This is a genomic window from Nocardioides sp. NBC_00850, assembly GCF_045207335.1.
Classification (GTDB): Bacteria; Actinomycetota; Actinomycetes; order Propionibacteriales; family Nocardioidaceae; genus Nocardioides.
Map to the genome: position 1 here is coordinate 5876470 of NZ_CP108845.1, position 112602 is coordinate 5989071.

The following is a 112602-nucleotide window of genomic DNA, read 5'->3' on the forward strand; positions in this document are numbered from 1 at the left end:
CGTCGAGGTCGTCGCCGTAGACGTTGACGTGGCCGACCTTGCGACCCGGGCGCATCTCCTTGCCGTAGAGGTGGACGCGGAGGTGGGGGTCGCGGGCCATGGCGTGGGGGTAGCCGTCGTAGAGGCGGCCGACGTTCTCCCGGGTCGAGCCGAGGATGTTGACCATCACCGACCACTTCGCGCGGGGGGCGGGAGAGCCAAGAGGGAGGTCCATGACCGCACGCAGATGGTTCTCGAACTGCGAGGTGACGGCGCCGTCCTGGGTCCAGTGGCCGGTGTTGTGCGGGCGCATGGCGAGCTCGTTGACGAGCAGCCGGCCGTCGACGGTCTCGAACATCTCGACCGCCAGGATGCCGACGACGCCGAGCTCCCCCGCGATGCGCAGCGCGATCTGCTCGCCCTGGACGGCAAGCTCGGGCGAGAGGTCGGGCGCCGGGGCGATGACCTCCTTGCAGACGCCGTTCTCCTGGTAGGTGTGCACGACCGGGTACGCAGCGGCCTGGCCGCTCGGCGAACGGGCGACGATCGCGGAGAGCTCCCGGCGGAAGTCGACGAGCTCCTCAGCCAGGACCTGGACACCTGCCTCCTCGGCGACGCGAAGCGGCTCGGCGACATCGGCGACGTCGCGTACGACCCAGACGCCCTTGCCGTCATACCCGCCGCGAGTGGTCTTGAGGACGCATGGGAAACCGAACGCCTCGACCTCGGCCGTGGACGACACGATGGCGTTGCGCGGGCACGGGATGCCGAGCTCGGTCAGCCGCGCGCGCATGACGCCCTTGTCCTGGGCGTGCACGAGCGCGTCGGGCCCGGGGCGGACCGCTACCCCGGCAGCCGCGAGCGCGTGCAGATGCTCGGTCGGGACGTGCTCGTGGTCGAAGGTGACCACCTCACAGCCCTCGGTGGCCTTCTTCAACGTGTCCAGGTCGCGGTAGTCGCCGACCATCTGGTCGGGGATCACCTGAGCGGCCGACACACCCTCGCCCTCGGCGAGAAGCCGGAGCGGGAGGCCGAGCGCGATTGCGGGCTGAGCCATCATGCGGGCCAGCTGGCCGCCGCCGATGATCGCAAGTGTCGGTGCGAGGGTCACGACCACAGGGTAATGAGGCTGCCCCGCCGGGGCCGATTTCGCGGATCCCCCTCACGCAATCCGCGAAACCCGACCCCCGGCAGGTGGACGAAGGTCAGGCCTTCTCGAAGCGCAGGCCCTTGCCGCGCAAGGTGGTGATCAGATGGGGCTTCCGGGGGTCGTCGCCCAGCTTGCGACGCACCCATCCCAGGTGTACGTCGATGGTCTTCGACGAGGTGTAGAAGGTCGCGTTCCACACGTCCCTCATCAACTCGTCGCGGGAGACGACGTTGCCAGCCCTCTTGATCAGGGCGTGGACCAGGTCGAACTCCTTGCGAGAGAGCGTCAGCTCCTCATCGTTCCGCCATGCTCGCCGGGTCTCCGGGTCGAGCTTGATCTCCTGTACCTCGATCATGAGACCGACATTAGGGAGGTAAAGAGCCCTTGGCAAAGGATTGCACGATATTGCCACTGACATTTTCATGCCAAGGTGCAACGAATTGGGCATGACAAACGTGCGCCCCCGAATGGCGCACTCAACCATGCCCGCGAAGGGCCCGCCGGGTAAAGCAATCAGAGCCCGGCGTTGATCGACTGTTAACTACAACGGAATGTGAACAAACCCACGAAGTCGCAGGTCAGCGACACCCTCGAAGGTCACGATTCAGACACGGCGGACAGCGACGGGCTCCACGATCCCGAAGCCTCGCACCGGTCGAGCGGCCAGTCGCCGGGTCTCGAACTCGTCCTCGGGCATCGTCCCGGCGGTCGCCTCGTCGACGATGATCCGGTTGCGGCGAGCGACGGCGGTCAGCCGCGCGGCCATGTTCACGGGCGGTCCGAAGACATCGCCGAGACGCGAGACGACGTTGCCGGAGGCGAGCCCGACACGTACGTCCGGCATCCGCGGGTCCCGGCCGATCACGTTGATGATGCCCTCGGCGGTGCCGTAGGCCTGGAGCGGGTCGTCGTTGACGAAGAGCACCGAGTCGCCGAGCGACTTGATGATCCGGCCGCCCCAGGTCGCCACCACGTCGGCACACCGCGACTCGAAGAGCTCGACCAGGTCACCGATCTTCTCCTCGGTCAGCGTGTTCGACAGTGCGGTGAACGAGACGATGTCGGCGAATCCGACCGTCTGCCAGACCGTGCCCAATTGCTCCTCGGGGCCGGCGACCGAGGCCTCGGCCCGCGCGAGCGCGGCGCGCGTGTGCCGGCGCCAGGCGAAGATCATCATCTCCTCGAACGCGCTCTCGAACTGCTCGGAGACCGAGACGGTCGCCTTCAGCAGCTCGGCGGGCGTCCGGTCGTCCTCGTTCTGGGTCTCGACGTGGTGCAGCAGGGCGGAGACCTCGTAGTCGGACAGGCGCGCCATCGACTGCCCGATGCCGCGGGTCAGGTTGACGACCAGGTCGAAGCTGACCAGCCCGTTGCCGGCGATCTCGTTGGCCTTGGCCAGGGCTTGCACGTCCGCCTCGTCGAAGAAGGCCTGGTCGTCCCCGATCTCCGGAAATCCGAGCGCACGCCACAGGCGCTTCGCCTGGTCCAGGCTCACGCCGGCCTTCTCGGCGACCTCCGCCGAGGTCAGGTTGACGGGCTGCTTCGATTTCGCCACGAACAGATCATGCCATCCGGCTCGTCACGACCGCCCGTCACAACCGTCCGTCACGACCGCGGACGGAGCCGGGCGTGGATGACGTCGCCCGCGCCGACCACCCGCGACCCCTCGTCGGTCGCGATGACCAGGCGGCCGAAGTCGTCGATCTCGGTGGCCACGCCCTCCCAGACGTCCCCACCCGGCAGCTCGGCGCGCACCTGCTCACCGACGGTCACCGACAGCTCCCGGTAGCGGCGGGCGAGCTCGGCGGGGTCCGACCCCCAGATCTCGTACGCAGCACCCAGCTCCTCCAGCAGCGCGGCAAGCATCTCGGTGCGGTCGACGGGCGCACCGCTCTCCAGCTCCAACGAGGTGGCGGTCTCGATCGGCAGTTCCTCGCGCGTCAGCGAGGTGTTGAGCCCGAACCCGATCACGGCGGCCGCGCCCTCAGGCGCCTCGATCCGCTCGATCAGGATCCCGCAGACCTTGCGACCTTCGATGAGTACGTCGTTGGGCCACTTCAGCCCGGCTGCGTACCCCTTCTTCCGCAGCACCGATGCGACCGCGACACCGGTCATCAGCGGCAGCCACGGCCACCGCTCGACCGGGATCGAGGGCGAGGGACGCAGCAGCGCGGAGACGGTCAGTGCCGAGCGCGCAGGGGTGGTCCAGCCCCGGTCGAGGCGTCCCCGGCCGGCGGTCTGGTGCTCGGTGGTGATCACCAGGCCGGGCGCCTCGCCCGAGCGCGCACGCTCGGCCAGTACGGCATTGGTCGAGGGCGTCTCGTCGAGGACCTCGACGCGCCATCCCCCCGGCAACGCATCGAGCCGGGAGCGGTCAAGTGACGGGCGTCGCATCGCGAAAGGAGGCACGAGGATTAGATTGGCCCTCGCACCGCACGAAGTCCAAAGGAGCACCGTGAGCGCCGAACCCACTCCTCAGCCAGAGATCGATCTGCACACGACTGCCGGGAAGCTGGCCGAGCTGGAGCGTCGTCTTGACGAGGCTGTCCATGCTGGTTCTGCCAAGGCGGTGGAGAAGCAGCATGCGAAGGGTCGTCAGACCGCGCGGGAGCGGATCGAGATGCTGCTCGATGAGGGCTCCTTCCAGGAGGTCGACGAGCTCGCGCGGCACCGGTCGACGGCGTTCGGCCTGGAGAAGAACCGGCCCTTCGGCGATGGTGTGGTCACCGGGTACGGCACCATCGATGGGCGTCAGGTGTGTGTGTTCTCCCAGGACTTCACCGTCTTCGGTGGCTCGCTGGGTGAGGTCTATGGCGAGAAGATCACCAAGATCATGGACCTGGCGATCAAGACCGGGTCCCCGCTGATCGGGATCAACGAGGGCGCCGGCGCCCGGATCCAGGAAGGCGTCGTGTCCCTGGGGCTGTATGGGGAGATCTTCAAACGCAACGTGCACGCCTCCGGGGTGATCCCGCAGATCAGCCTGATCATGGGCAACTGCGCCGGCGGGCATGTCTACTCCCCCGCGGTCACCGACTTCACCATCATGGTCGACAAGACCTCCGGCATGTTCATCACCGGCCCCGACGTGATCAAGACCGTCACCGGTGAGGACATCACCATGGAAGAGCTCGGCGGCGCCCTGGCCCACAACTCCAAGTCCGGGGTGGCCCACTACATGGGCACCGACGAGGCCGACGCCATCGACTACGTCAAAGCCCTGCTGTCTTACCTGCCCTCGAACAACATGGAGGAACCCCCCGCGTTCGAGGAGGTCGCGGATCTGGAGATCTCCGACCTGGATCGGGAGCTGGACACCTTCATCCCCGATGGCGGGAACCAGCCCTACGACATGCACGAGGTCATCTCCCACATTGTTGATACCAATGACGACGGCGAGGGGGAGTTCCTCGAGGTCCAGCCGTTGTGGGCACCCAACATCATCATCGGCTACGCCCGGATCGAGGGCCGCCCGGTCGGGATCGTGGCCAACCAGCCGATGCAGTTCGCCGGCTGTCTCGACATCGACGCCTCCGAGAAGGCCGCCCGCTTCGTGCGCACCTGCGACGCCTTCAACGTCCCGGTGATCACCTTCGTCGACGTCCCCGGGTTCTTGCCCGGCACCGACCAAGAACACAACGGCATCATCCGCCGCGGCGCGAAACTGATCTACGCCTACGCCGAGGCCACCGTCCCCCTGGTCACCATCATCACCCGCAAGGCCTACGGCGGCGCCTACGACGTGATGGGCTCCAAACACCTCGGCGCCGACATCAACCTGGCCTGGCCCACCGCCCAGATCGCGGTCATGGGCGCCCAGGGCGCGGCCAACATCGTCCACCGCCGCACCCTGGCCGAGGTCGAGGCCGCCGGTGGGGACGTCGAGGCCAAACGCGCCCAGCTGATCGATGAGTACGAGACCACCCTGGCCAACCCCTACATCGCCGCCGAGCGTGGCTATGTCGACGCGGTCATCCCCCCGCACGAGACCCGCGCCGAGGTCACCCGCGCCCTGCGGCTGCTCCGCACCAAACGGGAGACCCTGCCCGCCAAGAAGCACGGGAACATCCCGCTGTGACCACACCCGAAAACCCGACCAACGAGCCGACCAGCGAGCCGACAGTCGAGCAGAAGCCCCTGCTCAAGGTCATCGACCAGCACGCCACCCCCGAAGACATCGCCGCGATCGTGGCCGTCTTCGCAGCCCTGGGATCGGCGAGCGAGGCACCCAAGAAGAAGCCGCGCTCCCTGTGGGCCACCCCCCAGCTGCGTACCCCGCTCCACCCCGGCCCCGGCGCCTGGCGCGCCAGCGGCCTGCCTCGCTGACGAGGACCGCAATGTCATGATCGCTCCGTGATCACGTTCTCTCGGCGATATCTCCTGGTCACCCTGGCATGGCTGGTGACCCGGGGGTGGGTGGTGATCCTCTACGGCTTCCCGGCCGCGGCGGAGGGCTCGTTCTCCTGGTGGGGCGCGGAGTGGGGCGTGGTGGGCGACGTGAACTACTACCGCGACAGCCTCGACGCACTGGCTACAGATGGGGTCGCGGGGACGCTGGTCGAGTATCCGGTGCCGGCGCTGCTGCTGCTCTGGATCCCGTACGCCGCGATCGGCCTGCTCCACCTGGGCGGCGAGGCGTACATCGTGGCTGTGCTGGCGATGGCGGCGCTGACCGACCTGCTCTTCATGGTGCTGCTCGTCCGCAACCGCCGCCGGACGCACCCGAGGTTCGGGATCTCCGCCGCGGAGGCGTTGTGGCTGGTCGCCGTCCCGGCGCTGGGGGCGACGGCGTACGCCCGCTTCGACCTCTTCCCCGGGATCATGGTCGGCCTGGCGGTGCTCTACGCGGTCAGGAGACCGAAGGTGGCTGCGGCGTTCGCGGCCTTCGCGACCGGCGCGAAGTACTGGCCGATCCTGGTCATCCCGGCCCTCGCCGCGAACCGCGCCACCCGCCGCGGGGTCATCCTGACCGTCGCCGGCACCGGCATCGCCCTGGCCGGTCTTAGCCTCGTCCTCGGTGGCTGGGACCGGCTCTGGACACCGCTGAACTACCAGAGCGAGCGAGGTCTGCAGATCGAGTCGGTCTTCGCGACCCCGGCGATGTACGAGTGGGGCCACGGCGGTCCGGAGAGCGGCTACGCCATCGACTACACCGAGTGGAAGGCGTACGACATCAGCGGGCCTCTGGTCGAGGCGCTGCTCCTCGCGGCGACGGTCGCCTCCGTGGTCGCCGGGGCGCTCGTCATCGTCTGGTGGATGCTCGCCTGGCGTCGCCTCCCCCGCGGCGAGAGGACCGAGGAGACGATCGTGTGGCTGGTGCTCGCGACGGTGGCCGCGTTCCTGGTGACCAACAAGGTGCTCAGCCCGCAGTACATGCTCTGGCTGCTCCCCGCCGCCTCCGCCGGGCTGGTCCTGCTCCGCGGCCGGGCTCGCCGTCAGCTCGGGATCTGGTCGGTCGTGCTGGTCGTGGTGACGGTGCTGACCCACGAGATCTTTCCGCGGATGTACGGCTACATGCTCACCTTCAACGACATCGGCTCACCGTGGATCACCGAGGTGCTGGCCTGGCGCAACGGCCTGCTGGTGCTTCTCTTCCTCTACGCCGCGTGGCGCACGACCCGGCTGCTGGCCACATCGTCGAGCGACGACGAGCCAGCAGCCGAGGTCACGACAGGCAGACCCGGGCGACGTCGCCCTGAGCCGAGTAGATCGTGACCGGCTCCTCGGCGAACACCGGCCGGCAGGCCGCCGCGGTGAGCTCGTGCACGGTGACGCCATCGTAGAACCCGTGGTCGTCGCAGTTCTCGTAGTTCACGAAGACCTCCCCGGGCTCGCCTCCGTCGCGGATGATCCGCAGGATGACGTACGCCGTGACCGGCTGCCCGGCGGCACAGTTCTGCGGCGTGTTGGGACCGGAGCGGGCCGGCGCGCTGCGGATGGCCTCGAGGAGTCCGGCGGCGTCGGAGCCGGTGATCTCTCGCGACCCGGTCAGCGATGCCGAGGACGGCTCGTACCGGCAGATCGCGATCGACTCCGGGTCATCGCCCTCCAGCGGCGAGGTCGCGGGATCGGTCTTCGGCCGCACCGGGTCGCCCTCAGCCAGCGGCGACGCCGTCTCGCAGCCGTAGGGATCCTTCGCCACGGTCCTCAGGGACCCCTTGATCTCCTGGTTGACCCGCTCGTCGCCCGGCCCGGTGAGGATCGTGGCGTACGCGTCATCCCCGACCTGGACCCGGGTCAGCAACCAGCCCTCGTGCTCCCAGGAACCGGTCTGGAGGCTGGCGCCCTTGCCCGGCCTCTCGATCAGGACGTAGGGCTGCCACAGCGCGAACGGCACCTTGCCGAACTGCGGCGGGAAGTCACGGTCCTCGGTCTCGTTGCAGGCGATACGCGGCACCGGCTGGTTGGTGATGTTCGCGACGTAAGGAGTCCGCGGCACGGTGTCCCACTGGTCGCCGGGCTTCGCGATGCACTCCGGCAGCGCCGGCGCTGTGGCGTCGGCCCACTCCTCGGGCACCTGGAAGGCGATGTCGTAGCGGACCGCCCAGCGGTTGCCGTCCGCGGGCGCGGGCAGATCGGTGCGGCCGCGCTCGATGTAGGTGCCTTCGGGGGCCGCCTCGTCGGCACCGAGCGCCTTGGGTGCGTTGCCGGAACCGTCCTCGGCGCCGTCGGAGGCGTCGCTCGCGGCTGTGCTCTCGCCACCGCTGCCCGTGGGCTGCAGGTTGGCCACCACGCCACCCAGGCCGACGACGGCCAGCACCGCGGCGGCAGCGGCCAGGATCCAGGGCGCCTTCCGGCGTACGGGTGCATTCTCCTCGGCCTTCTCGGTCTGGTCGGACAGGTCAGCCGGTCCAGCCTCATCAGAGGCCCCGGGGATCGCGAGCTCCCGCGGCTCGAAACCGTCGGCCGCACGGGCCAGGGCGGCCCGGAAGGCCCGCTCCTCGCGCTCGAAGTCACTCATTGTCAACCCCCTCGTTCCCTCTCTGATCAACAGAGCCTTGCTCGTTCAACCGCTGCCTCAGTTTGGCCAGCGCCCGGTGCACATGTGAGCGGGCGGTCGCCTCGGCGCAGTCGAGCACCGTCGCTATCTGCGCGAACGACAGGTCCTCGTAGAACCGGAGAACCACCGCCGCTCGCTGGTTGGACGGGAGCGTCTGCACCAGCTCCCACGCCTCGTCCGCGTCCCGCTCCTCGGGGCCGGGCTCATGGCTGGTCGCCATCGGCTCGACGTCCTCGACCAGTACCAGCCGGCGCCGCTTGCGCCAGCCGCTGATCGACCCGTTGACGATGCTCCTCTTCACGTACGCCTCCGCCGTCCCGGACGCCGCCAGCGACTCCCACCGCGGCAGCGCACGGGCGAGGGCGTCCTGCACCAGGTCAGGAGCGTCGGAGTTGTTGCCGGTCACCAGATAGGCGAACCGCTGTAGCGCGGGCCCCCTCGAGGCCACCCAGGCCCCGAAGTCCGGATCCCTCTCCTGCTCTTCGGCATCCACGGACACCTCCTCTGGCACGTTCACACCCCTCCTACGCGAAGTCTGTCGTGTTCGTTGCGTGTAAAGCGGAATTGAGTTGCCCCAAGACGTCCCGGTCCTAAGGTTGGCCGGGTGACCCGTGAAGTAGACGCCCGCACCGACCGCTATGTCGAGGAGCTCTGCGCCCTCGACCCGCTGACAGCGACGTACGTCGGTGTCGCCGGCCACGACGCGGACCTCCCCGACCTCTCCCCCGACGGGATGCAGGCAGTGGAGGAGCTCAACCGTGCGGCCTACGCCGACGTGGCCGCGATCAAGCCGGTCGACGAGCGTGAGCAGGTCGCCAAGGACGCGTTCCTGGAGCGGGTCGGGCTCGACATCGAGTTCGCCGACGCGCAGCTGGACCGGAAGTTCGTCTCCGTCATCACCAGCGGCATCCACAACCTGCGCGAGGTCTTCGACCTGATGCCGACCGGCACCGAGGACGACTGGGCCGCGATCGGCGCCCGGCTGGCCGGGATGCCGGACGCGGTCGCGGGCTACACCGCGACCCTCCGGGAGGAGGCCGCGGCCGGGCGGGTCTCGGCGACGGCTCAGTACGAGAAGGTCGCCGACCAGATCCTGAGCTGGACCGGGCAGAAGGGCGCCGGCGACTTCTTCAACGGTCTGGTCTCACGTGCCCCCGACGCCGTTCCTGCCTCCCTGCGCGCCGAGCTCGAGGCCTCGGCCACGAAGGCCAACGAGGCGTTCGCCGAGTTCGGGCGCTTCATGGCCGCCGACCTGGTGCCCAACGGGCTCCCGAAGGAGGCCGTCGGGCGCGACCACTACCAGCTCTCCTCCCGGCGCTACCTCGGCGCCGAGATCGACCTCGAGGAGACGTACGCCTGGGGTTGGGAGGAGCTCAAACGACTCTCCGACGACATGGAGGCCACCGCCGACCGGATCCTGCCTGGCGCGAGCGTCGTCGAGGCGGCCGCCCATCTCGACAAGGACCCCGCGCGGCAGCTGACCTCGACTGCCGCGCTCAAGGAGTGGATGCAGACCGCCGCCGACCGCGCCATCGCGGAGCTGGCCGACGTGCACTTCGACATCCCCGAGCCGGTCCGGCGGATCGAGTGCATGATCGCGCCGACCACCGACGGCGGGATCTACTACACCGGCCCCTCCGAGGACTTCTCCCGGCCCGGCCGGATGTGGTGGTCGGTGCCCGAGTCGGTCACCTCGTTCGGCACCTGGCGCGAGCTGACCACGGTCTACCACGAGGGTGTGCCGGGCCATCACCTCCAGGTCGCGCAGACCGCCTACCGCGCCGAGCTGCTCAACCGCTGGCAGCGGCTGATGTGCTGGGTCTCGGGCCACGGCGAGGGCTGGGCGCTCTACGCCGAGCGCCTCATGGACGATCTCGGCTACCTGGACGACCCCGGTGATCGTCTCGGCATGCTCGACGGGCAGTCCTTCCGGGCCGCGCGGGTGATCATCGACATCGGCATGCACCTGGAGCTGACGATCCCGGAGGACAACCCGTTCGGCTTCCACCCCGGCGAGGTGTGGACGCCCGAGCTCGGCCGAGAGTTCATCGGGCAGCACTGCCTGATGGAGGACGCCTTCCTCGACTTCGAGGTCGCCCGCTACCTCGGCTGGCCGGGCCAGGCCCCGTCCTACAAGGTCGGTGAGCGGATCTGGCTCCAGGCACGTGAGGATGCGCGTGCACGTGCCGGCGCCGCCTTCGACATGAAGGCCTTCCACCGCGCGGCGCTCGACCTCGGCTCGCTCGGCCTCGATCCTCTTCGGGCGGCGCTCGGGCGGCTGTAGTTCTGCGGGGTCGGTCAGAAGATTTTGGTCGTACGCGGGGGCGACTCTTCGTCTGCGCTGCTGTTTCCACGGGGTTGGTCTGGGCCGCCGACCCGTTCTTCGAGGGTCTTCTCGACCTGCCCCGGAGTCAAGGACGGCCTTCGGCCGCCGGCTTCGCCGGTCGCCTTCGGCGATCCTTGACACCGGACCACGTCGAGAAAAGATTTGGCTGGCTATCGGGGCGGCGGCCCGGGTGTGGCCGTGGAGCACTCACCCACGGCAGGTGACCGCTCCACGCCTGCGCCAGACAAGGGGTCTCCGGGGTGAAAGAAAAATTTCTTCCACCCGCCAACCCCTCCCCAGCCGAGGCAGGATCTGGAGGCGAACGAAAATTCGTTCGCCCAAGATCCCGAACCCCGACCCAACCCAAACCTCCGCGCCAAACCCCTGCCGCCGACCCGATAGCCAGCCAAAATTCTCGGCGACGGCCGGTGTCAAGGATCGCCGCAGGCGACCGGCGTCAGCCGGCGGCCGAAGGCCGTCCTTTACTCCGGACGCCGCCGAGAACACCCTCCAAGACAGGGTCGGCGGCAAACCCCAACCACAAAAACACGGCCCCCAACAGAGGCGGAAACCGACCTACCCCCGCCGAGTCAACACCCTCTGCGCAACGACAAACACGAGCACCAGCACCCCGATCGAGATCCGAGTCCACCAAGAAGACAGCGTGCCGTCGAAGGAGATGAAGGTCTGGATCGTGCCGAGCACGAGCACACCCAGCAGCGACCCGATCACGAACCCACGACCGCCGGTGAGCAGCGTGCCGCCGATGACGACAGCTGCGATCGCGTCGAGCTCCATCCCGACCGCGTGCAGCGAGTAGCCCGAGAGCGTGTAGAGCGCGAACAGCAGCCCGCCCAGCGCAGCACACAGCCCGCTGATCGCGTACACCCCGACCTTGGTCGCCGCGACCGGCAAACCCATCAGCAGCGCCGACGGCTCGCTGCCGCCGAGGGCGTAGACGGTGCGTCCGAAGCGGGTCGAGGCGAGGACGTACGCAGCGACCGCGACGACCACCAGCGCGAAGACCGCCGTCCAGCCGAGGTAGTAGCCACCGGGCAGGGTGATCGTGCCGAACGCGATGGCCGAGAAGGTCTCGTCCTTGATCGGGATCGAGTCGACGCTGATCAGGTAGCAGAGCCCGCGGGCCAGGAACATGCCCGCCAAGGTGGCGATGAAGGGCTGGATGTCGAAGTAGTGGATCAATAGCCCCATCGCGGTGCCGAGCAGGGTGCCGGACAGGAGCACGATCACGATCACCGCGACCACCGGCAGGCCGAGCTCGAGCGTCCGAGCCGCGATCAGTGTCGAGAGGGCCACGTTGGAGCCGACCGAGAGGTCGATCCCGCCGGTGAGGATCACGAAGGTCATTCCGACCGCGAGCACGATCAGGAACGCGTTGTCGAGCAACAGGGTCAGGAAGACCTGCGGGTCGGCGAACCCCTCATAGCGGAGCCCGCCGACCCCGAACATGCCGATGAACAGCGCGAACGTGCCGAGCACGGGGAGGTAGCGCCGCGGCGGGCTGTAGCGCGCGACCCGGGCGATGAGCCCGGTCTCGATCGCGGGCACCTGAACACTCATGCGACAGCCTCCTCGCGGCTGGTCGGCGTACGGTCGCTGCGTCGTTGCAGCACTGCCCGCGCCTTCGGCGACTGCAGCAGGCACACGACCACGACCACCAGCGCCTTGAACAGATAGTTGGCCTCGGCCGGGATGCCGATGTTGGGGATGGTCCGGCTGAGGGTGGCGATCAGCATCGCCCCGACCAGGGTGCCCGTCAGCGAGAAGCGGCCGCCGGCCAGCGACGTACCTCCGATGACGACGGCCAGGATGGCGTCCAGCTCGATCCACAGTCCGAGGCTGTTGGCGTTCACCGAGTGGGTGTTGGCGGCGATGATCAGACCGGCGGTGCCGGCGCACAATGCCGCGAAGACGTAGACGGTCCAGATGATCGTGCGGGAGCGTACGCCGGCCAGCCGGCTCGCCTCCGGGTTGATCCCGACCGACTCGATGAGCAGGCCGAGCGCCGTGCGGCGTACGACGATCTGGGTGGCGGCGAAGACCCCGAGCGCGATCAGAGCGGCGACCGGGAGGGTGAGCAGATGGCCCGAGGCCAGCGCGGCGAAGGCGTCGTTGTTGACCGTGGTGATCTGGCCACCGGTCACCAGCATCGCGATCCCGCGGCCGGCGACCATCAGGACCAGCGTGGCGATGATCGGCTGGATGCCGACCACCGCGACCAGGAAGCCGTTCCACAGCCCCAGCGCGACGCAGACCGCGAGCGCCATCGTGATCGCGATGACGGCCGTGCCCAGGGCTCCGTCGGCGGGGCTCTTGACGATGTAGACGCAGGCGACGGCGCCGGCGATCGCCGCCACCGCCCCCACCGAGAGGTCGATCCCGCGGGTCGCGATGACCAGCGTCATCCCGATCGCGACCAGCAGCACCGGGGCACCGTTGCGGACGATGTCGACCAGGCTGCCGAAGAGGTGACCGTCCTGGATGCGTACGTTGAAGAAGGTCGGCGTTGCGATCAGGTTGACCACCAGCAGCGCGCCGAGCGCGGCCAGCGGCCAGAAGAGACGGTGGGCCATCGCGCGGGCGCCGAGCCCCTGGCCCGGTCTGATGTTCTCAGGCATCTGCTCGCTCCTTCTCGGCGAGGCCGCCGGGTTCGCCGGTGATGATCTCGAGTACGTCGTTGACTTCGATGCCCCGGTTGGGCCGCTCGTCGATCTTGCGGCGGTCCTTGAGGACCACCAGCCGGTGGCTCAGCCGGAGCACCTCCTCGAGCTCGGCGGAGATGAACACCACGCTCATCCCCTTCTCGGCGAGATCGGCGACGAGCTGCTGGATCTGGGTCTTGGCACCGATGTCGATGCCGCGGGTGGGCTCGTCCAGCAGGAGTACGTCGGGCTCCGTGATCAGCCAGCGCGCCAGCAGAACCTTCTGCTGGTTGCCGCCGGACAGACTCCGCATCGGGAGGCTCGGGTCGGCCGGGCGTACGTCGAGAGCGGTCATGAACTCCTTGACCAGCTTGTCCCGGGTAGCCGTCGGGATCGGCCGCAGCCAGCCACGGGTGGCCTGCAGGCCGAGCAGCATGTTGTCGGCCACGGAGAGCTCCTCGAAGACCCCCTCGGCCTTGCGGTCCTCGCTGCAGAAGGCGAGCTTGCGGTCGATCGCGTGTCGGGGACTGCGCAGCCTCCGCCGACTCGAGCCGCGAACCGTGAGGTCGCCGGTGTCCGGGGCGTCGGCGCCGAACAGCAGCCGGGCCAGCTCCGTACGCCCCGAGCCGAGCAGGCCGGCGATGCCGACGACCTCGCCGGGGTACAGGGTGAGATCGGTGGCCTCGAGGCTCCCCTTCCGGCCCAGCCCGACGGCGCTCAGCACCGGGAGGCGCTGATCGGTCGCAGCCTCCTCGGATGCCTCGTGCACGGCATGGTCGAGGCGTTCGAGGACCTGGAGGTCGCGGCCGATCATCAGCTGCACCAGCTCCAGCTGGGTGGTCCCCTCGACCAGCCGCTCACCCACCACGCGGCCGTTGCGCAGGATCGTCATCCGGTCGGAGATCTCGAAGACCTGGTCGAGGAAGTGGGAGACGAAGACGATCGCGGTGCCCTGGTCGCGCAGTCTGCGCATCACCTCGAAGAGCCTGGCCACCTCGTCGGCGTCGAGGCTGGAGGTCGGCTCGTCGAGGATCAGCACCCGAGCATCGGTGTCGACGGCACGCGCGATCGCGACGAGCTGCTGGACGGCGATCGGGTGGCTGCCGAGCTCTGACCCGGGGTCGATGTCGATGCCGAGGCCCTGCAGCGAGGCGGCCGCGCGGCGGTTCATCGCCCGGCGGTCGATCGGGCCGATCCCGTTGAGGCGGCGCGGCTCGCGACCGAGGAGCATGTTCTCGGCCACGGTGAGGTTCGGCACCAGGTTGACCTCCTGGTAGACCGTGCTGATCCCGGCGTGCTGAGCCGCGGCCGGGGTGGCGAACTGGGTTTCGACGCCGGCGATCTCCACCCGTCCCGAGTCGATCGTGTAGACCCCGGTCAGGGCCTTGATCAGCGTCGACTTCCCGGCCCCGTTCTCTCCCATGAGCGCGTGCACCTCCCCCGGCAGGAGTCGCAGCGAGACGCTGTCGAGCGCTCGGACCGCTCCGAACGTGATGGAGACGTCGAGCATCTCCACCACCGGCCGGGGTGGCTTCATTTCTGCCTGGCTCATGTCGTACTGGCTCCTGGCGGGGTCGGAGGGGGCGGCGGCGGAATGCTCACCGAGGTAGCTCGGTGAGCGCGCGCTTCCCTCGTGGAGTTCCACGAGGGAAGCGACGCCTCACCGAGGCACCTCGGTCAACGGGCGTCAGTACTTGCGGTCGGGCAGCGCCTCAGCGGCCTGCTCCGGGGTGAAGGTGGTCTCCTCGGTGACGATGCGGTCGGGGACCTCCTCGCCGGCGACGACCTTCTCGGCGACGTCCATCAGCTGCGGCCCGAGCAACGGGCTGCACTCGACGATGTAGTTGATCTCGCCGGCGGCCAGTGCGGTCATGCCGTCCTTGACCGCGTCTACGGTGATGATCTTGATGTCGGTGCCGGGCTTCTTGCCGGCCGCCTTGATCGCCTCGATCGCACCCAGGCCCATGTCGTCGTTGTGGGCGTAGACGACGTCGATCTTCGGGTTGGACTGCAAGAAGGCCTCCATGACCTGCTTGCCGCCGTCACGGGTGAAGTCACCGGTCTGCGACTCGGTGATCTTGATCTTGGAGTCCGCGGAGATCTTGTCCTCGAACCCCTTCTTGCGGTCGATCGCCGGAGCCGATCCGGTGGTGCCCTGAAGCTCGACGACGTTGACCGCGCCGTCCTTGTCGACGTCGGAGGCGTCGGCGTTGTCGACCAGCCACTGCCCCGCCTTCTCACCCTCCTCGACGAAGTCGGAGCCGATGAAGGTGACGTAGAGCGAGGTGTCCTCGGTGTCCACGGCCCGGTCGGTCAGCACGACGGGGATCTTGGCGCGCTTGGCCTCCTGGAGCACCGCGTCCCAGCCGGTCTCGACGACCGGGCTGAACGCGATGACGTCCACCTTCTGCTGGATGTAGGACCGGATCGACTTGATCTGGTTCTCCTGCTTCTGCTGAGCGTCGGAGAACTTCAGGTCGATGCCGGCCTCCTCGGCCGAGTCCTGGATCGATGTGGTGTTCGCGGTGCGCCAGCCACTCTCGGCGCCGACCTGGGCGAACCCCATGGTGATCGAGCCGTCGTCGGCGGCTTCGCTGCCGCCGCACGCGCTGAGCGACATCCCACCCATGGCGAGCGCACACAGCCCGATGAGGGTCTTCTTCACTGTCGTCCTCCAGTGTTTTTACTGCGGCGGCCAGTGTGACCGTCGTCACGATGCGACCCAGTGTGAGCGTTAACATCGGCGCGGTCAAGCGGAATCGGAAGATCGGTTCGAATCGGCAGCAGGTCGTCCGGAACTCCCCATACTGTGTCGACCATGACGCTCACCCTGACCCCGGAACAGGCGCGACGGATCGCTGTACGCGCCCAGCTCCTCGACGCGCACCGGCCCGTCTCGCTGGTGGAGACGGTCGATCAGCTGACGCTTCTGCAGATCGACCCGACCAAGGCGATCGCGCCGAGCGCGGATCTGGTGGCGTGGTCGCGGTTGGGGGATGCGTACGATCATTCGGATCTGACCTTCGCCCTCGAGCAGGAGCGCTCGCTGGTGGAGTTCTCCAGCTTCATCTTCCCCATGGACGAGATCGAGACGGTTCTCGCTCTGTCTCCGGGCCGGATCCACCCCACGGCCGTCGAGTGGGTGGAGGCCAATAAGAGATTCCGTACGCAGGTCCTGGATCGGCTGCGAGCCGACGGCCCCCTCGTGGCCGGCGAGATCGAGGACACCGCCGAGGTGCCCTGGGCGTCGACCGGCTGGACCAACGACAAGAACGTCCTGCGGATGATCGAGCTGCTCAACCGGATGGGCGAGGTCGCGATCGCCGGCCGCCGCGGCAAGCTGCGCACCTGGGATCTCGCCGAGCGCGTCTACCCCTCCGACCTGAGCCCCACGTCGGTAGAGCCCTCCCCAGAGGAGGCCCTGAGGGTCGAGACCGTGCGCCGCCTGGCCTCGCTCGGGATCGCGCGTCCCGGGCGGAAGGACTCCTCTGGCGGCGAGGTGCTCGGCGCCGGGGACGCGGGCGTCCCGTGCACCGTGGCCGGCATCGACAGCGAGTGGCGGGTCGACCCCGAGGCTCTGGCCGCCCTCGAGGACGGGTTCGCGCCACGGGCTGCCCTGCTCTCCCCCTTCGACCGCCTCGTCTACGACCGCGACCGGGCGCTGGACCTGTTCGGGTTCGAGTACGTCCTGGAGATGTACAAGCCGGCCGCCAAGCGCCGCTGGGGCTACTTCGCCCTCCCGATCCTGTACGGCGAGCGGCTCGTCGGGAAGCTCGACGCGAAGGTGGACCACAAGAAGGCGCTGATGAACGTCTTCGCCGTCCATGAGGACTTCGGGTGGACCGCCGAGATCGGTGACGCGGTCGAGGCCGAGATCGAGGCGCTGGCTGGGTGGCTGGGCGTCGGGATCGTCCATCCGTGACAGCGGCCCCGAAAACAGGGCAAACCGACGCGAATTGCCCTTCTCCACATCCTTCGGCGCGCCTACTGTGAGCGAAACGGGGTCGGAAATCGATCAAAGGAGACGATCCGAATGGCAACGCTCAACCCGTACATCAGCTTCAAGTCCGAGGCCGCTGAGGCGCTCGAGTTCTACCGGTCGGTGCTCGGCGGCACCGTCGAGACGATGACCTTCGACTCCATGGGCGACGCGATGGGTCCGGTGCCGCCGGAGGCGAAGGACCTGGTCATGCACGGCTCGCTCACCCTCGACGACGGCCTCGTCCTGATGGCCGCCGACACGCCTCCCGGGATGGGCATGGACTACGTCGCCCCGACCGCCGGCATCACCGTCGCGATGACCAGCGCCGACGCCGCCGACCACCCGCGCTTCGCCGACTACTACGCCAAGCTCTCCGAGGGCGGCACGCCCGGGATGCCGTTCGCGCAGGCCCCGTGGGGCGACTACTTCGGCCAGTTCGAGGACAAGTTCGGCGTGAGCTGGATGTTCGACGTCGCCGGCCCGGAGTCGGCACAGGCCTAGACGAAGGTCCGAGCAAAGATCCGTCTTTCGTAGGAGGCGCCGGACAGCGAGTCGTTTTACCGTCGATACATGCTGATCGCGGAAGACCTGCTGCTGCTCGTGCTCGATGACGAGAAGGGCACGCTCGCCTCGTCCTGGGTCCAGCAGGCGCTGGGCGGAGCGATCCTGACCGAGCTCGTCATGGCGGGCTCGGTCCAGGTCGTCCCCAAGTCCGGGCTCACCCCGGCCAAGGCCGTGGCGGTGCCGGGCGGGCGGCCGGACGAGCCTGTCCTGGCCGCTGCGTACGACGTGCTGGCGGCCAAGCCACTGGCGGCCAAGAACGCCGTCACCAACCTCGGCAAGGGCCTGCACGAGGCCCTCGCCGCGCGGCTGAGCGATCGCAACATCCTCAGGCGCCGCGACGAGAAGATCCTCGGCCTCTTCCCGCGCACCACCTGGCCGGCCGCGGACTCGACCCACGAGAACGCCGTACGCGGCCACCTGGTCGCCGTCCTCATCCAGGGCGCCGCGCCCGACGAACGGACCGGCCCGCTCATCGCCCTCCTCTCCTCGATCGACCTCGCCCACAAGGTGGTCGACACGAGCGCCGTCGGCGCTGGAGCGGTGAAGAAGCGGGCCAAGGAGATCGCCCGCGGCGACTGGGCCGCCAAGGGCGTCAAGGACGCGATGGACGAGGTCACCGCGGTCATGACCGCGGTGATGGTCGCCACCACCGTCACCACGACGGCCACCTGACAAAACCCGAGGATCGCAGCCGCGGAGGGGCTGCGATCCTCGGGTTCATGCGGGCCGTCAGGCGAAGAACGCCCGCAGGTCGGCGGCGACGTCCTCGGGACGCTCCATGGCCGCGTAGTGGCCGCCCTCGGGGAACTCCGACCAGTGCTGGATGTTGGCGTTGTCCCGCTCGGCCAGCGACCGGATGGTCTGGAAGTCGTCCTTGAAGATGGCGACCCCGATCCGGCCCTGGGAGACCTCCGGCTCGCGCTCGGCGTGCCCCTCCTCGTAGTGGTAGCGCGCAACCGAGGCGTAGGAGTTGGTGAGCCAGTAATAGGTCACCTGCTCGATGACCTGCTCGGGGGTGACCAGCGAGGTGCCGTTGCCGAAGGACTCGAAGAGCTCGCTGTAGGCCAGCGTCCCGACCGGCGAGTCGGCCAGCGCCGCACCGATCGTCTGCGGACGGGAGCCGTTCATGGCGTTGTAGCCGCCGACCGACTGGAACCACTGCATGTGCTCGAGCGCGGCGTACTCCTTCGGCCCGAAGCCCTCGAACTCGCTCGGGTCGCCCGACGGGAACGAGAAGAGCTGCAGCACGTGGGCGCCGAGGAAGCCCTCGGGGTTCAGCAGGGCCAGCTCGCGACCGATCATCGCGCCGCCGTCGCTGCCGTGCACCCCGTAGGAGTCGTAGCCCAGCCGGCGCATGAGAACGTCGTACGCCTCGGCCGCCCGCTTCATCGTCCAGCCGGTCTCGACCACCGGCGTCGAGAGCCCGAAGCCCGGCAACTCCGGGATCACCAGGTGGAACTCGTCCGTCAGCGACTCGATCATCGGCAGGAACTCCAGGAACGAGCCGGGGTAGGTGTGGGCGAGGAGGAGAGCCTTGGCGTCCGGGTTCGAGGACGGTACGTGGACGAAGTGGATGACCTGTCCGTCGATCTCGGTCAGGTGGTTGGGCACGGCGTTGATGCGCGCCTCGACCGCGCGCCAGTCGAAGCTCTTCCAGCGCTCGACCATGTCGGCGAGGTAGGCCGTCGGGGTGCCGTAGTCCCAGGAGTCACCGGGCACGCTGGGCGCGAACCGGGTGCGCTCCAGGCGGGTGCGGAGGTCGTCGAGATCCGCCTGCGGGAACTCGACGGTGACGGTGCTGATCTCGGTGTTGACCTGCGTGTTCATGACTTCTCCTTGGTTGTTTCCGACCTTGTGAGACCTACGTTATGAAGGGTTCCGGCAAGCCTGATTCCGGAATTCCGCTGGCCCGTGAATCTTTTTTCCCGCACGCTGAGCCCGTGCTGGAAACCTCTGCGCGACTGCTCGCGCTCCTCGGTCTGCTGCAGTCGTCTGCCGGCTGGACCGGCGCCGACCTGGCCGCCCGGCTCGACGTCTCCGAGCGCACCGTGCGCAACGACATGACCAAGCTGCGCGAGCTCGGCTATCCGGTGGAATCGGTGCGCGGCCCGGGTGGGCGCTACCGGCTCGGTGACGGCGGGAAGCTTCCGCCGCTGCTGCTGGACGACGAGGAAGCGCTCGCGGTCGCCGTCGGGCTGCGTGCCGCGACGGGCATCACCGGTGTCGCGGAGACCAGCGCCAGGGCGCTGGGAAAGCTCGAGCAGGTTCTGCCCGACCACCTGCGTCGCAAGCTGGCCGCGGTGGTCGATGCGATGGAGGCTGGCCCCGTCAACACCGACAGCAACGTGCCCGACCCGGACGTCGACGCCGGCACCCTGCAGGCGCTGGCCACCGCGATCCGGGACCACGCCGGCGTACGCGCCGACTACCGCGACGAACCCATCGAGGTCGAGCCCTACCGACTGATCGCCTGGCAGCGCCGCTGGTACCTCGTCGCCCGCGACCCCCGCGCCGACGCCTGGCTGCCGCTGCGCGTCGACTGGCTCCGTCTGAAGGTGCCCGGCGGACGCCCGTTCCGCCCGGCTGATCCCACGCCGTTCGATGAGCAGAGCGACCTCACCGAGTTCGTCGTACGCGAGGTCGCCCGCACCGGCTGGGCCGTCCACGCCCGCCTGATCATCGCCGCCTCCGCCGACGAGGTCATCTCCCGCATCAACCCCGCCGTCGGCACCGTCGAGCCGATCTCCCCCGACCGCAGCGTCCTGGTCACCGGCGGAGACAGCCTCGAGGTCGTGGCCGTCTGGATCGGCATGCTCGGCCTCGACTTCACCGTCGAGTCACCCCCAGAGCTCCGCGACCACCTCGAGATCCTGGCGAACCGCTACGCCGCTGCCATCACCCAACCGGAATGACGACCTCGTGCTGATCGCGGAAGACCTCGCGCTGCTCTTGCTCGAGGACTTCAGTGGGCGTCCCGTCGGCGGGTTCGACATGGGGACGCTCGACCTCCTCGCCGGCGGTGCGCTGGTGTCCGAGCTCGCGCTCTCCGGAGCGGTCCACCTGCACCTCGATCCGGTCAGACGCACCCCGGAAGTGCACCCGACCGGAGTCCGGATCCCCACGGATCCCTGCCTCCAGCGCACCCTGACGCTCGCCGGCGGGAGACCTCGCCCGATGGCCCTGGTCAGGAGCAGCGGCAGCCAGATGTTCGGACATCTCGCCGACCGCCTCGTCCACCGTGGCCTGCTTCGCCGGGAGGAACAGAAGCGCTTCCTCGGCACCCGGACCGTCTGGCCGGCCACCGAGATCAGCTACAAACAGGACGTACGCCACCACCTCGCCGCCGCTCTGTTCGAGGGCGCCCACCCGAGTCGGCGCACGGCTACCTTGATCGGTCTCCTCGCCGCCGTCGACCAGATCCATCTACTCTTCTTGTCCCCCGACGTATCGCCGGCCTTCGTCAAGCTCCGCGCGGATCACATCGCTCAGGGCGATTGGGCCGTTACCGCCCTACGCAGCATCCTCCGAGCCATTCACCGCGGAGGTGACTGGTTCGGTGGCGGCGACGGCGGAGGTGTCTTCGGCGGAGACGGCGGGGGCGGAGATGGTGGTGGAGGAGGGGGCGGCGATGGCGGAGGCGGTGGCTGACCGAACTCAGTCGTTCCGTCGACCAGCGACCTCGACGAACGCCCGTACGAGGGGGTGGACCGGGGCTCCGGCGAGGGCACCGATGTGGGGCTGGAACATGCTGGTGACGTAGAACGGGTGGTCCGGGAACTCCAGAACCTCCGCTCCGGCGTCGTCCGCGGTGGCGCCGACGACGACACCGATCTTCTCCAGCGTCGCCACGGCCTCGGCTGTGGGCGCGTAGTTGCAGAAGTGCATGCCGACGAACGGCTCCGGCTGCCAGCCCGCGAAGCGGGTGCCGGGGACCGGGGTCACCAGCCGCTCCTCGCCGTAGAGCGAACAGGCCAGCGCGGCGACCGCGTTGTCCTCGCCCGCGCCGTCGGACTCGGCATGGGTCGCCGCAGAACCGAGCACGTTGCGGGTCCACTCCAGCACCGCGTACTGCATCCCACCGCACACCCCGAGGAACGGGATGCCCCGCTCCCGCACGACCGTGAGCGCAGCGAGAACCGCGGCGTCATCGGCGTAGGGCGAGCCGGGCACGAGCCAGACCCCGTCAAAGGCCGCGATGCGATGTCCTGAGCTTGTCAAAGGGTCGAACCCGGAGTCGGTCGGCACCCACTCCGTCTCGACCCCGAGCTCGGCCAGCTGCGGCCGGAGGGCGTTGAGCTCCTGATGGCTACGGTGTCCCCGGTCGTCGCCGAGCAGTGCGATCATGCGCCGATCCTCGCAGCCACGCACCGGCTTGATCCAACGATTTCCACCCTGGTGGACTAAGTCGGACTAACCTAGACTGGTCTCATGACGACGCAGGTCAACATTCACGAGGCGAAGACGCATCTGTCTCGCCTGGTCGATCAGGCCGAGCACGGCGAGACGGTGATCATCGCGCGTGCAGGAAAGCCCGTTGTCCAGATCACGGCCCTTCCGCAGTCCAACGTCCGGCTCGGTGGCCTCCGCGGCATGTTCTCGCTGCCGAGCGACGACGAGTGGGAAGCGATGGATGAGGAGATCAGGGGCATGTTCGACCCGGAGCTCGAGATCCAGGCGAACCGCGACTGATGCTGCTCGACACCAACGTCTTGATTCGGATGACGGCGTTCCCGGACACATTGGGGCCCGTGGCGTGGGACCTCATCGAAGGCGGTCCGGTCTACGCGTCATCGATCTCCCATTTCGAGATCACGATGAAGAGGATGCTCGGCAAGCTGGATGCACCGGACGATCTCGTCCGGCTCTTCGGCGATCAGGGCATCACCCCGCTTCCGTTCACGGAACGGCACGCGGCACGCGTGGCCAAGTTCGAGGCGTTGAGCAAGCACGACCCATTCGACCGCATCCTGGTTGCTCAGGCCGCGGCGGAGGGCCTTGAGTTCATGACGTCCGATCGGATCTTGCTCGGGCTCGGCTACGACTGGATCGTGGACGCACGTAAATAGGTAGAAGTCCGCAGCCATTGGGTGGCTGCGGACTTCTACCCAGTTCACTCCTGCGGCTTGATGCCCAGGCGGTCGAGCTCCTCGTCGATGATCGCGGTGTCCAGCTTCTGGAAGACCGGGGTGGGCTTGGCGACCGGGGTGCCGACGACGATCTCGTGGCGCTCCCAGGTCGGGGCGCCGGAGTAGTCGCCGGTGATGATCGGGTAGGCCTTGCCGTCGTCGAGGTCCTCGACCTCCTCGATGCGGGGCATCGGGGCGACCTCACCCTTGCCACCCAGCGCCTTGTCGATCTCGTTGGCGGAGAACGGCAGGAACGGGGACAGGATCAGGTTGAGGTCGGCGACGCACTGGGCCATCACGTGCAGCACGGTGCCCAGACGCTCGCGGTCCTCGGGAGCCTTGGCCAACTTCCAGGGCTCGAGGTCGGTGACGTACTTGTTGACCTCGCCGACCGCACGCATCGCCTCGCCGATCGCCTGCTTCTGCCGGTGACGGCCGATCAGGTCGCCCACCGTGCCGAACGCGGCGCCGACGGTGTCGAGGATCGCCTGGTCCGCCTCGGTCAGCGTCCCGGCTGCGGGCAGCTCGCCGAAGTTCTTCGCGATCAGGGTGGCGGTGCGGTTGACCAGGTTGCCCCAGCCGGCGACGAGCTCGTCGTTCGTACGCCGCACGAACTCCGCCCAGGTGAAGTCGGAGTCGTTCGACTCGGGGCCGGCGGCCGCCACGAAGTAGCGGAACGCGTCGGGCTGGTAGCGCGAGAGGAGGTCGCGCACGTAGATCACGATCTTCTTCGAGGAGGAGAACTTCTTGCCCTCCATCGTCAGGTATTCGCTGGAGACCACCTCAGTCGGCAGGTTCAGCACATCGTAGGAACCGGGCTGACCACCCTTCGACCCCTGACCGTTGTATGCGATCAGCTCGGCCGGCCAGATCTGGGAGTGGAAGACGATGTTGTCCTTGCCCATGAAGTAGTACGACAGCGCCCCCGGGTCGTTCCACCAGTCGCGCCACGCCTCGGGCGAGCCGGAGCGTCGGGCCCACTCGATCGAGGCGGACAGGTAGCCGATGACCGCGTCGAACCAGACGTACATCCGCTTGGTCGGGTTCTCGCGCCAGCCGTCGAGCGGCACCTTGATGCCCCAGTCGATGTCGCGTGTCATCGCGCGCGGGCGGATCTCCTTGAGGATGTTCTGGCTGAACCGGATGACGTTGGGACGCCACAGGCCGGTCTGCTCGCGATCGTCGAGGAACGCGTGCAGCGCATCGGCCAGCGCGGGCAGGTCGAGGAAGAAGTGCTGCGTCTCGACGAACTCCGGCGTCTCGCCGTTGATCTTGGAGACCGGGTTGATCAGCTGGTCCGGGTCGAGCTGGTTGCCACAGTTGTCGCACTGGTCACCGCGGGCCCCGTCGGCCCCACAGATCGGGCAGGTGCCTTCGATGTAGCGGTCCGGCAGCGTCCGGCCGGTCGAGGGCGAGATCGCACCCTTGGAGGTCTGCTCGACGAAGTAGCCGTTGTTCCACACGCCGAGGAACAGCTCCTGCACCACCGAGTGGTGGTTGGCCGAGGTGGTGCGGGTGTAGAGGTCGTACGTCAGACCGAGCGAGACCAGATCCTCGACGATGATCCGGTGGTTCTTGTCGACGAGCTCCTGGGGCGTCACGCCGGCCTCGTCGGCGGCGATCAGGATCGGGGTGCCGTGCTCATCGGAGCCGGAGACCATGAGCACGTCGTGGCCCGCCATCCGCATGTACCGACTGAAGACGTCGGAGGGCACGCCGAAACCGGCCACGTGGCCGATGTGGCGCGGGCCGTTTGCGTACGGCCAGGCGACTGCGGACAGAACGTTGCTCATGGCCCCATCCTAGGGAGAGGCAGCCACTCGTTTTATATCGACACCGGCAACCCGGATCACGGGTTGAACATCTGGTCCCGCTGGTAGGCGTACTTCCGGATCCACGGCAGCCACTTGGCGAGCTGGGCGCCCGGGCAGGAGGTCTCGTTGGTGTGGAAGTGGCCGTCGATGACCCAGACCCGGACGCGCCGGCCGGCCGGGAACCGGTCGCTGCCCTTCGAGATCGTCTCGAGCGTGCCGCGCTCGTCGCGACCGGCCATGTCGAGCTTCCAGGCCGCCATCCGCTCGGTCTTGATGAGGGCGTCGTCGGAGGGACGTACGTTCTCGAAGTTGCCGATCAGGGCGATGCCCATCGACTGGTGGTTGAAGCCACGCGTGTGCGCGCCCTTGACGAGCCGGTCGATGCCGCCGGAGCGGCCCTCCCAGGCGCGGCCGTACTTGTCGATGAGGAAGTTGTAGGCGATGTCGAACCACCCCAGTGACCTGGTGTGATAGCTGTAGATGCCACGGATGATCCCCGGCACGTCGCCCTTGGAGTAGTTGTTGCTCGTGGCGGTGTGGTGGATGTGGACCTGCTTCAGCGAGCTGTTGTACTCCGGGCGGCCGTTGCGCCAGGAGTTGTTGGCACCCCACTGCGACCGGGTGAAGATCGTCGGCTTCGGCGCCCACTTCGGTCGCGACCGCGCGACCCGGCCGTTGGCGCTGTCGTTCGAAGCGCTGCCGTAGCCCAGGTCGTCGGCCTCCCGCTTCGGAGCCTTGACGTCCTCCTGCGGCCCGGTGTTGATCAGGGTCAGCTTCAGGTCCTTGGGCTGCGCACCCTCGACCCGCACCTGTACGCCGCTGGCCCGGCCGGTCCACACCGGCTGGGTGCCCCGGCGCTCGATCTTGCCGCGCGCGGCGACGCTCTCGGCGCCGTCGGGCAGGTCCTCCTGCAGCGGCAGCTCCTGCCACTCGCGCCACGTGTCCGACTTGCTCACCCGCACCTCGACCTGGGGAGTCTCCGCCCCGGTCCAGGAGACCCCGACCATCGAGAAGGTCGTCGTACGCAGCTTCTCCGTCGAGGCCGCGGCGGCGGACCGCTCGGTCAGCCGCGGCGGCAGCTTCACGTCACGGGTGGCGATGCCGTCCTCGAGACGGGGCAGCTTGATCAGCTGACCGTCCTCGGCGGCTGCCGGACCGATCGCCGAACCGATAGCAGGCACGAGCATCGACGCGCCGACAACGACAGCGGTCAGGGTCATGGTGATGACGCGGGGGAAGCTGGCCATACCCTTGATTTTGAAGAGTCGAGCGCCCGACATGCCGCAAACGCATGTGTTCGGTGTGTCGTTTGAGACCTCTGTGACTCATGAGGCCCAGTTCGGAGTCACGCCACGAACGGCACCGGACGCCCCGCGTACGCAGCCAGGTGCTCGTAGGCACCCGATCCCTCCGGCGCCGAGAGCGCGTTGGCGAAGGCCCGCCCCTTGCGCTCCGGCCCGAGGATGCGGTCCATCGCGACGACCGCCCGCTGGGCGACCGCCTCGTCGAGACCGTCGGTCGGGCGGCCGAGCGCCGCGGACAGGTCCCAGGTGTGGACCGCGATCTCGGCCGACTGCCAGTCGGGGTCGATCATCACCATGTCGTCGGGGCCGACCTCGCGCCACAGGTTGATCAGCGCGTTGCCCCTGGTGCGCAGCTCCTCGCCCAGGTTGACCGCGTAGTCCTCACGCCCATCCCATCCCGGCGGCGAGCCCTGCAGCATCGTCACGAAGACGCGGGGCTGGGCGATCATGTGGTTGGCCAGCTTGCGCAGATCCCACTCGGGGCACGGCGTCGGCCGCGCCAGATCCTCCGCCGTGACGGTGTCGAGAAGCTCTGCTGCCTGCGTCAGGGCCCGCTGCAGCGCGAGCACTCCCATCTGGTCAACCACACGACCATGGTGTCAGGCGAGTCTGCGTCCCGCGAAAGCAGCCAGCCGCTCGTACGCCCCGGCGCCCTCGGGCGCCGCCACCTCGGCGTCGAACGCACCCGTGCGCATCTCCGGCTTCAGGGTCGCCTCCATGAAGCCCAGCGCGACCTCGGCCAGCTCCGGGTCGAGCTCGGAGGTCGGGACGTCGAGCGCCTGCGCGAGGTCCCAGGAGTGGGTGGCGTACTCAGCGACGAGCAAGCCGACCGGCACGCCGGGACCCTGTCCCCATGCGTGCAGGACGTCGTCGGCGCCGACCCTGAACGTCGGCCCCCAGCTCTCGCTGACGTGCGGCGCCGGCGCGCCCCAGTCGGGCTCTCCGCCACGAAGCATGGTGACGAAGTTGCCGCCGTCCGCGATCACGTGGTCGGCCAGCGTGCCGACGTCCCACTGCCGGCACGGCGTCGGCCGCGAGACGGTCTCGGCGTGCACCCGGTCGAGCAGGTCGCCGGTCTGGTCCAGCGCCCGCGAGAGAATTCCTGCCTCGTCTGTTGTAGTCACCCCGCCAACCTACGACTGGTTCGGCGGGGCGTCACCGGTAAACCTTCAGCTGAAGTCGAGGTCGTGGACCCGGGCGCGCTTGAGCTCGTAGACGTAGGGGTAGGACGTGATCAGCTGGAACCCGTCCCAGAGCTTGCCGGCCTCCTCGCCCTTGGGCGCCTTGGAGATGACCGGTCCGAAGAAGGCCGAGCCGTTCATCGCGATCGTCGGGGTGCCGACGTCGTTGCCGACCTGGTCCATGCCCTCGTGGTGGGACTTGGCGATGTCCTCGTCGTACGAGGAGTCGTCCATCGCGTCGGCGAGCTCGACCGGCAGCCCGACCGAGACCAGCGCGTCCTCGATGACCTCGCGGGTGAACTCCTTCTTCTCCACGTGGCGCCGGGTGCCGAGCGCCGTGTAGATCTCGGCGAGCTTCTCCTGGCCGTACTCGTGCTGCACCGCCATGCAGACCCGCACCGGGCCCCACGCGGTCGCGAGCATCTTCCGGTAGTCCTCCGGGATGTCCTTGTCCTGGTTCAGGTACGCCAGGCTCATGATGTGCCAGGTCACCTCGACGTCCCGCACCTTCTCGACCTCGAGGATCCAGCGCGAGGTGATCCAGGCGAAGGGACAGGCGGGGTCGAACCAGAAGTCGGCAGAGGTCTTCTCGAGGGTCTTCTCGGACGGCGCAGCGGGGGTGGTCTGTGTCATATGACACTGAACCACCCCCGCTGCGGATCTGTTCCGGCCGTCAGTTGACGGTGGTGAAGGCACCCCCGCTGGCCCAGTAGGCGACCTCGTCGCCGCTGTAAGCGGCGGTGACGGCGTACTCGCCCGCGGGGAGCTTGACGAAGGTGACACCGGCCGCACCTCCGCTGAGCGTCTTGGTGACCGTACGTCCGCCGTTGGTCGTGATCTTGACCGTCCCGGTCGGCTGGTATCCCGGCGCGGTGACCTGGACGGCCACCTTCGCCTCCCGGGAGCCGCCGGTCCCGGTGACCTTGACGCTCGGCTTGACGCGGACCCGGCCGCTGGGGCCGTACGTCTCGGTCAGCGTCTCGCCGCTGCGGGAACGAGCGACCACCGTGACACTGAGGCGGCGACCGACGTCGGCCTCGGTCGGACGGTACTTCTCGGTCGTAGCCCCTGAGATCGGCGTGCCTTCACGCGTCCACTGGTAGGAGAGGTCGACCGCCTCGCTGAAGCCACCCGGATCGACCTGCATCAGGCCGCCGAGACGAGTGCCGCCCTTCACGAAGCCGGCCTCGGTCTGCGACAGCTCGCCCCCGCTCGGCGGCTCCGCCGGCTGCTGCGGCGCCTTGCCGCCGCCGACGAGCGTGCTGGCGAAGGCGTACGACTGCTTCGGACGGTAGCCCTCCTGGACACCGACGACGACCGCGCCGATCCTCTTCCCGGAGGCCGTTGCGGGCACCTTCAGGAAGCGGGACTTGGTGCGCGTGATCAGCTGCTTGTCGGCGTACCACCTGACCTCGCCGATCTTGGCCGACGGCTCGTAGTCCGCCCCGCCGACGGAGATCGTCGAGCCGACCTTCTGGGTGCCGCTGATCTTCGGCTGCGCCAGGACCTTGAACGTGCCCTGCTTGATCGGCGGCAGGATCTGGCTCATCGTCCTGGCCTCGCTGTAGTCCCGGCGGGTGCCGGTGAGCACCGCCGCGATCTGCTTGCCGGCGAGGTGGCCGGGGATGCGGAAGGTCTTGTTGGTCGCGCCCGGGATCGGCTTCTTGTTCACGATCCACTGGTAGCGGATCTTGTTCGGGTTCGGGCTCCACGAGCCGGTGTTGACGGTGACCGCCTTGCCGACCTGTGCCGTGCCCTCGACCGTCGGCCGCTTGGTGACCGAGAGGCGCTGGTCGTTGAAGTGGATGAACCCGGTCGGGTAGTTCACCGAGTCCTTGCCGATCCGGCGCCAGCTGATGTCGCTGCCGTAGTTGGACTCCGAGATCGTGATCGTGTCCGCGCCGACCTTCTCGACGATCGCGACGTGCCCGAAGCGGCTCGCGCTCGGGTGCGAGGAGTGCCACCAGGCGACCGAGCCGACGGTCGGCGTCCGGTTCGTCATCCGGCTCAGCGCGACGCCCCAGTTGGTGGCGTTGCCTTCGCCCGACCAGGGGCGAGCGTTCGGCAGGCCGGTCTGGATCAGCTTGTACGCGACGTAGTTGGTGCAGTTCCGACCGGCGTACATCCGCCAGTACATGCTCCCCCACGCACTCTCGTAGCCGCCGGTGGAGTAGCCCTTGCTGCGGCAGTCCGAGAAGCCGGAGCAGAGCGTGATGGAGCCCGCGTGCGCCGGTGATGCCAACTTGGGGATGACTTGCACACCGAGGCCGACGAGCAGCAGAACCGCGCCGGTGACCAAGACCCGGCGCAGCGCCCCGCCAGGCTTCCCCACCTGGCGCGACTCCTGTGAATACTGGTGTTCCTGTGACTTGAGGGGCACATGAGCACCCTAGAGAAAGTTGTCAACCATTGATACCGGTGTGTCGGAATTACAACACTGTATTTTTACTTTTCACGCTCAGCGACTCCCAAGAACGGGCAACAAGCGCTATATAAATGTCTCGAATTCCGGGCACAGTGAGAGGATCCAGCCATGCCTGGAACCAATCTGACGCGCGCCGAAGCCACCGCTAGGGCCGCACTCCTCGACGTCCTGTCGTACGACATCGATCTCGACCTCACCACGGGTACTGAGACCTTCGGTTCGACGACGACGATCACCTTCACCTCCACCGAGGCCGGAGCCTCGACCTTCGCCGATCTGGTCGGCGCGACGGTCCACGAGATCACGCTCAACGGCGTGGCCCTCGACCCCGCGGTGGCGTACCAGGACTCTCGGATTCTCCTCGACGGCCTCGCCGCCGAGAACGTGCTCGTCGTCAAGGCCGACTGCGCCTACTCCCACACCGGCGAGGGGCTGCACCGCTTCGTCGACCCCGCCGACGACCGCGTCTACCTCTACTCCCAGTTCGAGGTCCCCGACGCGCGCCGCGTCTACACCACCTTCGAGCAGCCCGACCTCAAGTCCGTCTTCACCTTCCACGTGACCGCTCCCGAGGGCTGGAAGGTCGTCTCCAACGCCGTCACGCCCGAGCCGAAGCCGCTGGGCGACGGCCGCGCGACCTGGGACTTCGAGCCCACCAAGAAGATGTCGACCTACATCACCGCGCTGATCGCCGGTGAGTACCACGAGGTCCAGGACGTCTACGAGGGCAAGTTCGGCACCATCCCGCTGGGTCACTACTGCCGCCAGTCGCTGGTCCCCCACCTCGACCGCGACGAGGTCGTGAAGATCACCAAGCAGGGCTTCGAGTTCTTCGAGGACGCCTTCGACTTCCCCTACCCCTTCGGGAAGTACGACCAGCTCTACGTGCCCGAATACAACATGGGCGCGATGGAGAACGCCGGCGCCGTGACGCTGCGCGACGAGTACCTGCCGCGCTCCAAGCAGCCGCGCTCCTTCTACGACTTCCGCGCCTCGGTGATCCTCCACGAGATGGCGCACATGTGGTTCGGCGACCTGGTCACCATGAAGTGGTGGGACGACCTCTGGCTCAACGAGTCCTTCGCCGAGTGGGCCTGCTACCACGCCCAGGCCAACGCGACCGAGTTCACCGACGCCTGGACCGGCTTCACCAACGCGCGCAAGCAGACCGGCTACCGCCAGGACCAGCTGCCCACGACCCACCCGATCGCCGCGGACAACTACGACCTGCAGGCCGTCGAGGTCAACTTCGACATGATCACCTACGCCAAGGGCGCCTCCGTCCTGAAGCAGCTCGTGGCGTGGGTCGGGCTGGAGCCGTTCCTGGAGGGGCTGAAGGCCTACTTCAAGGAGTTCGCCTACGGGAACTCCGAGTTCAAGGACCTGCTGCGCCACCTCGAGGCCGCCTCCGGGCGTGAGCTCCAGGGCTGGGCCCAGGAGTGGCTGCAGACCGCCGGCGTCAACACCCTCGCTCCCGAGTTCGCGCTCGCCGAGGACGGCTCCTACGCCTCCTTCGCGGTCAAGCAGACCGCCGCGGCCGACTACCCCACGCTCCGCCGCCACCGCATCGGCCTCGGCCTCTACGACCTGGTCGACGGTTCGCTGGTGCGCCGCGACGCGTTCGAGATCGACGTCACCGGTGAGCTGACCTCGGTTCCTCAGCTCGACGGCGTCAAGCAGCCCGACCTGCTGCTGCTGAACGAGGGCGACCTGACGTACGCCAAGATCCGGCTCGACGAGCGCTCGCTGGCCACCGCGCTGTCGTCGCTGTCCGCGCTGGACGACTCCCTCTCGCGCGCGCTGATCTGGGGTGCGACCTGGGACATGACCCGCGACGCCGAGATGCGGGCGAGCGACTTCGTCGAGCTCGTGCTCGCCAACATCGGCCAGGAGACCGACGCCTGGGGCGTCACCCGGATCCCGGTCTTCGCCGCCCAGGCGGTCGGCTCGTTCTCGGCACCGGCCAACCGCGACGCCCTCAAGGCGCGCTGGGAGAGCGGCCTCAGGGACCTGCTGGCGGCCGCCGCGCCGAGCAGCGACCACCAGCTGACCTTCGCCCGGACGTACGCCGCCGCAGCCCGCTCCGAGGCCGCGATCGCCGACCTCAAGGGTCTGCTCTCCGGCGACCTGGCCTTCGACGGTCTCGACATCGACCAGGACCTGCGCTGGGCGCTCGTCACCGGCCTGGCCGCCTCGGGCACCTTCGGTGAGGCCGAGATCGCCGCCGAGCTCGAGCGCGACAACACCATCTCCGGCCAGGAGAAGGCCGCTGCCGCCCGCGCCGCGCAGCCGACCGCCGAGGCCAAGGAGGCCGCCTGGGAGTCGGTCGTCGTCCGCACCGATGTGCCCAACGAGACCGCGCGCTCGATCGTGACCTCGTTCCAGCGTGGCGGGCAGGACGAGGTGCTCGCGCCCTTCGTCGACCGCTACTTCGAGGCCGCCGACACCCTCTGGGACCACCTCGGCACCCACCGCGCCTCGACGGTGCTGGAGTTCATCTTCCCGAAGCCGGCCGCCTCCCCCGAACTCCTGGAGAAGGCCGACAAGTGGCTCGAGACCTCCCCCGCCGAACCCGCCGCCAAGCGGTACGTCCGCGAGGGACGTGACGAGGTCGCCCGCGCCCTCGCCGCCCAGGAGCGCGACGCGCAGTAGCACCACACACGAAGGACCCCCGGGAGCACCTGCTTCCGGGGGTCCTTCATATCTGCTCGAAAACCAAGAAAGGAAGGGAATCTCTCCCTTCCACTAACAACTTTATAGCGCATATAGGGGCTTGCCGCAAGACCCCCGGCTTGGGGCAGAATCTCCTCCTCGAACAGGTAAAACGCCTGATCAGACAGGGGATTCAACGTTGCAAGCATTCGATCTCGCGGGCCGTCACGACGCCAAGGCGGACCCGGCATTGATCGCTGAGGACGAGCAGCACTTCGCTGCCATCGCGAAGAGCCTCGAGGAGCAGATCGCTGAGCTGAACGAACGGCTGGACGACGTACGCCGCCGCCCGGGCGGGCACGGTCAGGAGGCGATGGACCGCGATCTGGAGGTGCACCGGATCGGTGGGCAACTGCGGATGCTGCGCAGGTTCAGTCTGGACCTGTGCCTGGGGCGGATCGTCACGGATTCCGACACCACGATCTACATCGGGCGGCTCGGGCTGACCGCGAGCGACGGGCAGCGGCTGCTGGTCGACTGGCGCTCGCCGGCCGCGGAGCCGTTCTTCGCGGCCACCCACGCCGACCCGCGCGGGCTGCTGAGCCGGCGCCGTTACCGCTGGACCAACGGGCGGATCACCGACTACTGGGACGAGGTCTTCACCGCCGAGGGGCTCGAGGGGCACGCCGCTCTCGATGACCAGTCGACCTTCATCGCCACGCTCGGCAGCAGCCGCTCGCCGCGGATGCGCGACGTGCTCGGCACCATCCAGGCCGACCAGGACGCCATCGTCCGAGCGTCCTCGCGGGGCGCGCTGGTCGTCGACGGCGGTCCGGGGACGGGCAAGACCGTGGTGGCGCTGCACCGCACGGCGTACCTCCTCTACTCCGACCCGCGCCTGGGCGAGGGCAAGGGTGGGGTGCTGTTCGTGGGACCGCACGAGCCCTACCTCTCCTATGTCGCGGACGTGCTGCCGAGCCTGGGTGAGGAGGGCGTACGCACCACCACGCTGCGCCGGATGGTCCCGGAGGGTGCCTCGCTGGTGCCGGAGACGGACGCCGAGGTCGCCCGGCTGAAGGCCGACGCCCGGATGGTCGCGGCGATCGAGCCCGCGGTGGCGCTCTACGAGAAGCCTCCGTCGAAGCCGACTCTGGTCGAGACCCCCTACGGCGACGCGGTGATCAGCACCGGCGACTGGGCCGAGGCGATCGCCGCGGCCGAGCAGGGTACGCCGCACAACGACGCCCGCGACCAGGTCTGGGAGGCGCTGTTGAGGATCGTGACCGAGAGGATCCAGGAGAACACCGGCGCCGACCCCGACCGCGACTACGACGCCGAGGCGGACCTCGACGACTGGGGTGACTCGGACCAGGAGGAGGACGAGTTCGACGCATACGGCCTCGTCGACGAGGACTCGACCGACGCCCTGCGCGCCTCGCTGGGGACCAACGCCGGGCTGCTCGACGTCTTCGGCGAGGTCTGGCCGCGGCTGCGACCGGCCGACATCGTCGGGGACCTGTGGGAGGTGCCCGCGTTCCTGCGGATGTGCGCGCCCTGGCTCACTCCGGAGGAGGTGAAGACGCTGCAGCGCGACCGGATTGTCCAGGCCGGCCAGGCCTGGACCGAGGCGGACCTGCCGCTGCTCGACGCCGCCCACCGTCGGCTCGGCGACCCCGACGCCTCGCGGCGCCGGAGCGCTCAAAAGGCAGCGGCGGCCGCCGACCGGAAGGCGAAGGCAGCGGTCGTCTCGGACCTGATCAGCCACGACGACTCCGACATGAAGGTGATGTCGATGCTGCGCGGCCAAGACCTGCGCACCGCCCTCCTCGACGACTCGGTGCGGGAACCGGAGGAGCTCGACCCGTACGCCGGCCCGTTCGCGCACATCGTCGTCGACGAGGCGCAGGAGCTGACCGACGCCGAGTGGCAGATGCTGATCAGTCGCTGCCCCTCGCGCAGCTTCACGATCGTCGGTGACCGCGCCCAGGCGCGGCACGGGTTCACCGAGTCCTGGCAGGAGCGGCTCGAGCGCGTGGGCCTGGACCGGATCGAGATGGCCGGCCTGAGCATCAACTACCGCACGCCCGAGGAGGTGATGACCGAGGCCGAGCCGGTCATCCGTGCAGCAATCCCCGACGCCAACGTGCCCACGTCGATCCGTGCCTCCGGCATCCCGGTCGTCCACGGTCCCGTCGCGGATCTCGACGTGATCCTGGACACCTGGCTCGCCGAGAACGAGGAGGGCGTCGCCTGTGTGATCGCCGCCGGCTCATCGGACATCAACGAAGGCCGCGTACGCCGGTTGAGCCCTGTGCACGCCAAGGGGCTCGAGTTCGACCTGGTCGTCCTCATCGATCCCGAGACGTACGGGACCGGGATCGAGGGTGCCGTCGACCGCTACGTCGCGATGACGCGGGCGACCCAGCAGCTGGCCATTCTCGTGTGAGACAGGCTCAGCTGAGCGACCCGAGGGTCAGTGCGTCGCGGCGGGGAGGTTGTCGTCCTCGGCCTTGTGAGGCTTGGGCAGCAGCCCCTCGCCGCGGAACACACCCGGCAGGAGCACCAGCAGGGAGATGATCACCATCAGGATCACCGGGATGAGCAGGATGAGCAGGAGCAGACCGGAGGCGGTCATCTCCTCGGCGACCGGCCAGCCGTGGGGAACCTCGGCGCTGGCGGGGCCGGCGGTAGCAACAGAGGCGACGACGGCGGCGGAGGCGGAGGCGCCGAGGAGGCCGGCGCGGCGCAGGATCTGGTTGCTCACGGGGCAGATACTAACCGGCGTACGTCCTGGTTCTCATCTCTGCCCCTCGTCGTCGCGGCGGGAGTCGATGCCCTGCCGGGGATTGGCCGTCGACCTTGAACGGCTTGGATACTGGAACCCATGTCCATCCCCCCGAACCCCCCACTGATCTCGGTCTCCTGGTCGACGCTCGGCGAATGGGTGATCGGCATCCCCTTGCGTATCGCCGGCCTGATCCTGCTGGCGATCGTGCTCCGCTGGATACTGCATCGGGTGATCGACAAGGTCGTCGTCCGCGCCGTGGAGGCCCCCGGGCTGAGCGGCAAGATCACCAAGATGGCTGAGGGAGGCGACACCAGCGTCGCGTCATCGCGCCGCAGTCAGCGCGCCCAGGCGATCGGCTCGCTGTTCAAGAGCGTCGTCACCGGCGTCATGGTCGCGATCTTCGCCACCATGATCCTGGACCAGCTCGGCATCAACATCGCCCCGATCATCGCCTCGGCCGGGATCGTCGGTCTGGCGCTCGGTTTCGGCGCCCAGTCGCTGGTGCGGGACTACCTGTCCGGCATCTTCATGATCATCGAGGACCAGTACGGCGTCGGTGACAGCATCGAGGTCAACAACATCAGCGGCACCGTCGAGGCCGTGACGCTGCGGATCACCCGGCTGCGCTCGCTCGACGGCACTGTCTGGTACATCCCCAACGGCGAGATCCTCACCGTCGGCAACCACAGCCAGAACTGGGCTCGCGCCGTCATCGACGTCGGCGTCGGCTACAACGAGGACCTCAACAAGGTGCAGCGCGTGCTGCGCGAGGTCTCCCACGACCTGTGGGTCGACGAGGACTTCAAGGGCCAGATCATCGAGGAGCCCGAGGTCACCGGCGTCGAGGCGCTGGCCGCCGACTCCATCACCCTGCGGGTGCTGATCAAGACCCTGCCGCTCAAGCAGTGGGCGATCGCGCGCGAGATGCGCCAGCGGATCAAGGCCCGCCTCGACTACGAGGGCATCGAGATGCCCTTCCCGCAGCGGGTCATCTGGCACCGCGAGGAGAAGGCCGCCGAAGAGGAGCAGACGGCCTAGGCCTGACGTACGCCGCCAGTGATGCCCCGGCTCCGGCCGGGGCATCACTACATTTCAGGCGAGGGCGGCGTCGAGGGTGATGGTGGTGCCGGTGAGAGCCTGGCTGACCGGGCAGCCGGCCTTGGCGGCCTCGGCGAGGCGGACGAAGGCCTCGTTGTCGAGCCCCTTGACCACACCACGGGTGGTCAGCTTGATGCCGGTGATGCCCTTGCCGGGGGTGAACTCGACCTCGGCGCTGGTCTGCAGGCTGGTCGGCGGGGTGCCGTTCTCGGCCAGGCCGTTGGAGAAGGCCATCGAGAAGCAGGAGGAGTGGGCGGCGGCGATGAGCTCCTCGGGGCTGGTCTTGCCGCCGGGCGCCTCCGTGCGGGCCGGCCACGAGACGTCGTAGGTCCCCAGGCCCGAGGAGTCCAGCGTCACCTTGCCGGCGCCCTCGAAGAGCGAGCCCTCCCAGACGGTGGTGGCGGTGCGGGTGGTGGCCATCGTTATCTCCCAAAGTTCGTGTGAATGCGTACGCCCCCGATCCTGCCACGGCAGGCGAGCGCGGACCCGCGTGGAAGAATGGCTCAGTGACGTTTTATGAGGAGATCGGCGGGATGGACACCATCCGCACGATCGTGGCCAAGTTCTACGAGGGCGTGGCGACCGACGAGCTGATGCGGCCGATGTACCCCGAGGAGGATCTCGGTCCGGCGCAGGAACGGCTGACGCTCTTCCTGGCTCAGTACTGGGGCGGCCCGACGACCTACTCCGAGCAGCGCGGCCACCCGCGCCTGCGGATGCGTCACGCCCCGTTCGAGGTCACCTCGGAGGCCCGCGACCGCTGGCTCCAGCACTTCCGCGAGGGCCTCGACGCAGCCGGGCTGACCCCGGAGCAGGACGCGCAGTTCTGGGCGTACGCCGAGCACGCGGCCACGTTTATGGTCAACACAGCATGATCAACACGCCGAGCTGAGCCCGAAGGGCTCAGCCCACGTGCACGTGCGGCCGCCGGCTCCGGTCCGGCTCGGCGCGCCGCAGGATCTCTCGGGTGGTCGGGGCGACCTCGCCGACCCCGATGAACAGGAACCGCAGCAGGTTGACGGCAGGGTTGCCCTCGGTCCACTCGAAGTAGATGTGCGGCACCACGCCGGTGACGTCGCGGACGTGGAGCAGGACGGCGGCCAGCGCGTTGGGCACCGACGGTGCCTCCAGACGCAGCACGCGACGGTGCCCGATCACCTCGCCGCGTACCTTCAGGGTGCCTTCGAAGTCGGAGGGGTCGGTGACGAGCACCTCGACGAAGATGATGTCGCCGTCGTCGGTCAAGTCGTTGTCGGCGACGATCTGGCGCAGCTTGTCGTCGTACTCCTCCGGCCCTTCGGTGCCCTCGTGCTCGTTGGCGATGAGTCGGATCCGGCGGCGCGCGCAGTCGCGCAGGAACGTCTCTGTCCTCTTGTCCAGCGCGACACTGGTCACGCGCAGCTCGAAGGAGCGCATGATCCGGGAGATCAGCGAGACCCCGATGATGGCGGCGATGAAGCAGGCGGCGATCTTGACGCCGTCGGGACGCTCGATCACGTTGGAGACCGTGGTGTAGGCGAACACGGCCGCGATCAGGCCGAACAGGACTGTACGCACCTTCTGGCCGGCCTTGCGCGCGGCCAGGGTCACCGCCACGGCCGCGGAGAGCATCAGGACCAGCACACCCGTCGCGTACGCCCCACCCTGGGCGTCCACGTCGGCGTCGAAGATCCAGGTGATCAGGAAGGCCGCGGCCGAGATGGTCACCACCAGCGGCCGGGTCGCTGCCGCCCATTCCGGTGACATCCCGTAGCGCGGCAGGTAGCGCGGGATCAGGTTGAGCAGGCCGGCCATCGCCGAGGCGCCGGCGAACCACAGGATGAGGATGGTGGAGACGTCGTAGACGGTCCCGAACGCGCTGCCGAGGTAGTCGTGCGCGAGGTAGGCCAAGGCTCGGCCGTTGGCCTCGCCGCCCTCCTGGAACTTCTCGGCCGGGATCAGCAGGGTGGTCACCCAGGACGAGGCGATCAGGAACACACTCATCGTCAGAGCGGCAGCGGTGAGCAGCTTCTTCGTGCCTCGGATCCGGCCGGCCGGGTTCTGCTCGGTGTCGTCCTTGTCGCCCTTGACCTGCGGCATCACCGCGACGCCGGTCTCGAAGCCGCTCATCCCGAGGGCGAGCTTGGGGAAGACCAGGAGCGAGACGGCGATCATCGTCGTGATGTTGCCGTGTTCGACGAAGAGCGCGTCGTTCCAGCGGGTGAAGACGCTCGGATCGCTGAACACATGCACCAGACCGACGACCAGGACCACCGCGTTGAGGGTGAGGTAGGTGATGACCAGGCCGACCGCGATCCCGATCGCCTCGGTGAACCCCTTCAGGAACACCGCCGCCAGGGCGGCCAGCAGCACCAGGGTGATCAGCATGTTGTGCCCGTCCCAGGTGGACGGGAAGAGCGGGTTCTCCACCACGTGCGCGGCACCGTCGGCGGCGGAGAGGGTCATCGTGATGATGAAGTCGGTGGCCGCGAAGCCGAGCAGGGCGAGCACGAACGCCTTGCCGCCCCAGCGGGACAGCAGCCGTTCGAGCATCGCGATCGAGCCCTGGCCGTGCGGGCTCTCGGCCGCGACGCGGCGGTAGACCGGGAGCGCACCGAGCAGGGTCAGCCCGACCAGGACCAGCGTTGCGATCGGCGAGAGCAGGCCGGCGGCGAGCGCGGCGATGCCCGGCTGGTAGCCCAGCGTCGAGAAGTAGTCGACACCGGTCAGGCACATCACCCGCCACCACGGGTGCTTCTTCTCGTGGGTCTCGGTGGGCGCTGCAGCACCGGGGGCGCTGCTCGCCGCGATCACAGCGGTCACCCGATCAATTCTTCAGGCCGGTGGACCCAAATGCGGCATCCGAGGCCCGCGGAGAGGCGTAAGGATTCCGTCAAGATTCCGCGAGGCGAGTGTCAGGAGAGCGTCCAGACCTCCGCCGGGGCCTGATCATGGGCACAGGCTGGGGACATGGAGCTGCTGGAGAAGGTCACGGCGGTACGCGCCGGAGCGGCGGCCGCCATGCTGCTGGTGGCCACGGCTGTCCTCACCGTGGCCGGCGTCGGCTTCTCGGCCTGCCTGGTCACGATGGTCGCTCTGAGCACCGGGGCCGCGCTGATGCTGACCGTGCCGTACGCCCTGCTGCTGGCGTTGACGGGATGGGGGCTGGTCACCGGGTTCGCCGTCAACACCGGCGGTCAGCTGACCTTCGCCGCCAGCGACCTCCGCCACCTGGCGCTGCTTCTGGCCCTGGGGGCGGCGGCGTCGCTCTACTCGCCCGGGTCGAGGGTGTAGCCGACTCCGGAGGTGGTGACCAGGTAACGCGGATGCGAGGGGTCGTCCTCGAGCTTGCGGCGCAGCTGGGCGGCGTAGACGCGCAGGTAGTGGGTCTCCTTGGCATAGGCGGGACCCCAGACCTCCTTGAGGATCTGCTCTCGCGGGACCAGCCGGCCGACGTTGCGGGCGAGCAGCTCCAGGAAGGACCACTCGGTCGGGGTGAGGCGTACGTCGTCCCCGGCCTTGTGCACCCGCTTGCGGGCGAAGTCGATCTCCAGGTCACCGATGGCGAGCGTGGTCGCGGCCGGGGGCGCGGACTCCTGGGAGCGGCGTACGGCGGCTCTCAGCCGGGCCATCAGCTCGTTCATCGCGAACGGCTTGGTGACGTAGTCGTCGGCGCCCAGGTCGAGCGCCTCGATCTTGTCGTCGCCGTGCTGACGGGCGGAGAGCACGACCACCGGCACCTGGGTCCAGCCCCGCAGCCCCTCGATCACCTCGGTGCCGTCCAGGTCCGGGAGCCCGAGGTCGAGCAGGACGACATCGGGGTGCGTCGCCGCGGCCGCGGCGAGCGCCGAGCGGCCGTCCGTCGCCGTCTCGACCTCCCAGCCGGCGGCGCGCAGGTTGATGGCGAGCGCCCGCAGCAGTGCGGGCTCGTCGTCCACCACGAGTACGCGGCTCATCACATCTTCCTCGCGCGCGGCACCGCGACGACCATGGTCAGGCCGCCGCCGGGGGTGTCCTCGGCCGAGAGCCGGATGCCCAGCGCCTCGCTCAGGCCTTTGGCCACGGCAAGGCCGAGCCCCAGCCCACCGGCCGAGGTGTCGTCGAGACGCTGGAACGGCTCGAACATCCGCTCCCTCTGCTCCTCGGGCACCCCAGGTCCGCGATCGACGATCATCACCTCCACAGTCTCCGGTGTCTCGTGCGCCAGGACGCGCACCGGCTCGCCGGCGTTGGGCCCCTGACGGCTGACCCGGACCGCGTTGCTGACCAGGTTGGCGACGATGCGCTCGAGCAGTCCCGAGTCGGTGCGTACGAGCGGGGTGTCCTCACCGACCTCGAAGGCGATCGATCCGGGCGGCAGGCCGGCCACCGCCAGCGGCAGCGACTCCTCCAGGCTGACGTCCCGCATCGCGGGGTGCACCAGACCCGCCTCGACCCGGGATAGGTCGAGCAGGTTGTCGATGAGCGCCTCGAGCTGGTCGGCGGAGGTCGCGGCCGACTCGACGAGCTCCTTGCGGTCCTCCTCCGGCACCCTGCCCACGAGCAGACCGTCGAGGGCTGCCCGCATCGTCGCCAGCGGCGTACGCAGGTCGTGCGAGACCGCGCGAAGCAGCGCTGTCGAGGTCTGCTCCGCACGCTCCAGGGCGAGGGCTCGGTCGGCCTGGTCGCGCAGTCGCCGATGCTCCAGCACAAGCGACGTCTGGACCGCGAAGGCCTCCAGGACCCGTCGGTCGGTCGCCCGCAGCGGGGTGCCACGCAGGACGATCACGTGGGCGTCGTCGACGGCGACCTGGGCATCGCCCTGGTCCGGGTCTGCCGGGTAGCCGACCCCGGCACCCGCCAGCCGTACCCATCCCTGCGGTGTCTCCTCCAGCAGGACCACCGCCTGCTGGGCGAACGTCTCGCGCACCCGGCCCACGATCGCCTCGGCGGTGTCCTGGCCGGTGAGCACCGAGCGGGACAGCGCCCCCATCGTCGCCGCCTCTCCCCTGGCCTGGCGGGCTTCGGCCGCTCGCCGGGAGGCACGGTCGACGACGGTGGCGACGCCGACCGCGACCGCGACGAAGATCACCAGCATCACCAGGTTGCGTGGCTCGGCGATGGTGAAGCGACGTACGGGCTGGGTGAACCACCAGTTCAGATGGGCGAACCCGGCCAGAGCGGCGGCCACGGCTGGCCAGCGCCCACCCACGAGCGCGACCAGGACGGTGGCGGCGAGCAGCAGCATGCTGGCCAGCGGGAGCTGGTTGGAGATGTCGCCCTCGATGCCGTCGTTGTGGAGCAGCCAGACCAGGGCCGAGGGCACCAGGAGCGCGCACAGCCAGCCCAGAGCCTGCCGGGTGCGGCTGAGCGGTGAACCGAGGCCGCCGCGGACCCGCGAGCCGCGGGCGATCTCCTCGTGGGTGACGAGGTGTACGTCGATCGAGCCGGCTGCGGCCGCGATCCGGTCTCCGGTGGTGCCGGTGAAGAGCCTCCGCAGCCGCCCGTGACGGGAGACGCCGACGATGATCATGGTGGCGTTGGCGCCGGTCGCGAAGTCGACCACGGCGGTCGCCGCGTCCTCACCGATCACGCTGTGGAAGGTGCCGTCCAACGACGCGGTCAGCGCCTGGACGCGCTCGATCGACCCGGCCTCCGGTCTGGCCAGCCCATCGGCGGTGACCACGTGCACCGCCAGCAGCTCGGACCCCTTCGCGCGCTGGCACAGCCGGGCCGCCCGTCGCAGCAGCGTCTCCGACTCCGGCCCACCGGTGACCGCGACCACGATCCGCTCCTTGGTCGGCCAGGGGTGCTCGATCCGGTGCTCTCGCCGGTAGTCGCCGAGCGCGTCGTCGACCCGGTCGGCGAGCCACAGCAACGCCAGCTCGCGCAGCGCCGTCAGGTTGCCGACCCGGAAGTAGGAGGTCAGGCTCGCATCGATGTTGTCGGGCTTGTAGATGTTGCCGTGGGCCATCCGTCGCCGCAGCGCGTCGGGCGCCATGTCGACGAGCTGGATCTGGTCGGCGGTGCGGACCACCTCGTCAGGCACGGTCTCCCGCTGGCGTACGCCGGTGATCCGCTCGACCTCGTCGTTGAGCGACTCCAGGTGCTGGATGTTGACGGTGGTGATCACGTCGATCCCCGCCGCGCGGATCTGCTCGACGTCCTGGGCCCGTTTGGTGTGCCGGCTGCCGGGCACGTTGGTGTGTGCGAGCTCGTCGATGCAGACCACCTTCGGGTCGCGGGCGATCACCGCCTCCACGTCGAGCTCGGTGAAGGTCGCCCCGCGATAGTCGATCTCCCGGCGCGGGATCACCTCGAGCCCCTCGATCTGACGCGCGGTGTTGCTGCGGTCGTGCGTCTCGACGAACCCGACGACCACATCGGTCCCCCGCGCCTGGCGCCGCTGCGCCTCGCCGAGCATGGCGTACGTCTTGCCGACGCCTGGCGCGGCTCCGAGATAGACGGTCAGGCGGCCCCGCTTTCGCGGGGACCGTCCGTCCGTTGACGTGGTCTGCACGTCCCTATTCAACCTCTCTGCGCGCGCACCGCGATGTTGAGCTCGAGCACGTTGACCCGCGGCTCACCGAGGATCCCGAAGGTCCGGCCGTCGGTGTGCTCGGCCACCAGCGCCGTCACCGCCCCCTCCGAGAGCCCGTTGGCGCGAGCCACCCGGGACACCTGGAGGGCTGCGTAAGCCGGTGAGATGTCCGGGTCGATGCCGGATGCGGAGGTGGTGACGGCGTCGGCGGGGACCTGGTCGACCGTGACGCCTTCGCGCGCGGCGATCTCGCGTTGGCGCTCCGTGATCGCCTTGACCAGGTCCGGGTCCTCCGGGCCGAGGTTGGAGCCGTAGGTGGACAGCGTGTCCCAGCCGTCGCCGGCCGCGCTGGGACGCGGATAGAAGAGCCCCTCGTCGTCGTTGCCCTGCCCGATCAGGGCCGAGCCGACCGCCTCGGCGGGGTCGTCGGTGTGCGCGCCGGTCTCGGTGACCAGGGAGCCGTCGGCACGCCATCCGAAGGCGGTCTGGGCGACGCCGGTGACGGCGAGCGGGTAGGCGATCCCGCACAGCAGGGTCGCGGCGACGAGCACGCGGAGCCCGGCGAGGGAGTGACGTAGCAGTGCAAAGAGATCAGACATGTTCACAGTCCTGGGATGAGGGAGATGACGAGGTCGAGCAGCTTGATCCCGACGAACGGCACGATCAGACCGCCGACGCCGTAGACCAGCAGGTTGCGGCGCAGCAGGGCCGAGGCCGAGGACGGCCGGTAGCGGACGCCGCGCAGCGCCAGCGGGATCAGCGCGATGATGATCAGCGCGTTGAAGACCACCGCGGAGACGATGGCCGACTCGGGCGAGGAGAGCCGCATGATGTTGAGGACGTCCAGCGCGGGGAAGGTGCCGACGAACATCGCCGGCAGGATCGCGAAGTACTTCGCGACGTCGTTGGCCACCGAGAAGGTGGTCAGGGCGCCCCGGGTGATCAGCAGCTGCTTGCCGATCTCGACCACGTCGATCAGCTTGGTCGGGTCGGAGTCGAGGTCGACCATGTTGCCGGCCTCCTTGGCCGCGGTCGTCCCGGTGTTCATCGCGACGCCGACGTCAGCCTGCGCGAGCGCAGGCGCGTCGTTGGTGCCATCGCCGCACATCGCGACCATCCGTCCCCCGCGCTGCTCCTGGCGGATCAGCGCGAGCTTGTCCTCCGGGGTCGCCTCGGCGAGGAAGTCGTCGACGCCCGCCTCCTTGGCGATCGCCGCGGCGGTGGCCGCGTTGTCGCCGGTGATCATCACCGTCTTGATGCCCATCGCGCGCAGCTCGTCGAACCGCTCGCGGATGCCGTCCTTGACGACGTCCTTGAGATGTACGACGCCCAGCACCCGTGCCGGGTCGCTGTTGCGGTGCTCGGCGACGACGAGCGGCGTGCCACCGGTCTCGGCGATCTCGGAGACGATCACCGCGGTCTCCGGGGGCACCTGGCCGCCGTTCTCCTTGACCCAGGCCGTCACCGCGGAGGCGGCGCCCTTGCGTACGCTCAGGCCGGGGCTGTCCAGGCCGGACATCCTTGTCGTGGCGGAGAAGTCGACCATCGTGGCCTCCGCCGGCCCGCCCATGGACCGGCCCACCAGCGTCAGGATGCTTCGGCCCTCCGGCGTCTGGTCGGAGAGGCTGGCCAGGACCGCTGCGTTCTCGGCGCCGGTCAGCGTGACCCCGGTGACCGGGATGATCTCGTACGCCTGCCGGTTGCCGTACGTGATCGTGCCGGTCTTGTCCAGCAGGAGCACGTCGACGTCACCGGCCGCCTCGACAGCCCTTCCCGACATCGCCAGGACATTGCGGCGTACGAGCCGGTCCATGCCGGCGATGCCGATCGCGCTCAGCAGCGCGCCGATGGTGGTCGGGATCAGGCAGACCAGCAGCGCGGTCAGGACCAGCCAGGACTGGTGCGCGCCGGAGTAGCCGGCCAGGTAGTAGAGGCTCCAGCAGACGACCACGAAGATCGCGGTCAGGCTGGTCAGGAGCACGTTGAGCGCGATCTCGTTCGGCGTACGCTGCCGCTCCGAGCCCTCGACCAGGGCGATCATCCGGTCCACGAAGGAGTGGCCCGGGTCGGAGGTGATCCGGACGACGATCCGGTCCGAGAGGACCAGTGTGCCGCCCGTGACCGCTGACCGGTCGCCGCCGGACTCGCGGATCACCGGAGCGGACTCGCCGGTCACCGCGCTCTCGTCGACGCTCGCGACCCCCTCGATGACATCGCCGTCACCGGGGATCCGCTCGCCTGCCTCGACCACGACGACGTCGCCGGCACGCAGGCTGGTGGAGGCGACGACCTCCTCGGCACCGCCGAGGCCACCGTGCAGGCGCCGCGCGGTGGTCTCGGTCTGCAGGGCACGCAGGCTGGCCGCCTGGGCCTTGCCTCGGCCCTCGGCGACCGACTCGGCCAGCGAACCGAAGACGACGGTGAGCCACAGCCAGACGGTGACCAGCCAGCCGATCACCGACGGGTCGAGGACCGACATGACGGTCGTGGCGGCCGCACCGATCTCGACCACGAGCATGACGGGGGTCGCCACCAGCTTGCGGGGATCGAGCTTGCGCAGCGCACCAGGCACCGCCTCGGCGATCTGCTTGGTCGTGAGCACCGACGGTGCCGCCTCGACACGGGTGTGGTGCTCGGTGTGTTCTTCAGGGGTACGTACGGGGGTCTGGGTCATGACAGGGACTCCACGATCGGGCCCAGCATGAGAGCCGGGACGAAGGTCAGGCCGACGACGACCAGCGCGACGCCGGTCAGCAGGCCTACGAAGAGCGGACGGTGGGTGGGCAGGGTGCCGGCGTTGTCCGGCAGCCGGTTGGCGGTCGCGAACCGGCCTGCCAGGGCGAGCACGAAGATCATCGGGACGAACCGGCCGAGCAGCATCAGCATCCCGAGCAGCGTGTTCCAGAACGGGGTGCCCGAGGTGATGCCGCCGAAGGCGGAGCCGTTGTTGTTGGCGGCGCTGGTGACGGCGTACAGCGCCTCGGAGAGGCCGTGCGGGCCGTCGGTCGAGAGACCGGCCAGCCCTGCCGGAGCGGTCAGTGCGATCGCCGCGCCGACCAGCACCAGGATCGGGGTGGTCAGGATGTAGACCGCGACCAGCACCATCTCGTCGCGGCTGATCTTCTTGCCGAGGTATTCAGGCGTACGTCCCACCATCAGGCCGCACAGGAAGACCGTGACCACGGCGAGCATGAGCATGCCGTAGAGACCGGAGCCGACACCGCCCGGTGCGATCTCGCCGAGCATCATGCCGAACAGCGCGACGCCGCCACCGGGGGCGGTCAGGCTCTCGTGCATGCCGTTGACGGCACCGGTCGAGGTGCCGGTGGTGGCCGCGGCGAAGAGCGCGGTGGCCGCCTCGCCGAAGCGGGTCTCCTTGCCCTCCATCGCAGCTCCGGCGAGCTGCGGAGCGGTGCCGGGACCGGCCATCTCCGCCCAGGTCAGCAAGGTGATGCCGACGGTGAGCAGGGTGCCCATCGTGGCCAGCACCGCGCCCCCTTGGCGCTTGTCCTTGACGATCAGGCCGAAGGCCCAGGCCATCGAGAACGGCAGCACGAGCAGCGCCCAGATCTCGAGCAGGTTGGTGAACGGGTTGGGGTTCTCGAAGGGGTGTGCGGAGTTGACGTTGTAGAAGCCACCGCCGTTGGTGCCGAGCTCCTTGATCGCCTCCTGGCTGGCGACAGGGCCTCCGGTCAGGGGCTGGGTGCCGCCGGTCAGGGTGGTCATCTCGTGCACGGCGTGCAGGTTCTGCACCGCCCCGGCCGCGACCAGCACGATCGCGACCACGAACGCCGCCGGCAGCAGGACCCGGACCGTCGTACGCACCAGGTCGACCCAGAAGTTGCCGATCCTCCCCTGGCTGCGGGTGCGGGCGAGCCCGCGCGCGAAGGCCGCGGCGACGGAGAGACCGACCGCGGCGGAGACGAAGTTCTGCACCGCAAGCCCGGCCATCTGGATCAGGTGGCCCGTGGCCGCCTCGCCGGAGTACCACTGCCAGTTGGTGTTGGTCACGAACGAGACCGCGGTGTTCCAGGCCCCGTCGCTGGGCAACGGGTCGAAGCCTCCGTCGAGCGGCAGCAGGTTCTGCAGCCGGCCGAAGGCGAACAGGAACAGGATCCCGGCCAGCGAGAAGCCCAGCGCCGACATCGCGTACGAGCGCCAGTGCTGGTCGGCCTCGGCATCGACCTTGAGCGCCCGGTAGGCGACCGTCTCGGCGCGCAGGTGCTTCGGGCTGGTGTAGATGTGGGCGAGGTAGCGGCCCAGGAGAGGCACCGCGAGGGCCAGCGCCGCGATCAGGACGACGATCTGCAGGACGGCGGCGGCGACGGGGCTCATCGGTTCACCGCCCGCGGCTCGGTCTCGGTGGGGGCGGCGCCGGTGTCGGTGTCGGAGGGCTGGCCCAGCCGCCGGTCGATGAGACCGACGAGCGCGGCGAGCCCTGCGAAGGACACCAGCGTGATGAGGATGTAGACGAGATCTGGCACGACTCCATTGCAGCCCCGCCTGAGGCCGGTCAGGTCCGGCCTTGACGGTTCCCTGACGGCGTACGCCTCGCGATTGACGCATCCTTGACCGGGTGTCACGGTCAGTCTCGTCCTCTATATCCTCTTCCGCCGCAGCAACTGGATCTGAGGAGAGGCCCCCACACATGATCGTCTACGCACTGCGCCCGACCGGGCTCACCGAGCACGTCCCGAAGGAGGTGCCCGATCTGCTCGACGAGCCGGGCACCGTGGTGTGGATCGACGTGCCGCAGTGCGACGAGGAGGCGTCCGAGCAGCTCGGCCAGTGGTTTCCCTTCCACACGCTCGCTCTGGGCGATTGCATGGCCCGCAACCACATCTCGAAGTTCCACTTCTACGAGGACCACGTCTTCACGGTGCTGCACGCCCCGAAGCTCGGGACCGGTGGGCACGTGCACTACGTCGAGCTCGACCAGTTCATCGGCGCGAACTACCTGGTCACCGTGCACGGGCCGGTCAACCCGGTCGTCGCGCCTGAGGTGGCGCACATCGACACCGACCACGTGCGGCGGCGGATCCTGAAGGGCGACGTCGCCCTGCGTACGTCCTGGGACCTGTCCCACGCCATCGCCTCGTCGATGATCCGCCGCGAGACGCAGCTCGTCGCCGACCTCGCCCGCGAGTCCGGACGAATCGAGCAGCAGGTCACCGACGACGACCCCGACGACGATCCGGCGACCCTGCTGGAGGACCTGTTCCAGGTCGGTCACGCGCTGCTGACCGTACGCACCATCGCCACGCACAGCGCGGAGACATGTCGCGCGGTGGCGCGGCGCGGGACCGGGCCGGTCGCGGGCCTGGCGGCACGAGCGGCCGAGCTGGCCGACCGGTTCGACATGGTGCGCACCATGGCCGACGGGCAGGGCGAGTTCGTACGCGGAGTGATCGACTTCTACCAGGCTCGCACCAGCACTCACCTGGCGCTGGCCACCGAGGAGCTGGCCGCGACCTCGGTGCGGCAGAACGACGACATGCGGCGGATCTCGGCGTGGGTCGCCATCATCGCCGCCCCGACCCTGGTCACCGGCTTCTTCGGTCAGAACGTCCCGTACCCCGGCTTCGGTCAGCTCAGCGGCTTCATCGTCTCGAGCGGCATCATCGTGGTCGCCGCGATCGTCCTGTACGTGCTGCTCAAGGCCAGACGCTGGCTGTGACCCGGGGGCCGGGCTCGACGACGAACGCCTGGGCCACAATGTGCCCATGTTGCAGCTGCGGATCACCTCGCCGACGCGCCTGACGCCCGCGGTCCTCGAAATCCTCACCGCCGACCCCGCCGTCAGCGAGCTCTCGTCCCTGCCGGGCGCCTCGCTGCGTCCGGAGGGGGATGTGGTGCTTGCCGCGGTCGCCCGGGAGGCGGCCAACGACATCATCGATCAGCTCCGCGACCTGGGTGTGCCCAAGGAGGGCAGCCTCCATGTCGAGCCCGTCCAGACGTGGATGTCCGAGGCCGGCCTGGTCGCCGACCACCTCGCCCCGGGCAGCAGCGCAGACTCGGTCGTGTGGGCCGACGTCACCCAGCGGGCCTACGAGGACTCCGAGACCAACTGGACCTTCCTGAGCCTGATCAGCCTGGCCACGATGCTGGCCGGCATCGCGATCGTCCTCGACTCCCAGATCCTGGTCGTCGGAGCGATGGTCATCGGACCCGAGTTCGGCGCGATCGCCGCCCTCGGCGTCGCGATGGTGCGCCGCCGCTTCGGGCTGCTGGGCCAATCGCTGCGTACGTTGCTGGTGGGGTTCGCGGTCGGCATCACCATGACCACGCTGGCCGCGCTCGTCGCCCGCGGGCTGGGCTGGATCACGGCCGCGAACGTCACCGCGGAGCGACCGGGTACGGCGTTCATCTACACCCCCGACAAGTGGTCCTTCATCGTCGCGCTGATCGCAGCCGCCGCCGGAGTGCTCGCGCTGACCTCGGCCAGGGTGGGCAACCTGTCCGGCGTGTTCATCTCGGTCACGACCATCCCGGCGGCCGCCAACGTGGCGCTGGGTCTCGCCTTCGGGCTCGGCGAGGAGATCTGGGGCAGCACCCTGCAGCTCGTCGTCAACATCTCCGGCATGGCACTCGCCGGCTGGCTGACCCTCCTCATCCAACAGTTCGTGTGGCAACGCATCTCCGAGCGCCGGGCGCTGGTGGCGGCGCGGCTCAAGAAACGCTGACAAAGGTCCCGCTTCTCGACAACCGACGCAAGCACTGGGAGGCTACTGGACTCAAGCAGAACATTTGGTTGACCAGAGCGCTCTCGGAGGACGCATGCGGGCAATTCAGCGGGCTATCGTCGGAGTCGGGCTTGCAGTCGTCGCCCTCGTCGCGATGGCACTGCTCATCGGCGGGATACGGTCGATCGGACCGGACCAGTCGAGCCGGCCCGCGCACCAGGCGACCGGCCTGCAGAACCGGCTCGCCGATGGCCCGACCGGTCCGCCCGAGCCCATCGACGCCGCCGAGGACACCTCGGTCGGCACGCTGCCTCCTCCGGCCGACGCCTCGCTCGCCACTCAGCTCGCCTCCCGTGACCTGCTCGCGCCGCCCGACTCGGCGCCGAACGCGAACCAGCCCACCGACGGCAGCACGCTGAGCGCCCGGAAGACGCGCGGCGGCGAGAAGTCGGACGAGACCTCTGGCCAGGTCCCGGCCATGCCCGGGCAGGACTTCACCGCGACCCAGGACGGCTGGGACTGGAGTCAGTGGGACGCGGATGGTTGGTACGGCGACAGCGACAACGGCGACGACTGCTGGCGCGACCAGCACTATGAGCACCGCTACGACCGCCGCGACGACTGCGACGAAGACGACCGGCGCGACTGAGCCTGCCTAGAGCACGCTCTCGACGGCCGCACGCACCTGCGGGCTGGGCTCGATGGCCTTCCCGGACTCCAGGTCGTAGAAGACCAGGGTGACCTGCCCGCGGGCGAGCCTGAGGTCTCCGTCGGCGATCTCCGACTCGATCGTCATCGACTTGGTGCCCAGCCGGGAGACGTAGCTCCACACGTCGTACGGCTCCGAGCGAGCCAGGACCGGCGCGTGGTAGGTGACGTCGGTCTGCGCGACCACGACGGACGGCCAGCCTTCGATGCCGTGGTGCGACCTGAGCCGCATCATCAGTGCCAGTCGCGACTCCTGGAAGTACTCGAAGTACTTCACATTGTTCACGTGCCCGTAGGCGTCGACGTCGGAGAAACGGACGAAGAGCGGGAAGCGCCCGTCCTCGAGCCGCTTCGGCTCACCCAGGGCGAGCGGCTTCGGCGACCATCCCTCGGGGTGGTCCTCGAGGTACGGCTGGAGGTTGGCCTTCTCCTCAGGCTTGAGCCGGCGCGGCGACTCGGTGGCGAAGACGTACGGCGCCAGGACGGTGCTCGCCCGCACGAAGACCTTGCGGGTGCCGTCGGGCTGGTCCCGGAAGATCTCGTAGGCCATCGTGAAGCTGGCCGCCCGGATGTCGGTCACCCATGACTCGACGTAGACCGGCGTGAAGTCGAAGAGCAGCGGGGCGACGTACGTGACCTGATGGCTGGCCACCACGACTCCCTCGGCCAGGCCCTGGGTCTGCGGGCTCCGGGCGTGCGTGCGCAGCATGTCCACGCGCGCCTCTTGGAGGTAGTCGACGTAGACGACGTTGTTGACGTGGCCGAGCATGTCGAGGTCGGCCCAACGCATGGGGCATTCGTAGAGGTGGCGCACGTGGCCGATCCTTCCAGATCATCTTGGGCACTGGGCCTGGCGACCAGACGCTGTCCGGGCGAGTATGGTGTCGACCACAGTTCTACCTACTCATCAGTAACCGGGAGTCTTCATGCCTGAGGCAGTCATCGTCGCCGCCGCCCGCACCCCGATCGGGCGAGCCAACAAGGGATCTCTGAAGGACTTCCGTCCCGACGACCTTGCCGCACTCATCACCAAGGAAGCCGTCGGCAAGGTCGAGGGCCTCGACCCCAACGACATCGACGACCTGCTGCTCGGGTGTGGTCTGCCGGGCGGCGAGTCGGGCAACAACATGGGCCGCGTGGTCTCCGTGCTGAACGGCTGGGACAAGGTGCCCGGCGCGACCATCACCCGCTACTGCTCCTCCTCGGTGCAGACCTCGCGGATGGCGCTGCACGCGATCAAGGCCGGCGAGGCCGACATCATCGTCTCGGCCGGTGTCGAGACCGTGTCCCGCTTCTTCAAGGGCACCTCCGACCACCTGCCCGACACCGTCAACCACCTCTTCGACGACGCCCAGTCGCGGACCACCGCGACCGCCGGGACCAACGAGAAGTGGCACGACCCGCGCGAGGACGGCCTGCTGCCGGACGTCTACATCGCGATGGGCCAGACCGCTGAGAACCTCGCCACCTCGCGCGGCATCTCGCGCCAGGAGATGGACGAGTTCGGCGTACGCTCACAGAACCTCGCCGAGAAGGCCATCGCCGACGGCTTCTGGGCCCGCGAGATCACCCCGGTCACCACCCCCGACGGCACCGTCGTCTCGGGCGACGACGGCCCCCGTGCGGGCGTGACCCTGGAGGCCATCTCCGGCCTCAAGCCGGTCTTCCGCGAGGACGGCACCGTCACCGCCGGCAACTGCTGCGCCCTCAACGACGGCGCCGCCGCCGTCGTGGTCATGTCGGACACCAAGGCCGCCGAGCTCGGTGTCACCCCGCTGGCCCGGATCGTGTCCACCGGCGTCTCCGGCCTCTCCCCCGAGATCATGGGCCTCGGCCCGGTCGAGGCGACCCGGAACGCACTCAAGTACGCCGGCATGTCGATCGGCGACATCGACCTGGTCGAGATCAACGAGGCCTTCGCGGCCCAGGTGATCCCGTCCTACCAGGACCTCGGCATCGACATCGACCGCCTCAACATCAACGGCGGCGCCATCGCCGTCGGTCACCCCTTCGGCATGACCGGCGCGCGCCTGCAGAACACCATGCTCAACAGCCTCGACTGGCACGACAAGACCACCGGTCTGATCACCATGTGCGTCGGCGGCGGCCAGGGCATGGCGATGATCCTCGAGCGCATCTGACACACCCCCTCGACTCGGCGCGTCTGCCCCAGGCAGGCGCGCCGAGTCGGCGTTTCAGCGCATCTCGATGCCGGGGCGGTCGCTGATCAGGTGGTCGGAGACGGCGTTCATCACTCGGCCCAAAGCCGCGAAGTCTTCCTCGCTGACCAGATCGATGAGGTAGTCGCGTACGCCGGTGACGTGGACCGGAGCCGCCTCGCGCAGCAGCTCGAGGCCACGCTCGCTGAGGGTGGCGACGACACCGCGGCCGTCGTCGGCCGAGTTGCGGCGTTCGACCAGTCCGGCACGCTCCATCCGGGTGATCGTGTGGGTGATCCGGGAGCGCGAGTGGGCCAGGGAGTCAGCGAGCTGAGCCATCCGCATGGCGCCGTCGTTCTCGGAGAGGCGTACGAGGATCTCGTACTCCGGGAGCGAGATGTCGAAGCGGGCGCGTAGATCGGCATCCAGGCGGTCATCGAGCAGGGTCATCCCCATCATCAGCGCACGCCAGGAGCGCTGTTGCCCTTCGTCCAGCCACCGAGTCTCATCACCCACGGGGCATTACGTTAGCCCTGTCTACGGGCTGTTCCATGCACTGGCACCCCTTAACGGCGAGGAAGTTGTCACCGAAGGTTCGATTCACACCCGGGACGAGAGCCCTGAAACAGCCGGGACCAACGGCAGAATGACCCGGGACCTTAGCCCGGCGATCGGACCGGCCCCCGAGCCTTCACAGGCCCTAGAAACAATTCGCCACGGCTCCAGGTAAAGGCGAAGATTGTTCGGTGTCGACTCCCCCTGCTCTCGGTCTCCGTGACTTCATAGCCGCACTTCCACGCGAGGGCCGCTGGCTCCTGTCGACGGTTGCGATCCAGCTCCTCGGTCGCGGCATGACGCTGCCGTTCACGATCATCTACCTGCATGAGGTACGCGGCTTCGACCTCGGTCTCGCCGGCACCCTGATGGGCCTGATCGCCATCGTCGGCTTCGTGGTCACCGGTCCGGCGGGCAGCCTGATCGACAAGTACGGAGCCCGTCCCGTCATCCTCGGCGGCCTGGTCTGCGCAATCGCGGGTGACGTCATGCTCGCCTTCGCCACCACCCCGGTGCTCGCCGGTGCGGCGCTGTGCCTTCTGGGCGTCCAGGCCGGGGTGTCCTGGCCGGCCGCGAACGCCCTGGTCGCCACCGTGGTCGAGGGTGAGCTCCGGCAGCGCTACTACGGGGTGAACTTCGCGCTGATCAACCTCGGCATCGGCGTCGGCGGCGTCATCGGTGGTCTCTTCATCGACGTGAGCCGGCCCGAGACGTTCACCTACGCCTTCCTCGCCAATGCCGCCACCTTCACGATCCCGGCCCTCGTCCTGCTCGGCCCGCTGCGTCATCTGCACGGCCGCGCCGCGCGACCTGCTGCCGACGAGCCCGACGCCACCGCGTCGTACGCCACGATCCTGCGCCGTCCGGAGGTCATCTGGCTGGTGGTGATCGGGGTGCTGCTCTCGACCCTCGGCTATGGCCAGATCGAGAGCGGGTTCCCGGCCTACTCGCGTCAGATCGCCGAGGTCTCCACCCGGGTCATCGGGTTCGCGTTCGTGGTGAACTGCGCCGTGATCGTGCTCGCCCAGTTCTGGGTGATGAACCGGGTCAGCGGACGCCGGCGCACTCGAGTGCTCGTCGCCACCGCCGCGATCTGGGGCCTGGCCTGGGTGGTGTTCGGAGCGACCGGCCTGGTGCCCGGCTCCGTCGCGGCCATCGTCGGCGTGGTCGCCTTCCAGGGGATCTTCTTCGCCCTCGGCGAGACGCTGATGCAGTCGGCCTACCCCGCCCTGACCAACGACATGGCGCCCGACCACCTGCGCGGCCGCTACAACGCGATCAACTCCGCCTCGTTCCAGACCGGTGCGATCATCGGCCCGATCCTGGCCGGGTTCCTGCTCGAGCACGGCCAGTCGACGGCATTCATCGCCCTGATGGTGGTCGGCTGTGTCGGCATCGTCGCCGCCTCGATGCGCCTGGAGCGCCGGATCACCCCCGCCGTGAACGGCGTACGCCCGGCGGAGACCCAGGAGCCAGCCACCCTGTGACAAACGCGCCGAGTCGGCTCGTTGTAACGAGCCGACTCGGCGTGGGTTTTGGTCAGAACGCGCCGACTCGGCGCGGGTTGGTCAGTCGCGGGTGAGGCGACGGTGGGTGACGCGGTGGGGGCGGGCGGCCTCCTGGCCGAGGCGCTCGATCTTGTTGGCCTCGTAGGACTCGAAGTTGCCCTCGAACCAGAACCACTCACCCTCCTTCTCCTCGGTGCCCTCCCAGGCGAGGATGTGGGTGGCGATGCGGTCGAGGAACCACCGGTCGTGGGAGGTGACCACGGCGCAGCCGGGGAAGTCGAGCAGCGCGTCCTCGAGCGACGAGAGCGTCTCGACGTCGAGGTCGTTGGTGGGCTCGTCGAGCAGCAGCATGTTGCCGCCCTGCTTCAGGGTGAGCGCGAGGTTGAGGCGGTTGCGCTCACCACCGGAGAGCACGCCGGCCTTCTTCTGCTGGTCGGGACCCTTGAAGCCGAAGGAGGCGACGTAGGCGCGCGAGTTCATCTCGAAGTTGGCGACCTTGATGAAGTCCAGGCCGTCGGAGACGACCTCCCAGACGTTCTTGTTGGGGTCGATGCCACCGCGGCTCTGGTCGACGTAGGAGATCTTCACCGTCTGGCCGACGTTGAGCTCACCTGCGTCGGGCTTCTCGGAGCCGGTGATCATCCGGAACAGCGTGGTCTTGCCGACACCGTTGGGGCCGACGATGCCGACGATGCCCGCACGCGGGAGCGAGAACGAGATGTCGTCCCACAGCGTGCGGCCCTCGAAGCCCTTGACCAGGCCCTTGGCCTCCATCACCACGTCGCCCAGGCGCGGGCCCGGCGGGATGTTGATGTCGGCGGTGTCGATCTTGCGGGCCTTGTCGGCCTCGGCGGCGAGCTCCTCGTAGCGGGCCAGACGCGACTTCGACTTGGTCTGGCGGGCCTTGGCGTTGGAGCGGACCCACTCCAGCTCCTTCTCGAGCATCCGGGCGCGCTTGGCGTCCTTGAGGCCCTCGACCTTGAGGCGGTCCTTCTTGGTCTCCAGGTAGGTGGAGTAGTTGCCCTCGTAGCCGTGGATCGAGCCGCGGTCGACCTCGGCGATCCACTCGGCGACGTTGTCGAGGAAGTAACGGTCGTGGGTGACCGCCAGGACGGCGCCCTTGTAGCTCTTCAGGTGACCTTCGAGCCACTGCACCGACTCGGCGTCGAGGTGGTTGGTGGGCTCGTCGAGCAGCAGCAGGTCGGGCTCCTGCAGGAGCAGCTTGCACAGCGCGACGCGGCGGCGCTCACCACCGGAGAGGTTGTCGACGAGCGCGTCGCCCGGAGGGCAGCGCAGCGCGTCCATGGCCTGCTCCAGCTTGGAGTCGATGTCCCAGGCGTTGATGTTGTCGAGGAAGGTCTGGAGCTCGCCGGTCTCGGCCATCAGGGCGTCCTGGTCGGCGTCGGGGTCACCCATCTCCATGTAGGCGTCCTCGAGGCGCTTCATCTTCGTCTTGATCTCGCCGACCGCCTCCTCGACGTTCTCGAGGACGGTCTTGCCCTCGGTCAGCGGCGGCTCCTGCTGGAGCATCCCGACGGTCGCGTCCTGGTCGCGGACGATGTCGCCGTTGTTGGGATGGTCCAGCCCCGCCATCAGCTTGAGCAGCGAGGACTTACCCATGCCGTTCGGGCCGACGACGCCGATCTTGGCACCGTGCAGGAACGAGAGGGTGACGTTGTCGAGGACGACCTTGTCGCCATGGGCCTTGCGCACATTGCGCAGGGAGAGGATGTAGTCGGCCATAGGGCCCACCCTAATGAGGGAGAGGCACGCCGGTACAACCGGCGCACCCCGCCACAGGGCCCGACACCCGCCCGGCTCACCTCACGCCGCCACAGACGTCTCCGTCTCGGCGGGCGCCTCGCCATCGTCCTCGGCCGCCGGCTTCTGGTCCCACGGGTCCGCGCCCGGGGCCCGCCAGCCGGCGAGCGGGTCGCGCTCGGGGTCGTCGTCGCGGGGTTCGGGGGCAGGGGCGGCGGCCGCGGCCAGGGTGCGCGGGTTCCGCGAAAGGCTGCTCATGCCGCGGTTGAGGTCGTGGCCGACGACGGTCGCCTCGACCTCGAAGGTGTTGACCTCGAGCCCGTCCTTGTTGACGTAGCTGCGAGCCGACAGCCGCCCCTGGACGACCACGGGGTCGCCCTTGCGAAGCGAGCGCCCGACGTTCTCCCCCAGCTGACGCCAGGCACTCACCGAGAACCATTGCGTCACGCCGTCGCTCCACTCTCCGGTGGACCGGTTGAGCTTCCGCGGTGTGCACGCCATCCGGAAGTTCGCGACTGAGAACTCACCGACGCTGCGCACGACGGGGTCGGCGCCGACGTGGCCGCGCAGGGTGATGATCGAGTCGTTCATCGTTGTCTCCTCAGTGTTCACGCCCGCCTGATGCGGGCCTCGGAGACAACCCTGCGCTCGACCACCGACAGTTCCGGGCGGCGTACGTCCGCCTGTGGACAACCCCGGATCGAACCGTGCCTGTGGACAGTGATCGGCCCGCAGACCGGTCAGCGCAGCGCTTTGGCCACCCCGTGCCGAAGGGCGGTGTAGGCGGCCAGCTCCGTCTCGATCGGGTCGACGACGAGCTCACGGGACACGTCGGCGACCGCCGTACGCAGCCGCGCATCGGCCGCCCGCGCCCGCCGTCGAGCGGTGCTGATCACCAGCAGATGGCACACGGCCCACAGCACCAGCCCGAGCCCGACGCCCCCGATGAAGAGGACGTACGGCAGCTCGACCCCGGCAACAGAGGGCGTCACGTCGCCGATCTGAGCGGCTCCGGAGAGAAGCAGCGCTATCGACCACACCAGCCCGACGGTGGCGAGGATGATGAGGAGCCACTGGAGAGCCTTGACCAGACCGGTCCACAGCGGCAGCCGCTCGGCGTTCAGGTCGACTCCACCGACCGAGGCGTCGAGCCTGTCGGCGAGGTCATCCATCCGCGAGACCGATGCCCGTCGGATCGCGTCGCGCCACGGCGAGGCGAGCCCGGCGCCGGCCTCGTCGGCCAGCTGACGCACCTCGGTGTCGACCCGCGCGCGCTCGACGGCGGTGGTCTGCGGCAGCGAGGTCCGGGCGCGCCCGGCCAGCTGGGTCGCCTCCTCCCCCAGCGCCAGGTGAAGCCGCTTCAACGGATCCGGCCTCAGCCGGGAGACCCACGAGACCAGCGGCCAGCCCGTGGCCGCACTGGCCCGGGTGCGTACGGACCGCTCGACCGCGTCCACCACTGTCGGCACCCCGGCGGCCTCGGAGATGGCGTCCTCGAGGGCCTCCACCCGGGGCTTGGCCAGGGAACGCGGCTTGGCGTCACCGGACGCCTTGGCGAGCTTCACGGCAGCGGTCTTGATGTCGGCGGAGAGCCTGGACTTGTTGGCCCGCTTCGCCGCGGCCCGCTGGGCGATCTCGGTCTTGAGCTGCGGGATCCCCCAGCCGAGCTTGGCCGAGACCGGGATCACCGGGACGTTGCGCAGCCCGTCCTGGTCGAGCAGGCGGCGTACGTCACCCAGCATCGACTCACGACGGTCCTCGGGAACGCGGTCGATGTGATTGAGCACCACGACCATGATCTCGGAGTGGGTCCGGAGCGGCTGCAGGTAGCGGTCGTGGATGGCCGCGTCGGCGTACTTCTGCGGGTCCAGCACCCACACCAGCATGTCGGCGAGCTCGACCAGCCGGTCGACCTCGAGATGGTGGGAGACCTCGGTGGAGTCGTGGTCGGGCAGGTCGAGCAGCACCACGCCGTCGAGCTCGTGCCCCTCACGGCGGGTGTCGAGCATCGAGTCGCGGGTGGTCTGGTGACGCTCGGGGATGCCCAGCCACTCGAGGAGCTCCTGAGCACCCTCCGAACCCCACACGCAGGCGGTCGCCCAGGAGGTGGTCGGGCGACGGACACCGACGGCGGAGAGCTCCAGCCCGGTCAGGGCGTTGAACGTGGACGACTTACCCGAACCGGTCGCCCCCGCGACCCCGACGACCGTGTGGTCGGCGGAGAGCTTGAGGCGTCCCTGAGCCTTGTTGACCACGGCGCGCGCGTCCTCGACGAGTCCGTCGTCGAGGCGCCCCGTCGCCGCCACGGTCGCAGCGGTCAGTCCGTCCAGCCGATCGCCGAGATCTCCACCTCGGCTGACCAGGTTCTTTGCACCTTCGAGCAGGCCGCTCAATGATCCCCCTTACCTTCCTGAAATGTTTCAGTCTGACAAGTCTCAGCCATCGCCGCGCTGGCTGGCGAAACGGGCGTCGCCGACCTTCCGCGCAGCGTGCCGCAGTCGCTCCGGTGCACCATGGTCGATCTGCAGCGCGTCGACCTGACCCGTGTAGCGCGCACGCTCCTCGTCGACGAGCCCCACGATGCGTACCTCCAGCGCCTTGCGCGCCCGAGACGCGAGCCCGCGCACGGCCTGGTCGCCGAAGACCGCCTCCAAGAGCTTCTGGCCGAGCAGGAGGGTGCCGCCGGCGATGCCCACCTCGGCACCGACGAGCGCTCCGCCGGTGGAGGCGAAGACGACCACCATCAGCGCGACGCCGAGGCCGTTGACCCCGTAGGAGAGGAACTTCGCGGTCGTACGTTTGTCCTGACCCTCGCTGCGGACCATGTCGAGCACGTCCTGCTGCCAGTCGCGCACCGCACGCTCGGCCTTGGGCCGCAGCGCACGCGAGGCGCGGCCGAGGTCGGCGGGGCCGGCGGCGAGCAGCCCGCGTCCCGCAGGACTCATCTGCCAGGCCGCCTCTGCCCTCTCGGCAGCTGCCTCGCACTGCTCCAGGGTCAGCATCTCCAGGCCACCCTGCACGGCCGCGGTCACCCGTTCGGCCTGCTGCGGCTTGCCCTTGATCGAGCCGAGGATCTTGTCGCGAAGCATCCCCACCTTCGTCTCGAGCGCCTTGAGGATCTCGCCGCTGCCGACGAACTCCTGCCAGCGCGCGAGCACCTCGCCGCGCAGCAGCGTCCCGTCGGCGGTCGCCGCCATGATCGACCTGAGCGCTTCGTCGTAGGCCATGTCCGCATCGGTACGCAGCCGCTGCGCGGCCTCTCCCTGACCGTCCGCGGTGTCGGCGATCGGGTGGACCTCAAGGGTCAACGCCCGCACCGCACCGTCGAGGGTCTGGGTGACGACCTGGTGTCGCGCGGTGGCGTCGTCGGCGAGCATGTCGAGCCAGGCGCGTACCTCGGCGACGTGTTCGGCCGGCAGCAGCCCGTGCTCGGAGACCTCGCCCTCGTGGACGATGAAGAGCGGTGAGTCCTTGAGCCCGCGCGAGGCGAGCATCCGGGCCAGGTGGCCGGCGACGGTCTGGACGGCCTCGGTCGGAGTGCGGTCGAGCACCACTGCCACCGCGGTGGAGCGGTTGGCGGCGAGCTGGAGGAACTCCCAGGGCACCTGGTCGGCGTAGCGTGCGGCCGAGGTGACGAAGACCCACAGGTCGGCCGCGGCGAGCAGCTCGGCCGCGAGCACCCGGTTGGCCTCCTCGACCGAGTCGACGTCGGGCGCGTCCAGGATCGCCAGGCCGGGGTGGAGTCGGTCGCTGGCGACCAGCTGCAGCGCGCCGGGGTCGTTGGTCGGGTGGTTGACCCGCTCCAGCTCGGGAAGCAGGCGGTCCTGGCCGAACCAGCGGCCGTCTTCGGGGTTGTGCACCAGCACCGGCGAGCGGGTCGTCGGCCGCAGCAGCCCCGGAGTGGTCACCTTGGTGCCGACCAGCGAGTTCACCAGCGTCGACTTGCCGGCGCCCGTGGAGCCGCCGACGACCGCGAGGAGCGGCGCGTCGATCGTCATCATCCGCGGGATGACGTAGTCCTCGAGCTGCTCGACCATGTTCTGCCGGGCGGCCCGCTGCTCGTCGGCGCCGGGTAGGTCCAGCGGCAGGGTGACCTCGGTCAGCGCCTGGTGGAGCTGGATGAGCGAGGTCACCATCCGGTTGCTCTCGCCGCCGGACGCCTCGATCTCGGCCCGGGCGGCCTCGAACTCAGTGGTCGGCTTCTCCGCGAGCATCCCCGCCGTCAGCGCCTCGTAGGCCGCCGGCCGCGTCTCAGGAGCCTGCTCCGGCGCGTTGTCGTCGTGTCTGTGTTCGTCACTCATCCGATCATCACCTGCCCGCTCGGGAACGCGATGTGTGGACGTACCTCACTGATGCGGTCAACGTATGCCCTCCCCCGGGCGGCGAAGTCTGGCGGCGGGTTGCCGCGCAGGAATCGCCAGTGCAAGTATCCGAGCTCGATGGCAGCCTGCTGGTATTCACGCATGGCCGCAACCCCCTGAGCCCCTCCGTGGGTCGACGCGAACCTCCGCGCCTGCTCCCGACGCCGCAGATCGACCACCCAGCCGATGTCGGTGTAGGGAATCAGCCCGCGTTGGGCGGCGTCGGTCAGCGACCGGGTCAGCACGATGCGCTCGGACTTTCGCCGCCACACCGCGAAGACCACCATCGAGACGAACGCGGGCACCATCACCACGACGTACGCCAGCAGGAAGCCGGCCCCGTCATAGAGCAGTGTCGAGCCGTTCCAGGTGCCATGGGCGAGCACCGCGATGGCGTAGCCCAGCAGCGGCGCCACGACCTTCAGCCAGCGCTTGCGCGTCACCACCGCGATGCCGATACCGATGCCGGTGAAGGCGGTGAAGAGCGGGTGCGCGAAGGGGCTGAACAGGCAGCGCATCACGAAGACGGCGGTGAACTCACCGATGTGTCCCGTGGAGCTGTCGCCCATGCCGGGCGTGCCGTTGTAGGTGCCGCCCAGGTAGAGGATGTTCTCGGTGAAGGCGAAGCCGATGCCGACCATGCCGGCGTAGACGATCCCGTCGAGCACCCCGTCGAGGAGGTGGCGGCGCCAGACCAGGAGCACGAAGAGGAACAGCCCCTTGGCCGCCTCCTCGGTGACCGGAGCCACGATCGCGAGCTGGGTCGGCTGGCTCCACCCGGCGAGCAGGGCCCCGACGCTCTGCACGATCAGCGCGGCGGCGACCGCGACGAAGGCGCCCCACCCCAGGCCGAGCGCGAGCAGCGACTTCGGCTCGGGTTCGTAGCGGTCCAGCCACAGGAAGGCATAGACCAGCGGCACCACCGGGATGGCCGCGAAGAGCACTCCCAGGATCGCGCCGGTCGGGGCAAGATGGTCGTTGACGACGCTGGTGCTGAGCAGAACGATGCCGAGCACCGGCAAAGAGGTCAGCACGACAAGCACGCCCACCACGATGGTGAACGTGCGGTTGCTTCTCGTCGGATCCTTCGGGATCGCCCCCATGCGCGCCAGACTATCGGGCGTGCGGACCGCACGCGCGACCCGACACCGATCGAGACGTCCCCGCCACCCGCGTAGCCTGGGAACTCACGAGCGTTGTCGATTCGGCGCGGCGTACGATTCCGGTATGACGGACAATGGCGCCCCCACTCCTGCAGACGACCACACCGAGAGCCACGACCAGACGGTTCCGGAGGCGTGGTCCAAGTTCATGAGGGAGGGCTGGGACGACCGCGAGGTCGAGGTTCCCGAGCATCCGATCACGCCGTGGGCGGCCGCCCGCCGAGAGCGCCTCTCGGGCATCTTCCCGGGTGAGCGCCTGGTCGTCCCGGCCGGCACCTACAAGGTCCGCGCCAACGACACCGACTACCGCTTCCGCGCCGACACGGCGCACGTGCACCTGACCGGCAACCAGACCTCCGACGCCGTCGTCGTGATCGAGCCGGACGGCACCTCGGTCCTGTACGCCCGCCCGCGCAGCGGCCGCGACACCGACGAGTTCTTCCGCGACCGTCAGTACGGCGCGCTCTGGGCCGGTGCGCGTCCCTCGGCCCGTGAGCTCTCCGACTCGCTGGGCATCGAGGTACGCCACGTCGACCAGCTCGAGTCCGACCTCTCCGGCAGCACCCCGACCCGCGTACTCCGCGGAGTCTCTGCCGACGTCGACAAGCTGGTCGCCCCGGCCGAGGCCTCCCGCGACGAGGAGTTCGCCAAGGCGCTCTCCGAGCTGCGCCTGATCAAGGACGAGTGGGAGCTCGGCGAGCTCAAGGAGGCCTGCGACATCACCGTGCGGGGCTTCACCGACGCGGTGCGCGAGTGGGACCAGGTCCTGAAGCACGGAGAGCGCTGGATCGAGGGCACCTTCTTCCGCCGCGCCCGCGCGGAGGGCAACGACCTCGGCTACGACTCGATCGTCGGCGGCGGCTCCCACGCCACCACGCTGCACTGGATCGACAACGACGGCCCGATCGTCCCCGGTGAGCTGGTGCTGCTCGACATGGGCGTCGAGGGCCACAACCTCTACACCGCCGACATCACCCGCACCCTTCCCATCTCCGGGACGTTCACGCCGCTGCAGCGCAACCTCTACGAGCTCGTCTACAAGGCCCAGCAGGCCGGCATCGAGGCGATCCGCCCGGGCGTGACCTTCCGGGCCGGCCACTTCGCCGCCATGGAGATCCTCGCCCACGGCCTCGACGACCTCGGTCTGCTGCCCGTCTCGGTCGACGAGGCGCTCTCCGAGGACAACAAGACCTACTCCCGCTGGACCCTTCACGGCGTCTCCCACATGCTCGGCCTCGACGTCCACGACTGCGCCTCCGCATCGAAGGAGGCCTACATCGAGGGACCGCTGCAGGAGGGCATGGTCCTCACCGTCGAGCCGGGCCTCTACTTCCAGAAGGAGGACAAGCTCGTCCCCGAGGAGCTGCGCGGCATCGGCATCCGCATCGAGGACGACATCGTCGTCACCAAGGACGGCTCCGTGAACCTCTCCGCCGGCCTGCCGCGTACGGCCGACGACGTCGAGGCGTGGATGGGTCAGCATCTGTGACGTGAATGCTGACCGAGGTAACTCAGTCGAGTCGCGCTTCCCTCGTGGAGTTCCACGAGGGCAGTGGCTGCTGACCGAGTTACCTCGGTCAGCAGCCGCCGTGGCCGGCTGCCTCGCCCTGGCCTCGGCTCTGATGGCGTGCAGTCCAGGAAGTACGCCGCGGCAGCAGCCCGCTGCATCGCCATCAGCGACGGCGTCCCCGTCCCCCTCCGCCTCGAGCGGATCGGACGACGTCTTCGAGGGAGCGGTGGTCGGGATCGACCCGGGCCACAACGGCGGCAACGCGGGCGCGCCGGAGGTGATCAACGAGCCGGTGTGGAACGGGCGCTCGCAGAGCCCGTGCAACACGACGGGCACCGCGACCGACGACGGCTACCCGGAGACCGACTTCACCTGGGCCGTGGCCACGAAGCTCGCAGCCGATCTGCGCGAGTCCGGCGCGAAGGTGGTCATGACCCGCGACAGCAACGACGGGGTCGGGCCGTGCATCGACGAGCGGGCGAAGATCATCAACGACGCGAAGGCCGACGTCGCGATCGACATCCACGCCGACGGCGCGGCCGCCTCCGAGCGGGGCTACTCGCTGCTGATCCCGGTGCCGTCGGGCACCAACGACGAGGTCGTCGAGCCCTCGCGAAGCTACGCCCAGCTGCTCCGCACCGAGATGCGGAAGACCGGGATGCCGCTGGCTTCCTACCTCGGTGCGGGCGGGTTCGTGGAGCGCGACGACCTGGCCGGCCTCAACCTCACCACGGTGCCGCAGGTGCTGCTCGAGACCGGCAACATGCGCAACCCCGAGGACGCGCGCCTGCTGAAGTCGGACCGGTTCCAGGCGCGGACGGCCGCCGCCATCAAACGGGCGATGGCGGCGTACCTCCGCGCACGCTGAGCTCAGGTCAGCTCAGAGCTTCGTCCACTCGACGGGCTCGAGGTTGTACTCCTCCGCGATCGGCCCCCACGCCTTGGCCGCCGCCTTCTTCGGGTCATGGCTGGCCAGGCTGAGCGTGGTCGCCTTCTCCAGCTTGCCCTTGCCGCCCACGCACTCGCCGTCGGCGTTGACCTTGCGCTTCTCGCCCCAGGCGGCGAAGGCCAGGTCGGCGTTCTGCGAGGTCATCCACGCGGACTCGAGGTTCTTGACGAGCTTCCGCGACCCCGGGAGTACGGCGGTGTCGATCTTGGCGACATCCGCAGCCAGCTTCTCGCGGGAGGCCGCGGCGTCCTGGAAGGTCTGGATCGCCTCGTCGATGTTCTCGCAGGCCTCGAGGTCGGCCTGAGCGGCACCGATGGCCGCCTTGTCCTTGGCCGAGGTCTTGATGAGGTCGTCGATCTTCTTGGCCTCGGCCGCGGCACCGCCCTCGGCCGTGGTGGCGCCCGTGGCGGAGCCGGTCTCGGCGTTGGCGTCGTCGCCGTTGCTGTTGATCAGGCCGATGACGAAGGCGATGATCGCGACCACGACGGCCAGCGCGAGGACGATCAGGCCCCAGCGCTTCAGGTCGAGACCACCAGGTCCCTTGCCCTGACCGCCCTGACCGCGCTGCGGCTCGTAGCGGGCGTCGTAGCCGTTCCCGTACGGGTCGTAGCCCTGCGGCGCCATCGGCGGCGGTGCCGGGGTGTTGGGCCCACCGCCGACCGGCGGCTGCCCGACGAGGGTGGCGTCGGTGTAGGGGTTCTGGCCGTAGGGGTCACCGTACGGCTGGCCGAACTCGTCCTGGGACCGGTCCTGCGGCTGGCCGTAGGGCTGCTCGTACGCCTGGTCGAAGCCCTGGTCGGGGCCCTGGCCGTACGGCTGGTCGTAGGGCTGGTCGTAGCCCTGCGACCACTGGGCCTGGTCCGGCTCGAGCTGCGGCGCGAGCGGGGCGTAGGCGGGGTCGCCGTACGTCGGAGCCTGCTGGCCCTGGTCGGGCTGGCCGAACTCGGGCTGGCCGTCGTCGTAGCGCGACTCCGGCGCCGGGGCGTCGAACTGCGGCTGCGGCGGCGCGAACTGCTCGAACTCGTCACGCGGACGGGTGCCCCCGGAGGCCTCCTCGTCGACGGCGTCGAACCGTGGGCTCATCGCGACCTGGGTCTCGTCGGGACGAGCCGGCTCGGGCTGGCGTCGCTCGACCGGCGGCATCGCCTCGTGAGTCGCCTCGTAGGCCGCCTCGGGGGCCGGCCCGCCGAACTGCGGGGCGGGCTCGACGAAGGTCGGGTGCTCCGCGCTCTGGTGGTACGCCGCGGCCGGACGCTCGGGCAGCGGAGGCGCGGCCATGGGCTCCGGGATCTGCGGCACCTGCGGTTCCGGCATCTGCGGCGCGGGGGCGGGCGGCTCGGGCGCGCGCTCGTGTGCCGCCGGCCGCGTCGGCAGATCCGGGAGCGGCGCCGGCGCGGCCGCCTGTGCCTCCGGCTCAGGCACGGGCTCCGGCTCAGGGGTCGACTCGGGCTCCTCCGCGACCTTCTTTCGCTTGGGCAGGAAGAGCGACTGCGACTGGGTGGCGAGCTCCGGCTCGAACTTCGGCGTACGCGCCGCCAGCCCGAACAGGCCACCACCGTCCGAACCTGCCGGCGGCGGGGCCATGCCACCACCGAAGGCCGGCTGCTCACCGCTGGGCGTGGTCATGCTCAGCTGGGGCGCCATCGAGGCCCCCGGCGTACGCCTGACCTGCTCGAGCGGCAACGGGGCCGGCTCCGTGTCGGCCTCGGGCGCGGGCGCAGCAGCTCCCTGCCCACGCCTCGGCAACGACAGACCACCCTGCTCAGGATCGGCACCCCGCTGCGGCAGTCGCGGCGGTGCGACCGGCTCCGGTGCACCCTGCGACGGCGGCTGATGAGCGCTTCTGACGGGGGTCCCACAACCTGTGCAGAAGCGCATACCGGTGACGGCTGCACCGCACGAGGTGCACATGGACTCCATAGTCATGTCCGGGGACCTTACCGATGATCGGGCCCAGTCTCGAACCCTCGTGGTCCGCCAATCGGACACTCACGTCGACAGTGCGGGGACAGTGCACCCAAATACCCCCCACACCTTGGTAACACTCCGGCCAGCGTTTCGGATTCCGATGCACACAAGGGATACGGGCACCGGTAAGATCGTGCGCGGCCTGCGCAAACCCCCTTCCAGCGGGGTGCTCACACAGGCCACGCCTCCGTAGCTCAGCTGGATAGAGCATCGGCCTTCTAATCCGACGGTCACAGGTTCGAATCCTGTCGGGGGCGCCACAGGAAATTCGTGTGGGTTAAATCATGCACTCGCGCGTGTTTCGGCGGCGACCGCCGCAGCATCCGGCCGCCCGGCGTACAGGGTCCGGAAGAACGGCAGGGTGCGGTGCACCATCGGACCGATGAGCAGCGCCTCGGCGACCGTGCCGATGCCGACCATTCCGCCGAGGAGCCAGCCGATCGCCAGCACGGTGATCTCGACGCCCGCACGGCAGAGCCAGACCGGGGCGCCGGTCCGCTCGTGCAGGCCGGTCATCAGGCCGTCGCGCGGGCCCGGGCCGAGACCGGGCGCGATGTAGATCCCGGTCGCCGCGGCCAGCAGGAGCAGGCCGCCGCTGAAGAGCGCCACCTGGGCAACCAGGTCCGACGGCTGCGGAAGCAGCCAGAGGCCGATCTCCGCCGAGGTGCCGACGAGCAGGACGTTCAGCACGGTGCCGACGCCGGGCCGCTGTCGCAGCGGGATCCAGAGGAGCAGGACGACGAGCCCGATCAGGTTGGTCATCATCCCGAAGGAGATCCCGGTGATCTCGACGAGTCCCGATGCCAGCGTGTTCCAGGGCGCCAGGCCCAGCGAGCCCTGCACGAGCATGGCGAGTGCGATGCCGTAGAGGAAGAGTCCAGTTATCAACCAGGAGAGCGACTTCACAGAGAGATCCTTCACGATTGCAAAGCCAATCACGGGTCCAATCGAAGGTAAAGAAGCCAATCGCGGTAAGGTGGCCTCATGCCTCGCGGAAGAATCGGTGCCACTGCGCTCGCTGGCCTGCTCGGTCAGTGGCAAGGGGAGGGCCCGGCGTACGAGAACCTCGCCGAACGGATCCAGCTGCTGCTGATCGACGGCCGACTCTCCGCCGACGTACGTCTCCCCTCCGAGCGCGAGCTCTCCGAGCGGCTGATGCTGAGCCGCACCACGATCACGGCCGCCTACCGGCGCCTGCGTGAGCACGGGTACGCCCTGAGCGTCCAGGGGTCGGGTACGACGACGAAGCTCCCACCCACCGCACCCGACTCGTTCACCGAGGGCGGCGAGATCGACCTGGTCAGGGCCACCCTGCCCGCCACCCGGCGGCTCCCGGAGGCCGCGGTCGAGGCGACCCGACGGCTGGCCGACCACATGACCGGCCCCGGCTACACACTGTGGGGCATCGAGGAGCTCCGCGCCGAGATCGCGGCGCGCTACACCGATCGCGGCCTGCCGACCGACCCCGACCAGATCATGGTGACCACCGGTGGCCAGAGCGCGATCGCCCTGCTCGCCCGCACCGTGATCAGCCGCGGCGACCGGGCCTACGCCGAGAGCCCGTCCTACCCCAATGCGTACGACGCCCTGAGCCTCGCCGGAGCCCGGATCATCACGAGTCCGGTGACCACCGACGCCGGCTGGGACATGCCGGCGATGGAGGCGGCCATCGCCCGGACCACCCCGGTGATGGCGTACGTCATGCCCGACTTCCACAACCCGACGTCTCGCTCGATGTCGACCGAGGACCGGCTCCGCCTGCTGTACGCCGCGGCGAAGGTCGACACCCTCCTCGTGGCCGACGACACCACGGCCGAGCTGAACATCGACCGCCCTCACACGTTCCCGCCGCTGGCCGCGATGGCCGGCGAGCACCAGGCCCGCGTCGTCCACATCGGCTCGGCGAGCAAGATGCTGTGGGGCGGGCTGCGGGTCGGCTGGATCCGCGCCGACCCGGTGCTGCTGACCCAGATCGCCAGCGGCCGCTCGGCCACCGACCTCGGCACCCCGATCTGGGAGCAGCTGGTCACCACGATCCTGTTCCGGCATCTGCCCGAGATCCTCGAGGAGCGCGCCGCGCAGCTCGCCGCCGGCCGCGCCGCGCTCTACCACGCGATGCGCGAGCACCTTCCCGACTGGGAGCTGCCACCGCGTATCGACGGCGGCCTCTCCGCCTGGGTCGGCCTGCCCGCGCCGGTCAGCTCCCAGCTCACTCTCGCCGCACGCCCCCACGGACTGCTCGTCACCGCCGGGCCCAGGTTCGGGGTCGACGGCGCCTACGAGCGCCACCTGCGGCTGGCGATCACGCCCCGCCCCGAGCTCGTCCGGCGCGGGGTCGAGATCCTCGCCGAGGTCTGGCCGCGCGCCGCCTCCACCCCGGCTCTGGCCCTCACCACCTCCGAGGCCGTCGTCTGACCGGACTCAGCCCCGGGCGAGGGCGTCCAAGGCCCACAGCCCGAGCCCGTCGAAGCGTGCCGACTCATAGCTCGGTACGTCCCCGCTCGTCGCCTCCAGGAGCCGGCGAGTGGTGATGTGCGAGGCCCCTCGGGCGAGGCTCGCGTTCGCGATGTCGGCAGCGGTCACGGTCCGCGATGGGATCTCGCGACGTTCCCGCGCCCGTCGCCGCTCGTAGTCGAGCTCGTCGACGGTGGTGATGCCGCGGATGATCGTCTCGGCGCTCCCCAGGGAGCGGGTGTTGATCAGCGCCTCGGCCAGCGGGAAGTCGTACGTCACGACGGCATCGAGGCGCCACACGGTCGCACTCGCCTCGCTCACCGGGACGGGGGTCTGTCCTCGTCTCATCTCCACGGCGCCCCGAAGGCCGCGCGCGGCTGCCGCGGCCAGCGTCGTCGCCTCGGTGGGGTGCCAGCCGAGCGAGTCGCCGACCCGGTCCACGTCCGGGGGCCCCAGCGTTCCCACCTGGGTCCCACCGAGCCCTCCGAGGATGGCGATCACCTGCTCCGCGGGGAGCTCCCCGTCCACACCGGGGCCGACGACGGCGAGCCGCACCGGCAGGCCGCTGCGCATCGCCGCCGCCAGCGTGAGCGAGTCGGCCAACGGGCTCAGCAGGCCGGGCTCGTCTCCCCGGGCGACCACGTCACCACCGACGTCGACGACCGTGAGCGAGTCGGCACCGAGGGCCCGAGCGAGATGCTGGAGCTGCTCGGCGAGTCCGACCGCACCGTCCGCGAGGTCGTGCAGGAAGAGGCGCGCGTCGACGTCGCCGGCAAGCCGCGGCAGCACGGACCGGCCCGGAGGAAGGGTGTCCGTCGTGGTCGATATCTCCGCGCGGACGCCATCGACCAGGCGGAGCCCGATGAAGTCGCCACGCGAGCGTGGGCCAGGCACCGGGTCGATCCGGAGCCGTTCCCAGGCGCAGGTAGACACGAACACATCGCCGTCGTCCATCTCGGGCTCGAGGACCCGGCGCGCCAGGAGCACACCGAGCGCATCACCCCCACCACCGGCCGCGACGAAGAGAGTGCTCACGCAGACGATTCTGACCGCTGGGCACCCGGCGCGCCACCTGGTCAGCCGCATCGCCTGACAAGAAGTTCGCGCGAACTCGTTGTGACCCACGCCACGTTGGGTCACGATGTGCAGCATGCAAGGACTGATCCAGGACGCACCGCTGACCATCGACACGATCATCCGGCGCGCCGAGCGCGTCTTCCCGACGCGGGAGATCGTCACCAAGACCGCCACAGGTCTGGAGCGCAACACGTTCAAGGACCTGGCCGTGGAGGTACGCAAGCAGGCCACCGTCCTCGACCGGCTCGGCATCTCCGAGGACGGCCGGGTGGCGAGCTTCGCGTGGAACACCCTGCGCCACCTCGCGCTCTACTACTCCGTCCCCTGCACCGGCCGGGTGCTGCACACGGGCAACATCCGCTACTTCCCCGAGCAGCTCGTCTACACCTTCAACCACGCCGAGGACGAGGCCGTCTTCGTGGACCGGTCGCTGCTCGGTCTGCTGGCTCCGCTTCTCGCCCAGCTGACCACGCTCAAGCACGTCGTCGTGATGGACGACGGGGCGCCGACCCCGCTCCCCGACGACCCGCGGGTCGTCTCCTACGAGGAGCTGATGGCCGACGCCGAGGAGGCGGTGATCGAGGGCCGGGTCACCGACGAGCGCACCGCTGCCGGGATCTGCTACACCTCCGGCACGACCGGCAACCCGAAGGGCGTCGTCTACACCCATCGCTCGCAGTACCTGCACGCCCTGGCCTCTCTGGCCGGCACCCTCTTCGGCACCAACGACCGCGACCGCGTGCTTCCGGTGGTGCCCTTCTTCCACGCCAACGGCTGGGGCTTCGCCCACTCCTCGCTGCTGGCCGGCGCCAACCTGATCCTGCCCGGTCCCGACCTCTCGCCCGCCGGCATCATCAAGCTCCTCGAGGCCGAGAAGGTGACGATCGCGGCCGGCGTACCCACGATCTGGATGGGCATGGTCCCCCTGCTCAAGGACGCCGATCTCTCCTCGCTGCGCGTGGTCATCTGCGGCGGCTCCGCGGTGCCGAAGTCGCTCTCGGAGGCCTGGCGCGAGGCGATCGGCCTGCCGATCACCCAGGCGTGGGGCATGACCGAGATGTCGCCGCTCGGCAGCGTGTACAACGAGCGCGCCGAGATCACGGACCTCTCCGAGGAGGAGAAGGCCGACTACCGTACGTCCCCTGGCATCCCGGCCGTCGGCGTCGAGCTCCGCATCGTGGAGCCCGGGACCACCGACGAGCTTCCTTGGGACGGCGAGACGACCGGCGAGCTCGAGTGCCGCGGCCCGTGGATCGCGTCGGGCTACTACAAGGTCGACGCACCGACGTCGTTCTCGCCCGACGGCTGGCTGCGCACCGGCGACATCGCCGCGATCGACCCGCTGGGCTACGTACGCATCGTCGACCGCACCAAGGACCTGGTGAAGTCGGGTGGCGAGTGGATCTCGACCGTCGCGATCGAGAACCTCATCATGGGCCACCCGAGCATCGCCGAGGCGGCCGTCGTGGCGGTGTCGCACCCGAAGTGGGGCGAGCGGCCGCTGGCCTTCGCGGTGGTCAAGGACGGCGAGTCGGTGACCAAGGAGGAGCTGCTCGGCTACCTCGCCGACAACCTGGGCAAGTGGCAGGTGCCCGACGACGTGGTCTTCATCGACGAGGTGCCCAAGACCTCGGTCGGGAAGTTCTCCAAGAAGACCCTGCGCGAGGAGTACGCCGACTACAAGCTGCCCACGGCTTAGGGCAGGTCAGCCCAGCTGCGCGAGGATCGAGGCGGACTCGACCCTCGCGCAGCGGGCGTCCTCGTCCTTGCCGAGGGCGGCGCGGGCGTCGGCCAGGTGGCCGAGCGCGTCGGCCAGGCCGGGCAGGTCACCGGCGGCACGGAGCTTGGTCACGGCCTCCTCGAAGTGACCGGCCGCCTCGTCGACGGAGCCGAGCTGCTGGTGGATCCAGCCGATGGTGGCGATGACGTTGCCCTCGCTGCGGTAGCCGGGCGCGACCCGGCGCAGCTCCGCGAGCGCCGCCTCGCAGTGGCGGAGCCCGGCCTCGTACGCACCGTCGAGGGCCTCGTAGAGACCCAGCCGCCCGGTCGTCCAGGCCGCCCGGATCGGGTCGCCCGCGCGAGCGAAGACCTCCGCCGCCCGAGCCGCGTACGCAGCAGCCCCGGCATGATCGCCGGAGGCCGTGGCCACTGTGGCCAGCCGGTGCAGGGTCTTTCCCTCGCCCACCAGGTCGGCGGACTCCATCGCCAGATCGAGGGCCCGGCCGAGGTGGTCGAGGGCGTCCTCGACGCGCCCCAGCCGCCCGCAGGCCGCCCCGGCGGCGCGATGCATGACGCCGAGCCCAGCCGGGTCGCCGCCCTGCGAGACGCTGCGGCGCACACCCGGGAGCGCGGCCTCGGCCAGCGCGGCCAGCTCGATCCAGCGTCCCTGGAGGTCGAGCAGACGCTCGAGGGCACCGACGAGCAGCACGATCCGGTCGGGCGCGATTCCCCCGGCGACGGCGACGTCGATCACCCGGGAGATCACCGGCAGCTGGGTGCCGATCCAGGCCAGCGCCTCGACGCTGTCGCCGACGACCTCGGAGGTGACCCCCTCGCGCATCGGCTCCAGCGCATCGAGGTGGCGCTGGTGCGGGTCGTAGGCGCTGTGCACCGCCCGGGCGCTGAAGACGTAGTGGTCGATCATCCGCAGCTCGGCCGCCTCGCGGACCTCCGCGGGCTCGCGGGTGGCGAGGTCGGCGGCGTACTCCCGGAGCAGGTCGTGCAGCACGAACCGTCCGGGCGCGACCTCGGTCAGCAGGTTGGCCTCGGTGAGCTCGTCGAGCAGGCGGCGGGCCCGCACTCGGGAGATCCCGGCCAGGCTGGCCGCGGCCACGCAGGTGAGCGTCGGCCCGGGATGCAGGCCGATCAGCCGGAACAGCTCGGCCGCAGCATCGGGCAGGTGCTGGACCGACCACGAGAAGGTCGCCCGGAGGTCACCACGCCCGCCGCCGAACCCGTCCAGGCGGGACTCGCCGAGCTCCTCGGCCAGGTCGGCGAGCGAGTAGGCCGGCCGGATCGCCGCCCGGGCAGCCACGACCGACAGCGTCAGCGGCAACGAGGCGCACAGCTCGATGATCCGCTCCACTGCCTCGGGCTCGGCCAGGAGGCGGTCCTCACCCAGCCGCCCGACCAGCAGCTCATAGGCCTCGGCGTCATTGAGCAGGCCCAGCTCCATCGGACTCGCACCGGCCTCCGCGACCAGGCCGGAGAGCCTGTTTCGGCTGGTCACCAGGGTCACACACCCCGGGCTGCCGGGGATCAGGCTGCGTACCTGCTCGCTGTCGCGGGCGTTGTCGAGCACGAGCAGCACCCGCTTGCCGGCGAGCTTGCTGCGCAGCAGCCCCGCCCGGCCGTCGATGTCCTGGGGCTGACGGGATCGCTCCACCCCGAACGCCTCGAGCAACACCCCGAGCGCGTCCAACGGGTCGAGCGCGTCGCACGGGTCGAAGCCGCGCAGGTTCACGAACACCTGGCCGTCCGGGAAGCTGGGAGCGGTCCGGTGCGCCCAGTAGAGCGCCAGCGTCGTCTTGCCGATCCCCGCCGTGCCCGCGATCGCCGAGATCACCACGGCCCGTCCGCCCTCGTCGACGCTCCCCGTCGCGACCAGCTCGTCGAGCATCGTCAGATGGTCCTCGCGGCCGGCGAAGGCGGCGACGACCGGCGGCAGCTGGCGCGGCACGATCTCCTCGTACGTCCGCGCCGGCGCGGGCTCGGGATCGTCTCCCTCGATGATCCGCAGCTGCAGGTCACGTACGTCCTTGGACGGCTCGACCCCGAGCTCGTCGCGGAGGACACGGAAGAGACGCTGGTAGGCGTCCAGGGCCTCCGCCGTGCGGCCGGAATGCCACAGCGCCGTCATCAGCAGCAGCCACAGGCCCTCCCGGAGCGGGTTGGCCCGGACGACCGGTCCCAGGTCGGCCACGACCGCGGCCTGCCGTCCGAGCGCCAGGTCAGCGGCGGCCCGGGACTCGACGGCGACCAGTCGCAGCTCCTCGAGCCGAGCGGCCTCGGTCGCGATCATCGGCGACTCACCGACCGCGCCGTACGCACCCCCGGTCCACAGCCCCAGGGCAGCGTCGAAGAGCATGCTGGCCCGCTCGTGATCTCCAGCCTCGGCCGAGGCACGGCCCTGCTCGACCAGCTCCTCGAAGCGAGCCTGATCGATGTCCGCGCCGACCAGCGCGTAGCCGTTCGCCCGGCTCTGCAGGTGGCGGCGATCCTCGCCGAGCGCCCGGCGCAGATCACGGACGCGCTGGTGAAGCAGGTTCACCCCCGTCGCCGGGGGTGAACCTCTCCACAGCTCGTCGACCAGGAGGTCCGAGGAGACCGGCGCTCCGCGCGCGGCCGCCAGCAGGGCAAGCAGAGTCCGCCGCGTACGCGACAGCTTCTGCACTGTGCCGTCGTCACACACCAGCTCGACGGCACCTAGGACCCGGACCCGCACCACACCTCCTGTTGACCACGCAGCATTACGTCCGAGAAGACACATCGTCTCATCACCACAGAGATGGTGACGCGTAATGCCGCGAGAAGGTTGCTTGGAGGTTGGTGCTGGATCCAGATTTAGGGGTTCTGGCTCACGGAACCCGCCACAGGCCGCTCTCGCCGCCCTTGTCGATCTGGAACCCGACCTGCTTGATGTTCACCCCGACCGGGACGACGAACGGCACCAGGGCCGTCCGCTGGTCACGCGGCTGCAGCCCGAACGGGTTCGGGAACACCTCGCCGCCGTCGACCGTCACCGTGCTGGGCAGGCTCTTGTACTTCTTGCCCGAGGCATCGATGACCGTCGTGCCGGTGGCCGGGGTGTCGTTGAAGACCCTCGACCCGGCGTTGACGACCTGGATCTCGACGGCCATCACGCGCGACCCCGGCGGGGTCTCGGTGCCGTCCGTGAAGGACGTCTCGAAGACGTCCTGCACGATCACCCTCAACAGGATTCCGGGTGCTTCGCCCTTGATGGTTCCCTCAGTCGTCAACCCGAGCTGCTGGTTCTGCTCGATCCTCTCGGTGCTGTCGACGGTGATCACCTTCTTCTCCATCGCGGGGTTCTCACCATGGTTGTTGCTGTAGAACCCGTAGTCGATGGAACTGTCCGAACCGCAGCCAACCCCGGCCGCCGCGACGGCTCCCCCGAGGATCAGCATGGCCACACGACGCACACGCACTCCTTATGAAATTTGTTGCTCCGGAAAGGAAATTGTTCCCCTTGATTTACCATGGCAACATGCCGGAGTCCAAGCGTTCGGCCTAGGGTCTAAAGTCCCAATCCAGGCTGCAACTCTTCGCAGTCATTTCCACAGCACGAGGTAGTAGACGAGCACCGGAATCACGGGCGCCACAAGAAACCAGGGCGTGACCAGCGGAAGCTTGTTGATCAGGCGTACGCCGGCCACCGCCCCCGCTCCCAGGAGCACCGAGATCACGAAAAGACCCTCGCGCGCGCCACCTTTGTCGGCGCCGGTCGCGCCCAAAGCGGCCATCGCCAGGGAGTGCAGCATCACGACGGAGCAGAGCAGGGACGAAGCGACGTACTTCTTGACCTGCTCGATATGCACGAGCGGACCCTACTCCGTTGTCACCGGCGGACGTTCGACGAGACCGGCCAGCTTGGCCGGCGCCTGGATGCAGTAGGAGTCGGTCAGGAGCTCGGCGACCTCGTCCCAGTCGGTGCCGTCGTCGAGGATCATCCCGACCACGTTGCCGCCCCAGCCGGCCTTGAAGTACGGGTGGCCGAGATGCTCGAAGGCCACCACCTCGTCGGGCTCGCCCCGGAACACGATCCGGAAGAGCTGGTCCTCGCCACCGAAGACGTGCGCGACCGTCGCCTGGCCGACCCGCCAGCGCACCCCGACCCAGGCGTCGTCCTCGAGGCACTTCGGGAACACGGTGAGGATCTCCCTCAGCCGCGCCACCATCGCCTCGGGGACCTCAGGACGCTCAGCCATGCTTCCGATCCTGCCAGGCAGCACCGACATCCTTAATTGCTATACATGTTTATGATCAACATGTACGGTTTCTCCATGAAGAAGCAGACGATCGGATACGTCGTGTGGCGCCTGGCCATGCGTCTGCGGGTGTCGATGGACAGAGCGCTCGCGCCCCTGGGGCTCACCCATGCGCAGTACTCGCTCATCGCCTCCCTCCACGGCCTCCGCGCCTCGGAGGCCCCGACCCAGAAGCAGCTTGCCGACCTCACCGGCCTCGAGCCGATGTATGTCTCCAAGCTCGCCCGCCAGCTCGAGGCGAGGGGCTGGATCGAGCGCGTCCGCGACACCAGGGACACCCGAGCCGTACGCCTCGTCATCACGCCCGAGGGCACCGAGGTGACCCGCGAGGCGATCGCGGTGACCGGTCGGCTGCTCGACCAGCTCACCGCACCGCTCGGCGGCCGCAACAGCCGTCGTGCCGCCGAGGCGCAAGCCGCGCTCGAGGCGATGCTCGCCGCCCCCATCGACACCGATCCCACACCTGGAGACCGATCATGACCGTAGCCACTCCTCCTCTCACCGGCGCCAACCTGGGCGTCGCCTACTTCGCCGTGCGCAAGAACCTCCTCAACGTGCTCGACGACTACGACCTGACCTTCGAGCAGTCGCTCCTGCTCAACTACCTGCGCCAGGGCGATGCCGCGCGCGCCGATCTGGTCGCGTCGACGGCCGACAACATCAAGGCCTCCACGGCCGAGGTCGAGTCGCATCTCGACGCCGCGATCGCCCGCGGCCTGATCGCCGACGGCCTCACCCTGACCGCGGAGGGTGACCGTCTCCAGCAGCAGATCACGGAGCGCACCCAGCCGCTGACCAGGACGTTCTTCTCCGACATCCCGACCGAGGACCTGACCGTGACCGCGCGGGTCCTGGCCACCCTCACCGAACGGGCCAACGCCGCTCTGGCCACCTCCTAGGATCGGGGCCATGGCACAGGAGAAGTACAACGTAGTGGTAGCCGGCGGCGGTCACAACGGCCTCACCGCCGCGGCCTATCTGAGCCGGGAGGGCCTCTCGGTCCTTGTGCTCGAGCGGCTCGACCACGTCGGGGGTGCAGCGATCTCGGCGCAGGCGTTCGAGGGCTTCCCGACCCGGCTCTCGCGCTACTCCTACCTGGTCTCGCTGCTCCCCGAGCAGATCCGCACCGACCTCGGGCTCGACATCGAGTTCGCGTCGCGGCAGACCGCGTCGTACTCCCCCTACCTCGAGGGCTCGCGGGCCACCGGCCTCCTCGTGGAGACACCCGAGGGCGAGGCCACCGCGGCCAGCTTCCGCGCGGTGACCGGGGCGGACGAGGAGTACGCCGCGTGGCAGTCGTTCTACGACGAGGTCTCCGACCTTGCCCGGGCCGTCGCACCCACCCTCACCTCCCCGCTTCCCACGGGTGCCGCGATCCGTTCGGAGGTGGGTGCGCCGATCTGGCGCGACATCGTCGAGCGGCCGCTCGGGGAGGCGATCGAGCGCCGCTTCGCCAACGACCTGGTCCGCGGCGTGGTCGCCACCGACGCCCTGATCGGCACCTTCGCCGGCCTGGGCGAGGCGAGCCTGATCCAGAACCGCTGCTTCCTCTACCACCTGATCGGCAACGGGACCGGCGAGTGGCGGGTCCCGATCGGCGGCATGGGCGCGGTCACCGGGGCGATCGCCAAGGCGGCGTACGCAGGTGGGGCGCAGGTCCTCACCGGCGCGACCGTCACCTCGATCCGCGGCGGTGCCGTCGGCGAGGGCGCCGAGATCACCTGGACCGACGCCTCCGGATCCCACACCGTGGCGGCCGACTACGTGCTCTCCGGTCTGGCTCCGTACGTCCTCGACGGCCTCCTCGGCCGCACCCCTTCCGCCGCGGACAAGCCGGTGGGTGCCCAGCTCAAGATCAACATGCTCCTCGAGCGCCTCCCCCGGCTGCGCTCCGGCGAGGACCCGAAGATCGCCTTCGCCGGCACCCTCCACCTCGGCGAGTCCTACTCCGAGCTCGAGAAGGCGTACGCCGAGGCTGCCGCCGGCTCGGTGCCGACCGAGATGCCCGGCGAGGTCTACTGCCACTCGCTGACCGACCCCTCAATTCTCGGCGACGTACCGCCCGGCACCCAGACCCTCACCTACTTCGGCCTGCACGCACCCGCGACCCTCTTCGAGGACCCGGCCACGCGTGAGGAGCGCAAGGCCCAGGCCGTCGAGCGCGCCATCGCCTCCCTCGACCGCCACCTGCTCGACCCGATCTCGTCCGTCGTCGCGCGGACTGTGGATGGTCAGCCGTGCATCGAGGCCAAGATCCCCCAGGAGATCGAGGCAGACCTGGCCATGCCCGGCGGCCACATCTTCCACGGCGACCTCGCCTGGCCCTGGGCGCCCGACGACGCCGACCTCACCACTCCCGGCGCGCGCTGGGGCGTCGCCACAGACGTCGGCACTGTGCTCGTGTGCGGCTCGGGGGCCGTGCGCGGCGGCGCCGTCTCCGGCCTCGGCGGCCACAACGCCGCCCAAGCCGTCCTGGAGCTCCGCTGACCACGCCGTCGATCCAGCGCAGCCTCGATTTGGGGCGAATCCGAGCCCGCTGCTAATGTTCTTCTCGTCGCCGAGCGCGCAAGCAGCTCGAAGGACATGCGCCATTAGCTCAATTGGTAGAGCAGCTGACTCTTAATCAGCGGGTTGTAGGTTCAAGTCCTACATGGCGTACCAAACAAGGCTCCTGACCTGCATAAACGGTCGGGAGTTTCTTGCATTTCGAGCCCCCGATACCCGGTGCGTAAGGAATTGCGTAAGGAATGCGGTTCACGAGCCCGTCTCCTCACCCTGGTCGATCAGGCCGTCTTCGGGGCTCTGATTGTTCGGGTCACGGTCGGGGTTGACAGCCTCCAACGCACGGACGTTCCCGGTGTTCACAGCGCCACGACCCAGGTAATTGTCCTGCGTCATCGACACCCCTGAGTGCCCGAGATGGTCAGCGGAGTTGCACAAGGGCCGGTGGCGCGCCTAGGTGATCTGGGTCGACACCACCTACGCCGCGCCAGAGATCCGACATGCCTGGCTGCCTGCGAAGCAGATTCGCCCAGCGAAGAGCGACATCGACGTGTGGAACGACCGGTGGAGGTCATAGCGCTTCCGGCACCGTCAGGATCAAGTCAAGGCGCGGACTTGGATGCCTCTCCCCAACTTGGGGGAACGGCGTTGCCGCGAGCGTGGATCCTCGCACGTCCTGCTCGACATCCGCCCTAGCCTTTCACCCATGACCGAAGTCGTCGTCGCGCTCGCGGGACTAGTCGGGATTGCCATCCCCGCGATGCTTGCACTCCCTCTTGGGCCGCGACGCCGCCTTGCCCGGATTCAGGACGAGGTACAGGCGTACGCAGCGCTCCCTGACGACATGACTGAAGCGAAGCGTCAGCTCGCGAGGCGCATCGAGCGTTCAACCAAGGATCATGTTGACCGGAGCTTTACTGGGAGCCCTTTTGTTCTTAGTCTTCTGTTCTACGTCGGACTTGTTCTCGTCACCGGTGGCGTAGCCGCCGCATTCTTCGTGTCGAGCTGGGATCAGTTCGCAAGCCTCGGTTGGAGCCTCGCAGCGGCGATCAGCGTCGGCTGGGGCGGAGCCTTCGTGATGACAGCGCTCACCAATATTGTGGGGGGCCTCCGTTACCACAAGCGCGAGTTGGCGGACTCCCAAAAAAACTTGGCTGAGATCACGGCCCGGCACGAAGTCACATCGGCCGCGATGAAGGAAAGCGATGACGAACTGAAGCGGATTGACAGCCTGCAGGCACACCTGAGGCTGCTCGAACTCAAGGGCATTCGGCTCGAGCTCGAGCAGAAAGTCCGCGAGGGCCAGGCAGCGCAGTCAGCTTCAGCGGATCAGCCGCCGCTCGCACCGTGAGAACTTTCTACTGACTCAAGGCGCGCTCCGCGCGCTGGACCGCCACAGGCGGGCCAGGGACCCCTGCGCTCCGGGCATGCGGCCTGGCGGCCGGTCCCTACGCGCACCCCCGTCCCGTCGGCATCGGGCCAAAACGACGAGAGCGCTCTGATCCGTAGACCAAGACGCTCACCCCGAACAGGCACGACAACTCGAAGCGCTCTAGCCGTCAGGAACGCCACGCCACTCCCGCCACGTCAGCCGCGACTGACCCCAAACCTTCTGGGCATCGGCATCGACTCGCTCGTCCCAATCCATGAACGCTGACCACCAGCGACGACCAGCATCGGCAAACTCCGCCAACGATTGCTCCAGGCCGTCGGCACGAAGGACCACGAGATCATCAAACGCAACCGTCCCCTCGATGCAATAGCTCCTGACCTCGTCATCCTCAACCCGGCCACACTCGTTGAACCAGTAGAACGTGTGGGACGACTCTGCCGCCTCCCCTCTGACCACCAAGCTTGGCTCCCCGGGCCAGTCAGCCACGAGATCTGGGGCATCGAAGTACCGCCACCCATAAAAGCCCCCGCCCACGGCCAGGGAGTCGAAGAAGCCGTCGACCGCCTCCACCGAAGCCAACGGGATCGCGGGACCATCGCTCTCGTCGCGCGCCGCCCGGAGCAAGAACCGCACGTCACTCACACCCCTGAACACCAACACGCGGCGAGAGTCCAACTCGATCGGGCCAACCTCAGGCAGCGCCGACACGTGAATCAGCAACGCAATCGCATCCGAGGACTCCCACCGGACACCGGCAACCTCAGCCTCCGTCAACGCAAGCTCGAGCTCCTCACGGACGTCATCGCTCCACTCCATACAACCCATCCTTCCCTGCGTCAGCCTTGTTGTCTGCCTGCACCAACGAGCTGATCCCGTTCTTCCTCCGGGCTCGGTTATGCCTGGCCGGATCGGGGTATGAGCCAGCCATGAGGAAGTCTGTTGTTGAGTTCCCGGTGGAGCTGCTGGACGATCCCACGCTGCCGTTGCCGGAGCGGGTCGACCGGATGATGGCTCATGAAGATCTGGATTGGGAAGGGCATCAGGAGGCGTACGGCAACGTGATCGTGCTGCCGTTCGGCGAGGCGACTGGATGGAGTGGCGCGAGCTGACAATGGTGGGCCTGGTGGAGCGTCTTGGCCTTCGGACTGAAGCGCTCTTCTCGTTTTGCCCGCTGTCGTCGGGGCGGGGTGCGCGTACGAACCGGCCGGCAAGTCGCATGCGGGAGAATCCCGTGGCAGCTCGTATCGCGGACCTGCGATGGTGTCCGTCATGGAATCGGAGCCGCAGACTGAGCTCGATCGGCACTACGACCCCGGGGGCTCGTTGGCTCGGTTCGCGGGTCGGATACTTGTGGTCTGTCCACGATGCGGGGGCCGTGCTCTCGTAGTCCCCCTGCCGGGCACCCCTGAACCCAAGTACATCAGCGAGCTTCTGTTCCAGCCGCGCCGTTTGGTTTGTGGAGGGTGTGGTGCCGCCGACGACTGGAACCCGGAGGTGCAGGGCGCCGGGCTGGTCGGTACGGTGCTGGGCGGCAGTGAGGATCCGTTCTTCCAGCGGCCTCTATGGTTGCAGACTCGTTGCGCCGGGCACATCTTGTGGGCGTATAACGAAGAGCACGTCAACGAACTAGCTGCCTATATCGGGGCGCGATTGCGAGAGCGTGGCGGCGCGCGGCCGACGAGATCGATGTTCGCTCGGCTGCCGGTGTGGATGAAGGTGTCGGGCAACCGTTCGGAGGTACTGACCAGCCTTCAGAGCCTGCGGGAGTTGGCGAAGCGGACGGCGCCTGCTGACCGTTCCGCTGCCGCGCATGAGCGCGGCGACCGCCCCGGAGGAAGCTGAAGCCGAACCGGATCCGTGTTCGCCCTGGGCATAGGCAGGGCGGAGCGCTCGAGCTAGAGGTCCAGGGGCCAGCCAGCGTGCGATCGGGCCATCGAGCGGGTCAGATCGCTGGGTGCGTGACACGAGGACCACGCGGGAAGGCGATGTAGACGACTGCGCCGATTGCTCCGCCGACGAGCAGACACAGCAGCACGACCCTGTAGAGATCGGCGTTGAGCCAGCTCACGATCGCCACGCGGTGGTGGGGGCCGCGGATGACGTTTCGCTGCGCTTCTCTCGGGTATCGGTCACAGGAGTATCCGGTGAAACGGGCGGACCGGCCCTCAGGTGGGTTCTCGGAGCGCCAGGTGATGACGTACTGAGGGTTGTTGCGTACCACAACAGCGCCCTGACCCACGGTCTTAACAGTTCTACAGGCTTTGCTCTGTCCCATCGGCCGGCTCTCAACCTTGACGACCGCGGCGCGCTCGACGGCCTTACCGTAGGCAGTGTCGACCCACGACGGGACGAAGATCGCCAGCATCCCGACCGCGACAACGCCGCCTGCCCACCCCGCTCTGACGCTAGGACGAGCCGAGTTCAGCCCGAGCGATCGTCGCCACCGTCGCCACCTCGGGGAACTCGCCACTACACCATTGCAGCAGAGGCTGCCTCGCCGCGTGCGTGATTCACCGCCCGGAAGACGAACGGCATTGCCAGCCGAGTCGTCCGGACGTGTGATCCAGACTGGTGGCTGATGACTTGGTCGACCGCGCATCGTGGCGCGGCAGGAGTCGGTCAGCGTTCCGGCTCCCAGCGAAGGAAAACCCAGTGCTCGCCGAACAACAGATCGCGGGTCGCGTGAGGGATTGCACGGAACCTCACGGACACCTCGGGCGGATAGTCTGCGATGCAGTACGTCTCGGCCAAAGAAACGCACTCCGCCTGCAGGTCCCCGACGTCGCCCTCGTACAGGAAGCGGCCTTCGATCGTGCCTTGCTCCGAGGAGCCTTGGTACTGCACGGCCACGCCACGGAGGTCGGCGGTCACCTGCTCCCAGAGGGCGCGCATCATCGACAGCATCACGTCTGACCGCAGGTTCGTCACGGGGTCGAGTATCGCCTCCTCTTGAGCGCCCCGGATACAAGGGCACCCGGCTGTGTTCTCTGTCAGATGATGTGCAATACCGGATGCACAGAGCTGCCGAGTGCCGCTCACGCGGATCGCCACCATGAGAGGGTGCGCTGTCGGCGTAGCGAGGGAGTGCGGTTATGGGGCCAGGTGCCGGCCAGGGTTGCGCTCCGCCCCCGCGATGCAGACCAGTGCACGGGCAGGGACGAGATGCGTTAGGAATTGCGTAAGGAGTGCCCCGCAGTCATTCGGCGTACGAACGGCTCATCGCAGCCGACTTGCTTGACTCGAACATGCGTTCGATACGATGAGGTGTGTCGGCCAACCCTCCCAAGAACGACGCCTGGCCCGAGCCCAGGCACTGGCTGCACGTCTGGGTGCATCGCCAACGTCGGAACTACCCGCTACCCATGCCCGGCCTCGTGCTCAAGTGGGAGCTGCACAAGGGCAGATGGCGCGCCTGGGTGATCTGGGTCGACACCACGTACGCCGCTCCGGAGATCCGGCATGCCTGGCTGCCTGTGAGGGAGATTCGCCCAACGAAGAGCGACATCAACGTGTGGAACGACCGGAGGCGATAGCAGCCGCCCGCGCCGCAGCGCCGAGTCCTCACAGCGCGCCGACGGCGCGGAGGACGAACTCCTCGATCCGGTCGGGCGGAAGGTTGCGGGTGCCGAGGACTGCGTGGACGAGGGCGAGGGTGGCGTCGACGTCGGTGACGGCGAAGGTGCCTTGCTCGGCGCCCTGCTCGAGGATCTCGGCGAGGACCCGCTCGACGGCGACGACGTGCTCGCGGATCTCCCGGCGAGCCTCCTCGGGGAGCCCGCCGTAGACCTGGGGGCCGAAGCCCATGTGGAACTTCTCGCCGAGGGTGAGGTGGTTGCGTACGTAGATCCGCAGCCGTTCGGCAGGCTGCTCGCTCGCGGCGAGCTGGGCCTGGAGGGACGCGACGTACTCCGATGTCTCGTGGGTCGCGAACGCGACCATCACCGCGTCGCGGTCCTTGAAGTGGTGGTAGATCGCGGTGCGTCCGATCTCGGCGCGCTGCGCCAGCTTGGACATGCTGATGGCGTCGTAGCTGCCCTCGGCCATCAGCTCCGCGAACGCCGCGAAGATCCGTTCGCGCACCAGTCTGCGGTGCTCGAGGACGTTCTCGGCGGCGATACGGGGCACGAGGACGAACCCTAGTTCACCTGCGATAGGTGTCGAGGCGAGCGCCGAGCTCCTCGAAGAGGGCCTGGTTGAGGCCGAAGGCGACCTGGACCTCCTCGACGATGCGGATCTTCTCCGCGGGGCCGAGGGGCAGCGCGTCGAGGCGGGCGCGGTAGCCGTCCTTGTAGGGCTTCGGCTTGGGGATCTCGGCGAACTCGTAGAACGCCACCCCCTCGCCGTCGAGCTCGAAGAACCGGTCGAGCAGCCGGCCGATCGCCTGGCCACCGGAGAGATCACCGAGATAGCGGGTGTAGTGGTGGGCGGCGTAGAGACCGCCCCAGGCGCGGGTGGCCTCGATCCGAGCGACGTACGCATCGGCAGCATCCGACTCCACGGCGTCGCCGTCGACACCCGGCGCCCACACGGCCAGGTCGGCATCGATCGCGGCCCGGCGCTCGAGGGCGGCGTCATGGACGGCTTCGGCGACGGCATCCGTGGCGGCCAGGTCGCGGCCCACGGTCTCGAGCGCGACGTAGACCTTACGCAGGCGCAGCAGATAGTCGGCGTACCCCTGCTCGTTGACCCGGCCGGCCAACAGCTCCTCCATGAAGGAGGAGCTCTCGGCTGCGGTGTGCTGGATCCGGGACCCCTCGCGCATCAGCGCGGAGAGCGGAGCGTCTTGCATCTCATCGGCGAGGAGGGCGGACATGTGTGCTCCAGTCAGGGTCGGGCGGCAGCGATCGGCGGTCCGGCAAAGATCCTGACACACTGTCAGAAAGTCGGCAAGGCTTTAGTTAGGTCACCCTAACAAAACCGTGCAAAAGCGGTGAGCAATCGCGCAACGGATCGACTTGTGGGGATGCCTACAGAACATTGTTCACGAATCCGGGAGCACAACGTGATGACCACAACTTGCCCAGGCATCTCAGACGTTCAAGTTTCGATCACGACGTAGATCCACAAGGGGTCCGATCGGGTGCTCGAGGACGAGGTGTTGCCGCGAAAGTTACGGCCGATTTCGCGGGTCATCCGGGCCCTGCATACGCCTATGCACCCGAGATCTGACGTGGCTAGACTCCCCGCTTCGTCACGGCGAGTCACAGCAACCGGGGGGCTGCAGAGGCTGACTTCTACTCGTCGTGCCCTGTCATCGACAGTTATCAACACCATTGGAGAAGTCACTTGCGCTCCCCACTCTCGGTCCGCGGAGCCGCCCTTGTTGCGGCGACCGCGATGATCGGTCTTTCCGTGACCGCGGCCCCGGCGACTGCGGCGGAGAAGCCCCAGGCCAAGGCCTCGTCGGTCGCTCTGACCGTCAACGTGTCTGACAAGGTCAAGGTCGACACCGGTCGCTACACCGCCACCTACAACGGCAAGAAGACCGTCAACTCGGGCACCAACAAGCCCGCTCTTCCGCTCCTCGCGGGCGACCAGCAGCTGCTCTCGGTCGGCGTCTTCGCCCAGGACGCGGCCGCCGCCCTCCAGAACGGCAACGTCTACTCCGGCGCCTGCTCGGCCCTGGCCGGCAAGGGTGCGACCCTGGTCGCCATCGGCGACGGCTCCAGCTGCGTGAAGCCGGGCGAGGCCGTCACGGTGAACCTCGCCGAGCTCAACCTCGAGAAGCTGGGCGCCACCACCGACTACGTGCTCAACGACCAGAGCAAGTCGGTCCACGTGAAGCTCGGCCCGGTCAACGACCTGGTCCAGACCGTCGTCTCCGGCGTGCTCACCAAGGTCGGCGGTCTCTCGGTCGGTGTCGACCTCGACGCCGCGGAGAGCACCTGCATGGCGCAGGGCACCAAGTTCAAGGGCAAGACCCAGCTCAAGAACGCCGCCGTCACCGTCAACGTCCCCGGCAAGGGCGACATCAAGGTCGCCGACCTGCCGACCAACCCGAAGAAGAACACGACGGTCGTCCCCGACCTCTCCCCGGTGACCGACGCCGTCCTCGGCCGCGTCGACACGCTGCTCCAGTCGGGCCTGAAGAGCAAGATCGCGCCGGGCGTCCTGGACGTCTCGATCCGCGTCGACCTGATCGAGCACATCAAGGAGCAGCTCGCCGTGCTGCTCAAGGGCCTCGAGACCGACCTGGTCAAGCTCACCCTGAACAAGCAGGACAAGACCGCCAAGTCGCTCGAGGTGTCCGCCCTGGACATCAACGTCCTCGACGCCGTGAAGAAGGTCGGCGCCCCGACCGCTGCCAAGGTCGCCATCGGCACCAGCACCTGCGGCACCAACGGCCTCACCTCCTCCGAGGAGAAGGCTGCGGCCAGCGGTGACAAGAAGAACGTCGACGTCGTCGTCTCCGGCGACAAGTCCGACCCGGACACGAGCGTCCAGGTGAAGCCGGACAACGCCCCGGCCAACGCCGAGCTCAACCTGCTCTCGTCCCCGGCCGCCAAGGGCGGGTTCGCCGCCGGCGCGCTCGTGCTGCTCGTCGCCGCTGCTGCCGCCACCCGGTGGTTCCTGCTGCGCCGGTCGCACGCCTGATCCGCTGATCAGGATTCCCCTGTAGGACCGTTGTAGAACCTGCAACGCCGCGCGTCCCGGACCATGGCTCCCAGCCTTGGCCCGGGACGCGCTCATTTGTCGGGAAGCGGCAGATTCTGGGCGGCGCGCCTGCGTGCCGCCCGCCGTGGGATCCGACAAGGTTGGGCTGCCCCCGATGCTCCCCAGAGCTCTTCCCCCATCTCTCTGGAGTCACCCCATGCTGCGCCCGCTGGCGACCCTGCTCGCCTTCGTACTCCTCTGCTCCGGCTGCGCCGAGGTCTCCCAGCCGGACACCGCCGTCCAAGCCGGATACGGCGCCGACAGCGGCGAGGAGGTCAGCCTTCCGCTGACCGAGGCCATCGCGAAGCTCCCGGTCGCCAAGGAGGTCACCTCCGGCTACGAGCGCGAGAAGTTCAACCACTGGGTCGACGCCGACGGCGACTGCCAGGACGCCCGCACCGAGGTGCTCCTCGAGGAGTCGAAGAAGAAGGCGCGCGGCAGGTGCGATGTCACCAGGGGCGTATGGCTCTCCACGTACGACGGGGTCACCGTCAAGCGCCCCGGCGGCCTCGACATCGACCACATGGTCGCGCTCAAGGAGGGCTGGGAGTCCGGCGCCAACGCCTGGACCGACGAGCAGCGGGAGGCGTACGCGAACGACCTCGGTGACCCGCGCGCCCTCATCGCCGTCACCGCCGCGACCAACCGCAGCAAGGGTGACCAGGACCCGGCCGACTGGATGCCCGACGCCACGAGCTACCACTGCACGTACGTCGCCGACTGGGTCGCCGTGAAGATCCGCTGGAGCCTCTTTGCCGACCGTGCGGAGAAGGCCGCGATCGAGGACATCGCCGCAGGCTGCGACAACCCCGATATCACTGTGCGCCTGGCCGGACCGGCCCAGAGCGACCCGCCCGAGGACGACCCGGAGCAGAGCGCCGCTCCGACGGGCGGCTCGGGTGAGGACCCCCGCTTCGACACCTGCGCCAAGGCGACCGCGAAGGGCTACGGGCCGTATCGGAAGGGCCGCGACGCCGAGTACGCCTGGTACCGCGACGGCGACAAGGACGGCACGGTCTGCGACAGCTGACGCGACACCCGGATTCCGCAGGTCAGAAGCGATACCCCAGCCCGTAACGTACGAGGCTCCTCCTCCGTTGAGTGTGACGAACGTCAAAGGGAGGGATATTCACGTGCGCACAACACTCATCGCGCGGGGAGCCGCGGTGGCGGCCGCAGCCGCCATGGTTGCCTTGTCAGCCGCACCTGCGAGCGCCGCCACGGTGTCGCAGGCGTCCGCAACCGCGCTGAGCCTCGAGCTCGCCGGCACCGGGGCCACCGACTCAGGCACCTATGCCGTCACCAACGACGGCTCCACCGAGTCGGCCGAAGGCACCAACGAGCCGCTCATCACCGCGCTCGGCGGCCAGGACGCGATCCACGCCGGCACGCTGGCCCAGGACGCGGTGGCCAAGAGCAACGCCACCTCGGCGGCCTGCTCGGGTCTGGCCGGCGACGGCGCGACCCTGGTCGCGGCCGGATCCGGCGACTGCCTCAGCGGCGGCGACAACATCAAGCTCGACGCAGCCAGCCTCGACTTCAGCGACCTGCGGGTGATCGAGTCCGACCTCTTCCAGGGAGCCGACAAGCAGCTCCAGGAGCTCGGCAAGCCGGTGCAGGACCAGATCACCAGCGCGCTCGCACAGCTCCTGGCGCCCGCTGTAGACGGGTTGGACGGCGCCGGCCTCTACGTGGACCTGGGCGCCGTGCAGAGCCACTGCACTGCCAACGACGACAGCGCGACCGGCGACAGCACGATCGCCAACTCGTCCGCCTACGTGGTCCTGCCTGGCGGCGAACGGAAGACCCTCGTCGACCTGCCGGTCGACCCCGCGGTGAACCAGAAGGTCGTCACCGACCTGTCGGGTGTGACTGATGCCGTTCTCAAGGGCCTACGCACCCAGCTGACCAAGGGCCTCGACGGTGCGCTCAGCCCGATCGACCCCGTCGTCGACCAACTGCAGAAGCAGGTGCTCAACACGCTGCTCACCTCGCTCGAGGAGCAGCTCGCGCCGCTCGAGGACAACGTCCTCGACATCACCCTCAACGCCCAGACCACGTCTCCGGGCGCGATCACGGTGACCGCGCTCGACGCGAAGGTCCTCCCGGCAGCCGAGGCGTTCGTCGGCGGCAGCCTGGCGCACCTGACTATCGGCACCAGCAGCTGTGGCCCGAACAGCCCGGTCACGAAGACGGTCGTCAACAAGCCGCCCAAGGCAGCCAACCCGCCGGCTTCGGTCCCGACCGTTGTGACCTCCGGTATGGAAAGCTACGACGACGGCAGCGCCGGACGCATCGCCCTCGTCACCCTGCTACTCCTCGCGGCCGCGGGCGCCGGTGTGGCGACGTACGTCCGCATGTTGCGGCGTGGCTGACACCTCTGCTGACTCGCCGCCGCGGCTCGCCGCGGCGGCGGGTGGCCTCTGGACCGCGTTGGTGGTGCTCGCCGTCGCGATGGTGCTGGCCGGGTTGTTGTGGCCCAGCGGCAGCGCGGCGGTGGAGGTGCCGCCCGGCGCCCCGCAGCGCCTCGAGCTGACCGGGCTGAACACGAAGGCGAAGGTCGTCCCGATCCGGCTCGACGGCGAGGTGCTCGACCCGCCGCGCAACCCCCGCGAGATCGGCTGGTGGGTCGGCAGCGCCAAGCCCGGCTCAGCGCAGGGTCAGACCGTGGTCACCGGCCACACCGTGCACACCGGCGGCGGCAGCCTCAACAAGCTCGACCACATCGAGGAGGGGCAGGAGGTCGACATCGTCACCAAGGACGGGACCTTCCAGCACCAGGTCGACTCCGTCGAGGTGCTCAGCCGCAAGGAGCTGGCCGAGCAGGCCCAGCGGCTCTTCGGGCAGGACCACGGCGACGGCCGGCTGGTGATCATCACCTGCACCGACTGGAACGGGTCGAGCTACGACAGCAACATCGTCGTGATGGCGCACCGGTTCAACGCGCTGCCAAAGGCTCAGAAGAAGAGCTAGAGGTAGAGGCCCGTCGAGTCGTCGGCGATCCGCTCGGCCGCGACGGCGTGCACGTCGCGCTCGCGCATCAGGACGTACACCTCTCCGGCGACCTCGACCTCCGGCTTGTCATCGGCGTCGAAGAGCACCCGGTCACCGATCTCGACGGCCCGCGCGTGCGGACCGACCGCGACCACCCGTGACCATGTGAGCCGCCGGGCCGCGCCCATGGCGGCCGTCGCCGGGATGACGATGCCGCCCGAGGAGCGACGCTCACCGGCGTCGGACCCGACCTCGACCAGCACCCGGTCGTGGAGCATCTTGATGGGGGTCTTGTCGGTCACGTCCGTGCTGCCTTGCCGGTGGGGAGTGGTCAGTTGGCCTTGGTGATCTTACGCAGCGTGGCCATGAGCACGACGGTGCCCACCACCCCGCCGACGGTCTTCGCGATGTTGCCCATCTTCGGCTCGCCGGAGACCGGGTCGACGTAGACCGCCTTGATGGCAGCCACCTGGCGCTGAACGATCGTCTTCGGGCTGCCCCGGTAGATCAGCTCGTCGATGGTGCCTGCGAGCCGGTCGCGGATCTCTTCGATCTCGGACTCGAGCGAGGAAGTCTGGTCCTTGGACATGCGCAGACCTTAGCAACCGGCGTACGTCCACTGCGTGCTCCACCGCTGCGGTTCGCCTGGGAATGTTCGCTAAGTTGGCTCCATGACGCGTCTCAAGCCGGGCGATGTGGCCCCTGACTTCACTCTTCCCGACGACACCGGCGCGGAGGTCTCGCTCAGCAGCCTCCGCGGCCGCAAGGTGATCGTCTACTTCTACCCCGCCGCGATGACCCCCGGCTGCACCAAGCAAGCGTGCGACTTCACCGACTCGATCGACTCGCTGAAGGCCGCCGGCTACGAGGTCATCGGCGTATCCAAGGACAAGCCCGCCAAGCTCGCGAAGTTCCGCGAGCGTGACGGGCTCACCATCACCCTGGCCTCCGACGAGGACCTCTCGGTCCACAAGGCGTACGACGCCTACGGCGAGAAGAAGCTCTACGGCAAGGTCGTCGAGGGCGTGATCCGCTCGACGTTCGTGGTCGACGAGGAGGGCAAGATCGAGGTCGCGCAGTACAACGTCAAGGCGACCGGTCACGTCGCCAAGCTCCGCCGCGACCTCGGCCTCGCCTCGTAGGTCTTACTGCTGGTCGTCGGGCTTCTTGAAGTCAGGCGGAGGAGGTACGTCCTCTCCCGGGATCTCCTTGGGCGGCTCGACGACCACGGGGCCGGTGCCGGCGCTCCATTTGGCACCGGTCTCCATCAGCCACTCGCCCGCCTGGGCGGCGACGTCGGTGGCGGCCGCGCCGACCTGGAGCAGACCCGACAGGGCCTGGTTGCGCGGCGTGTCCGCGTCGGGTGCGGACGCCACCGCGGCCCTCTTGGCCTCGATCTGAGCCTTGAACTCGCCGGCCTTCTCGACGGTCTTCTCGCCGCCGGTGACAAGGTGAGGTGCCGACTTCACCTTGGCGTCCGCAACAGCAGGCTTGGCGCCTTCGACGCCCTTGTGGACGCCATTCTGGACGCCATCGCGCCAGTTGGACGCGTTGTCCTTGAACGACATGACTTCATCCCTCTCCCTGGATGGGGTGTTGTTCTTCCATCCTTGAGGGTCAAGGGTCTGTTGTCCATGGGGATCGACCCTGGTGCGCCCCCGGGTCGGACCCGGACTCTGTGTGCAGGTGTTGGGACGGTACTCGAATAACAGAGGTGACGCCCCAGACCTCCTGGACCGCTGCCTCGCCCTCGAGGACGCCCGCCGACCGGGTTAGACGCATCGACCAACCCCACGAGGCCTGAAGGACAGGCTCAGCGATGCGGACCGCGCTGTAATCGTCGCCTCCTACGTCACAGGCACGGCAACGCTGGTTACCCTCGCAGGCCAGTACGGCATCAGTGACTACTCCGTACGCAAGGTACTCCGTCAAGCGGGGGTCGCTGGGGTTGGTCGAAGCGTCCCACCGGATGTCGAGCGTCAGATTCGTGACCTCCTGGCCCAAGGCCGTTCTGTCCCACAGGCTGCCCGCGAGTTCGGCATACCCGAGACGACTGTCCGGCTGCTGCTAGAGAAGCCACCTCGGAGCGATGTCCAGCCGTGACCGAGAGCCCGAGCGCATACGGACTGACTCGCAGGCACGTCACTGGGGCTGCGCCTTTCTGTGTGCTAGCCACAGACGAGCCAGAAGCTCGATGAGCAACCACTGGCTTGCGGCAATCACGAACGCTACGGCGCCGTCGAACGCGACGTTAGCGGCGGCCGGCCACTCGGAGGGAAAGACCATCGTCAGTGGAAAGCCAGCGGCGAGCCTCAAGGGGATCTCGCCCAGGATGGCTGGAAAGTTCAACCATGCGTAGGTCAGCCAGAGCCAACCCAGATCGTGGCTGACAGCGATCTGTCGGACACAGACCATGGCCGTTGCCCATGCCGCGGCGCGGAGCGCTCGGGGGGCCGCATTGCGCAACCGGAGAGATAATGTCTTCCGCGTCACCACAACCGCGACCTCAGATTGCTCGCGAACTTAATCCCATGCCCTTGTACGTGCCTCCAAGGGAGGTGATCCAGATCGGACTCCTGTGCGATCGATGAGGCTAGAGGTGCCGAGCCCGCGCATCTAGCCAAGCTCCCCGGGTTTCGTAGTCGCAGGTGGCGGGCCAGCGACAGCAATGATGTCGGCCAACTTTGCTCGATGCCACTCACCCTCGGCGAGAAAGTAGAGTTGATCATGGAACGCGGCACAGATGATATCTTCGGGCAATTTCTTGCCGTCGGGCATACGGATCGATACCGACGACCATGGTCGCCACTCTTCGCCCCGGAGTTGAACGAGCCGAACCTTCGCGTCCGAGTCACGCCAATCTCCAACTAGGGCAACGGTGTCACCGAGGACAGCCAGTTGGCGAACTCCGGTGGGTGGGGTTGCTATACGGTCAGGGAGCCAGCGACGAACCTCGTGACCGACGCGCACGATCGCCATATCCGGTTCAACGTAGGCCCACATCTCCTCTGGGCTTCCCCAGGTCATGGCCTCAACTTCGGATACTCCTCTCCACCCCAGATCGGCTGACGGCATCGCCCACTCAGGTGTCATCTGAGGCCCGAGGCGCACGAGCCCATCTGCGCCCATCCCGAGCAGACTCGTCGCTGGATACTCAGATCCTTCAAATACTCCGATATCGCTATATCCAAGAAAGAGATCGCCGGTGGCCGAGATATTTACGTGTGAAACCCCAGGCCCCAGAACGAAGTCTGTCCCGCTATGACTTGACGTAGACAGCAGGCGGCCGCTAGTGCGATACGGGTTTCCGTCATCTTCGTACGTTATGCAAGTGAGCAGATCGGCTTCGCCGACAACAGCTTGAGCGACCTGCACGTTCGATGCGGTAACCGATATATCTAGATAGACGTCTTGATAATCGTGGGTCGCGTAGAAGTCCTCTATCGGCGCTGCTGACCGACGGACGCAGATGGTCTTCGTCTGCGCTGATGGCAGTGTTGCGCTGGCATTCCAAACGGTTGTTCTTGCGCCGTCGGTAGAGATGGATGCGGTGATGAGCTCGGCTCGGCTTCTTGGTGGCGCGGCGGGTCCGCATGGCTCAATACGGACCGATCGCATGCGGTACACCTCGCGTCTGGGTCGGCTAGTCAACCCATGCTCCCCCGTAGATCCACGACGGACACAAGTGGCCGCGCCTAAGCACACAATACATTGAGACGACACCCATCATCTTCCCGTCGCTCGACTTTCCCCAGTCGATGACGGTTCGAACCTCGACCTTGCGTCCAGTCTGTTGGCTGCCGCCAGCCGTCACCCTCGGCTGCCGATGACCGATCGACATATGCTCCGCTTGGAGCCCAACTACTTGGTTGAACTCTCGCGTGGATCAGCTCTTGGTCTCAACGACGGAGATGGATCCCAACATGTTCAAGACGTGCAGGTACCCAGGGCGCACGATTCTTCCATCCAGTCCGGGATACTCGTGCGCCTCCCCACTCTTGTTGGAAGTGATGACGCTACCCGCGTAGGAAACGATCAGCGTGTCGCCTTCCGGTGACAGGCTGATCATGGCTTCCGCGGGGATGCTCTCCCTCTTGCGAACCTCGCCACTGGTGGCATCGATCCACTCGTACTGAGTCCTGGCTCCGCCGGCAGACATGCGACGCTCGATCAAGACATAGGAGGTGGAAGCAGCATGACATCCGCTCACTCGGCCAAGTTCGGTCGACGACATACGTGATTCGCCGGTCGCAACGTTCTCGACTGTCGCACCCTCCTCGCCCAGGTGAACCAAGAGCGAGCCATCGTCACTAATGCACCCAAACCGCATTCCCTGCTCGACGACGATCTTCTTCTCGTAGCTCCACGTCTTCGACTGCGCGGCCTGCTTGAGCACCCATATCGCTGCGGGCACGGCTGGCGAGTAGTTGTATATGAGACCGGCCGTCGCCGATGGTGACGGAAGCCAGTCCAAGCTATCTGCGGCCACATCGAGGACAGGCTGCCTACCACTCTTGGGGAGTCCCGACACTCTCGCCTTCGTGCCGTCGGAAGATGTCACCAGGGTGACGAAGGATCCATCCGGCTGCTCTGCCAAGACTCGCGTAAGACCTGTGCCCTGATCTTCCAGCTTGACGACATCGCCGTCAGGCGTGCGCACAAGAGCCGGCTCGCTGCCAGCAGCCGAATCTGGCGACGATTGAGGCTCGGACGAAACCCCTAGGTTTCCCGTGCTCAGGAAATCGACGAGTCGATCTTCGAGCGAGCTCTCATCCGTCCACATGCGGTCGCCATCTGGAGAGTAGAACCTTAGGGCACCGCTCTCTCTGTCTAGGACGACGGCCGCTGTTTCATAGACGCCAATAAGGCGAAACCTTGCGTCCTCAGACTGAGCCATGTCAGTCGTTGGGTTTCCGCAAGCAGACAGAAGAATGATCGATGTGATTCCGAGCGCAACTAGACGCCATACCAGCAATTTCCAACTCAACGAAATTTGCTGGCGTCGGCGTGACGTCGGTCGTCAGTCCCTGAGTTGTCGAGTCAACCGAGACAAGCGCACAAGCACCGCGGGGCGCAATTGATGCGAAAAGCGCTCCGGAAGCACCCGCGGGAGTTTGGTCGGACCTGGCCATCGCCATCACGAGTGCCAGAGCTGCTCCCACTCGCTTGTGTCGACACTCGTAAGTTTGGGAACATCGCCACCACGCGACAGCACGCCCAGTGCGGTGTCTCCGATGAGGGCCGCAAACACGCTGGTCGTCACCTCGCCACGCGAGAATTCACGGGTGAGGAACTCCACCTCTCGGCCATCGACCAGCAGATCGACCTTCTGCCACGGGTCAGCTTGGTCATGCAAGAGCTTCAGCTCCGTTTCGACCTGATCCTCAGACAGACCAACCTCGGGAGCACTGAGAAGAGTTGTTCCGGCCGCGTACGTCACCGGGCTGTAGTCGGACTCGCCCACCCGCTTCGGGTACGACCCCACGAGGAGTACGGGCTCCCCTTCCGGAGTCTGACCACGGCTTGAAACGACCACCTGGTCTAGGGGCGTCGTCTCCGGAAGGGCCGGGTTCCAGAGCAGCAGTCGAGTGTCCTCGAGGGGCCCGACTGGGCGATATACGGCGAAATCGGAGGTCCGCATCTTCATAGCCGCCATCACCTCTGAGACGTGCCGGAGCAGAGCGTCACGGTGTTGGAAGAATTCGTCACACTGACGTACATGTACCAGTTGTTCTTCACGGTGAACACGTGGCGGAATCCTGTATAGCGCGACAGGTTATATGCGCCGCTGTGCTGGCTAGTACCGTTGCTGTTGGTGATGTTCACCCAGAGCAGGCCATACTCCCGGCCCTGTAGCCGAGCCCGAACTGTGTCGCTGGTCGCGGTAATGCGGAGCTCGCTCCTATTGAGGACCAGCCAGAAGAACCCGTTGCATCCAGAGAACGGTGCCTGGATCGTGACGTCCGAAGTCGGAACCTTGGTTGCGCCGGCTGCACTAGGCGGGGTTGCAAGCCCCACGACCGCAACCATGGCTACGAAGGCACTTACGATAGTGCCGAGAATACGCTGCATCCGAGATCGTCCTTTTTCTCTGGGTCATGAATCGTTGAAACATGGTCTTGAGGACAGCGAACGTAATGGCCGCGCAGGCTTCGGCCGGAACGATAAATCAGCAAGAGCCATTAGGGCAGCCAATCTGCTCACATCGGCCCCTACGCAAGGTCTGACTCTAAGTAAAGAGACTAGGCGGACAGGCTTCGGGCTGTCAACGGAATCCGCCGACCACCAGCGCGACTGCTGACGAAACACAGCGCGATGTCTACGAGCATAGTGGTCACGGCTCCTCCGTCATCTGGTCAAGCATGACGCCCGCAACCTTCTCAGCAACCTCGATCTGCGCCTGAGGAACTCCACAGACTCGGAGGGCGGAGGCAGCGACAGCGTGGAGCTCCATGTGGGTGACACGGTCGCCCGACGCACGCGTTGCGATGACACTCTCGACGACGCTCAGGATTAGGTCGCCCAGCTGGCGAATGGCGATCGTGTCCGTCACGTCCTGCGATCCGCACTCGACCGCGAGCGACCCGTACGCCTCCCGTAGCTGGCGCCGTGCGGCGGCGTACTCCTGAGCTTCTGGCGTCTGGGAGACGTCGGGGCATGCGGGCAGCATCCCGATGTTGTGCATGAGCGTGGCGAGGGAGTCGGCGTCGTGAAGCGCGAGGAGGTAGAGCGCTGCCTCGGGGCTCTCGATCTGGGCGAGGTCGCCGGCCCTGTCCAGCGCCGGTCGCACGGTCATCTCGAGCAGCTCGGCGAGGATCCCGGGCTTACCCGCGAAGTGGTAGTAGAGGCTCGCTTGCCGGATCCCGACCGCTTCGGCGATATCGCGGGTCGAGGTCCCGGCGTAGCCCTGGCCAACGAACAGGCGAGCGGAGACGGCGAGGATCTGGTCACGCGGGTCGGCGTGGGTGTCGGAGGCCGGGATGTGCCGGGGACGACCCGGGCCGGGACGGCGATTGTTGGAGGCTGCGGAACTCATGTTGCTCCGTCGCAGGTGTGGTGGATGGATCCCGGGGCCACCGATCGGAGGCAACCGTTCGGCGCCCCGGGTTCCATCAGTCTTCAATAATATTCAATCTATTACAAGGTACTTGCGTGAACTACGTTCAAGGAACCCTTGCGGACGCGCATGTCTTGCGACCATCATGGATGCCTAGGCGCCGCCCGGAGCAGGTCCGGAGGGCACACAACAACGGAGGCACTCGGCATGGCTCTCACACGTATCGCTGTCAGTAACGGCTGCAACGGCGGCAACTGCCCCTCGGTCCACACCACCGACGACCCCGCGGTCGTTGTCGTTCAGGGCATCAAGCTCGAGGACGCCACCCGCACCGAGCTCGTCGGCATGCCCGACCATGAGGACGCCGTCACCATGCCGGCCGAGGTGATCCTCCAGGCGGCGCGAGTCCTCGAGGGGAGGGCCTGATCGGCGTGGCAGACCTCGGATCCGCTTTCCAGAACCTGACCACGTCGTGGTTCCGCCTGGAGACGCTCCAGGCCTACGACGTCGAGGAAGAGCACGAGTCCTTCGCCGAGTTCCTGCGCACCGGGCGGCTCGACTCGCCCGGTGACGTGAAGTGGCGAGAGATGATCTCCGGACACGTGGACGCCGGCCGGTCCCTGCAGCGAGTCCACGTCATCGAGGAACCGCTCACCGACTACGTCCGCTACGAGATCGCTGAGTACGTCCGCAACCGCGAGGCCGGAGAAGACATCCGCCTATTGCCGGTGCCGGCCGGCGATTGGCCCGAGGGCCTCCCTCAGGGCACGGACTTCTGGTTGCTAGACGACGGCCAGTCCAGCCAGTCGGCGTGGGCGATGGCCTACGACAACGAGGGTCGCTTCCTGGGCGTCGAGGAGGTCCAGGACCCTGACCTGATCGACACCTACCGAAGGTGGCGCGACACCGCCCTTGGCCTCTCCGTGCCGTTGAACGACTATCGTCGCCAGGACGCATAATCTGCACGACTGCGATGAATAGTCAGGCAAGGCGACCAGGAGGAACCCGTCATGGGTAGCGCGACACGGCGAGCTCGAGAGGCGCTCGGTGACGCGCTGAGGACTGCGCGGCGAGAGGCCGGGATCACCGGTATCGCCCTCGCCGCGCAACTCCAGCAGTCCGGTCAGACCTGGTCACAGTCCAAGATCTCCAAGATCGAGGCCGGCCGCCAGATGCCCACAGAGGACGAGGTCCGCACCTGGGCGGACGCTGTTGGCGCTGACCCTCAACGACTCCTGGCCATCCAGGAGCGCGCATCCTGGGAATACTCGGTGTTCCGCGACACCTTCGGGCAGGACGACGGCCCAGCCGCCGTGCAGCGCGCCTACGAGGCAGCCGAACGGGCTGCTTCAAGGGTGTTCAGCTTCCACCCGACCGTCATCCCAGGACTGTGCCAAACCGCCGACTACGCCGCCGCACTGCTCAAGCTGATCGGCGGCCCGGTCGAGCATGGCGCATCCGAAGACGACATCGCCCACATGGTCGCCGCGCGGATGCGACGCAGCGCCATCCTGTACGAGCCCGGCCGCGACGTCACCGTCCTCGTCGCCGAGACCGCGCTGTACCCGCGGATCGGTGGCCCAGAGGTGATGCGAACGCAGCTGGAGCACCTTGCCGGTCTGGCCACCCGCGCGAAGGCGACCGTCGGGATCGTGCCGCTCGACCAGTTCCCGGTACTGGTCGGGCAGGCCTGGGATCAGCGAGACCAGGTCGTCACGATCGAGACCACTGCGGGGGATCTCGAGATCGCTGACCCCATCGAGGTTGCGCAGTACCAGCGGTGGGCTGAAGCGCTGATGTCGGTCGCGCTCACCGGCTCCGATGCCGCAGACAAGTGCCTGGAACTCGCAGCCAGAGACATCCACAGCTCGACCAAGTAGGCACTCTGAGCGGGACAGCTTAAGACGGCCGGACCGATGACGTTGTCATGGGGTTCCTCCGGGCCCCGGAAGCCAACAGACCCCTCGGTGAGGACGCCGAAGGGTCTGAACGTGAGACTTCGTGCTCGCAGATCTTTCTGTGAGGCTCCGAATAAGAGTCCTGGTGCCGAAGGCGGGACTTGAACCCGCACGCCCTGGAGCACAGGAACCTAAATCCTGCGTGTCTGCCAATTCCACCACTTCGGCCGAGCGGCGACCAGTCTAGAGACTGATCGCCGTTCGTGGTTAGCCGCCGGTCAGGCGACGTTGTACTTGTCGCCCTCCGCCTTCTCGGGCAGCGCCCAGAAGACGATCAGCACGATGATGCCGACGCAGGTCAGGTAGAGCAGCTGCCACCAGCCGGAGCGGCCGGTGTCGTGCAGGCGACGAGCGCCGACCGAGAGCTGCGGGACCAGGATGGCGAGCGCGAAGAGGCCACCGATGATGGAGCCGGCGGTCGAGTCGGCACCAAGGATCAGGTTGATCGCCATGTTGACGACCACGGCGAACAGCCACGGCCACCAGAACTCGGACCGGCTGGCGCGGCCCTCGAAGGAGGCGTACTTCTTGAAGAAGCGCACGATGGCGTCGCGGGGCGACGCGCCGCGAAGCGGCTGGCTCAGCGTAACTTCGCCCACGGGGCCAGCACCGTACGGCTGCTGGGGCGGGGGCGGCGGGTAATCCGTCACTTCGGATTTCTCCTCATTGAGATGGGTTGGATGTGCGAAACCTAGTCGGGACGGACTCCGGGGTAAAGGACCGCTACCCCTAGGGTTGAGTCATGACCACGCTGGTCCTTGCCTCCAAGTCCCCCGCCCGGCTGCAGACGCTGCGCAGCGCAGGTGTCGAGCCTGTGGTGATCGTCTCCGGTGTCGACGAGAGCAAGCTCGATGGACTGCCGCCGACAGAGCTGGCGCTCGGGCTCGCCGAGCTCAAGCGCGACGCGGTCGCCGGCCGACCCGAGGTGCCCCAAGGGGCGCTCGTGCTGGGGTGCGACAGCGTCCTCGAGCTGGACGGGAAGCCCCTGGGGAAGCCGCACGATCCGGAGGAGGCGACCCAGCGCTGGCGCGAGATGCGGGGGCGCTGCGGCGTACTCGTCTCCGGGCACGCGCTGGTCGACACCGCGACCGGTCAGCAGGTGTCGCAGACCGCTGCCACGACGGTGCACTTCGCCGATGTGAGCGACGAGGAGATCGCTGCGTACGTCGCGACCGGTGAGCCGCTGCACGTCGCGGGTGCGTTCACGATCGACGGGCTCGGCGGGGCGTTCATCACCGGGATCGAGGGCGACCACCACAACGTGGTCGGGTTGAGCCTGCCGCTGCTACGCGACCTGCTCAGCCGGCTCGGTCACGCGTGGCCCGCTCTGTGGAACCGTTGACCGACTCACGGCGCTCCGAGGCCATCAGCACCGTCGCGCCAGCCGCGGCGTTCAGCGCTTCGGCCTCCTCCTCGACGCTGCCGTAGACCTGCGTGTAGCGGATGGGCTGGCCGAAGACGAACTTCCGGAAGAGGAAGAACCGGGCGATCTGGCCCAGCAGCACGCCGACCACGTTGGCGGAGAGGTTGTCGGCGATCGCGCTGTCCCAGCCGATCACGCTACGGGTGACGTACAGGCATGCGATCGGCAGCAGCATCGTGACCGCGTTGATCACGACATAGGCCGTGAACCCGCCGTCGGGGTGTTCGGAGACACGGTGACGGAACGTCCAACGGCGGCTCAGGTCGTAGCTGATCAGCATGCCGACCGTGTTGGCGATGATGTAGGCCGGGATCGGCTGACCGTTCATCGGCCCGGCGCCCATGAACAAGCCGTGGACCAGTCCGTTGAACAGCACGAATGCGACTGCTGTCGCGATTCCGCCGACCATCATGAAGCGGACCGCCTCTCCTAAGAGGCGGGTGCGACGCAGCCGTCCTAGCAGCTGTCCCCCGAACACCATGTGGCCACAGTAAACGGTCAATGGTGAGATGGCTCTTGATTACTTCGCGGGTTTCGTTCAGCGTGCCGTAGGATTCGCGCCTACTCGACGGGCTCTACTCCACAGGAAGGCCGAGACCCCTGGCGATCAGCATGCGCTGCACCTCGGAGGTGCCTTCGCCGATCTCCAGGATCTTCGCGTCGCGGTAGAAGCGGGCCACCGGATACTCCTCCATGAACCCGTAGCCGCCGAAGACCTGGGTGGCGATGCGGGTCGCGGTGACGGCCGACTCGGTGGCGTACAGCTTGGCGGCGGCGGCCGCCTGCTTGAACTCCTTCATCGTCACGGCGCCCGAGTCGAGCCCGGACTTCATCGCCGCGGCCTCGTACGTCAGCAGGCGCGAGGCCCGCAGCATGACCTCGAGGTCGGCGATCTGGAAGGCGACGCCCTGCTTGCGGCCGATCGGGCCGCCGAAGGTCTGCCGCTCCCCCGCGTACTCGAGCGCCATGTCGAGGCAGGCCTGGATGCAGCCGACCGCGAGCGCGGCGATCGCGACGCGGCCGTCGTCGAGGGTGGCCAGGAACTGGGCGTAGCCGCGGCCGCGCTCACCGAGGAGGTGGTCGGCCGGAACCCGGGCGCCGTCGAAGGAGAGCGGGTGGGTGTCGGAGGCGTGCCAGCCGAGCTTGTCGTACGCCTTCTCGGCGGTGAACCCGGGCGTGCCCGAGGGGATCATGATGGTGCTGATCTCGGGCTTGCCGTTGTCACGGGTCCCGGTGCGCGCGGTGACGGTGACGACCGAGGTGATCGAGGAGCCGGAGTTGGTGATGAACTGCTTGGCGCCGTCGACGACCCACTCCTCGCCGTCGAGGACGGCCTTGGTGGCGGTCGCGCCGGCGTCGGAGCCGGCGCCCGGCTCGGTCAGCCCGAACCCGGCCAGCTTCTTGCCCGCGACGAGGTCGGGGAGCCAGCGCTCCTTCTGCTCGTCGGTGCCGTAGGTGAGGATCGGGTTGATGCCCAGACCGACGGCGGCCTCGAGCGTGATCCCGATCGACTGGTCGACGCGGCCGAGCTCCTCGATCGCGACGCAGAGCGCGACGAGGTCACCCTCGCCCCCGCCGTACGCCTCGGGGGCGGTCAGGCCGAACAGGCCCAGCTCACCCATCTTGTGGACCACGTCGACGGGGAAGTGATGGTCGCGGTCCCACTGCGAGGCATGGGGCGCGATCTCCTTCTGGGCGAAGTCACGGACGACAGCACGCAACTCTTCGTGCTCGGGCTGGAGAAAAGCGGTCATGCCGCCACCTCCGTAGGGCAAAGCAAAGAGTACGGAAGTGGCGGCCTGACGCCTATGGTCACTCGCTGTCGCTCGCTCATGCGCCCCAGGTTAGCGCTTATTAACCTGGGGCGCGAGATCCGCGTCACATCTGGTTCAGATCCGGGTCAGCGGAACGTGCCCGTCGAGACCGTCCCAGCGATGCGCCGCTGGAAGATCAGGTAGACGACCAGCACCGGAAGCACGGTCAGCACCACCCCGGCGAAGAGCGCGCCGAAGTCGACGTTGTAACCCGCCTGGGAGGAGAACGACGCCATGCCCTGGGTGAGCACGTAGTTGTTCCGGTCGGTGTTGAGCGCCACCGGGAGCAGGAACTGGTTCCACAGCCCGAGGAAGTTGAAGATCGCCACCCCGGCCATCCCGGGTGCGGCCATCGGCAGCATGATCTGGAAGAACGTGCGCCACTCGCCCGCACCATCCATCATCGCGGCCTCGTAGACGTCGTCGGGCAGCGTCTTGAAGAAGGCGTAGAGGAAGAAGACGGTGAACGGCAGCGCGTAGGCGACGTAGGTCAGGGTCAGCCCGGGCAGCGTGTTGAGCAGCCCGATGCCCTGGAGCACGAAGAACAGCGGCACGATGACCAGGAAGACCGGGAAGGTCAGCCCAGCCAGCATCGTGTAGTAGATGACCCTGCGGCCGAAGAACTCGAACCGCGCCAGCACGTAGGCGCACATCGCCCCCAGCAGCATCACCAGCACCAGGGCGGTGCCGACGACGATGACGGTGTTGAAGAAGTACGTCCCGATGCCGGCCTTGGTCCAGGCGCTGACGTAGTTGTCGAAGTTCCACGACGCTGGCAGGGAGAACGGCGAGGACAGGATCTCCTTCGACGTCTTGAACGAGGAGAGCACCACCCAGCAGAAGGGCACGATGACGATCACCGACCAGATGATCAGCATCGTGTGCGAGGTGCCGGCGACCAGTGCGTCGCCGGGCGTACGTCGCCCGCCTTCGGATCGGGCAGCGACAGGCTTGTCCAGAGTGACGGCACTCATCAGCGTACGTCTCCCTTCTTGTCCCGTCCTCCAGCGAAGTGGAAGACGACGAAGACCAGGGCGGCGAAGAGCAGCGTGACCAGGGCGAGCACCACGCCCATCGAGGTGGCGTAGCCGAACTGGCTCTTCTTGAAGGCGGTGTTCATCAGGTGCTGGCTCATCGTCAGCGTGCTGTTGGCAGGGCCGCCGCCAGGGGCGAGCGCCGCCATGAAGACGTACGCATCGAGGGTGAGGATCCCCAGATAGATGTACGCCGTCTGCACGTTGTCACGGATCGAGGGCAGCGTGATCGAGATGGCGGTGCGGAAGCGGCCGGCGCCGTCGATGCGGGCCGCCTCGTAGATCTCCGCGGGTACGCCCTTGATGGCCGCCACGAAGAGCACTGTGTAGAAGCCGATGCTGGCCCAGATGATCACGAACATCGAGGCCGGCATCGCCGCACGCACCTCACCGAGCCAGGCGTAGTCCTTGAACCCGTCGAGGCCGATGCCGGTGAGCATGCCGTTGAGCAGGCCGGCGGCGGGGTCGTAGACCTGAGCCCAGAGGAGACCGATGACGACGGCCGGGACGGCGTACGGGAAGAACGAGACGACCCGGTAGAAGCCGGACCCGTTCAGACCGCGGACCTGGCCGGTGCTGGGACCGGCGGTGGTCACGACCACCGCGATCGCCAGCGCCGCGACCAGAGTCACGAACGGCACCACGATCGTGAGCAGTACGTTGTTGCGCAGCGCCTTGAGGAAGGTCTCGTCGTCGAGCAGCTTGGCGTAGTTGTCCAGGCCGACGAAGTTCATGACCGGAGAGAAGCCGGTCCAGTCGGTGAGCGAGTAGAAGAGGGCCTGCCCGATCGGGACCACGACGAAGATGACGAAGACCGCGACCGGGAGGCCGAGGAAGACCGTCATGAACAGTGCCCGGTCGAGGGTGAGCTTGCGGCGGCGCCGGCCGGGGGCGGCCCCCCAAGGATTCTCCTCGGAGGGGCCGCCGGCCGTCCAGGCCATCGTGGTTGATGGGTCCGGCATGGTGTCAGGAAACCTTGAGCTTCTCGATCGATGAGTCGTCGGCAACCTTGTCGAAGATGCCCTGGACTGCCTTGGTCAGGCCCTTGACGTCGAGGTCACCGGAGAGGAACGAGTTCCACACGACCAGCTCGTCGGCGTTGGTGCCGTAGTAGTCGTAGAACTGGTAGTTGAAGGTGTTCTCACCGGCGGCGTCGAGCATCGCGCTCTGCGACTTCAGCGCCGCGGAGCCGAACCCGTCGGCAGGGATGGTGTCCTTGACGATGGTCGGCGCGAGCTTAGTCTTGGCGAAGTTGGTCGCGGCCTCCTTCGACAGCATGGCGCGGAGGATCTCCTTGCCGCCGGCCGGGTTCTTCGCCTTGCTCGGGACGATGAACGCCTCACCGGCCGCGGCACGGACGGCCTCGTACGGCAGCGACGGGCTGTCGCTGAGGACGAACTCCGGGATGCCGGTCATCTCGAAGCCCTCCTTGGTGGCGTCCTTCATCTCGTTCTCGATCCAGCCGCCGCTCGGGTAGAGGAGCGCCTGCTGGTCGTTGGACCACTTCGCCTGCGCGGCGGTGAACTGGGTGCCGGCGCCGCCGGGGACGAACATGTCCTGCTTCACCATCTCGCCGAGCTTCTCCAGGATGCCCTGGATGACCGGGTTCGACCAGGCGCCCTTCTCGAGGTTCTCCAGCGCGAGGCGTACCTCGTCGCCGCCCTCCTTGGCCGCCGAGTCGATCACCAGGGTGCGGTAGTAGGTCGCCGCCTCCTTGCCCCAGACCCAGAGGTACTTCTTCTTGGCCTTGGCCTTGGCACCGAGGTCGAGCGCCTCGTCCCAGGTCTTCGGCGCGGTCCAGCCGTTCTCCTGGAAGAGCGAGTTGGAGTACCACACGCCGTAGAGGGTCATGACGTAGTTGATCGCCACGAACCGGTCGCTGTAGGTGCCGGGGTCCTTCACGTTCGGGTAGAGGGTGTCCTCGATCTTGACGCCCTCGTAGCTCTCGGCCGCGAAGACGTCGTCGAGCTCCTCGAGCTGGGCGGCGATCGAGCTGAAGCCGATCAGGTCGGCACCCGAGTTGTCGATCAGGTCCGGAGGCGTGCCGCCGACGAAGCGCGGCTGCAGCTCCGTGGCGATCTTGGTCGTGGCGCTGACCTTGAGGTCGGCGTCGGCGAACTCCTTGCCGACCACGCCTGCGGCGAACTCGACGTAGTCGTAGCCGTAGCCACCGTCGAAGATCACTGCGTCGACGGTGCCGTCCTTGGGCATGCCGAACGGGTTGGACGCGGACTTGGTGCCACCGCCGGAGTTGTCGCTGTCGCTACCGGGCGCGCCACACGCGGCGAGCGCTCCAGAGAACGACACGAGCGCCGCGCCGGCGAGGGTGCCGCGCAGAAGAGTCCGGCGATCGAGCCGGTGAAGCTGCTGGGACATCGTGCTGCCTTCTTTCGGGTGGATTCCTCGTTACTTCTTCTTTACGGGTGTTCAGGCCATGCTTCCGATGCGTTCGCCGTAGCGAGCCTTCAACGCATCGTTGTGCTCATCGCCACCCGGGATGTTGGCGGAGAGGTAGAGGGGCGGGGTCTCGCCCGTCTCCTCGATCCTCGCGGCGGTGGCGAGGGTCAGGAGCTGGGCGATGTAGGCCGCCGTGATGGATGAGACGGCGCCGGCGAGCACGCCGCCGTCACCGACCGGGACGGTGGCATCGCCGAACGGAGCCAGGTTGTCGATCACCACGTCGGCGATCTCGGCCAGGCGCTTGCCGCTGGGGTGCTTGGGGGTGACCGCGTTGGTGTGCTCGAGGCTGGTCACCGCGATCACCGTGTGGCCCTCCTCCTTCGCGCGCAGCGCGATGCCGACGATGGAGCCGTTGACACCGGAGTTGGACGCGATCAGGAAGACGTCCTCGGGGTGGAACTCGTGGAGCTCCCAGAGCTCGTTGGCGATGTTGGTGTCACGCTCGAGGAGGCCGCCCTTGAGATCGCTCGCCGGCCGGTCGCCCTTGAGGACCGTGTCGCGCAGAGCGATGGCGTGGGTGGGGATCAGACCACCGGCCCGCCCGGCGATCTCCATAGCGAACGCCTGCGAGTGGCCGGTGCCGAACGCCTGCAGCACACCGCCGTTGCGGATGCTGCCGACCATCGCCTCGACCGCCTCGTCGAGGCCACCGGATTGCGCCATCGACTGCAGCTCGGACAGGCGTGTGCGAACCTGCTCATCGAAGGCTCCGAACACGTCTCTGGTCAATTAGTCCACCCACCTAGCAAACTCCGGCCGCGACCGTATGTCGAGGCCTGCGCTCGAAAACTATTTGGAGAGAGTACGCCTGGCAATGGTTTTCTGTTACGAAACGGTGTCAATGAATGACAACTATCTGGGACTCGACGCGGGAGGCACCAGCACTCGCGCCGTCGTGGTCTCCTCCGACGGACATTGCGGAGGCGTCGGAAAGGCCGGCAGCGGCAACCCGACCTCCGCCGGAATCGACGCTGCCACGACGGCGATCAGGGACGCGGTCACCCAGGCCGTGACCTCCGCAAATGCCGGCCGGCTCGCTGGCGCGGCCCTGGCGGTGGCGGGTGCGGCCGACCCCGGCCATCGGGCCGCGATCGTGGCCGCCCTCTCCGATCTGGTCGCGGTGGAGCCGGTCTTCGACTTCGATGTGCTCGCTGCGTACTTCTCGGGGACGGCGGCGCCAGACGGCTATGTGCTGCTCTCTGGCACGGGAGCGTCGGCGGTGCGGGTCGAAGACGGCCGGCTCGCGGGGATCTCGGACGGACTGGGCTGGCTGCTCGGGGACGTCGGCTCGGGCTTCTGGCTGGGCCGGGAGGTCGTACGTGCCGGGCTGGCGCCGCTCGACGGGCGCGGCGCTTCGACGCTGCTGACCGGCCTGCTGCTGGACCGGCTCGGCACGATCCGGGACGAACTGCCACAAGGCGGACGGACCGGGACCCTCGTCGCGGCGACGGCGGCGCTCTACGCGATGCCGCCGCTCCGGCTGGCCGACTTCGCCTCGCTCGTCTTCACCGCGGCGGGTGCCGGCGACGAGGTCGCCGCGAGCATCCTCGACCGGGCGGCCGCAGGGCTGGCGGAGACGCTGGCGGCGGTGCGTACGCCTGATGTCGAGGGACCGTTGGTCGCAGCTGGGAGCGTCCTGGCCCGGCAGCCCGACTTCGCCGCCCGGGTCGCTCCCGGGGCTGTCGTCGCCACCGACGGCCTGGCCGGAGCGGCCGTGCTGGCGCTGCGGCATGCGGGCGTGCTCGTCGACGACGTCGTGTACCGCCGAGTAACCTCTTCGCTCGCTCAGCTCACCGAGGTGTGACAATCGTTACGACGGGCGGCCGGAGTCTGGGCGAGATGGCCTCCCCTAGCATGTCCATGCATTCACGATGGAGGAGTTCTCGTTGAGCAAGCCACTGACAAAGGTCCTGATCGCCAACCGTGGTGAGATCGCTGTGCGAGTGATCCGTGCGTGCAAGGACGCCGGGATCGGCTCGGTAGCGATCTATGCGGACCCCGACCGTGACGCGCTGTTCGTACGCCTGGCCGACGAGGCCTACTCCCTCGGTGGAGCCACCCCCGCAGAGTCCTACCTCTCCATCGAGAAGATCCTCGACGTCGCCCGCCAGTCCGGTGCGGACTCGGTCCACCCCGGCTACGGGTTCCTGGCCGAGAACGCCGACTTCGCCACCGCCGTGATCGAGGCGGGTCTGACCTGGATCGGCCCCTCGCCGGAGGCCATCGACGCCCTGGGTGACAAGGCCAAGGCCAAGCAGATCGCGTTGAAGGCGGGCGCCCCGCTGGCGCCGGGCCTCAAGGACCCGGTCAAGGACGCCACCGAGATCGTCTCCTTCGCGAAGGAGTACGGCCTCCCGGTCGCGATCAAGGCCGTCTTCGGTGGCGGCGGGCGTGGCCTGAAGGTCGCCCGGACCCTGGAGGAGATCCCCGACCTCTACGAATCCGCCGTCCGTGAGGCCGTGGGCGCCTTCGGGCGTGGTGAGTGTCTGGTGGAGAAGTTCCTCGACAAACCCCGCCACGTCGAGACCCAGTGCCTGGCCGACACCCACGGCAACGTCGTGGTCGTCTCCACCCGCGACTGCTCCCTACAGCGCCGCCACCAGAAACTGGTCGAGGAAGCCCCCGCACCCTTCCTGTCCGAGGAGCAGAACAAACGCCTCTACGAATCCTCCAAGGCCATCCTGCGCGAGGCCGGCTACGTCGGCGCCGGCACGTGTGAGTTCCTCGTCGCCGCCGACGGCACCATCTCCTTCCTCGAGGTCAACACCCGCCTCCAGGTCGAACACTGCGTCTCCGAGGAAGTCACCGGCATCGACCTGGTCCGCGAGATGTTCCGCATCGCCGCCGGCGAAGAACTCGGCTATGACGACCCCGAGGTCCGCGGCCACTCCATCGAGTTCCGCATCAACGCCGAAGACGGCGGCAACAACTTCATGCCCGCCCCCGGCACCCTCACCCAATGGGCACCCCCCGCCGGACCCGGGGTCCGCCTCGACGGGGGTTATGAGAAGGGGGAGACCATCCCGGGCGCCTTCGACTCGTTGATCGCCAAGCTGATCGTCTCCGGCCGCGACCGCACCCAAGCCCTCGAACGCTCACGCCGTGCGCTGGAGGAGTTCCAGGTCGACGGGATGCCCACCGTGATCCCCTTCCACCAGGCCGTGGTCACCGACCCCGCCTACACCGCCGCCAACGGCTCCTTCGAGGTCTACACCACCTGGATCGAGACCGACTTCGACAACCAGATCACCCCCTACGCCGGTGCCGCCGGTGAACCCGCCGAAGACAGCGAGCGACAGACCGTCGTCGTCGAGGTCGGCGGCAAACGCCTCAACGTCTCCCTACCCGCCGGACTCGGCGGCCTCACCACCGGCAGCGGCGCGGCGGCGAAGAAGCCCAAGCGGTCCGCGAAGAAGGCCGGCGCGGCCGCCTCCGGTGACTCGGTCACCTCACCGATGCAGGGCACCATCGTCAAGATCGCCGTCGAAGAAGGCCAGGAGGTCGCCGAGGGCGACGTCGTCGTGGTCATCGAAGCCATGAAGATGGAACAACCCCTCAAGGCCCACAAGACCGGCACCATCACCGGCCTCAACGCCACCGTCGGAGAGACCGTCGCCAACGGCGCGGTCATCGCCGAGATCAAGTAGTTGGTCGAGGGCTGGTTCCTTCATCAAGGTATGCAGCCGAAGGCGCACATCCCCAGCGGAGTTCCGCTGGGGATGTGCGCCTTTTCCTGCGCACCTTGACGGAGGATCACAACCCGAGCTCGTCGGCCAGCGTGGCCAGATGGAGCTCGAAGAGCGCGGCGGGGTCGCCGAAGCTGTCGGGGCCGAACTGGCCGAAGACCTCGAAGCTGACCCTGCCGAAGAGGCTCGTCCAGACGAGTACGCCGCGGGTGAGGTAGGCGTCGGGCAGATCGAGGCCGAGCTGGTCACGGATGCCTTGGAGCCCCATCGCGAGAGCGGGTGAGATCTCCCCCGGCTCCTCGGGCACGCTCAGCCGACCGGCCGCCATCGCGCCGGCGGCCAGGCGCAGCATCGTGGTCGGGACGCGGGTGCCGGGCACGCTGGTCCGCTCGTCCGGCGCGGCATAACCGGGAACGGGCGACCCGAAGAGCAGGGCGTACGTCGCCGGCTCTGCGAGCGCCCAGGTCCTGACCGCGCGCCCGAGCTCCACGAACTGGGCTCGGTAGTCGTCCTCGGGGGCCGAGGCGACGGCGGCGTCGGCGGCGTCGCCCAGCTCGTCGTACCCGGAGACGAGGAGCAGGGTCAGCAGCTCGTCGCGGTTCTTCACGTAGCGGTAGACCGCCGAGGAGACCACCCCGAGATCGCGGGCGACCGCGCGCAGCGAGAGCGCGGCGGCACCGTGGATCGCCAGGTGCTCGCGGCCGATCCGGACGATCTCGTCCATGGTCTGCGCCCGCGCCCGTTCGCGTGGGGTGCCGTCTCGTGAGGTGGCTGTCATGACGCCATCGTGACCCGATTCGGAGAGCGCTGTCAACAAAAGTGAGCACTGCTCTTGCATTTGTCGAAGACTCGCGCCAGACTCATTCCGAGAGCACTGCTCTCAGAACCTCACCCTCAGGAGACAGCCATGAACAGCACCTACCTCGTCATCGGCGCCGGCCCCGTCGGCGCGACGATCGCCCAGCAGCTCGCCGCCCGCGGGGATCGCGTACGCCTCCTCACCCGCTCCGGCAGCGGCCCGGTGCACGCGAGCATCGAGCGGCTTCGGGGCGACGCCACCGATCTCGACACCGTCACCCAGGCGGCCGTCGGCGTGAGCGCCGTCTTCCACTGCATGCACGGCAGCGCCTATGCCGCCGGCACCTGGCGCGACGAGCTCCCGCGGGCCGAGAAGATCGTGCTCGAGGCCGCCGGAAGGGCCGGTGCCGTGGTCGTCTTCCCGGAGAGCCTCTACGCCTACGGCCACGTCACCGGGCCGATGACCGAGCAGACGCCGCGGAACGCCGACTTCGGCAAGCCCGCGGTGCGGGTCGAGCTGCTCCGCGCCCGCGACGCCTCCCCGACCCCGACGATCAGCGTTGCGGCCTCGGACTTCTACGGTCCGCTGGTGCGCAACGCCCACGCCGGCGAACGCATGGTCCCGACGGTCCTCGCCGGCCGCACCATGCGCGTCCTCGGCGACCCGGACGCACCGCACTCCTGGACGTACGTCCCCGACCTGGGCGCCGCGATGATCAAGGCGGCCGACGAGAAGACCCTGTGGGACACCTTCCTGCACGCGCCCACCGCACCCGCGGTCTCGCAGCGTGCCCTCGTCCAGCTCTATGCCGACGTGGCCGGGGTCCCCGCACCCCGGGTCGGCCGCATCCCCACCTGGACGATGAAGGCGATCGGCACCGTGCATGCCGGCACCCGGGAGCTGGCCGAGATGGTCTACCAGTTCGACAAGCCGTTCGTGCTGGACTCCTCGGCCAGCGAGTCCCTTCTCGGCCTGGTTCCCACCCCGCTCGAGACCGGGGCCAAGGCGACGGTGGACTGGTGGCGTACGCAGGCCTGATCCCGGCAGGGCTGGAGCTACCGGGCGCTCCAGCCGCCGTCGATGGCCCACGAGGCGCCGGAGACCATCGAGGCGTCCGGGCCGGTGAGCCAGCCGACCAGGGAGCCGACCTCGTCCGGCTCGACCAGCCGCTTCACCGCCACGTCCTGCAGCAGCACCTGCTCGACGACCTCGGAGGCCGGGACACCGTGCACCTCGGCCTGGTCGGCGATCTGCTTCTCCACCAGCGGCGTACGCACGTAGCCCGGGTTGATGCAGACGCTGGTCACCCCGTGCGGGCCGCCCTCGAGGGCGGTGACCTTCGAGAGTCCCTCCAGGCCGTGCTTGGCCGAGACGTAGGCGCTCTTGAAGGGGGAGGCGACCAGGCCGTGCACGGAGGAGATGTTGACGATGCGGCCCCAGCCGTTGGCGTACATGTGCGGCAAGGCGGCTCTGACCAGCAGGAACGGCGCGACCAGCATGATCGAGTGGATCCTGCGGAAGTCGTCGGGGTCGAACTTCTCGATCGGGCTGACCCGCTGGATGCCGGCGTTGTTGACCAGGATGTCGACCTCCAGGGTGAGGTCGTCCAGCTCCTCGGTTGCGGTCAGGTCCACCACCCACGCCTCGCCGCCGATCTCCTCGGCGAGGGCATGGGCGGCGTCGCCGGCCACGTCGGCGACGACGACCCGCGCACCACGGGCGGCGAGCTCGCGGGCCACCGCCGCACCGATCCCCGAGGCGCCGCCGGTGACCAGGGCGCGGCGGCCCCGCAGCGTACGTCCGGACTCGGCCGGCGCGGGCGGGGCCGTCGTCGCTGAGCTCACGCCGGGGTCACCTCGCGCTCGGCACGCTCGGCGTCGGCACGGTCCAGGGCCCGAAGCGAGGCGCCCCGGGTCTCCTTGAGGGTGAGCACGACCAGACCGGTGATGATGCCGGCGACGGCGAGGTAGATCGCGGTGTTGGTCCAGGTGCCGGTGTCCTTGAGCCAGGCGATGGCCAGCAGCGGCGCCAGCGAGCCGGCGAAGATCGAGGTCACCTGGTAGGAGATCGAGATGCCGGAGTAGCGCATCCGGGTCGGGAACATCTCGGCCATGATCGCGGGCTGCGTGGAGTACATCAGCGCGTGGATGGCCAGACCGGCGATGAGCGCCGCCACGATCGCGAGGTTGTTCTTGGTGTCGAGCATCGGGAACGCCCAGAAGCCCCAGGTCGCGCCGAGCACCGCACCCACCAGGTAGACCGGCTTGCGACCCACGCCATCGGCGATCCGGCCGACGGCGAGGATGAAGAAGAAGTGGCAGGCGTGCGCGACCGCGATCAGGCCGAGCAGGGCGCCCTGGTCCATCTTCTGGTCCTCGACCAGATAGACGATCGAGAAGGACACCACCAGGTAGTACATGATGTTCTCCGCGAACCGCAGGCCCATGCCCTTGAGCACGCCCAGCGGGTAGCGGCGAAGCACCTCGAAGACGCCGTAACCGGTCGAGGCGGACTCGGTCTGCTCCGCCTTCGCCTCCTCGAAGATCGGCGAGTCGGTCACCGAGCGGCGGATGAAGTAGCCGACGACGACCACCACGGCCGAGAGCCAGAACGCGACCCGCCAGCCCCACGCCAGGAACGCGGCGTCGGAGAGCGTGATGGTCATCAGGGTGAGCACCAGCGTGGCGAGCAGGTTGCCCACCGGCACCGCCGCCTGCGGCCAGGCGGCCCAGGTCGCCCGCCTATCGTCGGGGGCGTGCTCGGCGACCAGCAGGACGGCGCCGCCCCACTCACCGCCCAGGGCGAGCCCCTGCACGAACCGCAGCACCACCAGCGCGATCGGCGCGGCGAGGCCGATCTGGTTGTACGTCGGCAGGCAGCCCATCAGGACGGTGGCGACACCGATCAGCATGATGGTCAGCTGCAGCGTGTACTTGCGGCCGAGGCGGTCGCCGATGTGGCCGAAGACGACGCCGCCCAGCGGGCGGGCGACGAACCCGATGGCGTACGTCACGAAGGCGGCGATGATCGCGTCGTAGGCGTTGCCGGTGGCCGGCATGATCACCTTGGCGAAGACCAGCGCCGAGGCGGTGGCGTAGAGGAAGAAGTCGTACCACTCCACGACCGTGCCGGCCATGGAGGCCGCCACGGTCCTGCGGAGCAGGCTCTGGTCGTTGGGGGCGGCGGTGGCGCCCGGCTGTGTCGAGGACATGGCTGGGAGTGTGACAGCGATCACGATGTGCTCGCAACGCGCATGTTGGCACACGGCGTGAACGCAAATGCACATTCACCGATAGGGTGGCCCGATGGCCACCTCCCCGTCGACGCCGCCCTCCGCCGACCAGCTGCTGGTGCTGCTGGAGGTGGCGCGCAGCGGCCGCTTCACCACCGCCGCCCGCTCACTGGGCCTGACC

General features: G+C 68.4%; 109 protein-coding genes and 3 tRNA genes (2 of these 112 cut by a window edge). 46 read left to right on the plus strand and 66 right to left on the minus strand.

Translation table 11 applies throughout. From position 1 onward, the window contains the following. The 4 genes from OH802_RS28480 to OH802_RS28495 form a co-directional block, all read right to left on the minus strand. Nucleotides 1–1090: the 5' portion of a 5-(carboxyamino)imidazole ribonucleotide synthase gene (locus OH802_RS28480; RefSeq protein WP_406023722.1), read on the minus strand. The gene continues 68 nt to the left of window position 1, outside the view; only the first 1090 of its 1158 coding nucleotides appear in the window; it begins with the start codon at nucleotides 1088–1090; its stop codon lies off the left edge, out of view. Between the two features lie 94 nt (nucleotides 1091–1184). Beyond that, complete coding sequence (locus tag OH802_RS28485) at nucleotides 1185–1484, minus strand: winged helix-turn-helix domain-containing protein (protein WP_229788189.1); 300 nt, start codon at nucleotides 1482–1484, stop codon at nucleotides 1185–1187. A gap of 249 nt (nucleotides 1485–1733) precedes the next feature. After that, complete coding sequence (locus tag OH802_RS28490; RefSeq protein ID WP_355232321.1) at nucleotides 1734–2684, minus strand: adenylate/guanylate cyclase domain-containing protein; 951 nt, start codon at nucleotides 2682–2684, stop codon at nucleotides 1734–1736. A 50-nt stretch (nucleotides 2685–2734) separates the two neighbouring features. Next, nucleotides 2735–3523 carry a biotin--[acetyl-CoA-carboxylase] ligase gene (locus OH802_RS28495; protein ID WP_406023723.1) on the minus strand — a complete coding sequence of 263 codons (789 nt, stop codon included), beginning with the start codon at nucleotides 3521–3523 and terminating at the stop codon, nucleotides 2735–2737. A 61-nt stretch (nucleotides 3524–3584) separates the two neighbouring features. Here OH802_RS28495 and OH802_RS28500 point away from each other — a divergent pair, with 61 nt between their 5' ends. The 3 genes from OH802_RS28500 to OH802_RS28510 are packed head-to-tail and all read left to right on the plus strand — an operon-like array spanning nucleotide 3585 to nucleotide 6844. After that, nucleotides 3585–5207 carry an acyl-CoA carboxylase subunit beta gene (locus OH802_RS28500; RefSeq protein ID WP_406023724.1) on the plus strand — a complete coding sequence of 541 codons (1623 nt, stop codon included), beginning with the start codon at nucleotides 3585–3587 and terminating at the stop codon, nucleotides 5205–5207. Beyond that, nucleotides 5204–5455 (plus strand): acyl-CoA carboxylase epsilon subunit, encoded by a 252-nt coding sequence (locus OH802_RS28505; RefSeq protein WP_406023725.1) that lies wholly within the window; start codon nucleotides 5204–5206, stop codon nucleotides 5453–5455. Before OH802_RS28500 ends, OH802_RS28505 begins: the two co-directional genes overlap by 4 nt. A 27-nt stretch (nucleotides 5456–5482) precedes the next feature. Then, nucleotides 5483–6844, plus strand: a complete 1362-nt coding sequence (locus OH802_RS28510; RefSeq protein WP_406023726.1) for a glycosyltransferase 87 family protein — start codon at nucleotides 5483–5485, stop codon at nucleotides 6842–6844. Here the strand turns inward: OH802_RS28510 and OH802_RS28515 are convergent. Both OH802_RS28515 and OH802_RS28520 read right to left on the minus strand, forming a co-directional pair. Continuing rightward, a complete protein-coding gene (locus OH802_RS28515) occupies nucleotides 6795–8090 on the minus strand; it encodes a hypothetical protein (RefSeq protein WP_406023727.1) in 1296 nt (431 codons plus the stop codon). The genes OH802_RS28510 and OH802_RS28515 overlap by 50 nt on opposite strands. After that, on the minus strand, nucleotides 8083–8622 hold the full coding sequence (locus tag OH802_RS28520; RefSeq protein ID WP_350659327.1) for a SigE family RNA polymerase sigma factor: 540 nt from the start codon (nucleotides 8620–8622) through the stop codon (nucleotides 8083–8085). Before OH802_RS28520 ends, OH802_RS28515 begins: the two co-directional genes overlap by 8 nt. Nucleotides 8623–8733: 111 nt before the next feature. Here OH802_RS28520 and OH802_RS28525 point away from each other — a divergent pair, with 111 nt between their 5' ends. Next, nucleotides 8734–10413, plus strand: a complete 1680-nt coding sequence (locus OH802_RS28525; RefSeq protein WP_406023728.1) for a DUF885 domain-containing protein — start codon at nucleotides 8734–8736, stop codon at nucleotides 10411–10413. A 618-nt stretch (nucleotides 10414–11031) separates the two neighbouring features. Here the strand turns inward: OH802_RS28525 and yjfF are convergent. The 4 genes from yjfF to OH802_RS28545 all read right to left on the minus strand — a co-directional run bounded on the left by yjfF (nucleotide 11032) and on the right by OH802_RS28545 (nucleotide 15783). Further along, nucleotides 11032–12036: a galactofuranose ABC transporter, permease protein YjfF gene (yjfF, locus tag OH802_RS28530; protein WP_406023729.1), complete on the minus strand. Its 1005-nt coding sequence runs from the start codon at nucleotides 12034–12036 to the stop codon at nucleotides 11032–11034. Beyond that, the gene (locus tag OH802_RS28535; protein WP_406023730.1) at nucleotides 12033–13094 is read right to left on the minus strand and encodes an ABC transporter permease; all 1062 of its coding nucleotides are present in this window, start codon (nucleotides 13092–13094) and stop codon (nucleotides 12033–12035) included. Before OH802_RS28535 ends, yjfF begins: the two co-directional genes overlap by 4 nt. Next, a complete protein-coding gene (locus OH802_RS28540) occupies nucleotides 13087–14670 on the minus strand; it encodes a sugar ABC transporter ATP-binding protein (RefSeq protein ID WP_406023731.1) in 1584 nt (527 codons plus the stop codon). The genes OH802_RS28535 and OH802_RS28540 overlap by 8 nt, the downstream gene beginning before the upstream one ends. Nucleotides 14671–14805: 135 nt before the next feature. Beyond that, nucleotides 14806–15783: an ABC transporter substrate-binding protein gene (locus OH802_RS28545; RefSeq protein ID WP_406023732.1), complete on the minus strand. Its 978-nt coding sequence runs from the start codon at nucleotides 15781–15783 to the stop codon at nucleotides 14806–14808. 153 nt (nucleotides 15784–15936) lie between these two features. Between OH802_RS28545 and OH802_RS28550 the strand changes: the two genes are divergently transcribed. The 3 genes from OH802_RS28550 (at nucleotide 15937) to OH802_RS28560 (ending at nucleotide 18336) form a co-directional block, all read left to right on the plus strand. Beyond that, nucleotides 15937–17040, plus strand: a complete 1104-nt coding sequence (locus tag OH802_RS28550; RefSeq protein ID WP_406023733.1) for a DNA glycosylase AlkZ-like family protein — start codon at nucleotides 15937–15939, stop codon at nucleotides 17038–17040. A gap of 111 nt (nucleotides 17041–17151) precedes the next feature. Further along, nucleotides 17152–17601 carry a VOC family protein gene (locus tag OH802_RS28555; RefSeq protein WP_406023734.1) on the plus strand — a complete coding sequence of 150 codons (450 nt, stop codon included), beginning with the start codon at nucleotides 17152–17154 and terminating at the stop codon, nucleotides 17599–17601. Between the two features lie 69 nt (nucleotides 17602–17670). Next, nucleotides 17671–18336: a GPP34 family phosphoprotein gene (locus OH802_RS28560; RefSeq protein ID WP_406023735.1), complete on the plus strand. Its 666-nt coding sequence runs from the start codon at nucleotides 17671–17673 to the stop codon at nucleotides 18334–18336. 57 nt (nucleotides 18337–18393) lie between these two features. Here the strand turns inward: OH802_RS28560 and OH802_RS28565 are convergent, their stop codons facing one another. Continuing rightward, entirely contained in the window at nucleotides 18394–19491 is a 1098-nt protein-coding gene (locus tag OH802_RS28565) for an epoxide hydrolase family protein (RefSeq protein ID WP_406023736.1), read from the minus strand. Between the two features lie 113 nt (nucleotides 19492–19604). Between OH802_RS28565 and OH802_RS28570 the strand changes: the two genes are divergently transcribed. Together OH802_RS28570 and OH802_RS28575 are read left to right on the plus strand one after the other, a co-directional pair. Next, entirely contained in the window at nucleotides 19605–20576 is a 972-nt protein-coding gene (locus OH802_RS28570; RefSeq protein ID WP_406023737.1) for a helix-turn-helix transcriptional regulator, read from the plus strand. Nucleotides 20577–20583: 7 nt separating this feature from the next. After that, on the plus strand, nucleotides 20584–21312 hold the full coding sequence (locus OH802_RS28575) for a GPP34 family phosphoprotein (RefSeq protein WP_406023738.1): 729 nt from the start codon (nucleotides 20584–20586) through the stop codon (nucleotides 21310–21312). A gap of 6 nt (nucleotides 21313–21318) precedes the next feature. Here the strand turns inward: OH802_RS28575 and OH802_RS28580 are convergent, their stop codons facing one another. Continuing rightward, a complete protein-coding gene (locus OH802_RS28580; protein ID WP_406023739.1) occupies nucleotides 21319–22008 on the minus strand; it encodes a glutamine amidotransferase-related protein in 690 nt (229 codons plus the stop codon). 84 nt (nucleotides 22009–22092) lie between these two features. Between OH802_RS28580 and OH802_RS28585 the strand changes: the two genes are divergently transcribed. Both OH802_RS28585 and OH802_RS28590 read left to right on the plus strand, forming a co-directional pair. Beyond that, complete coding sequence (locus OH802_RS28585; protein WP_406023740.1) at nucleotides 22093–22353, plus strand: type II toxin-antitoxin system Phd/YefM family antitoxin; 261 nt, start codon at nucleotides 22093–22095, stop codon at nucleotides 22351–22353. Continuing rightward, nucleotides 22353–22730 carry a type II toxin-antitoxin system VapC family toxin gene (locus OH802_RS28590; protein ID WP_406023741.1) on the plus strand — a complete coding sequence of 126 codons (378 nt, stop codon included), beginning with the start codon at nucleotides 22353–22355 and terminating at the stop codon, nucleotides 22728–22730. Before OH802_RS28585 ends, OH802_RS28590 begins: the two co-directional genes overlap by 1 nt. A 44-nt stretch (nucleotides 22731–22774) precedes the next feature. Here OH802_RS28590 and metG read toward each other — a convergent pair whose 3' ends face one another. The 6 genes from metG to OH802_RS28620 form a co-directional block, all read right to left on the minus strand. Beyond that, the gene (gene metG, locus OH802_RS28595) at nucleotides 22775–24583 is read right to left on the minus strand and encodes a methionine--tRNA ligase (RefSeq protein ID WP_406023742.1); all 1809 of its coding nucleotides are present in this window, start codon (nucleotides 24581–24583) and stop codon (nucleotides 22775–22777) included. Between the two features lie 56 nt (nucleotides 24584–24639). Continuing rightward, nucleotides 24640–25851 carry a peptidoglycan recognition protein gene (locus OH802_RS28600; RefSeq protein ID WP_406023743.1) on the minus strand — a complete coding sequence of 404 codons (1212 nt, stop codon included), beginning with the start codon at nucleotides 25849–25851 and terminating at the stop codon, nucleotides 24640–24642. A gap of 98 nt (nucleotides 25852–25949) precedes the next feature. Further along, nucleotides 25950–26495, minus strand: coding sequence for a maleylpyruvate isomerase family mycothiol-dependent enzyme (locus OH802_RS28605; protein WP_406023744.1), 546 nt, complete (start codon nucleotides 26493–26495; stop codon nucleotides 25950–25952). Nucleotides 26496–26507: 12 nt separating this feature from the next. Then, on the minus strand, nucleotides 26508–27032 hold the full coding sequence (locus tag OH802_RS28610) for a TIGR03086 family metal-binding protein (protein WP_406023745.1): 525 nt from the start codon (nucleotides 27030–27032) through the stop codon (nucleotides 26508–26510). Nucleotides 27033–27077: 45 nt separating this feature from the next. Next, a complete protein-coding gene (locus OH802_RS28615) occupies nucleotides 27078–27722 on the minus strand; it encodes a DsbA family protein (RefSeq protein ID WP_406023746.1) in 645 nt (214 codons plus the stop codon). Between the two features lie 40 nt (nucleotides 27723–27762). Beyond that, a complete protein-coding gene (locus OH802_RS28620) occupies nucleotides 27763–29421 on the minus strand; it encodes a CHAP domain-containing protein (RefSeq protein WP_406023747.1) in 1659 nt (552 codons plus the stop codon). Between the two features lie 201 nt (nucleotides 29422–29622). Here OH802_RS28620 and pepN point away from each other — a divergent pair, with 201 nt between their 5' ends. Together pepN and helR are read left to right on the plus strand one after the other, a co-directional pair. Next, nucleotides 29623–32166 carry an aminopeptidase N gene (pepN, locus tag OH802_RS28625; protein WP_406023748.1) on the plus strand — a complete coding sequence of 848 codons (2544 nt, stop codon included), beginning with the start codon at nucleotides 29623–29625 and terminating at the stop codon, nucleotides 32164–32166. Nucleotides 32167–32365: 199 nt separating this feature from the next. Continuing rightward, complete coding sequence (gene helR / locus OH802_RS28630) at nucleotides 32366–34612, plus strand: RNA polymerase recycling motor ATPase HelR (RefSeq protein WP_406023749.1); 2247 nt, start codon at nucleotides 32366–32368, stop codon at nucleotides 34610–34612. A gap of 27 nt (nucleotides 34613–34639) precedes the next feature. Here helR and OH802_RS28635 read toward each other — a convergent pair whose 3' ends face one another. Further along, nucleotides 34640–34930: a hypothetical protein gene (locus OH802_RS28635; RefSeq protein ID WP_406023750.1), complete on the minus strand. Its 291-nt coding sequence runs from the start codon at nucleotides 34928–34930 to the stop codon at nucleotides 34640–34642. A gap of 120 nt (nucleotides 34931–35050) precedes the next feature. On the opposite strand from OH802_RS28635, the gene OH802_RS28640 reads away from it, so the two are divergent. Further along, nucleotides 35051–35992, plus strand: a complete 942-nt coding sequence (locus OH802_RS28640; protein WP_406023751.1) for a mechanosensitive ion channel family protein — start codon at nucleotides 35051–35053, stop codon at nucleotides 35990–35992. A gap of 54 nt (nucleotides 35993–36046) precedes the next feature. Here the strand turns inward: OH802_RS28640 and OH802_RS28645 are convergent, their stop codons facing one another. Then, on the minus strand, nucleotides 36047–36472 hold the full coding sequence (locus OH802_RS28645) for an OsmC family peroxiredoxin (protein ID WP_406023752.1): 426 nt from the start codon (nucleotides 36470–36472) through the stop codon (nucleotides 36047–36049). A gap of 86 nt (nucleotides 36473–36558) precedes the next feature. Here OH802_RS28645 and OH802_RS28650 point away from each other — a divergent pair, with 86 nt between their 5' ends. Next, nucleotides 36559–36927 (plus strand): globin, encoded by a 369-nt coding sequence (locus OH802_RS28650; RefSeq protein ID WP_141805961.1) that lies wholly within the window; start codon nucleotides 36559–36561, stop codon nucleotides 36925–36927. A gap of 28 nt (nucleotides 36928–36955) precedes the next feature. Here the strand turns inward: OH802_RS28650 and OH802_RS28655 are convergent, their stop codons facing one another. Beyond that, complete coding sequence (locus OH802_RS28655; RefSeq protein WP_406029431.1) at nucleotides 36956–38767, minus strand: amino acid transporter; 1812 nt, start codon at nucleotides 38765–38767, stop codon at nucleotides 36956–36958. Nucleotides 38768–39001: 234 nt separating this feature from the next. Here OH802_RS28655 and OH802_RS28660 point away from each other — a divergent pair, with 234 nt between their 5' ends. Next, on the plus strand, nucleotides 39002–39325 hold the full coding sequence (locus tag OH802_RS28660; protein ID WP_406023753.1) for a hypothetical protein: 324 nt from the start codon (nucleotides 39002–39004) through the stop codon (nucleotides 39323–39325). Here the strand turns inward: OH802_RS28660 and OH802_RS28665 are convergent. The 6 genes from OH802_RS28665 to OH802_RS28690 are packed head-to-tail and all read right to left on the minus strand — an operon-like array spanning nucleotide 39301 to nucleotide 47035. Continuing rightward, nucleotides 39301–39987: a response regulator gene (locus OH802_RS28665; RefSeq protein WP_406023754.1), complete on the minus strand. Its 687-nt coding sequence runs from the start codon at nucleotides 39985–39987 to the stop codon at nucleotides 39301–39303. The two genes, OH802_RS28660 and OH802_RS28665, sit on opposite strands and share 25 nt — an antisense overlap. After that, nucleotides 39987–42530, minus strand: coding sequence for a DUF4118 domain-containing protein (locus tag OH802_RS28670; protein ID WP_406023755.1), 2544 nt, complete (start codon nucleotides 42528–42530; stop codon nucleotides 39987–39989). Before OH802_RS28670 ends, OH802_RS28665 begins: the two co-directional genes overlap by 1 nt. An 8-nt stretch (nucleotides 42531–42538) precedes the next feature. Beyond that, nucleotides 42539–43150, minus strand: a complete 612-nt coding sequence (gene kdpC / locus OH802_RS28675) for a potassium-transporting ATPase subunit KdpC (protein WP_406023756.1) — start codon at nucleotides 43148–43150, stop codon at nucleotides 42539–42541. 2 nt (nucleotides 43151–43152) lie between these two features. Continuing rightward, nucleotides 43153–45225: a potassium-transporting ATPase subunit KdpB gene (gene kdpB / locus OH802_RS28680; protein WP_406023757.1), complete on the minus strand. Its 2073-nt coding sequence runs from the start codon at nucleotides 45223–45225 to the stop codon at nucleotides 43153–43155. Beyond that, nucleotides 45222–46886, minus strand: a complete 1665-nt coding sequence (gene kdpA, locus OH802_RS28685) for a potassium-transporting ATPase subunit KdpA (protein WP_406023758.1) — start codon at nucleotides 46884–46886, stop codon at nucleotides 45222–45224. The genes kdpB and kdpA overlap by 4 nt, the downstream gene beginning before the upstream one ends. Next, nucleotides 46883–47035 (minus strand): hypothetical protein, encoded by a 153-nt coding sequence (locus tag OH802_RS28690; protein WP_406023759.1) that lies wholly within the window; start codon nucleotides 47033–47035, stop codon nucleotides 46883–46885. Before OH802_RS28690 ends, kdpA begins: the two co-directional genes overlap by 4 nt. A gap of 164 nt (nucleotides 47036–47199) precedes the next feature. Between OH802_RS28690 and OH802_RS28695 the strand changes: the two genes are divergently transcribed. The 3 genes from OH802_RS28695 to OH802_RS28705 all read left to right on the plus strand — a co-directional run bounded on the left by OH802_RS28695 (nucleotide 47200) and on the right by OH802_RS28705 (nucleotide 49883). Next, nucleotides 47200–48228 carry a magnesium transporter CorA family protein gene (locus OH802_RS28695; RefSeq protein ID WP_406023760.1) on the plus strand — a complete coding sequence of 343 codons (1029 nt, stop codon included), beginning with the start codon at nucleotides 47200–47202 and terminating at the stop codon, nucleotides 48226–48228. Between the two features lie 46 nt (nucleotides 48229–48274). Next, on the plus strand, nucleotides 48275–49234 hold the full coding sequence (locus tag OH802_RS28700; RefSeq protein ID WP_406023761.1) for a DUF389 domain-containing protein: 960 nt from the start codon (nucleotides 48275–48277) through the stop codon (nucleotides 49232–49234). Between the two features lie 94 nt (nucleotides 49235–49328). Continuing rightward, nucleotides 49329–49883 carry a hypothetical protein gene (locus OH802_RS28705; RefSeq protein WP_406023762.1) on the plus strand — a complete coding sequence of 185 codons (555 nt, stop codon included), beginning with the start codon at nucleotides 49329–49331 and terminating at the stop codon, nucleotides 49881–49883. A gap of 6 nt (nucleotides 49884–49889) precedes the next feature. Here the strand turns inward: OH802_RS28705 and OH802_RS28710 are convergent, their stop codons facing one another. Further along, on the minus strand, nucleotides 49890–50732 hold the full coding sequence (locus tag OH802_RS28710; RefSeq protein WP_406023763.1) for an acyl-CoA thioesterase: 843 nt from the start codon (nucleotides 50730–50732) through the stop codon (nucleotides 49890–49892). Nucleotides 50733–50868: 136 nt separating this feature from the next. Between OH802_RS28710 and OH802_RS28715 the strand changes: the two genes are divergently transcribed. Then, the gene (locus OH802_RS28715; protein WP_406023764.1) at nucleotides 50869–52083 is read left to right on the plus strand and encodes an acetyl-CoA C-acetyltransferase; all 1215 of its coding nucleotides are present in this window, start codon (nucleotides 50869–50871) and stop codon (nucleotides 52081–52083) included. Between the two features lie 54 nt (nucleotides 52084–52137). Here the strand turns inward: OH802_RS28715 and OH802_RS28720 are convergent, their stop codons facing one another. Continuing rightward, nucleotides 52138–52617 (minus strand): MarR family winged helix-turn-helix transcriptional regulator, encoded by a 480-nt coding sequence (locus OH802_RS28720; protein WP_406023765.1) that lies wholly within the window; start codon nucleotides 52615–52617, stop codon nucleotides 52138–52140. 230 nt (nucleotides 52618–52847) lie between these two features. Between OH802_RS28720 and OH802_RS28725 the strand changes: the two genes are divergently transcribed. Further along, a complete protein-coding gene (locus OH802_RS28725; RefSeq protein ID WP_406023766.1) occupies nucleotides 52848–54143 on the plus strand; it encodes an MFS transporter in 1296 nt (431 codons plus the stop codon). Between the two features lie 81 nt (nucleotides 54144–54224). On the opposite strand, the gene ettA is transcribed toward OH802_RS28725, so the two are convergent. The 5 genes from ettA to OH802_RS28750 form a co-directional block, all read right to left on the minus strand. Continuing rightward, nucleotides 54225–55907 (minus strand): energy-dependent translational throttle protein EttA, encoded by a 1683-nt coding sequence (gene ettA / locus OH802_RS28730; RefSeq protein WP_378819475.1) that lies wholly within the window; start codon nucleotides 55905–55907, stop codon nucleotides 54225–54227. A gap of 81 nt (nucleotides 55908–55988) precedes the next feature. Continuing rightward, entirely contained in the window at nucleotides 55989–56516 is a 528-nt protein-coding gene (locus OH802_RS28735; protein WP_406023767.1) for a single-stranded DNA-binding protein, read from the minus strand. Between the two features lie 149 nt (nucleotides 56517–56665). Next, complete coding sequence (locus OH802_RS28740; RefSeq protein WP_406023768.1) at nucleotides 56666–58318, minus strand: GTP-binding protein; 1653 nt, start codon at nucleotides 58316–58318, stop codon at nucleotides 56666–56668. 42 nt (nucleotides 58319–58360) lie between these two features. Next, nucleotides 58361–60226 carry a dynamin family protein gene (locus tag OH802_RS28745; RefSeq protein WP_406023769.1) on the minus strand — a complete coding sequence of 622 codons (1866 nt, stop codon included), beginning with the start codon at nucleotides 60224–60226 and terminating at the stop codon, nucleotides 58361–58363. Beyond that, complete coding sequence (locus OH802_RS28750) at nucleotides 60223–61389, minus strand: PrsW family intramembrane metalloprotease (RefSeq protein WP_406023770.1); 1167 nt, start codon at nucleotides 61387–61389, stop codon at nucleotides 60223–60225. The genes OH802_RS28745 and OH802_RS28750 overlap by 4 nt, the downstream gene beginning before the upstream one ends. A gap of 124 nt (nucleotides 61390–61513) precedes the next feature. Here OH802_RS28750 and OH802_RS28755 point away from each other — a divergent pair, with 124 nt between their 5' ends. Both OH802_RS28755 and OH802_RS28760 read left to right on the plus strand, forming a co-directional pair. Beyond that, nucleotides 61514–62938 carry an aminopeptidase P family protein gene (locus OH802_RS28755; RefSeq protein WP_406023771.1) on the plus strand — a complete coding sequence of 475 codons (1425 nt, stop codon included), beginning with the start codon at nucleotides 61514–61516 and terminating at the stop codon, nucleotides 62936–62938. A 247-nt stretch (nucleotides 62939–63185) separates the two neighbouring features. After that, complete coding sequence (locus OH802_RS28760) at nucleotides 63186–63827, plus strand: N-acetylmuramoyl-L-alanine amidase (RefSeq protein ID WP_406023772.1); 642 nt, start codon at nucleotides 63186–63188, stop codon at nucleotides 63825–63827. Between the two features lie 12 nt (nucleotides 63828–63839). On the opposite strand, the gene OH802_RS28765 is transcribed toward OH802_RS28760, so the two are convergent. Then, nucleotides 63840–65591 (minus strand): hypothetical protein, encoded by a 1752-nt coding sequence (locus OH802_RS28765; protein ID WP_406023773.1) that lies wholly within the window; start codon nucleotides 65589–65591, stop codon nucleotides 63840–63842. 468 nt (nucleotides 65592–66059) lie between these two features. Between OH802_RS28765 and OH802_RS28770 the strand changes: the two genes are divergently transcribed. Then, a tRNA-Arg gene (locus OH802_RS28770) sits at nucleotides 66060–66136 on the plus strand. A gap of 22 nt (nucleotides 66137–66158) precedes the next feature. Here OH802_RS28770 and OH802_RS28775 read toward each other — a convergent pair. Further along, nucleotides 66159–66782: a YitT family protein gene (locus OH802_RS28775; protein ID WP_406023774.1), complete on the minus strand. Its 624-nt coding sequence runs from the start codon at nucleotides 66780–66782 to the stop codon at nucleotides 66159–66161. 78 nt (nucleotides 66783–66860) lie between these two features. Between OH802_RS28775 and OH802_RS28780 the strand changes: the two genes are divergently transcribed. After that, nucleotides 66861–68291, plus strand: coding sequence for a PLP-dependent aminotransferase family protein (locus OH802_RS28780; protein ID WP_406023775.1), 1431 nt, complete (start codon nucleotides 66861–66863; stop codon nucleotides 68289–68291). A 6-nt stretch (nucleotides 68292–68297) separates the two neighbouring features. Here OH802_RS28780 and OH802_RS28785 read toward each other — a convergent pair whose 3' ends face one another. Beyond that, on the minus strand, nucleotides 68298–69365 hold the full coding sequence (locus tag OH802_RS28785; protein ID WP_406023776.1) for a DUF1152 domain-containing protein: 1068 nt from the start codon (nucleotides 69363–69365) through the stop codon (nucleotides 68298–68300). 115 nt (nucleotides 69366–69480) lie between these two features. Between OH802_RS28785 and OH802_RS28790 the strand changes: the two genes are divergently transcribed. Next, on the plus strand, nucleotides 69481–71106 hold the full coding sequence (locus OH802_RS28790) for a long-chain fatty acid--CoA ligase (protein WP_406023777.1): 1626 nt from the start codon (nucleotides 69481–69483) through the stop codon (nucleotides 71104–71106). Between the two features lie 6 nt (nucleotides 71107–71112). Here OH802_RS28790 and OH802_RS28795 read toward each other — a convergent pair whose 3' ends face one another. From OH802_RS28795 to OH802_RS28810, 4 genes are all read right to left on the minus strand, one after another. Next, complete coding sequence (locus OH802_RS28795; protein ID WP_406023778.1) at nucleotides 71113–73851, minus strand: BTAD domain-containing putative transcriptional regulator; 2739 nt, start codon at nucleotides 73849–73851, stop codon at nucleotides 71113–71115. Nucleotides 73852–73984: 133 nt separating this feature from the next. Beyond that, nucleotides 73985–74569, minus strand: a complete 585-nt coding sequence (locus OH802_RS28800) for a hypothetical protein (protein ID WP_378818715.1) — start codon at nucleotides 74567–74569, stop codon at nucleotides 73985–73987. Between the two features lie 129 nt (nucleotides 74570–74698). Then, nucleotides 74699–74965, minus strand: coding sequence for a transcriptional regulator (locus OH802_RS28805; protein ID WP_406023779.1), 267 nt, complete (start codon nucleotides 74963–74965; stop codon nucleotides 74699–74701). 9 nt (nucleotides 74966–74974) lie between these two features. Next, entirely contained in the window at nucleotides 74975–75355 is a 381-nt protein-coding gene (locus tag OH802_RS28810) for an MmcQ/YjbR family DNA-binding protein (protein ID WP_406023780.1), read from the minus strand. 75 nt (nucleotides 75356–75430) lie between these two features. Between OH802_RS28810 and OH802_RS28815 the strand changes: the two genes are divergently transcribed. The 4 genes from OH802_RS28815 (at nucleotide 75431) to OH802_RS28830 (ending at nucleotide 78076) form a co-directional block, all read left to right on the plus strand. Then, complete coding sequence (locus OH802_RS28815) at nucleotides 75431–75895, plus strand: MarR family winged helix-turn-helix transcriptional regulator (RefSeq protein ID WP_406023781.1); 465 nt, start codon at nucleotides 75431–75433, stop codon at nucleotides 75893–75895. Then, nucleotides 75892–76314, plus strand: a complete 423-nt coding sequence (locus OH802_RS28820) for a hypothetical protein (RefSeq protein WP_406023782.1) — start codon at nucleotides 75892–75894, stop codon at nucleotides 76312–76314. The genes OH802_RS28815 and OH802_RS28820 overlap by 4 nt, the downstream gene beginning before the upstream one ends. Nucleotides 76315–76324: 10 nt before the next feature. Further along, nucleotides 76325–77902: a phytoene desaturase family protein gene (locus OH802_RS28825; RefSeq protein WP_406023783.1), complete on the plus strand. Its 1578-nt coding sequence runs from the start codon at nucleotides 76325–76327 to the stop codon at nucleotides 77900–77902. A 98-nt stretch (nucleotides 77903–78000) separates the two neighbouring features. Further along, nucleotides 78001–78076: transfer RNA gene (locus tag OH802_RS28830), tRNA-Lys, on the plus strand. Nucleotides 78077–78169: 93 nt separating this feature from the next. On the opposite strand, the gene OH802_RS28835 is transcribed toward OH802_RS28830, so the two are convergent. Then, nucleotides 78170–78313: a hypothetical protein gene (locus OH802_RS28835; RefSeq protein WP_406023784.1), complete on the minus strand. Its 144-nt coding sequence runs from the start codon at nucleotides 78311–78313 to the stop codon at nucleotides 78170–78172. Nucleotides 78314–78623: 310 nt separating this feature from the next. On the opposite strand from OH802_RS28835, the gene OH802_RS28840 reads away from it, so the two are divergent. Continuing rightward, nucleotides 78624–79268, plus strand: coding sequence for a hypothetical protein (locus OH802_RS28840; RefSeq protein ID WP_406023785.1), 645 nt, complete (start codon nucleotides 78624–78626; stop codon nucleotides 79266–79268). A 201-nt stretch (nucleotides 79269–79469) separates the two neighbouring features. Here the strand turns inward: OH802_RS28840 and OH802_RS28845 are convergent, their stop codons facing one another. After that, complete coding sequence (locus OH802_RS28845) at nucleotides 79470–80126, minus strand: hypothetical protein (RefSeq protein ID WP_406023786.1); 657 nt, start codon at nucleotides 80124–80126, stop codon at nucleotides 79470–79472. A 110-nt stretch (nucleotides 80127–80236) separates the two neighbouring features. Between OH802_RS28845 and OH802_RS28850 the strand changes: the two genes are divergently transcribed. Next, nucleotides 80237–80419, plus strand: coding sequence for a hypothetical protein (locus tag OH802_RS28850; protein ID WP_406023787.1), 183 nt, complete (start codon nucleotides 80237–80239; stop codon nucleotides 80417–80419). 833 nt (nucleotides 80420–81252) lie between these two features. On the opposite strand, the gene OH802_RS28855 is transcribed toward OH802_RS28850, so the two are convergent. Both OH802_RS28855 and OH802_RS28860 read right to left on the minus strand, forming a co-directional pair. Beyond that, nucleotides 81253–81675 (minus strand): hypothetical protein, encoded by a 423-nt coding sequence (locus OH802_RS28855; protein ID WP_406023788.1) that lies wholly within the window; start codon nucleotides 81673–81675, stop codon nucleotides 81253–81255. 254 nt (nucleotides 81676–81929) lie between these two features. Then, on the minus strand, nucleotides 81930–82238 hold the full coding sequence (locus tag OH802_RS28860) for a hypothetical protein (RefSeq protein WP_406023789.1): 309 nt from the start codon (nucleotides 82236–82238) through the stop codon (nucleotides 81930–81932). A gap of 434 nt (nucleotides 82239–82672) precedes the next feature. Between OH802_RS28860 and OH802_RS28865 the strand changes: the two genes are divergently transcribed. Beyond that, entirely contained in the window at nucleotides 82673–82843 is a 171-nt protein-coding gene (locus OH802_RS28865) for a hypothetical protein (RefSeq protein WP_406023790.1), read from the plus strand. Nucleotides 82844–82871: 28 nt separating this feature from the next. Here OH802_RS28865 and OH802_RS28870 read toward each other — a convergent pair whose 3' ends face one another. Both OH802_RS28870 and OH802_RS28875 read right to left on the minus strand, forming a co-directional pair. Further along, the gene (locus OH802_RS28870; protein ID WP_406023791.1) at nucleotides 82872–83435 is read right to left on the minus strand and encodes a TetR/AcrR family transcriptional regulator; all 564 of its coding nucleotides are present in this window, start codon (nucleotides 83433–83435) and stop codon (nucleotides 82872–82874) included. Between the two features lie 16 nt (nucleotides 83436–83451). Then, a complete protein-coding gene (locus OH802_RS28875; protein WP_406023792.1) occupies nucleotides 83452–84123 on the minus strand; it encodes a heme oxygenase (biliverdin-producing) in 672 nt (223 codons plus the stop codon). Nucleotides 84124–84596: 473 nt separating this feature from the next. Between OH802_RS28875 and OH802_RS28880 the strand changes: the two genes are divergently transcribed. The 4 genes from OH802_RS28880 to OH802_RS28895 all read left to right on the plus strand — a co-directional run bounded on the left by OH802_RS28880 (nucleotide 84597) and on the right by OH802_RS28895 (nucleotide 88937). Further along, nucleotides 84597–85904 carry a hypothetical protein gene (locus tag OH802_RS28880; protein WP_406023793.1) on the plus strand — a complete coding sequence of 436 codons (1308 nt, stop codon included), beginning with the start codon at nucleotides 84597–84599 and terminating at the stop codon, nucleotides 85902–85904. 217 nt (nucleotides 85905–86121) lie between these two features. Continuing rightward, the gene (locus OH802_RS28885) at nucleotides 86122–86994 is read left to right on the plus strand and encodes a DUF1524 domain-containing protein (RefSeq protein ID WP_406023794.1); all 873 of its coding nucleotides are present in this window, start codon (nucleotides 86122–86124) and stop codon (nucleotides 86992–86994) included. Nucleotides 86995–87097: 103 nt separating this feature from the next. Then, nucleotides 87098–88339, plus strand: a complete 1242-nt coding sequence (locus tag OH802_RS28890) for a hypothetical protein (RefSeq protein ID WP_406023795.1) — start codon at nucleotides 87098–87100, stop codon at nucleotides 88337–88339. Further along, the gene (locus OH802_RS28895; RefSeq protein ID WP_406023796.1) at nucleotides 88332–88937 is read left to right on the plus strand and encodes a class F sortase; all 606 of its coding nucleotides are present in this window, start codon (nucleotides 88332–88334) and stop codon (nucleotides 88935–88937) included. The genes OH802_RS28890 and OH802_RS28895 overlap by 8 nt, the downstream gene beginning before the upstream one ends. On the opposite strand, the gene OH802_RS28900 is transcribed toward OH802_RS28895, so the two are convergent. Together OH802_RS28900 and OH802_RS28905 are read right to left on the minus strand one after the other, a co-directional pair. Next, nucleotides 88934–89236: a co-chaperone GroES gene (locus tag OH802_RS28900; RefSeq protein WP_355226825.1), complete on the minus strand. Its 303-nt coding sequence runs from the start codon at nucleotides 89234–89236 to the stop codon at nucleotides 88934–88936. The two genes, OH802_RS28895 and OH802_RS28900, sit on opposite strands and share 4 nt — an antisense overlap. 53 nt (nucleotides 89237–89289) lie before the next feature. Beyond that, nucleotides 89290–89547, minus strand: a complete 258-nt coding sequence (locus OH802_RS28905; protein ID WP_406023797.1) for a DUF3618 domain-containing protein — start codon at nucleotides 89545–89547, stop codon at nucleotides 89290–89292. A gap of 82 nt (nucleotides 89548–89629) precedes the next feature. Here OH802_RS28905 and bcp point away from each other — a divergent pair, with 82 nt between their 5' ends. Next, nucleotides 89630–90100: a thioredoxin-dependent thiol peroxidase gene (gene bcp / locus OH802_RS28910; RefSeq protein WP_406023798.1), complete on the plus strand. Its 471-nt coding sequence runs from the start codon at nucleotides 89630–89632 to the stop codon at nucleotides 90098–90100. 3 nt (nucleotides 90101–90103) lie between these two features. On the opposite strand, the gene OH802_RS28915 is transcribed toward bcp, so the two are convergent. From OH802_RS28915 to OH802_RS28940, 6 genes are all read right to left on the minus strand, one after another. After that, the gene (locus OH802_RS28915) at nucleotides 90104–90526 is read right to left on the minus strand and encodes a hypothetical protein (RefSeq protein WP_406023799.1); all 423 of its coding nucleotides are present in this window, start codon (nucleotides 90524–90526) and stop codon (nucleotides 90104–90106) included. Between the two features lie 574 nt (nucleotides 90527–91100). After that, nucleotides 91101–91454 (minus strand): hypothetical protein, encoded by a 354-nt coding sequence (locus tag OH802_RS28920; protein WP_406023800.1) that lies wholly within the window; start codon nucleotides 91452–91454, stop codon nucleotides 91101–91103. Between the two features lie 1390 nt (nucleotides 91455–92844). Further along, the gene (locus tag OH802_RS28925) at nucleotides 92845–93855 is read right to left on the minus strand and encodes a hypothetical protein (RefSeq protein WP_406023801.1); all 1011 of its coding nucleotides are present in this window, start codon (nucleotides 93853–93855) and stop codon (nucleotides 92845–92847) included. 240 nt (nucleotides 93856–94095) lie between these two features. After that, nucleotides 94096–94422, minus strand: coding sequence for a hypothetical protein (locus OH802_RS28930; protein WP_406023802.1), 327 nt, complete (start codon nucleotides 94420–94422; stop codon nucleotides 94096–94098). 191 nt (nucleotides 94423–94613) lie between these two features. Further along, nucleotides 94614–95030: a hypothetical protein gene (locus tag OH802_RS28935; RefSeq protein WP_406023803.1), complete on the minus strand. Its 417-nt coding sequence runs from the start codon at nucleotides 95028–95030 to the stop codon at nucleotides 94614–94616. Nucleotides 95031–95292: 262 nt separating this feature from the next. Continuing rightward, nucleotides 95293–95994 (minus strand): TetR/AcrR family transcriptional regulator, encoded by a 702-nt coding sequence (locus OH802_RS28940; protein WP_406023804.1) that lies wholly within the window; start codon nucleotides 95992–95994, stop codon nucleotides 95293–95295. A gap of 228 nt (nucleotides 95995–96222) precedes the next feature. Between OH802_RS28940 and OH802_RS28945 the strand changes: the two genes are divergently transcribed. Genes OH802_RS28945 through OH802_RS28955 form a run of 3 tightly spaced genes read left to right on the plus strand, consistent with a single transcriptional unit; the run spans nucleotide 96223 to nucleotide 97895 of the window. Then, entirely contained in the window at nucleotides 96223–96441 is a 219-nt protein-coding gene (locus tag OH802_RS28945) for a hypothetical protein (RefSeq protein WP_406023805.1), read from the plus strand. 5 nt (nucleotides 96442–96446) lie between these two features. Continuing rightward, on the plus strand, nucleotides 96447–96974 hold the full coding sequence (locus OH802_RS28950; protein ID WP_406023806.1) for a DUF6879 family protein: 528 nt from the start codon (nucleotides 96447–96449) through the stop codon (nucleotides 96972–96974). 51 nt (nucleotides 96975–97025) lie between these two features. Then, complete coding sequence (locus tag OH802_RS28955) at nucleotides 97026–97895, plus strand: helix-turn-helix domain-containing protein (RefSeq protein ID WP_406023807.1); 870 nt, start codon at nucleotides 97026–97028, stop codon at nucleotides 97893–97895. A gap of 161 nt (nucleotides 97896–98056) precedes the next feature. Here the strand turns inward: OH802_RS28955 and OH802_RS28960 are convergent. Next, a tRNA-Leu gene (locus tag OH802_RS28960) sits at nucleotides 98057–98141 on the minus strand. A 50-nt stretch (nucleotides 98142–98191) separates the two neighbouring features. Beyond that, entirely contained in the window at nucleotides 98192–98572 is a 381-nt protein-coding gene (locus OH802_RS28965) for a DUF805 domain-containing protein (protein ID WP_406023808.1), read from the minus strand. Between the two features lie 143 nt (nucleotides 98573–98715). Here OH802_RS28965 and OH802_RS28970 point away from each other — a divergent pair, with 143 nt between their 5' ends. Next, complete coding sequence (locus OH802_RS28970) at nucleotides 98716–99315, plus strand: Maf family protein (RefSeq protein ID WP_406023809.1); 600 nt, start codon at nucleotides 98716–98718, stop codon at nucleotides 99313–99315. Here OH802_RS28970 and OH802_RS28975 read toward each other — a convergent pair. From OH802_RS28975 to OH802_RS29000, 6 genes are all read right to left on the minus strand, one after another. Beyond that, the gene (locus OH802_RS28975) at nucleotides 99272–99877 is read right to left on the minus strand and encodes a GtrA family protein (protein WP_406023810.1); all 606 of its coding nucleotides are present in this window, start codon (nucleotides 99875–99877) and stop codon (nucleotides 99272–99274) included. The two genes, OH802_RS28970 and OH802_RS28975, sit on opposite strands and share 44 nt — an antisense overlap. Before the next feature lie 94 nt (nucleotides 99878–99971). Continuing rightward, nucleotides 99972–101150 carry an acyl-CoA dehydrogenase family protein gene (locus tag OH802_RS28980; RefSeq protein WP_378682848.1) on the minus strand — a complete coding sequence of 393 codons (1179 nt, stop codon included), beginning with the start codon at nucleotides 101148–101150 and terminating at the stop codon, nucleotides 99972–99974. 146 nt (nucleotides 101151–101296) lie between these two features. After that, on the minus strand, nucleotides 101297–102184 hold the full coding sequence (locus OH802_RS28985; RefSeq protein ID WP_406023811.1) for a carbohydrate ABC transporter permease: 888 nt from the start codon (nucleotides 102182–102184) through the stop codon (nucleotides 101297–101299). Further along, the gene (locus OH802_RS28990) at nucleotides 102184–103206 is read right to left on the minus strand and encodes a carbohydrate ABC transporter permease (RefSeq protein WP_406023812.1); all 1023 of its coding nucleotides are present in this window, start codon (nucleotides 103204–103206) and stop codon (nucleotides 102184–102186) included. Before OH802_RS28990 ends, OH802_RS28985 begins: the two co-directional genes overlap by 1 nt. A gap of 4 nt (nucleotides 103207–103210) precedes the next feature. After that, complete coding sequence (gene ngcE, locus OH802_RS28995) at nucleotides 103211–104620, minus strand: N-acetylglucosamine/diacetylchitobiose ABC transporter substrate-binding protein (protein ID WP_406023813.1); 1410 nt, start codon at nucleotides 104618–104620, stop codon at nucleotides 103211–103213. Between the two features lie 51 nt (nucleotides 104621–104671). Continuing rightward, a complete protein-coding gene (locus tag OH802_RS29000; RefSeq protein WP_406023814.1) occupies nucleotides 104672–105367 on the minus strand; it encodes an SIS domain-containing protein in 696 nt (231 codons plus the stop codon). Between the two features lie 178 nt (nucleotides 105368–105545). Between OH802_RS29000 and OH802_RS29005 the strand changes: the two genes are divergently transcribed. Beyond that, complete coding sequence (locus OH802_RS29005) at nucleotides 105546–106508, plus strand: N-acetylglucosamine kinase (protein WP_406023815.1); 963 nt, start codon at nucleotides 105546–105548, stop codon at nucleotides 106506–106508. 94 nt (nucleotides 106509–106602) lie between these two features. Then, the gene (locus OH802_RS29010) at nucleotides 106603–108351 is read left to right on the plus strand and encodes an acetyl/propionyl/methylcrotonyl-CoA carboxylase subunit alpha (protein ID WP_406029433.1); all 1749 of its coding nucleotides are present in this window, start codon (nucleotides 106603–106605) and stop codon (nucleotides 108349–108351) included. 106 nt (nucleotides 108352–108457) lie between these two features. Here OH802_RS29010 and OH802_RS29015 read toward each other — a convergent pair whose 3' ends face one another. Continuing rightward, nucleotides 108458–109168: a TetR/AcrR family transcriptional regulator gene (locus tag OH802_RS29015; RefSeq protein WP_406023816.1), complete on the minus strand. Its 711-nt coding sequence runs from the start codon at nucleotides 109166–109168 to the stop codon at nucleotides 108458–108460. Nucleotides 109169–109297: 129 nt separating this feature from the next. On the opposite strand from OH802_RS29015, the gene OH802_RS29020 reads away from it, so the two are divergent. After that, a complete protein-coding gene (locus OH802_RS29020; protein WP_406023817.1) occupies nucleotides 109298–110227 on the plus strand; it encodes an NAD-dependent epimerase/dehydratase family protein in 930 nt (309 codons plus the stop codon). 17 nt (nucleotides 110228–110244) lie between these two features. On the opposite strand, the gene OH802_RS29025 is transcribed toward OH802_RS29020, so the two are convergent. Both OH802_RS29025 and OH802_RS29030 read right to left on the minus strand, forming a co-directional pair. Next, on the minus strand, nucleotides 110245–111033 hold the full coding sequence (locus tag OH802_RS29025; protein ID WP_406023818.1) for a 3-hydroxybutyrate dehydrogenase: 789 nt from the start codon (nucleotides 111031–111033) through the stop codon (nucleotides 110245–110247). Beyond that, nucleotides 111030–112400 carry an MFS transporter gene (locus OH802_RS29030; protein WP_406023819.1) on the minus strand — a complete coding sequence of 457 codons (1371 nt, stop codon included), beginning with the start codon at nucleotides 112398–112400 and terminating at the stop codon, nucleotides 111030–111032. The genes OH802_RS29025 and OH802_RS29030 overlap by 4 nt, the downstream gene beginning before the upstream one ends. A gap of 94 nt (nucleotides 112401–112494) precedes the next feature. On the opposite strand from OH802_RS29030, the gene OH802_RS29035 reads away from it, so the two are divergent. After that, on the plus strand, nucleotides 112495–112602 hold the beginning of the coding sequence (locus OH802_RS29035) for a LysR family transcriptional regulator (RefSeq protein WP_406023820.1). Its footprint extends 801 nt past the window's final position; the window shows 108 of its 909 coding nt (coding positions 1–108); it begins with the start codon at nucleotides 112495–112497; the stop codon falls past the right edge of the window.

Coding starts and splice junctions, on each gene's coding strand:
- OH802_RS28485 (WP_229788189.1), bottom strand. CDS start 1,484: ATGATCGAGGTACAGGAGATCAAGCTCGACCCGGAGACCCGGCGAGCA.
- OH802_RS28495 (WP_406023723.1), bottom strand. CDS start 3,523: ATGCGACGCCCGTCACTTGACCGCTCCCGGCTCGATGCGTTGCCGGGG.
- OH802_RS28515 (WP_406023727.1), bottom strand. CDS start 8,090: ATGAGTGACTTCGAGCGCGAGGAGCGGGCCTTCCGGGCCGCCCTGGCC.
- yjfF (WP_406023729.1), bottom strand. CDS start 12,036: ATGAGTGTTCAGGTGCCCGCGATCGAGACCGGGCTCATCGCCCGGGTC.
- OH802_RS28535 (WP_406023730.1), bottom strand. CDS start 13,094: ATGCCTGAGAACATCAGACCGGGCCAGGGGCTCGGCGCCCGCGCGATG.
- OH802_RS28540 (WP_406023731.1), bottom strand. CDS start 14,670: ATGAGCCAGGCAGAAATGAAGCCACCCCGGCCGGTGGTGGAGATGCTC.
- OH802_RS28550 (WP_406023733.1), top strand. CDS start 15,937: ATGACGCTCACCCTGACCCCGGAACAGGCGCGACGGATCGCTGTACGC.
- OH802_RS28555 (WP_406023734.1), top strand. CDS start 17,152: ATGGCAACGCTCAACCCGTACATCAGCTTCAAGTCCGAGGCCGCTGAG.
- OH802_RS28560 (WP_406023735.1), top strand. CDS start 17,671: ATGCTGATCGCGGAAGACCTGCTGCTGCTCGTGCTCGATGACGAGAAG.
- OH802_RS28565 (WP_406023736.1), bottom strand. CDS start 19,491: ATGAACACGCAGGTCAACACCGAGATCAGCACCGTCACCGTCGAGTTC.
- OH802_RS28580 (WP_406023739.1), bottom strand. CDS start 22,008: ATGATCGCACTGCTCGGCGACGACCGGGGACACCGTAGCCATCAGGAG.
- OH802_RS28585 (WP_406023740.1), top strand. CDS start 22,093: ATGACGACGCAGGTCAACATTCACGAGGCGAAGACGCATCTGTCTCGC.
- OH802_RS28590 (WP_406023741.1), top strand. CDS start 22,353: ATGCTGCTCGACACCAACGTCTTGATTCGGATGACGGCGTTCCCGGAC.
- metG (WP_406023742.1), bottom strand. CDS start 24,583: ATGAGCAACGTTCTGTCCGCAGTCGCCTGGCCGTACGCAAACGGCCCG.
- OH802_RS28600 (WP_406023743.1), bottom strand. CDS start 25,851: ATGGCCAGCTTCCCCCGCGTCATCACCATGACCCTGACCGCTGTCGTT.
- OH802_RS28615 (WP_406023746.1), bottom strand. CDS start 27,722: ATGACACAGACCACCCCCGCTGCGCCGTCCGAGAAGACCCTCGAGAAG.
- pepN (WP_406023748.1), top strand. CDS start 29,623: ATGCCTGGAACCAATCTGACGCGCGCCGAAGCCACCGCTAGGGCCGCA.
- OH802_RS28640 (WP_406023751.1), top strand. CDS start 35,051: ATGTCCATCCCCCCGAACCCCCCACTGATCTCGGTCTCCTGGTCGACG.
- OH802_RS28645 (WP_406023752.1), bottom strand. CDS start 36,472: ATGGCCACCACCCGCACCGCCACCACCGTCTGGGAGGGCTCGCTCTTC.
- OH802_RS28655 (WP_406029431.1), bottom strand. CDS start 38,767: ATGTGCCTGACCGGTGTCGACTACTTCTCGACGCTGGGCTACCAGCCG.
- OH802_RS28660 (WP_406023753.1), top strand. CDS start 39,002: ATGGAGCTGCTGGAGAAGGTCACGGCGGTACGCGCCGGAGCGGCGGCC.
- OH802_RS28665 (WP_406023754.1), bottom strand. CDS start 39,987: ATGAGCCGCGTACTCGTGGTGGACGACGAGCCCGCACTGCTGCGGGCG.
- kdpC (WP_406023756.1), bottom strand. CDS start 43,150: ATGTCTGATCTCTTTGCACTGCTACGTCACTCCCTCGCCGGGCTCCGC.
- kdpB (WP_406023757.1), bottom strand. CDS start 45,225: ATGACCCAGACCCCCGTACGTACCCCTGAAGAACACACCGAGCACCAC.
- kdpA (WP_406023758.1), bottom strand. CDS start 46,886: ATGAGCCCCGTCGCCGCCGCCGTCCTGCAGATCGTCGTCCTGATCGCG.
- OH802_RS28695 (WP_406023760.1), top strand. CDS start 47,200: ATGATCGTCTACGCACTGCGCCCGACCGGGCTCACCGAGCACGTCCCG.
- OH802_RS28700 (WP_406023761.1), top strand. CDS start 48,275: ATGTTGCAGCTGCGGATCACCTCGCCGACGCGCCTGACGCCCGCGGTC.
- OH802_RS28705 (WP_406023762.1), top strand. CDS start 49,329: ATGCGGGCAATTCAGCGGGCTATCGTCGGAGTCGGGCTTGCAGTCGTC.
- OH802_RS28710 (WP_406023763.1), bottom strand. CDS start 50,732: ATGCGTTGGGCCGACCTCGACATGCTCGGCCACGTCAACAACGTCGTC.
- OH802_RS28715 (WP_406023764.1), top strand. CDS start 50,869: ATGCCTGAGGCAGTCATCGTCGCCGCCGCCCGCACCCCGATCGGGCGA.
- ettA (WP_378819475.1), bottom strand. CDS start 55,907: ATGGCCGACTACATCCTCTCCCTGCGCAATGTGCGCAAGGCCCATGGC.
- OH802_RS28735 (WP_406023767.1), bottom strand. CDS start 56,516: ATGAACGACTCGATCATCACCCTGCGCGGCCACGTCGGCGCCGACCCC.
- OH802_RS28745 (WP_406023769.1), bottom strand. CDS start 60,226: ATGAGTGACGAACACAGACACGACGACAACGCGCCGGAGCAGGCTCCT.
- OH802_RS28750 (WP_406023770.1), bottom strand. CDS start 61,389: ATGGGGGCGATCCCGAAGGATCCGACGAGAAGCAACCGCACGTTCACC.
- OH802_RS28755 (WP_406023771.1), top strand. CDS start 61,514: ATGACGGACAATGGCGCCCCCACTCCTGCAGACGACCACACCGAGAGC.
- OH802_RS28780 (WP_406023775.1), top strand. CDS start 66,861: ATGCCTCGCGGAAGAATCGGTGCCACTGCGCTCGCTGGCCTGCTCGGT.
- OH802_RS28790 (WP_406023777.1), top strand. CDS start 69,481: ATGCAAGGACTGATCCAGGACGCACCGCTGACCATCGACACGATCATC.
- OH802_RS28810 (WP_406023780.1), bottom strand. CDS start 75,355: ATGGCTGAGCGTCCTGAGGTCCCCGAGGCGATGGTGGCGCGGCTGAGG.
- OH802_RS28815 (WP_406023781.1), top strand. CDS start 75,431: ATGAAGAAGCAGACGATCGGATACGTCGTGTGGCGCCTGGCCATGCGT.
- OH802_RS28820 (WP_406023782.1), top strand. CDS start 75,892: ATGACCGTAGCCACTCCTCCTCTCACCGGCGCCAACCTGGGCGTCGCC.
- OH802_RS28825 (WP_406023783.1), top strand. CDS start 76,325: ATGGCACAGGAGAAGTACAACGTAGTGGTAGCCGGCGGCGGTCACAAC.
- OH802_RS28835 (WP_406023784.1), bottom strand. CDS start 78,313: ATGACGCAGGACAATTACCTGGGTCGTGGCGCTGTGAACACCGGGAAC.
- OH802_RS28840 (WP_406023785.1), top strand. CDS start 78,624: ATGACCGAAGTCGTCGTCGCGCTCGCGGGACTAGTCGGGATTGCCATC.
- OH802_RS28845 (WP_406023786.1), bottom strand. CDS start 80,126: ATGGAGTGGAGCGATGACGTCCGTGAGGAGCTCGAGCTTGCGTTGACG.
- OH802_RS28850 (WP_406023787.1), top strand. CDS start 80,237: ATGAGGAAGTCTGTTGTTGAGTTCCCGGTGGAGCTGCTGGACGATCCC.
- OH802_RS28855 (WP_406023788.1), bottom strand. CDS start 81,675: ATGCTGGCGATCTTCGTCCCGTCGTGGGTCGACACTGCCTACGGTAAG.
- OH802_RS28865 (WP_406023790.1), top strand. CDS start 82,673: ATGCCCGGCCTCGTGCTCAAGTGGGAGCTGCACAAGGGCAGATGGCGC.
- OH802_RS28875 (WP_406023792.1), bottom strand. CDS start 84,123: ATGTCCGCCCTCCTCGCCGATGAGATGCAAGACGCTCCGCTCTCCGCG.
- OH802_RS28885 (WP_406023794.1), top strand. CDS start 86,122: ATGCTGCGCCCGCTGGCGACCCTGCTCGCCTTCGTACTCCTCTGCTCC.
- OH802_RS28900 (WP_355226825.1), bottom strand. CDS start 89,236: ATGCTCCACGACCGGGTGCTGGTCGAGGTCGGGTCCGACGCCGGTGAG.
- OH802_RS28905 (WP_406023797.1), bottom strand. CDS start 89,547: ATGTCCAAGGACCAGACTTCCTCGCTCGAGTCCGAGATCGAAGAGATC.
- bcp (WP_406023798.1), top strand. CDS start 89,630: ATGACGCGTCTCAAGCCGGGCGATGTGGCCCCTGACTTCACTCTTCCC.
- OH802_RS28915 (WP_406023799.1), bottom strand. CDS start 90,526: ATGTCGTTCAAGGACAACGCGTCCAACTGGCGCGATGGCGTCCAGAAT.
- OH802_RS28925 (WP_406023801.1), bottom strand. CDS start 93,855: ATGGCTCAGTCTGAGGACGCAAGGTTTCGCCTTATTGGCGTCTATGAA.
- OH802_RS28935 (WP_406023803.1), bottom strand. CDS start 95,030: ATGCAGCGTATTCTCGGCACTATCGTAAGTGCCTTCGTAGCCATGGTT.
- OH802_RS28940 (WP_406023804.1), bottom strand. CDS start 95,994: ATGAGTTCCGCAGCCTCCAACAATCGCCGTCCCGGCCCGGGTCGTCCC.
- OH802_RS28945 (WP_406023805.1), top strand. CDS start 96,223: ATGGCTCTCACACGTATCGCTGTCAGTAACGGCTGCAACGGCGGCAAC.
- OH802_RS28955 (WP_406023807.1), top strand. CDS start 97,026: ATGGGTAGCGCGACACGGCGAGCTCGAGAGGCGCTCGGTGACGCGCTG.
- OH802_RS28970 (WP_406023809.1), top strand. CDS start 98,716: ATGACCACGCTGGTCCTTGCCTCCAAGTCCCCCGCCCGGCTGCAGACG.
- OH802_RS28975 (WP_406023810.1), bottom strand. CDS start 99,877: ATGGTGTTCGGGGGACAGCTGCTAGGACGGCTGCGTCGCACCCGCCTC.
- OH802_RS28980 (WP_378682848.1), bottom strand. CDS start 101,150: ATGACCGCTTTTCTCCAGCCCGAGCACGAAGAGTTGCGTGCTGTCGTC.
- OH802_RS28985 (WP_406023811.1), bottom strand. CDS start 102,184: ATGAGTGCCGTCACTCTGGACAAGCCTGTCGCTGCCCGATCCGAAGGC.
- OH802_RS28990 (WP_406023812.1), bottom strand. CDS start 103,206: ATGCCGGACCCATCAACCACGATGGCCTGGACGGCCGGCGGCCCCTCC.
- ngcE (WP_406023813.1), bottom strand. CDS start 104,620: ATGTCCCAGCAGCTTCACCGGCTCGATCGCCGGACTCTTCTGCGCGGC.
- OH802_RS29000 (WP_406023814.1), bottom strand. CDS start 105,367: ATGGCGCAATCCGGTGGCCTCGACGAGGCGGTCGAGGCGATGGTCGGC.
- OH802_RS29005 (WP_406023815.1), top strand. CDS start 105,546: ATGAATGACAACTATCTGGGACTCGACGCGGGAGGCACCAGCACTCGC.
- OH802_RS29015 (WP_406023816.1), bottom strand. CDS start 109,168: ATGACAGCCACCTCACGAGACGGCACCCCACGCGAACGGGCGCGGGCG.
- OH802_RS29020 (WP_406023817.1), top strand. CDS start 109,298: ATGAACAGCACCTACCTCGTCATCGGCGCCGGCCCCGTCGGCGCGACG.
- OH802_RS29030 (WP_406023819.1), bottom strand. CDS start 112,400: ATGTCCTCGACACAGCCGGGCGCCACCGCCGCCCCCAACGACCAGAGC.